The sequence below is a fragment of the Acinetobacter sp. 3657 genome (genome assembly GCF_031456775.1).
In the GTDB taxonomy this organism is placed as follows: Bacteria; Pseudomonadota; Gammaproteobacteria; order Pseudomonadales; family Moraxellaceae; genus Acinetobacter.
Genome location: NZ_JAVDVH010000003.1, coordinates 115,344 through 230,686, shown reverse-complemented (window position 1 = coordinate 230,686; position 115,343 = coordinate 115,344). Strand labels below are relative to the sequence as shown.

At 40.7% G+C, this 115,343-nt stretch carries 94 protein-coding genes and 7 tRNA genes (1 of these 101 only partly in view); 71 read left to right on the top strand and 30 right to left on the bottom strand.

What is annotated here, in order from left to right:
* The 4 genes in view from J2Y37_RS05610 to J2Y37_RS05595 are tightly spaced (at most 16 nt apart) and all read left to right on the top strand, a layout consistent with a single transcriptional unit that may run on beyond the window.
* Positions 1–994, top strand: the 3' end of a protein-coding gene (locus J2Y37_RS05610) for a type VI secretion system Vgr family protein (protein WP_349032164.1). Its footprint begins 1,616 nt before the window's first position; only the last 994 of its 2,610 coding nucleotides appear in the window; its start codon lies beyond the left edge, outside the window; the stop codon is at positions 992–994.
* Positions 995–997: 3 nt separating this feature from the next.
* Entirely contained in the window at positions 998–1,729 is a 732-nt protein-coding gene (locus J2Y37_RS05605; RefSeq protein ID WP_349032163.1) for a hypothetical protein, read from the top strand.
* Positions 1,730–4,297 (top strand): T6SS effector BTH_I2691 family protein, encoded by a 2,568-nt coding sequence (locus J2Y37_RS05600; protein WP_349032162.1) that lies wholly within the window; start codon positions 1,730–1,732, stop codon positions 4,295–4,297.
* 16 nt (positions 4,298–4,313) lie between these two features.
* Positions 4,314–5,408: a DUF6708 domain-containing protein gene (locus tag J2Y37_RS05595; RefSeq protein ID WP_349032161.1), complete on the top strand. Its 1,095-nt coding sequence runs from the start codon at positions 4,314–4,316 to the stop codon at positions 5,406–5,408.
* Positions 5,409–5,450: 42 nt separating this feature from the next.
* Here J2Y37_RS05595 and xseB read toward each other — a convergent pair whose 3' ends face one another.
* Both xseB and xseA read right to left on the bottom strand, forming a co-directional pair.
* Complete coding sequence (gene xseB, locus J2Y37_RS05590) at positions 5,451–5,645, bottom strand: exodeoxyribonuclease VII small subunit (RefSeq protein ID WP_349032160.1); 195 nt, start codon at positions 5,643–5,645, stop codon at positions 5,451–5,453.
* Positions 5,638–6,897 (bottom strand): exodeoxyribonuclease VII large subunit, encoded by a 1,260-nt coding sequence (xseA, locus tag J2Y37_RS05585; RefSeq protein ID WP_349032159.1) that lies wholly within the window; start codon positions 6,895–6,897, stop codon positions 5,638–5,640. The genes xseB and xseA overlap by 8 nt, the downstream gene beginning before the upstream one ends.
* A gap of 689 nt (positions 6,898–7,586) precedes the next feature.
* Between xseA and J2Y37_RS05580 the strand changes: the two genes are divergently transcribed.
* The 17 genes from J2Y37_RS05580 to J2Y37_RS05500 all read left to right on the top strand — a co-directional run bounded on the left by J2Y37_RS05580 (position 7,587) and on the right by J2Y37_RS05500 (position 26,073).
* Positions 7,587–9,953 (top strand): hypothetical protein, encoded by a 2,367-nt coding sequence (locus tag J2Y37_RS05580; RefSeq protein ID WP_349032158.1) that lies wholly within the window; start codon positions 7,587–7,589, stop codon positions 9,951–9,953.
* 249 nt (positions 9,954–10,202) lie between these two features.
* Complete coding sequence (locus J2Y37_RS05575) at positions 10,203–11,174, top strand: hypothetical protein (protein WP_349032157.1); 972 nt, start codon at positions 10,203–10,205, stop codon at positions 11,172–11,174.
* Between the two features lie 73 nt (positions 11,175–11,247).
* Positions 11,248–12,135: a hypothetical protein gene (locus J2Y37_RS05570; protein ID WP_349032156.1), complete on the top strand. Its 888-nt coding sequence runs from the start codon at positions 11,248–11,250 to the stop codon at positions 12,133–12,135.
* Positions 12,136–12,632: 497 nt separating this feature from the next.
* Positions 12,633–13,715, top strand: coding sequence for a hypothetical protein (locus J2Y37_RS05565; protein WP_349032155.1), 1,083 nt, complete (start codon positions 12,633–12,635; stop codon positions 13,713–13,715).
* Positions 13,715–13,981, top strand: coding sequence for a hypothetical protein (locus J2Y37_RS05560; protein ID WP_349032154.1), 267 nt, complete (start codon positions 13,715–13,717; stop codon positions 13,979–13,981). The genes J2Y37_RS05565 and J2Y37_RS05560 overlap by 1 nt, the downstream gene beginning before the upstream one ends.
* A gap of 9 nt (positions 13,982–13,990) precedes the next feature.
* Positions 13,991–15,118, top strand: coding sequence for a hypothetical protein (locus J2Y37_RS05555; RefSeq protein ID WP_349032153.1), 1,128 nt, complete (start codon positions 13,991–13,993; stop codon positions 15,116–15,118).
* A 169-nt stretch (positions 15,119–15,287) separates the two neighbouring features.
* Complete coding sequence (locus J2Y37_RS05550; RefSeq protein WP_349032152.1) at positions 15,288–15,659, top strand: hypothetical protein; 372 nt, start codon at positions 15,288–15,290, stop codon at positions 15,657–15,659.
* A 113-nt stretch (positions 15,660–15,772) separates the two neighbouring features.
* Positions 15,773–16,072 (top strand): hypothetical protein, encoded by a 300-nt coding sequence (locus tag J2Y37_RS05545; protein WP_349032151.1) that lies wholly within the window; start codon positions 15,773–15,775, stop codon positions 16,070–16,072.
* A 43-nt stretch (positions 16,073–16,115) separates the two neighbouring features.
* Positions 16,116–17,171 (top strand): DUF932 domain-containing protein, encoded by a 1,056-nt coding sequence (locus J2Y37_RS05540; RefSeq protein ID WP_349032150.1) that lies wholly within the window; start codon positions 16,116–16,118, stop codon positions 17,169–17,171.
* A gap of 142 nt (positions 17,172–17,313) precedes the next feature.
* The gene (locus J2Y37_RS05535; protein ID WP_349032149.1) at positions 17,314–18,435 is read left to right on the top strand and encodes a lambda-exonuclease family protein; all 1,122 of its coding nucleotides are present in this window, start codon (positions 17,314–17,316) and stop codon (positions 18,433–18,435) included.
* A gap of 386 nt (positions 18,436–18,821) precedes the next feature.
* Positions 18,822–19,040: a hypothetical protein gene (locus J2Y37_RS05530; protein WP_349032148.1), complete on the top strand. Its 219-nt coding sequence runs from the start codon at positions 18,822–18,824 to the stop codon at positions 19,038–19,040.
* A 131-nt stretch (positions 19,041–19,171) separates the two neighbouring features.
* Positions 19,172–20,068, top strand: a complete 897-nt coding sequence (locus J2Y37_RS05525; RefSeq protein WP_349032147.1) for a hypothetical protein — start codon at positions 19,172–19,174, stop codon at positions 20,066–20,068.
* 96 nt (positions 20,069–20,164) lie between these two features.
* Positions 20,165–20,398: an AlpA family phage regulatory protein gene (locus J2Y37_RS05520; protein ID WP_349032146.1), complete on the top strand. Its 234-nt coding sequence runs from the start codon at positions 20,165–20,167 to the stop codon at positions 20,396–20,398.
* Positions 20,399–20,403: 5 nt separating this feature from the next.
* Positions 20,404–20,694: a hypothetical protein gene (locus J2Y37_RS05515; protein WP_349032145.1), complete on the top strand. Its 291-nt coding sequence runs from the start codon at positions 20,404–20,406 to the stop codon at positions 20,692–20,694.
* A gap of 136 nt (positions 20,695–20,830) precedes the next feature.
* Positions 20,831–21,736, top strand: coding sequence for a DUF4007 family protein (locus J2Y37_RS05510; protein WP_349032144.1), 906 nt, complete (start codon positions 20,831–20,833; stop codon positions 21,734–21,736).
* Entirely contained in the window at positions 21,729–25,211 is a 3,483-nt protein-coding gene (locus tag J2Y37_RS05505; protein WP_349032143.1) for a P-loop NTPase fold protein, read from the top strand. The genes J2Y37_RS05510 and J2Y37_RS05505 overlap by 8 nt, the downstream gene beginning before the upstream one ends.
* On the top strand, positions 25,201–26,073 hold the full coding sequence (locus J2Y37_RS05500) for a phosphoadenosine phosphosulfate reductase family protein (protein WP_349032142.1): 873 nt from the start codon (positions 25,201–25,203) through the stop codon (positions 26,071–26,073). Before J2Y37_RS05505 ends, J2Y37_RS05500 begins: the two co-directional genes overlap by 11 nt.
* Positions 26,074–26,237: 164 nt before the next feature.
* Here J2Y37_RS05500 and J2Y37_RS05495 read toward each other — a convergent pair whose 3' ends face one another.
* Complete coding sequence (locus J2Y37_RS05495; protein WP_349032141.1) at positions 26,238–27,341, bottom strand: cysteine desulfurase family protein; 1,104 nt, start codon at positions 27,339–27,341, stop codon at positions 26,238–26,240.
* Between the two features lie 188 nt (positions 27,342–27,529).
* Between J2Y37_RS05495 and J2Y37_RS05490 the strand changes: the two genes are divergently transcribed.
* From J2Y37_RS05490 to J2Y37_RS05480, 3 genes are read left to right on the top strand one after another with little or no spacing between them, the layout of a single operon-like run.
* Entirely contained in the window at positions 27,530–29,395 is a 1,866-nt protein-coding gene (locus J2Y37_RS05490; RefSeq protein WP_349032140.1) for an AAA family ATPase, read from the top strand.
* The gene (locus J2Y37_RS05485; RefSeq protein WP_349032139.1) at positions 29,392–30,909 is read left to right on the top strand and encodes a hypothetical protein; all 1,518 of its coding nucleotides are present in this window, start codon (positions 29,392–29,394) and stop codon (positions 30,907–30,909) included. Before J2Y37_RS05490 ends, J2Y37_RS05485 begins: the two co-directional genes overlap by 4 nt.
* Positions 30,896–36,355 carry an FtsK/SpoIIIE domain-containing protein gene (locus J2Y37_RS05480; RefSeq protein WP_349032138.1) on the top strand — a complete coding sequence of 1,820 codons (5,460 nt, stop codon included), beginning with the start codon at positions 30,896–30,898 and terminating at the stop codon, positions 36,353–36,355. The genes J2Y37_RS05485 and J2Y37_RS05480 overlap by 14 nt, the downstream gene beginning before the upstream one ends.
* Before the next feature lie 169 nt (positions 36,356–36,524).
* Here J2Y37_RS05480 and J2Y37_RS05475 read toward each other — a convergent pair whose 3' ends face one another.
* Positions 36,525–37,703 carry an integrase arm-type DNA-binding domain-containing protein gene (locus tag J2Y37_RS05475; RefSeq protein ID WP_349032137.1) on the bottom strand — a complete coding sequence of 393 codons (1,179 nt, stop codon included), beginning with the start codon at positions 37,701–37,703 and terminating at the stop codon, positions 36,525–36,527.
* Positions 37,704–37,886: 183 nt separating this feature from the next.
* Positions 37,887–37,976, bottom strand: a tRNA-Ser gene (locus tag J2Y37_RS05470).
* Between the two features lie 121 nt (positions 37,977–38,097).
* Here J2Y37_RS05470 and J2Y37_RS05465 point away from each other — a divergent pair.
* From J2Y37_RS05465 to J2Y37_RS05455, 3 genes are all read left to right on the top strand, one after another.
* Positions 38,098–39,978, top strand: a complete 1,881-nt coding sequence (locus J2Y37_RS05465) for a potassium transporter Kup (RefSeq protein ID WP_005193957.1) — start codon at positions 38,098–38,100, stop codon at positions 39,976–39,978.
* A gap of 163 nt (positions 39,979–40,141) precedes the next feature.
* Positions 40,142–41,218, top strand: a complete 1,077-nt coding sequence (locus tag J2Y37_RS05460; protein ID WP_349032136.1) for a DNA/RNA non-specific endonuclease — start codon at positions 40,142–40,144, stop codon at positions 41,216–41,218.
* Positions 41,219–41,288: 70 nt separating this feature from the next.
* A complete protein-coding gene (locus J2Y37_RS05455; protein WP_349032135.1) occupies positions 41,289–41,531 on the top strand; it encodes a hypothetical protein in 243 nt (80 codons plus the stop codon).
* Between the two features lie 62 nt (positions 41,532–41,593).
* Here J2Y37_RS05455 and aqpZ read toward each other — a convergent pair whose 3' ends face one another.
* The gene (gene aqpZ / locus J2Y37_RS05450; RefSeq protein WP_349032134.1) at positions 41,594–42,283 is read right to left on the bottom strand and encodes an aquaporin Z; all 690 of its coding nucleotides are present in this window, start codon (positions 42,281–42,283) and stop codon (positions 41,594–41,596) included.
* A 175-nt stretch (positions 42,284–42,458) separates the two neighbouring features.
* The gene (locus J2Y37_RS05445; protein WP_349032133.1) at positions 42,459–43,466 is read right to left on the bottom strand and encodes an AraC family transcriptional regulator ligand-binding domain-containing protein; all 1,008 of its coding nucleotides are present in this window, start codon (positions 43,464–43,466) and stop codon (positions 42,459–42,461) included.
* A gap of 114 nt (positions 43,467–43,580) precedes the next feature.
* Between J2Y37_RS05445 and J2Y37_RS05440 the strand changes: the two genes are divergently transcribed.
* Positions 43,581–44,222 carry a hypothetical protein gene (locus J2Y37_RS05440; RefSeq protein ID WP_349032132.1) on the top strand — a complete coding sequence of 214 codons (642 nt, stop codon included), beginning with the start codon at positions 43,581–43,583 and terminating at the stop codon, positions 44,220–44,222.
* 365 nt (positions 44,223–44,587) lie between these two features.
* On the opposite strand, the gene hisF is transcribed toward J2Y37_RS05440, so the two are convergent.
* Positions 44,588–45,346, bottom strand: coding sequence for an imidazole glycerol phosphate synthase subunit HisF (gene hisF, locus J2Y37_RS05435; RefSeq protein ID WP_005193936.1), 759 nt, complete (start codon positions 45,344–45,346; stop codon positions 44,588–44,590).
* Between the two features lie 112 nt (positions 45,347–45,458).
* Here hisF and J2Y37_RS05430 point away from each other — a divergent pair, with 112 nt between their 5' ends.
* From J2Y37_RS05430 to J2Y37_RS05415, 4 genes are all read left to right on the top strand, one after another.
* Positions 45,459–46,409: a homoserine kinase gene (locus J2Y37_RS05430; RefSeq protein WP_349032131.1), complete on the top strand. Its 951-nt coding sequence runs from the start codon at positions 45,459–45,461 to the stop codon at positions 46,407–46,409.
* A gap of 9 nt (positions 46,410–46,418) precedes the next feature.
* Complete coding sequence (locus J2Y37_RS05425) at positions 46,419–47,036, top strand: DUF1294 domain-containing protein (protein WP_121928979.1); 618 nt, start codon at positions 46,419–46,421, stop codon at positions 47,034–47,036.
* A gap of 24 nt (positions 47,037–47,060) precedes the next feature.
* The gene (locus J2Y37_RS05420; RefSeq protein ID WP_004673299.1) at positions 47,061–47,453 is read left to right on the top strand and encodes a hypothetical protein; all 393 of its coding nucleotides are present in this window, start codon (positions 47,061–47,063) and stop codon (positions 47,451–47,453) included.
* Positions 47,454–47,602: 149 nt separating this feature from the next.
* Complete coding sequence (locus J2Y37_RS05415; protein WP_349032130.1) at positions 47,603–47,926, top strand: antibiotic biosynthesis monooxygenase; 324 nt, start codon at positions 47,603–47,605, stop codon at positions 47,924–47,926.
* A gap of 10 nt (positions 47,927–47,936) precedes the next feature.
* Here J2Y37_RS05415 and J2Y37_RS05410 read toward each other — a convergent pair whose 3' ends face one another.
* The 7 genes from J2Y37_RS05410 to hisB all read right to left on the bottom strand — a co-directional run bounded on the left by J2Y37_RS05410 (position 47,937) and on the right by hisB (position 54,388).
* Positions 47,937–48,821 carry a DMT family transporter gene (locus tag J2Y37_RS05410; protein ID WP_349032129.1) on the bottom strand — a complete coding sequence of 295 codons (885 nt, stop codon included), beginning with the start codon at positions 48,819–48,821 and terminating at the stop codon, positions 47,937–47,939.
* 70 nt (positions 48,822–48,891) lie between these two features.
* Positions 48,892–49,743 (bottom strand): universal stress protein, encoded by an 852-nt coding sequence (locus J2Y37_RS05405; RefSeq protein WP_349032128.1) that lies wholly within the window; start codon positions 49,741–49,743, stop codon positions 48,892–48,894.
* Between the two features lie 117 nt (positions 49,744–49,860).
* Positions 49,861–51,348 (bottom strand): SulP family inorganic anion transporter, encoded by a 1,488-nt coding sequence (locus J2Y37_RS05400; RefSeq protein ID WP_349032127.1) that lies wholly within the window; start codon positions 51,346–51,348, stop codon positions 49,861–49,863.
* Between the two features lie 233 nt (positions 51,349–51,581).
* Positions 51,582–52,313: a 1-(5-phosphoribosyl)-5-[(5-phosphoribosylamino)methylideneamino]imidazole-4-carboxamide isomerase gene (gene hisA, locus J2Y37_RS05395; RefSeq protein ID WP_004673294.1), complete on the bottom strand. Its 732-nt coding sequence runs from the start codon at positions 52,311–52,313 to the stop codon at positions 51,582–51,584.
* Between the two features lie 172 nt (positions 52,314–52,485).
* Positions 52,486–53,028 (bottom strand): DUF805 domain-containing protein, encoded by a 543-nt coding sequence (locus J2Y37_RS05390; RefSeq protein ID WP_349032126.1) that lies wholly within the window; start codon positions 53,026–53,028, stop codon positions 52,486–52,488.
* Between the two features lie 149 nt (positions 53,029–53,177).
* The gene (gene hisH / locus J2Y37_RS05385; protein ID WP_005193920.1) at positions 53,178–53,795 is read right to left on the bottom strand and encodes an imidazole glycerol phosphate synthase subunit HisH; all 618 of its coding nucleotides are present in this window, start codon (positions 53,793–53,795) and stop codon (positions 53,178–53,180) included.
* On the bottom strand, positions 53,795–54,388 hold the full coding sequence (gene hisB / locus J2Y37_RS05380; RefSeq protein WP_004673288.1) for an imidazoleglycerol-phosphate dehydratase HisB: 594 nt from the start codon (positions 54,386–54,388) through the stop codon (positions 53,795–53,797). The genes hisH and hisB overlap by 1 nt, the downstream gene beginning before the upstream one ends.
* Positions 54,389–54,488: 100 nt before the next feature.
* On the opposite strand from hisB, the gene J2Y37_RS05375 reads away from it, so the two are divergent.
* The 3 genes from J2Y37_RS05375 (at position 54,489) to J2Y37_RS05365 (ending at position 55,277) form a co-directional block, all read left to right on the top strand.
* Positions 54,489–54,866: a GNAT family N-acetyltransferase gene (locus J2Y37_RS05375; RefSeq protein ID WP_004673286.1), complete on the top strand. Its 378-nt coding sequence runs from the start codon at positions 54,489–54,491 to the stop codon at positions 54,864–54,866.
* A 107-nt stretch (positions 54,867–54,973) separates the two neighbouring features.
* Positions 54,974–55,049, top strand: a tRNA-Phe gene (locus J2Y37_RS05370).
* A 152-nt stretch (positions 55,050–55,201) separates the two neighbouring features.
* Positions 55,202–55,277, top strand: a tRNA-Phe gene (locus J2Y37_RS05365).
* A 186-nt stretch (positions 55,278–55,463) separates the two neighbouring features.
* Here J2Y37_RS05365 and J2Y37_RS05360 read toward each other — a convergent pair.
* From J2Y37_RS05360 to ompR, 3 genes are all read right to left on the bottom strand, one after another.
* Positions 55,464–56,978, bottom strand: coding sequence for an acetyl-CoA hydrolase/transferase family protein (locus J2Y37_RS05360; RefSeq protein ID WP_349032192.1), 1,515 nt, complete (start codon positions 56,976–56,978; stop codon positions 55,464–55,466).
* Positions 56,979–57,099: 121 nt separating this feature from the next.
* Positions 57,100–58,554, bottom strand: a complete 1,455-nt coding sequence (locus J2Y37_RS05355; protein ID WP_349032125.1) for an ATP-binding protein — start codon at positions 58,552–58,554, stop codon at positions 57,100–57,102.
* A 17-nt stretch (positions 58,555–58,571) separates the two neighbouring features.
* Complete coding sequence (ompR, locus tag J2Y37_RS05350; protein WP_004673280.1) at positions 58,572–59,336, bottom strand: two-component system response regulator OmpR; 765 nt, start codon at positions 59,334–59,336, stop codon at positions 58,572–58,574.
* 459 nt (positions 59,337–59,795) lie between these two features.
* Between ompR and J2Y37_RS05345 the strand changes: the two genes are divergently transcribed.
* From J2Y37_RS05345 to J2Y37_RS05330, 4 genes are all read left to right on the top strand, one after another.
* Entirely contained in the window at positions 59,796–62,153 is a 2,358-nt protein-coding gene (locus J2Y37_RS05345) for a Tex family protein (protein WP_349032124.1), read from the top strand.
* Positions 62,154–62,346: 193 nt separating this feature from the next.
* Positions 62,347–63,177, top strand: a complete 831-nt coding sequence (locus J2Y37_RS05340) for an AraC family transcriptional regulator (protein WP_005193910.1) — start codon at positions 62,347–62,349, stop codon at positions 63,175–63,177.
* A 106-nt stretch (positions 63,178–63,283) separates the two neighbouring features.
* On the top strand, positions 63,284–63,964 hold the full coding sequence (locus J2Y37_RS05335; protein ID WP_349032123.1) for an AzlC family ABC transporter permease: 681 nt from the start codon (positions 63,284–63,286) through the stop codon (positions 63,962–63,964).
* Positions 63,961–64,278 (top strand): AzlD domain-containing protein, encoded by a 318-nt coding sequence (locus J2Y37_RS05330; protein WP_349032122.1) that lies wholly within the window; start codon positions 63,961–63,963, stop codon positions 64,276–64,278. Before J2Y37_RS05335 ends, J2Y37_RS05330 begins: the two co-directional genes overlap by 4 nt.
* A 53-nt stretch (positions 64,279–64,331) precedes the next feature.
* On the opposite strand, the gene J2Y37_RS05325 is transcribed toward J2Y37_RS05330, so the two are convergent.
* A complete protein-coding gene (locus J2Y37_RS05325) occupies positions 64,332–65,087 on the bottom strand; it encodes an SDR family oxidoreductase (protein WP_004673272.1) in 756 nt (251 codons plus the stop codon).
* A gap of 105 nt (positions 65,088–65,192) precedes the next feature.
* Between J2Y37_RS05325 and J2Y37_RS05320 the strand changes: the two genes are divergently transcribed.
* Both J2Y37_RS05320 and J2Y37_RS05315 read left to right on the top strand, forming a co-directional pair.
* Positions 65,193–66,077 carry a LysR family transcriptional regulator gene (locus tag J2Y37_RS05320; RefSeq protein WP_349032121.1) on the top strand — a complete coding sequence of 295 codons (885 nt, stop codon included), beginning with the start codon at positions 65,193–65,195 and terminating at the stop codon, positions 66,075–66,077.
* Between the two features lie 99 nt (positions 66,078–66,176).
* Positions 66,177–66,944 carry an HD domain-containing protein gene (locus J2Y37_RS05315; RefSeq protein ID WP_349032120.1) on the top strand — a complete coding sequence of 256 codons (768 nt, stop codon included), beginning with the start codon at positions 66,177–66,179 and terminating at the stop codon, positions 66,942–66,944.
* A gap of 81 nt (positions 66,945–67,025) precedes the next feature.
* Here J2Y37_RS05315 and J2Y37_RS05310 read toward each other — a convergent pair whose 3' ends face one another.
* Both J2Y37_RS05310 and J2Y37_RS05305 read right to left on the bottom strand, forming a co-directional pair.
* Positions 67,026–67,913: an SDR family NAD(P)-dependent oxidoreductase gene (locus tag J2Y37_RS05310; protein WP_005193904.1), complete on the bottom strand. Its 888-nt coding sequence runs from the start codon at positions 67,911–67,913 to the stop codon at positions 67,026–67,028.
* Positions 67,914–68,161: 248 nt separating this feature from the next.
* A complete protein-coding gene (locus J2Y37_RS05305) occupies positions 68,162–69,439 on the bottom strand; it encodes an aminotransferase class I/II-fold pyridoxal phosphate-dependent enzyme (protein WP_349032119.1) in 1,278 nt (425 codons plus the stop codon).
* A gap of 298 nt (positions 69,440–69,737) precedes the next feature.
* On the opposite strand from J2Y37_RS05305, the gene ettA reads away from it, so the two are divergent.
* From ettA to J2Y37_RS05260, 9 genes are all read left to right on the top strand, one after another.
* The gene (gene ettA / locus J2Y37_RS05300; RefSeq protein WP_004673266.1) at positions 69,738–71,399 is read left to right on the top strand and encodes an energy-dependent translational throttle protein EttA; all 1,662 of its coding nucleotides are present in this window, start codon (positions 69,738–69,740) and stop codon (positions 71,397–71,399) included.
* 206 nt (positions 71,400–71,605) lie between these two features.
* On the top strand, positions 71,606–72,199 hold the full coding sequence (locus J2Y37_RS05295; RefSeq protein ID WP_349032118.1) for a hypothetical protein: 594 nt from the start codon (positions 71,606–71,608) through the stop codon (positions 72,197–72,199).
* 226 nt (positions 72,200–72,425) lie between these two features.
* Complete coding sequence (locus tag J2Y37_RS05290) at positions 72,426–72,824, top strand: cation efflux protein, CzcI-like (RefSeq protein ID WP_349032117.1); 399 nt, start codon at positions 72,426–72,428, stop codon at positions 72,822–72,824.
* 306 nt (positions 72,825–73,130) lie between these two features.
* Positions 73,131–73,307 carry a hypothetical protein gene (locus J2Y37_RS05285; protein WP_349032116.1) on the top strand — a complete coding sequence of 59 codons (177 nt, stop codon included), beginning with the start codon at positions 73,131–73,133 and terminating at the stop codon, positions 73,305–73,307.
* Positions 73,308–73,492: 185 nt separating this feature from the next.
* The gene (locus J2Y37_RS05280) at positions 73,493–73,903 is read left to right on the top strand and encodes a cation efflux protein, CzcI-like (RefSeq protein WP_349032115.1); all 411 of its coding nucleotides are present in this window, start codon (positions 73,493–73,495) and stop codon (positions 73,901–73,903) included.
* A 44-nt stretch (positions 73,904–73,947) separates the two neighbouring features.
* Positions 73,948–75,366 carry a TolC family protein gene (locus J2Y37_RS05275; protein ID WP_349032114.1) on the top strand — a complete coding sequence of 473 codons (1,419 nt, stop codon included), beginning with the start codon at positions 73,948–73,950 and terminating at the stop codon, positions 75,364–75,366.
* Between the two features lie 4 nt (positions 75,367–75,370).
* Positions 75,371–76,612 carry an efflux RND transporter periplasmic adaptor subunit gene (locus J2Y37_RS05270; protein WP_349032113.1) on the top strand — a complete coding sequence of 414 codons (1,242 nt, stop codon included), beginning with the start codon at positions 75,371–75,373 and terminating at the stop codon, positions 76,610–76,612.
* Positions 76,602–79,742: a CusA/CzcA family heavy metal efflux RND transporter gene (locus tag J2Y37_RS05265; protein ID WP_349032112.1), complete on the top strand. Its 3,141-nt coding sequence runs from the start codon at positions 76,602–76,604 to the stop codon at positions 79,740–79,742. Before J2Y37_RS05270 ends, J2Y37_RS05265 begins: the two co-directional genes overlap by 11 nt.
* Before the next feature lie 246 nt (positions 79,743–79,988).
* The gene (locus J2Y37_RS05260; protein WP_349032111.1) at positions 79,989–80,933 is read left to right on the top strand and encodes a cation diffusion facilitator family transporter; all 945 of its coding nucleotides are present in this window, start codon (positions 79,989–79,991) and stop codon (positions 80,931–80,933) included.
* A gap of 36 nt (positions 80,934–80,969) precedes the next feature.
* Here the strand turns inward: J2Y37_RS05260 and J2Y37_RS05255 are convergent, their stop codons facing one another.
* The gene (locus J2Y37_RS05255) at positions 80,970–81,308 is read right to left on the bottom strand and encodes a hypothetical protein (protein ID WP_349032110.1); all 339 of its coding nucleotides are present in this window, start codon (positions 81,306–81,308) and stop codon (positions 80,970–80,972) included.
* A 230-nt stretch (positions 81,309–81,538) separates the two neighbouring features.
* Here J2Y37_RS05255 and J2Y37_RS05250 point away from each other — a divergent pair, with 230 nt between their 5' ends.
* Both J2Y37_RS05250 and J2Y37_RS05245 read left to right on the top strand, forming a co-directional pair.
* On the top strand, positions 81,539–83,167 hold the full coding sequence (locus tag J2Y37_RS05250) for a hypothetical protein (protein WP_349032109.1): 1,629 nt from the start codon (positions 81,539–81,541) through the stop codon (positions 83,165–83,167).
* Positions 83,168–83,347: 180 nt separating this feature from the next.
* Positions 83,348–84,274, top strand: a complete 927-nt coding sequence (locus J2Y37_RS05245; RefSeq protein WP_349032108.1) for a hypothetical protein — start codon at positions 83,348–83,350, stop codon at positions 84,272–84,274.
* Positions 84,275–84,358: 84 nt separating this feature from the next.
* Here J2Y37_RS05245 and J2Y37_RS05240 read toward each other — a convergent pair.
* From J2Y37_RS05240 to J2Y37_RS05210, 7 genes are all read right to left on the bottom strand, one after another.
* A tRNA-Glu gene (locus J2Y37_RS05240) sits at positions 84,359–84,434 on the bottom strand.
* A gap of 30 nt (positions 84,435–84,464) precedes the next feature.
* A tRNA-Glu gene (locus tag J2Y37_RS05235) sits at positions 84,465–84,540 on the bottom strand.
* A 179-nt stretch (positions 84,541–84,719) separates the two neighbouring features.
* Positions 84,720–86,135 carry an amino acid permease gene (locus J2Y37_RS05230; protein ID WP_004673240.1) on the bottom strand — a complete coding sequence of 472 codons (1,416 nt, stop codon included), beginning with the start codon at positions 86,133–86,135 and terminating at the stop codon, positions 84,720–84,722.
* A 114-nt stretch (positions 86,136–86,249) separates the two neighbouring features.
* Positions 86,250–86,325: transfer RNA gene (locus J2Y37_RS05225), tRNA-Glu, on the bottom strand.
* Between the two features lie 115 nt (positions 86,326–86,440).
* A tRNA-Ala gene (locus J2Y37_RS05220) sits at positions 86,441–86,516 on the bottom strand.
* A 57-nt stretch (positions 86,517–86,573) separates the two neighbouring features.
* Positions 86,574–88,082: a glutamate--tRNA ligase gene (gene gltX / locus J2Y37_RS05215; RefSeq protein WP_349032107.1), complete on the bottom strand. Its 1,509-nt coding sequence runs from the start codon at positions 88,080–88,082 to the stop codon at positions 86,574–86,576.
* Positions 88,083–88,186: 104 nt separating this feature from the next.
* Positions 88,187–88,492 (bottom strand): DUF4179 domain-containing protein, encoded by a 306-nt coding sequence (locus J2Y37_RS05210; RefSeq protein ID WP_005193882.1) that lies wholly within the window; start codon positions 88,490–88,492, stop codon positions 88,187–88,189.
* Between the two features lie 407 nt (positions 88,493–88,899).
* On the opposite strand from J2Y37_RS05210, the gene J2Y37_RS05205 reads away from it, so the two are divergent.
* The 8 genes from J2Y37_RS05205 (at position 88,900) to J2Y37_RS05170 (ending at position 98,116) form a co-directional block, all read left to right on the top strand.
* Positions 88,900–89,892: a sulfate ABC transporter substrate-binding protein gene (locus J2Y37_RS05205; RefSeq protein WP_349032106.1), complete on the top strand. Its 993-nt coding sequence runs from the start codon at positions 88,900–88,902 to the stop codon at positions 89,890–89,892.
* 199 nt (positions 89,893–90,091) lie between these two features.
* Complete coding sequence (rsmH, locus tag J2Y37_RS05200; RefSeq protein WP_349032105.1) at positions 90,092–91,015, top strand: 16S rRNA (cytosine(1402)-N(4))-methyltransferase RsmH; 924 nt, start codon at positions 90,092–90,094, stop codon at positions 91,013–91,015.
* The gene (locus J2Y37_RS05195; protein WP_004673228.1) at positions 91,015–91,353 is read left to right on the top strand and encodes a cell division protein FtsL; all 339 of its coding nucleotides are present in this window, start codon (positions 91,015–91,017) and stop codon (positions 91,351–91,353) included. The genes rsmH and J2Y37_RS05195 overlap by 1 nt, the downstream gene beginning before the upstream one ends.
* Before the next feature lie 10 nt (positions 91,354–91,363).
* On the top strand, positions 91,364–93,196 hold the full coding sequence (ftsI, locus tag J2Y37_RS05190; protein WP_005193877.1) for a penicillin-binding protein PBP3: 1,833 nt from the start codon (positions 91,364–91,366) through the stop codon (positions 93,194–93,196).
* Between the two features lie 3 nt (positions 93,197–93,199).
* The gene (locus J2Y37_RS05185) at positions 93,200–94,699 is read left to right on the top strand and encodes a UDP-N-acetylmuramoyl-L-alanyl-D-glutamate--2,6-diaminopimelate ligase (protein ID WP_349032104.1); all 1,500 of its coding nucleotides are present in this window, start codon (positions 93,200–93,202) and stop codon (positions 94,697–94,699) included.
* Between the two features lie 22 nt (positions 94,700–94,721).
* Positions 94,722–96,119, top strand: a complete 1,398-nt coding sequence (murF, locus tag J2Y37_RS05180; RefSeq protein ID WP_349032103.1) for a UDP-N-acetylmuramoyl-tripeptide--D-alanyl-D-alanine ligase — start codon at positions 94,722–94,724, stop codon at positions 96,117–96,119.
* Positions 96,120–97,238 carry a phospho-N-acetylmuramoyl-pentapeptide-transferase gene (gene mraY / locus J2Y37_RS05175; RefSeq protein WP_004673221.1) on the top strand — a complete coding sequence of 373 codons (1,119 nt, stop codon included), beginning with the start codon at positions 96,120–96,122 and terminating at the stop codon, positions 97,236–97,238.
* Between the two features lie 59 nt (positions 97,239–97,297).
* Positions 97,298–98,116, top strand: coding sequence for a putative RNA methyltransferase (locus J2Y37_RS05170; protein ID WP_349032102.1), 819 nt, complete (start codon positions 97,298–97,300; stop codon positions 98,114–98,116).
* A 25-nt stretch (positions 98,117–98,141) separates the two neighbouring features.
* Here J2Y37_RS05170 and ponA read toward each other — a convergent pair whose 3' ends face one another.
* Entirely contained in the window at positions 98,142–100,634 is a 2,493-nt protein-coding gene (gene ponA, locus J2Y37_RS05165) for a penicillin-binding protein PBP1a (RefSeq protein ID WP_349032101.1), read from the bottom strand.
* 252 nt (positions 100,635–100,886) lie between these two features.
* Between ponA and J2Y37_RS05160 the strand changes: the two genes are divergently transcribed.
* The 11 genes from J2Y37_RS05160 (at position 100,887) to J2Y37_RS05110 (ending at position 115,323) form a co-directional block, all read left to right on the top strand.
* Entirely contained in the window at positions 100,887–101,945 is a 1,059-nt protein-coding gene (locus J2Y37_RS05160; RefSeq protein WP_004673217.1) for a pilus assembly protein PilM, read from the top strand.
* Complete coding sequence (locus J2Y37_RS05155; protein ID WP_349032100.1) at positions 101,945–102,589, top strand: PilN domain-containing protein; 645 nt, start codon at positions 101,945–101,947, stop codon at positions 102,587–102,589. Before J2Y37_RS05160 ends, J2Y37_RS05155 begins: the two co-directional genes overlap by 1 nt.
* Positions 102,586–103,308 carry a type 4a pilus biogenesis protein PilO gene (locus tag J2Y37_RS05150; RefSeq protein WP_349032099.1) on the top strand — a complete coding sequence of 241 codons (723 nt, stop codon included), beginning with the start codon at positions 102,586–102,588 and terminating at the stop codon, positions 103,306–103,308. The genes J2Y37_RS05155 and J2Y37_RS05150 overlap by 4 nt, the downstream gene beginning before the upstream one ends.
* A complete protein-coding gene (locus J2Y37_RS05145; protein ID WP_004673211.1) occupies positions 103,308–103,835 on the top strand; it encodes a pilus assembly protein PilP in 528 nt (175 codons plus the stop codon). Before J2Y37_RS05150 ends, J2Y37_RS05145 begins: the two co-directional genes overlap by 1 nt.
* Before the next feature lie 16 nt (positions 103,836–103,851).
* Entirely contained in the window at positions 103,852–106,029 is a 2,178-nt protein-coding gene (pilQ, locus tag J2Y37_RS05140; RefSeq protein ID WP_349032098.1) for a type IV pilus secretin PilQ, read from the top strand.
* Positions 106,030–106,066: 37 nt separating this feature from the next.
* Positions 106,067–106,609 (top strand): shikimate kinase AroK, encoded by a 543-nt coding sequence (gene aroK / locus J2Y37_RS05135; RefSeq protein ID WP_004673207.1) that lies wholly within the window; start codon positions 106,067–106,069, stop codon positions 106,607–106,609.
* A gap of 20 nt (positions 106,610–106,629) precedes the next feature.
* On the top strand, positions 106,630–107,712 hold the full coding sequence (aroB, locus tag J2Y37_RS05130) for a 3-dehydroquinate synthase (protein WP_349032097.1): 1,083 nt from the start codon (positions 106,630–106,632) through the stop codon (positions 107,710–107,712).
* Between the two features lie 25 nt (positions 107,713–107,737).
* Positions 107,738–108,601, top strand: a complete 864-nt coding sequence (locus J2Y37_RS05125) for a hypothetical protein (RefSeq protein ID WP_349032096.1) — start codon at positions 107,738–107,740, stop codon at positions 108,599–108,601.
* A 453-nt stretch (positions 108,602–109,054) separates the two neighbouring features.
* A complete protein-coding gene (gene gltB, locus J2Y37_RS05120) occupies positions 109,055–113,539 on the top strand; it encodes a glutamate synthase large subunit (RefSeq protein WP_349032095.1) in 4,485 nt (1,494 codons plus the stop codon).
* A gap of 72 nt (positions 113,540–113,611) precedes the next feature.
* Positions 113,612–115,033: an FAD-dependent oxidoreductase gene (locus J2Y37_RS05115; RefSeq protein ID WP_004673199.1), complete on the top strand. Its 1,422-nt coding sequence runs from the start codon at positions 113,612–113,614 to the stop codon at positions 115,031–115,033.
* Positions 115,034–115,110: 77 nt separating this feature from the next.
* A complete protein-coding gene (locus J2Y37_RS05110) occupies positions 115,111–115,323 on the top strand; it encodes an addiction module protein (protein WP_241323254.1) in 213 nt (70 codons plus the stop codon).
* The last annotated feature ends 20 nt before the right edge of the window (positions 115,324–115,343 follow it).

Below are 115,343 nucleotides of genomic sequence, written 5' to 3'. Positions count from 1 at the left end.
AACCAAATTCGATGACCAAGGACAACTGCCAGATACCAAGAAACTGGCAGGGATCAAATCCAAAGAATACCAAGGCTCAGGTTACAACCAACTGCGCTTTGACGACACCACTGGACAGATCAGCGCCCAACTACAAAGTAGCCATGCGGCAAGTCAACTCAATCTCGGCAAACTCAGCCATCCCAAATCAGAAGCAGAAAGCGAAGACCGAGGCGAAGGCTTTGAACTACGCACAGACCAATGGGGAGCGATTCGAGCAGGCGAAGGCTTACTGATCAGCACCCATGCACAAGACCAAGCTGAAGGCGAACACCTTGAAGCCCAAACAGCCAAACAACAACTCGAAGGCAACCAAAGTAATGCCAAAGCCCTAAGTGAAGTAGCAAAGAATCAACAGACGGATGAGTTGGAATCGGTTGAGCAGTTACAGGCATTTGCAGAGCAGATTCAAGATAAAATCTCTCGTTTCGAACAAGCGATGTTATTGCTGAGTTCACCCAATGGTATTGGGCTCAGTACATCGGAGGATATTCATCTATCTGCGGATGGACAACTGAACCAATTTGCAGGGGACAGCATTAACCTGACCACCCAGAAGAACCTGATTGCCCAAGCCAGTCAAAAGATCAGTCTATTTGCAGCACAAGGCGGGATTAAACAGGTTGCAGCAAAAGGTAAGTTTGAGATACAAGCACAAGGTGATGGCGCTGATTTAATTGCTCGTAAAGATATTCAGATTATTTCGACTGAAGATGCGATCTATATTACTAGTCCGAAAGAGATAGTGATCACCGCAGGCGGCTCTCAGCTCAAGCTCAATGGTTCGGGAATTTTTCCGACCACAGGTGGAAAATTTGAGTGCAAAGCTGGACAGCATTTGTTTATGGGTGGGGCGAAAGTAAACACACAGATAGTCGAATTAAAACAGTTGAGTTGTGATGTTAAGGCAGCAGAGGCTTCTGCTAAAGGTTCACCTGCAATAGCGATGGATTAAATTGTGACAACTCAAGATTATTTGATAAAGAAAGTATCTGCGTCAGAAGATATTATTTTAAATGCAAACTATATCTTCTTTGATCCTTTGCTGTGGACAGATGCACACTATACGCTCAAGCAACTTGGTGTGAAGTATGAACTGATCGGATTCAATCTATTCGAAGATGAAAGTATGACACCTACTTTGATCGACCTAAATCGGATGGATAATCAGCTTAAAACACAATTATGGGAAGACATTGGTTCGTATTCTTATGTTGATGCATTTAGTCAATTTGACCAAATGAGCATGTTTCAGAACTATATTGTTTCTAAGAAAAATATTTATGAAATGAAAGAATTTCTAGCAAAAATGATGAAAGTAAGAGTTCAAAATAAGAAATTTTTGTTCCGTATGTTTGATTCTCGAGCGATGATTCACTTTCATTTATTATTTAATTTTTACAATAACGAAGCAACGAGCCAAATTCAAGAATTTAAATTATGGCAAGACCATGTAGATGAATGGACGATATCTATAGCTGGGCAATACTTTACTTTGAACTTTCCAAATCACTTTTCGGATCAGCTATATCCCAAGAAATTTAGTTTTGATGACATGATGCAAATTACTGAAAACTTAAGAATATTAATGACACCAGATATGGATGTTACAGAGGGGCAATTGAATTCAACTTTGCCATTTGAAGAACTATTGCACCATGAATATAAAAGTATTTTGGGAGAAAAATAAGTGACGACATCTAATTGTAAGCGCTGTCAGAAACAAGGGTTACCTTTATTTATCAGCCGTTTTTCAGTGGGTAGAGGAAGTGCAATTCGTTCGCCGATCGCGAAACCAGCAGGTTATCCTGAACTACCTGCGTCAAGTAGTTACTACACACTTAGGAATCTCCGCGCAGGATTTTTATATATCTACGATAGTTTAGATAATAGTATTAAAGCCTATAGTTTGACATCAGGTGGTTTAGCATCGTTAATTAACGTAAGTGAACCTCAATCAGCAATAGATGCATTTAATAATCAACATGGCGCATGTATGCGTCAGAGTGAGAAGTTTGCAAATGCGACTTTAATTACTATCTCAAAACCAGCAGTCGCTCGATCAATATTTATTAGCTATTCAGAGTATAAATGGACTCAGGCTGTGTTGAATGCACATCGGGGAACATCTGCTGCCGCAGTTGAGATGCGTAAGCATATGACTGAGGTAAAAGTTGGTGGGCAAACCGTCAGTAGTTTACCGATACAGCGGTTACAGAATAGCGTCAATGAATATAGTTTGACCAAGCAACAGGGGGATGGGGCTTTTGCATGGTCTACTCGGGGTTTTTTGGAATTAAAAAGCAATGCACCAAAAATTATCGAAGAAGCAAATCGTTTAGCGCCAGGAAAAGGATTGGTGGTTGCGATCCATGACCCAGTCGCTTTAATGAGTGATATTAGTGCGCTGATCGATGAGCTCGGTCGAATTTGGCAACAATCGCATCAACACCCTCTAAGGATTTATAGTGAGGTTGAACAATTAAAAACGGCAGTTGAGTTAGATGCCGCAAATAATGCAGCTTTAGATTTTGACCGAGCACGTTCTACGATTACAGAGAAAACAACTGAGCAAATATTTGTTCCTGCATTAGGAAGTTATATCGATGTGCCAACTGTCGCAGTGGCGGGTTACCATGAAAAAGAAGATCTACCTCCATTGACACCACAACAGCTACAGCGGTTACGCACAAGGATAAATAGCAGTCAGCAGAGCGCATGGGCTAGATATCAGCGAGAGTTAAGTAGTCCAACAGCACCCGAAAACTGGAAAAAAAACTTTGATACGAAAGCGATTGATTATCAAAAAAAGTTTATTGAACCGTTAGCGAAAGCGCATTTGGCATGGTTTAAGAGTAATGTACTTTTCTACTATATGCGCGCAAACTTTGATAGCAAGCTGATTCAGTCGGGCATGGAATACTCAACGACGGTCGTGGCTTTGGTGGGTAATACGCAAATGTTACCTGAAAATTTCACCTATTATTGTCAATTGTTAAAAGGTGATATTAAACATGCAACCAACTATCTGTGTCGGGGACTTCTTTTTAACCAACAGTCGGCTTTGAATCAGGTTCAGAGCAAACTTGCTGATTTTGATTTCAAGTCAGGTTCAACCAAACATGCATGGTCAAGCCTCATCTATGGTATAACACAGTCGATTGACTTGGCAATTGTAGGTAGAGCTACGATACTTGAGGGCTTTGTAAAGGCAATTAACGCACCTGTTTTACAGACGATCAGGGAGGCAGTAGATGGGGCGAAAACTGCTTATAAAGTGCCTTTGTTACTTGGGGCGCATTATCAAAAACCCGTTGTTCGCGTTGAAGTGAATGGAACAAAATTAGAATATGCCAAATTTATAACCGAGGAAATATTAAAAGCTTCAGGTAAGAAAATTAATTCAGATGACGTAAAACGTGCAGTTAAATTGCAGTTATTACAGCTTGAGGCTGCTGGTGTTGTAGATTTAAAAAGTCGTAACCGTAGTGCCTTTGCATTGGTTGTGGATATCAGTGAACTGGAGAGCGTCAATTATAACACTCCAAATAGTCAACGCGCCCCTGCAATGGCATCAAGTATACGGAGTGCGCAAGACGTTAGCCAATTACGGTTTAAAGATTATAGTAAGGCGGTTAGCACGAATAAGAAAATGTCATTTGGTGCAGGGCTTTTTGCAACAACCCTACAGGGCATTGCAATTGTCAGTATGTATCAGGACATGATGAAAGCGACGCCAAAACAGTTATTGGAAACATCGACTAAGTTTGTGGCGGGTATTGTGGCAGGTGTTGCGAGTGTGTTGGATGTCATGGAGCGACGATTTGAAGCAGTTATGAAAACTGCTCTGGATAAGGCAACCAAAGAAAAAAGTGGAATATTGGTAAGAAATTTAAAGATTGCAAAAATTATTGGTCTTTCTACAGCGGCTCTTGTATTTGCTGCATGGGATGGTGTGAATGCTTATAAAGCATTTCAGAAGGGAAATAGTTCTTTAGGATGGCTCTCTGTTTCTTCTGCGGGACTTGGGTTAATTACTACAGGGCTATTCATTTATGGTGGTTTGATTGCGACTGGTGTTGGTATTGTCTTGGTGATCGCTATGATTGCGGTTGCGTTTGCGATTAATTATTTCAGTAGTAATGAGCTACAGGATTGGATCAGACAAGGTTACTTTGGCAAGAAAAAAGCAAATTGGTCTTTAAGTATTGAACTTAAAAAACAGGAAGAAGCTTTGGCGGCGTTGGCATCGTCATAAGGTTGGGATATTTGAGATGAGTGATTGGGTAGGTTTATTTGGAAATTATGAAACGGTGGGGAAGCAGCTCAAACCTCATAAAACGGAAACCTTAAATAGAAGACAATCCGAAAGTGAAACACTCACTCCACATCGTGCTGTAATTCAAATTAATGGTACTTATTTAGAGTTAATTGATCGTTGGAATTATCAACGAGGATTTATTACTCTTTTAAGCATGGCTGCTATGATAATTTCATTTGGTTTTTTATATCTAATTATTTATTTTGGTTTTTTTGATTCTTCTCCGAGTAGTAGTACTGGCAATACAATTATGGGAATAGTATTTCTTATTGTCTTCTTAGGAATTCTTTGGGGAAGCTGGCATTTTTTTCGTAGGGAGTGTTTTAGCTATACTCATTATCCCATTCGCTTTAACAGAAAACTAAAAAAAGTTTATGTGATTCAGCCGAATAAAAAACTATTGGTTGCTAATTGGGAGAATTTCCATATTGGTTTGCAACAGTATAGTCGTAGTGGTTGGGATGTTCGCTTTTCTTTATTAGATGATCAGGAAAAGGTGACAGAAACTTTTGCTTTACCGTACACGGGGTTTAGTCAATATAGTTCAGAGTTATTACAACATTGGGAGTTTGTTCGTCGCTATATGGAAGATGATACAGCGAAAGCAAGCTATGATGCAGTTACAGAAGTTTTTCCGATCCATCACAGAAAAGAAACTTTAAAAGAAAGTATTGAGCGTGTTTGTCTGTTACCGGATGCTCCTTATGATAAACCACGAACTTCCCAAGGAAGACTCTTTTTTTGGGGGCTTTTCCCTGTGTGGTTGGTTTTTCTTATTGGACGTCCTTTTTCTATCAAAACCAGTAAGATTCCAAAGTTTCCAGATTGGGTAGAACAAGAATGCAAAATCGAAACCAATGATCCTTATGACTTTGAGCAACATCCGAAACCTAAGCTACAAAGTGAACCTATCAAGCCATTTGAATATGTGATCTATACGGCACTATTGCTTATTTCTATTGTTATTTTCCTTGGTTTTATTGATCTATTGTCATTGGCTAAAGGTGAAAACTCAGGATTATTAAAAGCTCTATTTTTTTGGTGGTAAGTGTATTACCTCCATAAGCTGATAGTACTGAAGAGGATAGGGTCATTCCTTAAACGTCTCATTCAAAGCTTGTTGCACGGCATCCACACGTGATTTACAGGCTTTGTACGCTGACATGGATTCTTCGACAATTTTCATTAGATTATCGATGTCAGGTTCTTCTTGAACTTCTAACAGAGCAGCATTCTTCTTTAGTAATTCATAGCCATCTTTAAAGCTTAATTCTTTCTTACTCATTACTGATTACCTCACTGACGTTGGCGTGTATATGCCCATCCTGCATTTCAATCGAAATTGATGAACTAGCTTGATGAATAGAACGGATTGCTTTGCCTTCATGACGCACAATAGCATAGCCTTTTGCCAGAACATTTCTAGGATTCTGTAACAAGGACTCACGCATCAAAGATTCAATCTGTGTCGATGCAAGTTTAATCTGCTGCTGAGCAAAATATTGCGTGGTTGATTTAACTAAGTCGAGATTCTTATTTGCAACGTTTAGTTGATTCTGAGCATGGGTTCGGATGTTATTCATCAACTGATCATTTTGGCTTTGATAGGCTGTAATCTGATGTTGAGAGAGTAATTTAATTGTTTGCAGAGAATCCAACACATCTTGAGTGCGTTCTGAGATTAGATTACGAATACCTGCAATCACTTTGCTTGGGGTATCAAAAGAACGATGGGCAATCTCATCTAAAATGGTTCGATCCTTTTCATGACCAATACCGACCCAAATAGGGACTCTACGCTTACAGAGCAGGGCTGCAAGCTCATAGTCATTTAAATAAGCCAAATCATTTACTGCACCACCACCGCGAATGATCACGATAAGGTCAGGCGGTATCACGTAATCTTTAGCCCATTGGCGTAGACCTGAGCCTAAAGAGTCCATAATGCTATTAGCGGCAGTATTACCTTGGAATGTCGCTGTATGATAAACAAAGTGACAAACCCCAGCTTTATTCAGAGCATCAGCATCTTTCTTAAAATCACCTAAACCAGCAGCGTTCTCTGGTGCAATCACTAATACATTTTCAATATCAAAAGGTGCAGGGAGTGATTTATTCAGATTGACTAAGCCTTCACTGGTCAATCGAGCAAGAATCTGTTGGTAGCGTTTGGCAATATCACCAAGGGTAAAGCTTGAGTCGATCTCTTCAATATTGACTGAAAATCCATACTGGGGATCAAAACGAGCTTTGACTTTAATCAGAACATTTAAGTCCTTTGATAGCTCAATGCCACTTTCACGCTCAAACTTCGTAACTATTTTTACGGCAGTGAATTTCCAGATCGTTGCTTTGCAACTCGCAATCACTTTGTCAGAGTCTTCTTCTTTTTCAGCCAACTCTAGATAGTAATGTCCACCTTTAATACTCAAGTTCCGAATCTCAGCTTTTACCCAAACAGGCTCATCGAAGGTCATGCGAATGACTTCTTGGACTGCTGATAAGTAGTCGCTAAGGGATAATTGAGGTGGAGACATTGAAGTAAAGTTTAGTGTGCTGACTTTGTATAGTAGCAATAGAAAGACGCTATAACAAATCTTTAAATCGGGCTTAAACTTATGATTAATATTTTTGTGTAGGGTGGAATATAAATACATTGATAAGTTTGGGGCTTATGATTGATTAGAAAAAATTTAATATCATTATTAATTTATTTTTGTAGGGGTGATGGAATAGTATTTAAAAAATTGAACTAGTAAATTGTTTAGATGAAAGAGTATGGTTGTAAGTTGGTTTTAACGAATTATGATGATTTTTAAATTTAAGAGTAGGGAGTGGTGTTAATGAGTTAAATGAATTTTATTTTGTTGCTTTAAGGATGTTTTCAAAGTGATTGGCGTATAGGTTATAAGGTGTTAAGTATCGTAGGTCTTTTAAAATAATCTTAAAGTGCGATTTATGTAGTTGGAAAGATAGATTTTAATAATTCAACTGTTTATTTCTGCTAACTTGTATTTTTAATAAATTTTTAAAAAATACTTCTCTAGAAAAAATCTGGGGAGGTATTTTTTTTTGCTTAATTTTTCAGATCAACAATTTGTAGTGATAAAAACGTAGTGAATTTAAAGTGATAGTCTCATATTTTTAATACAATGAAGATAGGGTGTAAAATTTTAATATGTGGTAAGGTGGCTGGGGTTTTAGTGCATTTTTAGTCGATAGAATTATGGAATTAAGTAAAAGAACTATTGCGGATAGACGACAAGAAATAGAAAAAATACTGGTTATGTTTGAACTCAAAACGCCAGAGGTGAATGGTGAGTTCATCACGCTGATTAGAGAGCTTTATAGCTATAATTGTAGATGGCAAGAGGGTGAGGAAACGACGGAGAAACAAAACCAGTTTTTATCTGATTATTTTTATAATTATTATTTTAAACCTGATAGTTTATATATGACACATCAAAAATTGTTAGATTATAGGGCTAGTTACTTTCAAAATTTTAGTGTCGAAAATAGAACTTTACTTCACTCTTTTTATGAAAAAAAACTAGATTATGATTGTTTTATGATTGCTGCTGCAAGTTTTAATACATGGTTTTATCAGTTTTATGAGAGTGTGTTTAGATTTAATTCTTCCATGAAGAAAGAAGATACATACAATTTTATTAAGGAATATAGAGAGAATTGCTTAGATAGTTTGTGGTCCGTTATGGATGAAGGACTGGAGGGATGGAAGGGGAAATTCGATGAATGTTTTCGATATACGAAGTCTGTGAAAGTTATTTGTCTAGATTTATTTTATCTCCCAGATAATATTACAATTAGGGGCGACAATATTAGGCAATCATGTCTAGATCATTACAGTGAATTCATAAGCGCATTGGATCAAGATACTCGTTTGCTAGCACAATTTAGTCATCTACAATTTGGAATTAACCATAACTTTTATGTCTCAGGAGCCTTTATTTTTAAAAATGATCCTAGCCAATCGATGTCGAGTCTTAAATCTGAAATTCATAATTTATGGCAAAGTGCTTATTGTCGGTTAGGTCCGCGTGATTTAAATAGCAACATGGGTGTAGGGGTACGTTTCTCAAAACTACCTGCTGGTATCATTAGTAAAAATAATGATAAATACCGAGATTTTATATCTATTACGTTGAACTATCTTGTTAACCTTCCTCAACTTCTCGTTACCCAAATTTCTGACTATCAATGTATTCATTCTTTCGGGGATGTTGGTCGGTCACATAATGCTAAGCTACTTGAGTCTTCTCCGTCCTCCAGTCCTCCAAAACCAAGGAAACCTCATACACCTGTTTCAAGCTCATTGGTTGGATTAACATCCGATTTTTTGAAAGGTGTAAAGTTAAAAAGCGTTGAAAAAAAAGAAATCAAAAATATACAGCTTATGTATGCATTATTTTTAAACGAGTTTCTAGAAATTACAAAAGAAGAGTTAAATCTATTAGTCAACTTGGAAATATTTGCATATTTAGCGATGACATGGTCACAAGAACCGTTTCAAGTGAATGATGATGGGACTGTGCATCTGACCAATGATTTAGGTCGATTAAGCGAGCGAGTTGTTAGGAGTTTAGATGGTTTTCACAAGATATTGCATGGATTGTTTGGTCGGTTTGGTTGGATATTTAGCTTACGAGTTACAGTTTCCTATGTAGTGATACAACAGCTAAAGTCTTCTTATCGCGAAGTGATAGGAGTAGACCTGTACTCGGTTAGGTGGAGATTTGTCCAAGGACTTAGGCATTACTTCAACTCTTCAATTTTAACATTTAAAGAAACAGTTGATCGACTTGTGATCCAAAAGAAGATACTTTCATATGATGAACAATTGAAGCTTACTTTATTACACCATCTTTTCAATGAAACTCAGAATCAACAGCAATTGTTAGCTGAATATTTAAACGCTCAGAAAAAGTTGAAACGTAAAGCTGAGACAGAATATAACAAGTACTGGGTCATAACTAAGGCAACTAAAGGAATCAATATTCTTTGCAGTTTCAAGATACATTGCGACGACTTATTGAATAACCTTCATTTCATTAATGAGACAATCAGAAAAACAATTGATCAGTTGATGAAAGATGAATCAAAAAAAATTTACGCTTATTTAGGTGGGGTGGATATTCTTGAAAAGAATAAAGATATTTCCACTTCAAAGGTTACACTGAGCTTTTCGATTGATGCTCATGACATAGCAACAAGACAAGAGTTTATTGATTATGTTTTCCATAAGTTGCAACGGAATCAGATGAAGTTTAATGATGCTCAACAAGATAGTAAAAATCATATAACGTTTGAACCTATCGTAACCAGTTTTTGTACAACTTACTTGTCAGAGGTACTCCGTCCAAGGGATACTTCAATTGGAGAGAGTATGGATGTGGTTAAGGTTTGGTTCTATTACTTAAGTCATAAATCGTTTTATTTAGTCACACTACCTTATGACCAAAAGAAGCGTGTAATTAAAGGCTTATCTTCATATAAATCAAGAAAGAAAAAGCCAAAATCTCAGCTAAAAAAGTTTGAAGTCAATACGGATATTGGAGAAAAATCGAGTACCTAGCCTAGCCCAAATAGATGGAATTTATAAAACCTAAAGGTGCATATATTTATAATATATAAATAATATAATACTTACTAAGTGTATGTATTTCATATCAATAGAGTGTTGGAGTCTAGTTTTGTTATTGATTGATAGAGATCGATGAATATCTTTAAAACTTAAAATGCATCTTGATGTTACAGATCAAGATGCATGAAAAAATACAGTGAATACCTTCCTATGATTTTAACCAAATATAGGGATGTCCTCATGCAAAGCATAGACCTCTTTGAATCTGAAATTGCACTAATATTTGATTGTCTATTACATGGTTTTGAAATTCAACTTCGTAGAAAGGTTCGACTAGATACGACGGAAGTTCAGTTAAGAAATTATATAAGGTATTCGAATTGGATCAGTGAGTTTATTGGTGCATCTCGGGAGTGGTATTGGTTACTCAACTTACCTGATCGTGACTATTGCCCTCGTATCGCACTATTTGCTCAATGCTGGTCTAAACATTTTGATCGGCAGAACGTTGGTCACTTTGAAGGGTTCCTGTATCGCAATATGCCAGAGATTCTATTTGATGTGGCTCAAGGTCTACTTTCTCCTCGATATAAGCGTAAAAAATATGATAAGGCTTATCAGGAAAAAGAGCGTATAGAACAGCTTAAGATAAAACTGAACGCTTTAGTTGAGAAGAAATCACGATTATTGCCGATACGATTTGAGTTGTATTATCACCGTGAATATGTAGGTGATATCAGTAGTCTGGAAATGTCTGAACATCTACATCAATTTACAAAGGAAATGAAGAATCATCGTAACTTTATCCTAAGTGAGCGAGATCAGAATAAACAAGAAATGGAAATTCTATTTTATGCACGAGTGACAGAGCAAGGAGCGCGAGAAGGACATTTTCATACCCATTTTCTCGTAATCCTAGATGGTAAGTATCATCGAATAGATTATCGCTTTAGGACAGCAGCGAGCTTGCTTTGGGAGAAAATTACAACAGGGCGAGGCTATTTATCTCAACATCAGCCTGAGAAGGAAAGTTATGCTGCTCGTTGGAATATTAATGGTCAGATTGTTGAGCGGACAGATACGGGTAAACTCGATTTATTATTTAATTCTGTTGCGCCATATTTGGCTAAGATCGGTGTAGATAGTAAGTATAATCAATACTTACGCATCAAGCCGCTTGGGTTTGATGCTTTTGCCTGTAGTCACCAATAAGCCTCATCAATCGAAAGACAATAAAAAAATACAGTGAATACCTTCCTATGCATAACGACATAGGAAGCTTTACATGAGTCATCATCAAATTGAACATGAATATGTGGTTGTATTAGAACAGGACATCCACAAATTCTATAAACAGGCGCGATTCGAGAAACAGACCTTTGATAAGGCGCAGTGGGTTCAGCGGTTTATTGAAACATTGCCTCAGTGGAATGTATTAATGCTATTCCGAGATCTTGAGTTTGATATATGGATTACGACATTGGTGGGTTGCTATCATGCGGCAAAGACGGAATTAGGCATTCAATTTCTCCATCATCGAAATAGCCATGATATTCAGCAGATCATGCCAGTGATTGTGGATAAGCTATATACCATATTTACGAGTGTCGATTTTCTAGAGAAGATCAAAGCCATCGATGAAGCACATACCAAGCAAATACAACGCTATATCGAACAATTTGAGCGGATCACATTGCATCAACATCATCTGACGACATTAAAATTGTATTGTGCTTATCAACCTGACGATATTCGTGAGATTTCAATATGTGACTTAGATGAGCATATCAAAAGCTTTGAAAAAGCGATGGATTCAATGCCCTTACTTAAAGTTGGTTGTTTACATCGTTATCGTAAAGTATTCCGAGTACCTGAGCGAAAGGAGTATATGTGTGCCTACTTCTTTACCTTTAATCGCCATCTCTTGAGCAATACGGTTCCGTTGTTTGAAGAATTGCGACGCTTATGGTTTAACGCAACTTATTCACTGGGATTTGTGTTTGATCAAGATTTACAGGATGAGGATAAAATCTTTGAAGATAATAAAAATACTTGTGATGACTTAGAAAGCATCATGCAACGTAATTCCCTCAATGTAGCGGATCATGCGCCTCGTTTAAGAGTATGGCCGAAAGGTTTTAAACAATATCAGGTGAAGATCAGTAGAGTTTAATCTTTAAGGGGGGATGCGTTATTTATCGCATATCGATTCAACATCAAGAGATTAACTCTTCCTTTACCTGCTTGACGGCAGGTAGAGGGGAGATTATCCTTTCCGTGCTGGCCTACATTGCCAGTCGGTTTTGACAGACCGTTCATCTAGCGTATCAGGTCCATGCTCTTTCTGAGTATGACTTGTGCGAAACCTTCTCGTCCCCCTTGCGGTAGAACGGGAGGGGGACGCGTTCGCGCGTGCTGGTACTAGATGACCAGTCTGTCAACCCTCTTTCGTTCTGCCACCATAATCAATTGACAGTGATTTGGTAGAACTTCTATTACATCTAGGAGTCCGCCATGCGTACTAAAATCTCTTTCATCGTTCAGTTCCCTGATCTTAATATGCGTTTACTTTTTTGTTTAGACCGACGCTAAGGCATCACTACGTCTAATAAAAAGTTAAAAACAATTTCTTAAAAAAATAGCGCTTATTTAAATGGGGGGACTATCCCTATGTATACCTATCGTTTTTTGATGGCAAGTGTGCTTTGCTCATGTGTGCTTGTTGCTTGCTCATCGGCATCGGAACCTGAGCAAGAAGCAGTCGTTGCACCGAAGCCAAAACCATCTGCAAACTCCAGTGAACGTCTATCACATCAGACACAAAGCCCCGTCATTGTAGATGCTGCTGAAGTTGCAGCATTAACACCAATGGCGGAGGAAGAGGATGTTGGTGCAGTACAACAACTCATTGTTAATTTAGGGGAACCCGATTCCCGACGTCAATCTATACGTAAAGTTTTATCGCTTAAACCCAACCAAATATTGGTCTTTGGAACCCATCAGTCTAAGCCCCAATATCTATTGTCAGAATTTGCTGGAAATAGTCTATTTGCTACAGCCAATGATTTGATCATTAACCGTATGAGGACTTTAAAGACCGAACATCATTTAAGCAAAGACGCCTTTGAATCAACAGCCCAATACCAACAACGGGTGGAGCAGCGGTTACAACGCTTACAAGAACTAACCTCCCAGATGCCGATTGATTTAGAACAATTGGAAGCAGCACTGAATATACTGGCTCATCCTTTGATGTTTAGTACCTCAAAATCCGACGATGAAAAAGATGGATTTTATTATGATGCAGAAAATCAAACCTTATATCTAACAGCTTCGTATATACGTGAACCTTCAAGTCGTAGCAAACATAACAAGGTGCATCAATTTAGTATTGTTACGTCGATTGCCTCGAACGAGGCAAGGGATATTTATGACGCCTTTATATCAACGGGACAGGGCAAATTAGGATTGGTCTTTAACTATCACAATCAACAATTGTCCTTGGATCGAATTATTTACCCAGCTTCTTATAGTGTTGTTTATCAGTTCAAGCCTGATGTGGTCACTGTAAAGCAGTTTGAAACAATAGATGGTGAGTTGGTCGCAGGAACCATGCAACAACACCGTATTCCTTTACATCAAGCTTTTCCTTTTAAATTTGGATTAAGCAGCTACTACTCCAAAGCCAAGCAACCGCCCACACTGCCTGAAGCCAACCTTGAGCCTTCAGAGCCTGAGGAGGGAGTTTACTGATGAGAACAACAAACATCTTAATGGTTATTGGAGTAGGGCTACTTCTGAGTGCTTGCTCTAGAGGGGCTGAATCTGAATTTAAACGAGACTGCCGTAAAGCGGTCGGTGATCGAGGTGTATGCAGTTGTGCTTATAAAAAACTTGAAGCGGCTTATGGAAAAAAGAACCTGAACGAGATGTACAAGAAACAAGTACCGCCAAAAGATTACTACGAGACAAACATTGCCGCACTTCAACATTGTGCGATCAAAAAGCGATTTGGATAGGGGGATACGATGAGCTATACCTCATTTCAAGATTGTATGCAGAACTCGATGTGGTTTAAACAACTGATCCATGATCCCAATGTTTATCTTGCACCGCATATTCCAGAGCAGAAGCTACAAGGAGCAGCAAGCTATCTTCCTGTCTCAGTTGTGCTCTCGGATGTATTGATGCTGATTGATGACACGGTCTTTGGCAGTGCCAAGGCTGGACTGTGTCTGACTGAGCGAGGCATCTATACCAAAGAATCTTTTGAAGACAGCAACATGTTTTTATTTGAATATATTAAAACCATTAATGTCAGCGGTGGATTCTTTGGCTATGGTTTAGACATCAATGGCAATCGGATGATCCGTTTCACTCAGATCAATAAAGAAACTACACACCACTTAAATTTGGGCTTGCGTGAATTATTGAATACCCGACAGGCTTTAAGCCAAAGCCAAAGCCAAAGCCAAAGCCAAAGCCGACAAAACCAGCAATCGCACTCCGCATCACTGTCACCAGCTATGACAGGGGTGATTGATGTGATGGTGTTCTTTGCTTTATATCAAACCCCAGTCTGTCAGCCCGAAAGCGACCAATATCTTGCAGAACAGTTTCAACGCTTTCCGCAGCCTGCAAAACAATATCTTCAACAGCAATTACAGCGCGGTATCTGTAAGCCGTGGACCAAAATTTGGCAGAGTGTCATCAGTTGGGGGAGCAACATGCCCTATACCGCCAAGGCAGAACTGATGGTACAGGCATTACGTTTGATGGCGATTAACTTATATCCCGCTGAAGAAATGATGAACTTTCTCTATCAACTGGGAGATGCTTTGGCACTGACCCGTCAACAGATCGATGATCTACTGAGGGAGGTATTGAGTTCAGATGAGCAACAGCAAAGCAATCATCATTCTGAGCCTGAGCCAACAAGTGGCATGAATGTTCAACACGCTTGCGAGCTCTTGGACCTCGATCAACAACAACTCAGTTTAGATCGCGTGCAGCAAGCCTACCGAAAAAAGATGGCAGAGTTTCATCCTGACAAATACCAGCAATTGCCGACCTCGGTACGTCAGCTCATTGAACAGCAGGCGATGCAACTGAATCAGGCAAGAGACTATCTCAAAGACTATCTAGGCGCGTATTAAAACGCAGCCTTACTGTTATTTAAACGGGAACGTTTTTTAAGAATAAACAAATTTCAAATACATATTACCGCTATGAAGCAGCATCTCCACATCAACCACAATCTGGTTGGAGATGCACCAATAAAGCGAAATCAATATAGGAAATATAAACGTGAAAAAATTCAAAATAATGATGCTCTCTTCATTACTCTCCATCCCATTGCTGATCTCAGGATGTAGTGGTGGTCTTAATCCAAACCAACTTGAGCTGAATTTGAATGAAGAATATTATCCTGGTTTGGTCGGAGGGGTATATGGTAAATACCATACAGTTCTCACCATTCGTTCGATCGATTCAGCGCCGATCTCTGTGACCAAAGTGAATGTGAATAATGGACGTTGTAGTTACACGAAAAAATTCGACAGAGAAATAGAGGTTCAATTTCCGCAGCATTTTCAGATCGGACAATCGTTACGCTTATACCTCAAGTGTCCGTTTAACTCCGTAGTCAAAGTCGATGTTGAAACCGATCAAGGTGCAGCCAGCTATAGCTTTAAATAACACAGTAACCTGCTGAACAAAACACAGCAACAGACCGACATAACAGCCATGCCCACCAAGGGCATGGCTTTTTTATGCCGTCAATATTCATATCCCACCACAGGACCAGATGCATGGCTACGATACGTTGTCCTTACTGCAATTCTGAACGGGTGGTTCTTACTGAACAGCGGACCAATAACTTTCAGTATTTCGAAAGAATCATCGACACCTTTTCCCCCTTAAGTTTCGCCACACTGGGTTTCAAACTCGCCAAAGCCGCAGCGATCCCACCTTATATCGGCGGACTGATTGGTATCGTCGTTGGGGGAACCTTACTCATGGTCAGTCAGCATTATTTCTATCGCCACTACCGTACAGCTCAACACTATCACTGCCTGAACTGTCAATGCGACTTTGCGGTGGCGACTTAATTTTTAAATCACTGTTTTTACTTTATATAGAGGAATCAAACTCATGGCACATTTAATTGAAAACATGGCATACGTGGGACAAACCCCTTGGCATGGACTCGGTAATCAGCTCACCCCGAATCAACCGATTGAAGTCTGGGCGAAACAAGCTGGCATGGATTGGCGCATTGAATCTTCAGATGTCAATTACATGGCAGAAAACCATCGACAACAAAACTTGATCTTACCGTATCAGGAACAACGAGTTTTATACCGCTCTGATACCCATGCACCATTATCGGTGGTGAGCCAACGCTATCAGGAAGTGCAACCTAAAGAGATTTTAGAATTCTACCGAGACTTAACCGAACAATCAGGCTTTGAACTGGAAACCGCAGGGGTGCTGAAAGGTGGTAAGAAATTCTGGGCATTGGCGAGCACAGGACAGAGTGCAGCTTTAAAAGGCAAAGATGTCAGCAATGGCTACATTCTTCTCGCAACTGCTTGTGATGGGACACTCGCCACCACAGCGCAATTCACCTCGATTCGGGTGGTGTGTAACAATACTTTAGCGATTGCGCTGAAAGGACAACAAGGTAGTGCTGGTGTGGTCAAAGTCCCACACAGCACCAAGTTCGATGCAGACAAAGTCAAACAACAACTGGGCATTTCCGTTCGGGCATGGGATGAACACATGTATGAAATGAAACAACTGAGTCAACGAAAAGTCACCCAACAAGAAGCCGCAGCCTACTTTGATGCAGTGTTTAACAACAGTAATCTCAGCAGTGCGGAACAGGATGATCGTTTGATTCAATTCTATCGAAATTCGGCAATGCCTAAAGTTGCACAATCAAGCAGCATCAAAGGTGACAATAAAACCGAACCAAATGGACGAGCTATGTCTAAGGTGATGACTATGTTCAACGGACATGGGCGCGGGGCAGAACTCAGCTCAGCCAAAGACACCGCCTATGGCTTACTCTGCGCCATTACTGAATTCACCGATCATGAACGTCGCGCCATGAGTACCGACCATCGACTTGATTCAGCTTGGTTTGGGGCGGGGGCTTCGATTAAACAACGAGGACTAGAACAGGCACTGAGAATGGTGGTTTAAATTAATCCATTGCCCAATGCTCATTTCAGGTTTATAAATAATTTAATAACGCTTTGCCACATTCTCCAGATGTGGCTTTTTTTATGCCTGAAATTCAGTTTTTACACCTCTCAATACCTCAATAAAAACAGGAATACTTACCATGAACAGTAATACTCAAATACGGCACAGCTTAAACAACCCACCCTTACAACCGTATTCACCCAATCTCAACTCACCAACCGCAACCCAAACAGTGGAAGTGGGAACTCGTAGTAAACGCATGCCCAAGAAGACGGCTCGCTTGCCTTCAGCCAAACGCCTTGCCAATACCAAGCAGATGAATTACCAACAATGGCAAGAACTCAGAAAACAGGGCATTGGCAGCAGTGATGCAGCCACCGCCTGTGGACTGAATCCCTATATGTCGATGCTGGAACTGTGGATGATTAAAACAGGGCGCATGCAACAAAATATTGAAGATGAAAGCACAGGTTACGCACCTTTATATTGGGGTAAACAATTGGAACCCCTGATTGCTGAATGCTACAGCCTGCACACCAACCATAAAGTCCGTCGCGTCAATGCAGTGCTACAACACCCCGATGAAGACAAACACTTTATGCTCGCCAATTTAGATTATGCCGTGGTGGGTAACGATGAGGTACAAGTATTGGAGTGTAAAAGCGTTGGGGAGTATGGCGCCAAATTATGGCGAGATGGCGTGCCGCTGTATGTACTGTGCCAAGTGCAACACCAACTGGCGGTGACAGGCAAACAAGCCGCACATATCTGTGCTTTGATCTGTGGACATGAAACCAAGATTTTTAAAGTGACTCGCAATGAAACCGTGATCCAACACATCATCAATGCCGAACGTCACTTCTGGCAATGTGTGGAGTCAGGCATTCCACCGAGTGTCGATGCCTCTGAATCCGCAGCCAAAGCGTTAAAACAACTCTATCCTGAACATATCCCACTGTCAGTTGAAGACCTCACTCAAAATGAACAGGCTAACTATCTATTTAAACAATTACTGGAGGAGCGGCATAAAGTGGAACAACACCAGCAATACTTTGATGAACTGAAGCATCAACTGCAAATGATGATGAAAGAGGCAGAACGTGCAGTGTTTATAGAGGGATCAGTGACATGGAAGAAAGCACAGGACTCGATCAGCTTAGATAGTAAATCGCTCCTTAAACAACACCCTGAATTTCTACAGCAGTTCCCACAAACCAAAGCAGGAACACGGCGCTTTCAGATTTATCCGAATGGTGGATAAATCGACAATTATCCACAATGGCTAAGTTTAAAAATAAGAAAGTATGACCAATACCATCAAAGTCTTGAATTCGGAGGCATGATTTTAGTCATACTTTTATATTTTGAACTGCATGGTTTTTAGATTAAGTTGTTGTTTTAGAAATTTAAATCAGCTTTTAAATGTTTGCTTACAACGCTTTGATCGACAAGCCTCGTTTATATTTGCCATATTGCTGTTCACAATACTTTGCAGAAGATTCTTGATTAGAATCGATATGCCTTACAACACGGCTGCTTTTAATTTCATTTTTATTGCTATGCCTTAGGCACTCATTGGCAATCACATCATTCACAACTTAGCGCAGCCGTGTATTTATTTCTAATTTAAAAATGGACGTTATTGCAATGAACAATATACAAATCAAAGTAAAGGACCAATTTGAAACGGAAAATCTCGCCATCGCCTTTATTCGCAAGGCCAATGCGCAGGACATTCCTTTATTCAAACGTATCGAGCATATTGAAATTGAAGGTGAGATACTTCGTCCCAATATGGAGTTGCTCTACGAAAACCCAAAAGACGGACGTATTTATCGCTTAATCGACATCGTTGATGCAAGTTAATCGTTGATGCAAGTTAACTGTTGATACAAAGCTAACTCACACAAACAGCTTCTAAAAAAGAAAACCCACGCCCTTGCAGGACGTGGGTTTTTTTATGGCTGAACCTTTTAAACTCCAAAGAGGATAGCATCATGATTAAAGGTCTCGCAATTACCCCGCCAATATTAGGACGGATTAGTATCGGCAAGATGGTTGAAAAGAATGGCAAACGACTGCCTGAAAAGGATGATCAATTTACCATTACCAGTCAGATCCAAAATAAAGATGGTTGGGTCAAACATCCACTAGATGAACAGCTACGAGCTAAAGCACCGAATCAAAAACTCAGAAGCATTCCAGTACGGATGATCTTTAATGATCCCGAACTTAACTTAAGAGCTGAATACACTTTATTCGACCGACAAACTGGACGACCCATCTGTATAGGCAATGGAGAAACTTGTCAGCGACTTGGACAAAATGGGATTGAACAACATCCATGCCCATCCCCTGATTTATGCCCACTGGCACAAGGCGGACTGTGTAAACCCTACGGCAGACTTTACGTCAATTTAGACGAATCAGATGAGTTGGGTACCTTCATATTTAGAACCACAGGATTTAATAGCATCCGTACTTTGGTTGCTCGACTTCGCTACTACCATGCAGCATCAGGTGATTTACTATCATGTTTACCGTTACAACTCACTTTGAGAGGTAAAAGCACCACGCAAAGCTATCGCACCCCAATCTATTACGTGGATTTAACTTTACGAGACGGCACTAACTTGAAAGATGCGATTAGCTCAGCCAAACAAATTGATGAACAAAGTAAGGCATCAGGCTTTTATCAGGAGGCTTTAGATCATGTGGCACGGCAAGGCTATGGCAATGCCAGTTTTGAGGTAGGAGGAGAGGAGGGATTGGATATTGTGGAAGAGTTTTACACTGATGAATCCAACTCACCGCAACATCAACAGACTCATGACTTAACTGATGTACAGGATATTCAGAAAGGCTTGCAGCAGTCGGTCCAAGCATTGAATTAGATATGCTTGGACAACCTCAGACTCCCTAAAAAATTACTGGACTGACCTATTATCTGAGCAAATACCGCTCGCATCATAGATTAGGAGTTAAACATCATGAATGCGTTTACAGGTCAAACTTTTCAGATGCATCAAATTATCAATATCAAAGAGGTTATTCAATTTACAAGTATTAGTCGTGCCAAGCTATATGAAATGATTAATGTGAACTCAAAATATTATGATCCTACATTTCCTCAACCAATTCGTTTAAGTGAATCACGAATTGGTTGGTCTGCTTTGGAAGTGAATCAGTGGATTGAGGCTAAGTTGGAACAACGGTTGGAGTAATTTTCATGATCGAAGATAATCTAAATGATGAAGTGATTAAAATCTTCATTGAGAGTTGGTTAGTAAAGTATGACAATTTTACTCTCATGCAGCATTTTGTAGAAAAATCATTTAATGGCTACAAAGTCGTTTTTAGATTGAACGGTCGTCAACTAGAGTTATTTGCAATTGATGATCATAAAGTATTGGAAAGAGTGCAGATCGTAGATGTGGATACTAATAAGTGTATTGCCTTTGCAATGAAAGCTTATTTAGTTTTTCATAAAGCGATCTGTGAAATTAAGAAAAACCATTAGTGGTTTTTCTTTTTTTTCAATAATTTAGTTGAAAAAATAGGTGACAATACTTGTCGCTTTAAAGTATGAAAGTCTTGAATCTTAAAGTAAGAACAGATAGAGTTACTGGAGAAAACTCTCCAGTGAACATCTTCAAATGAATTCTACTAATTTTACTTTACATTTTTCAGGGCATGAAACTTTTGCTCTGCGTTATGGTTGGCTGAATAAAGCTTATAATTTGTTGAATTTAAATGAAAAAGATGTTGAGAGACAGGTTGTGGAGTTGGGTGTTGGGAAAAACATGGTCAATAGTATTAAATATTGGGCCGAGATTTCTGGTTTAGTTCCTTTACAAAATAAAGAGAATAATAAAATAGGTTATGAAACAAGATTGGGTGAAATTTTTGAAAATTATGACCTATTTTTAGAATTAAATGAATCTACTTGGCTGTTACATTATTTTATTCAAAAGCGTTTTAATGATCTAACTTTTTCTCGTTGGTATTTTAATTTTTCAAATAAGCAAGTGTTTGATAAATATGAACTAGTTAGTGATTTGGTTAATTGGTTAGAGTCAGCAGGGCTTAAAGTTCCCTCACTAGCAACTTTGCAAAAAGATTTTGATTGCTTTGTGCTGTGCTATGCAAAAAGACTGAGTAGAAAGCAGTTGAATGAGGATGCATTTGTTTCTCCTTTGAATGAATTAAATTTTATTTATCAGATTGAATCACATAAATTTAAAGCAGACTTACTTGAGCAAAAAAATTTACCTATAGAGGTTTTTTTATATTGTTTAGTTGATTTCTGGCAAGAGAATTTTAGTCAGTCACCTACAATCAGTGTTGATAGTGTAGTAACTAACCCAGGAAGCCCTGGAAAACTATTTCGTTTGAATAATGCGGCGGTTGATTATTTTCTAAATCAGTGTGCACTAATAGATGATCGTTTTAATTGGACAGATACCTTGGGAATGAGAAGTCTAGCTTGTGATCAAGTTAATGAAGTTGATTTAAATGAGCTCTTAGCTAATATTTATCGTGGGAAAATTCAAAATGACTAAAGTAGAAAATTTGAATCATTATTATCAAATTCACGTTAATCATCTTTTATCTACACGACTTGATACAGATATATCAAAAGAGTTTTTTGACAAGGTTGTTTTTCATGGAACAGCTTATAATTCTTTACAAACCATTATTGATTCATTTGCTTCTTCTGGACAGTCAACTTTTACTTTAACAGGTAGTTACGGAACAGGAAAATCTACTTTAGCTGCTGTTTTAACAGGTTTGCTGCATCAGGATGATAATATACGAAGTGCAGCACGAAATCTGGTGAATGATAAAAGACTACTTAAAAAGTTGGACAATTCTTTTAAGTTATATGACGAAAAACCTTGGCTGATAGTTAAAGCTGTAGGAGGGGTGACTTCTCCGGCAGAGTTATTTTATAAATCTATTTTAAAAGCCTTAGAAGAAGCAAAACTGATTGAATTCCTTCAGGATGATTTGTTTTTTTTATTTGAAGAAATTAAAACTGAACAACAGCTAATCGCATGGATAGATCAAGTCTTCCGTGCTCTTGATGGTAAAATATCTGGCAGCATTTTCATTCTAGATGAAATGGGGAAGTTATTAGATCATATTGCTCGAAATAGCGGTGATTTACATCTTTTTCAGGAGTTATCTGAAAAAATTAACAGGCTTTCTACAAAAGAGTGTCCTTTCCTATTTTTAGGAGTTCTTCATCAGGCCTTTTCTGATTATGCGAAAGGTTTAAGCCATCAAATTGCATTAGAGTGGGCTAAAATTCAAGGGCGATATGTTGATATTGCATATCGAATTTCATTAGATGAATCTGTGGCTTTAGTTTCTAAAACTATTAAAAAAACTAAGAATAAAATTCCTAATCCTGTTGTCATTCTAAATGAACGACTAATTGATGATGCTATGTTGTCAATTAGCTCAAGATTAATTGAAAGCAGCCCTAAAATTAAACAATATTTTATCAATGCCTTACCTTTACATCCATTGACTACAATTTTGCTTGGCGCTATTGCTAAAAGTAGTTTTAGCCAAAATGAACGTAGTATTTTCAGTTTTCTTTTATCTGTTGAGCCCTTAAGTTTTAGAAAGTTTTTAGAAGCGGATGTTGAGTATTATAAAACTTACACTATTGTTGATCTATGGGATTATTTAAGTCATAACTTACAGCATCAAATTTTAGGTTCTAAAGAGGGGCATTCTTGGAGTGTTGTTGAAGAGTCGCTTACTCTACTGAGTAAGCAGATGAACAAGTTAGAAATCAATAAAAATATTAATTTAGATCAATTATATTTCAATATTGTTAAAGCCGTCGCAATGATGAATTTGTTTGGAAAGCCATTGGGGGTTTATCCAACAAAAAAATTGATAGCGAATGCTTTGCCTACTTCGGCAGCCTCCTTAGACTTTCTTGATGAGTGTTTAAACAATTTGCAATCTTGGGGTGTTATAACCTATTGGAATCGTACAGATTCTTATGAAGTTGTTGAAACGTCTGAACTAAATATTCAACAACTTTTAGAAGAGAAGCTGCAAACTTTAAGTACTCAACAAAGTTATTTCGAACATATTGATTATAAGGGAAATTCTATCTTAGCGAAAAGACACTATCAGCAGAAAGGTGTTATACGTTGGATGGATCAACATTTAGTCTCTGATATTTCAGGATTGAAGAGCTTAATTGATAGTGATACTTTAGAAAATAGAAAAGCATTTGCACATTTTGTATTAATTACTGGGCAAGCTTTAAACTCTAAGCAACTTGCAGAAATATCTTCTCAGCACCCTAATATATTGATTTCTCAGCTTAAAAAATTAAGTGAAATTTTGAATTGGTCTAAAGAGATTTTCGCTTTAAAGGAAATTTATAGGGATCAGCCCAAATTAATGATAGATCCAGTTGCTAAGAAGGAGTACGAGCAACGACTAAATTATGCGTATCAGCAGGTAGATTCTTTATTTCAACAATCATTTGAACATGTTGATTGGTATTTTTCTGGAGAAAAAATTCTATCTAAATCATTGTCTATGGTTGCTTCTGAAATTGCCGATAAAATATTCTTTGCATGCCCAACAGTTTCAAATGAACTAGTTGTAAGGCATGATGTTTCTAGCTCAGCAGCGGCTGGTCGAAGAAAATTATTAGAAAAGATGCTCGAAAGTAATGAGTTTGAAAATCTGAATATTGAAAAGTTTCCACCTGAGAAAGCAATTTATCTTTCTTGCTTAAAGCAGTTAGGTTTACATCAGTATCAAGCAGGCGAAAACAAATGGGCTTTTGTTATCCCTAAGTATGACATTGAAAATAATCCACATACGAAGGTTAACCTGAAACTTGTTACTGAAATGATGGAGGTTGGTCATGCCTTATTTAAATCAAATAAAAGTTTAGTCAAAATTGCTGATTTATATGATATTTGGGCTAAACCTCCGTTTGGTATACCCCAAGGATTACTCCCAATTTTTGGTTTAGCCTTATTGTTAGCTAAAGAAAAAGCCTTAGCATTTTATGATCAGGATATTACACAAGATTTTCGTTTTATCAGTTCAATGGATGAAGAGTTTGTAAATAAATTAGTTAAACGTCCAAATGAGATTGCAGTAAAATTTGTTAAAGAGCCTGAAGAAAAGGATCGCTTTATCCAACTGGTAGCTCAAAGTATCAGTTCTAACTTTTCAATAGATATCGATGAAACACCATTGTTAGCTGCTCGTTTTATTGTTTCATATGTTGTCAAACAATCAAATTGGGTCAAATTTTCAAAAGATGTAGATTTTTTTGAAGAGAAGGTTCAACAGCTCCGAGCTTTTATTGTGAAAGCTGATGATCCTTACAAACTCTTATTTGAAGATATGTATGATTTGTTAGATGTGAATAAGCGAAGTGATGTTCAAATTCGTTCTGATCTTTCAGATTTTTTTATTAGTATTCAAAATGCTAAGGCTAACTTATTCAAAAAATTTGAACAATGCCTCTTTAAAGAGCTAGGTGATATTACATTTGATATTCTAGAGCAAGCAAAATCTGTAAGCAGATCTGCCGCAGATTGGAAAATGAAAAAGTTTGCGGAGCATTTATCAAATAGTTCAAATGACTCTTCGCAATGGATAAGTAATATGATTACTTTGCTTGGCCAGATTCCAGAGAGAGATTGGAGTGATGATAGTTTGAAAAAAGCTTTTGAAGCTTTACCGAGTTACGTGCAACGTTTTAAACAATTAAGTTTTTTTGCTAAAAAGACTAAGATTGCTTCCGATGAAGATCATAAATCTTTAGCGATTATCGTGAATACTGTTAATGGTTTAGAAGAATACAATAGGAATGTGATTATTGAACCCGAACTTCAGACTAAGTTGAATAGTGTCGAGATTGAGCTCAGTAAACAAGTTAACTTAATCGAATTGAGTGATGATGCTAAAGCAATTGTTCTATATCAACTCTTGAGGAACTATTTGTATCCAATAGGCAAGGAGGGAAAACATGAAGGCTGAAAAACCAATTAAGCATGTTTTAGGATTATCTGGCGGAAAAGATAGTGCGGCATTAGCTGTCTATATGCGAGATAATTATCCTGAATTGGATATTGAGTATTTTTTTACAGATACAGGTAAAGAACTTCCAGAAGTCATGGATTATTTAAATAAGTTAGAAGCTTACTTGGGTAAATCAATTTTACGTTTAGGATCTGATAAAGACTTCGACTATTGGTTGAAAGAATACAACCATTTTTTACCATCAGGGCACCAACGTTGGTGTACTGTTCAAATGAAATTGGTTCCATTTGAAAAATGGGTGAAACCATTTTTAGATGAAGGTTATGAAATCATAAGCTATGTGGGTATTCGTGCTGATGAGCCATGGCGTGAAGGTTATGTACCGACACAAAAGTTCTTAACGACAAAAATGCCGTTTGCTGACGATGGTTTGGTTAAAGAAGATATTATAAATATTTTAGAAGGAACGGGTTTAGGGCTGCCAAAGTATTATGAATGGCGCTCTAGGAGTGGATGTACCTTTTGTTTTTATCAAAGAAAAATTGAATGGGTTCGTTTAAAGGAGCGTCATCCCGATAAATTTGAAGAAGCTAAGGCTTATGAGAAACAGCTATCTGACGAAAAATCTACAAATGGTGAAACATATTACTGGATGGGAAAAAACACACCTCTAAGTACGCTTGAAGATCCTGAGCGTGTGGCTCAAATAAATGCGGATCATGAACAGAAGCTTGAGAAGTTTAAGAAAAAGCGACGCCGTAACGCTCTGCATGATGATCAATTAATTGAAATGGTTGATTTAGATGCTGTTTATGATGATATGGAGGGTGCGGGGGCATGTGTGACTTGTTATAAATAATAAAGTTACTAGTCTTAGATTCATGCATTGAGTTATTCATCTAAAAAGCCATATCAGGTAGCAAATGGAAGCTATCTTTAATGGCTGCTGAACCTCTGCCTTTATTTTTGTTTATTTATGGGATAATTACCGTGTGACCGCTGGTCTGACATGTACCTATTACATTACCCTCTGATAATAGAATTAAAAAATGATGTCATTGAATCATATTCTAAATTAGATGCTAAGCTTAAACGAATTGATTCTATCGCATTATTATAATTTAATCCGATTTCACGTAGTACATAAGACATTTCGATATTCATTGATGAGCAAGCTGAACCTTGAGAGCATAAAAAGTCTGAGTTAGTTACAAAATGTGCAGCATCAAAGTTAGGAAGTCTTACATTTAGGATGTGAGGAATATATTTTATATTGGGTGAGTTAATTTTACCGCCAATTTCAATAACTTGGGTCCGTAATAAAGAATTAATTTTTTTCACTTCTGCAAAAGTGTTTTCAATTGTTTGATCTTCAACTGCTGTTCCGAAACCTAAAATTAATGGTGTTGGAAGGGTACCACCTCTTAAACCATATTCTTGCCCAGCGCCATGTATTACAGGCTGAATTCTAGTTTCTCTTAAGTCTCTAATGTAGAGAGCTCCAATACCTTTAGGACCATAAATTTTATGGGCTGATATAGACAGCATATCAATATTAAGTTCATCAACATTGATAGGAATTTTTTTATAGGATTGGGCTGCATCTACATGAAATTTAATATTTCTTTTAAAACATTCTTTACCTATTACTTCTATAGGTTGTATAGATCCTAGCTCATTATTTACATGCATAGTGCTGACTAAAACAGTATCATCTCTCATAGCCGTTATTACGTCTTCAGCATTAATGATTCCATTCTTTTGAGGAGAGATATAGGTAATTTCATATTCATGTTCTTTTTCTAAAAAATGGCAGATTGTTAAAATACATTTATGCTCAATTGACGATGTAATTATATGTTTTCCTTTCTTTTGGTTTGCTAAAACGTATCCTTTAATCGCTAAGTTGTTGGCTTCAGAGGCACCACTAGTAAAAATAATTTCACTTCTATACGCGCCAATTGAGTGGGCAATAGTCTCTCTAACTTTTTCAATTTTCTCAGCTGAAGAACGTCCTAATTTATGGGCAGACGATGGGTTCGAATATTCTTCTTCAAATGCTCTAAATAATTCATTTTTGACAGATGGTAGAAGAGGTGTTGATGCAGCAAAATCTAGGTAAATCATTTTGATGATCCTGAGAAAGACACTGTTAGCATCTCTTTTTTTGTGTTTTTAATCAATTATTCTTCTACACATAGTGCAAAAAATCCTTAAATTATTTATTGTTCAATAAAGAGGATTATTTTAGTACTATTAGATCCTTGTTTTAATAAAATTCATTAAATTATTAGATAATATTGAAGGGTGAGTATATGTCGGATTTGCAATATAAGCCGTCTGCAAAATGGGTGCGTTATTTGCGTAGTTATGGTCCGACTCCTAATAATGCAATTATGTTTGATGAGCATGTGTCTAAGGCTGCTCGGTTGGCTAAAATTGACCCTATAAAATTACCAACTCCGTTATTGTCAAGCATTTTAGATTCGATATATCGAGTAGCCGGCGGTTCCATAATTATTGCAGGAACAGCAGGTGATGGGAAAACGTATCATTGTCGTGCTTTATGGCAAGAACTTGGTGGTACTGCTTCTGAGTGGAATGATTCAGATACAGCAGTAAAATGTTTAGATATTGTTAATTATAAAAAAGTATATTTTGTTAAAGATTTAAGTGAATTAAATGAATTGGATAGTAATTTTATCTTTGAGTTGCTAGAACAATCTGTGCTTGAGAATGAAACAAAACATATAGTTATAATTGCTGCAAATCATGGGCAAATTCTAGAACGCCTACGTAAACGTTCCTATAGAAGTTTTGATATACATCCAATCCGAGAGGCTTTGGAGCAAGTTTTTTTGCAAACAGGAGAGGGGCTTACTCGGTTAGACGTATTTGACTTAAGCCGTAGTAGTTATCGTAAATCATTAACAGATGTATTAGATATATTGATCACCCATCCTGAATGGGATAAATGTAAGGATTGCCATTTTCAAAATAATAAGCAAGGGTGTCCTATTTCTGAAAATCGTCAGAGACTACTTGGCGAAACAGATGAGTCTAGGCAATTACGATCCCGATTATCTGATTTAGTTGATATTGCTAGGCTCAATGGTTCACATTTACCGGTACGTGATTTACTTGCATTATGTTCAAATATTCTACTAGGTCATTCTGATGTTAAAGATGGTTTAATGCGGTGTAATGATATTGATAAGATATTGAATAGCGGAACATTTTCTAAGGGAAATTTATACGATAATATTTTTGCAAAAAATCTCCCAAATCAACGGGTGGCTGAACGTCCAGTTTTTAAAGCATTATCATCTTTTCAGATTGGTGAAGAGACCACAAGTGAAATTGATGGGTTATTAATTTATGGGCGTTACGATAATGAATTATATTCAATGTACAACCATCTTATTGAAAGTGATAGACAATATGGAAATACGAATTATTTTAAAGCAATTCAAGAGTCTTATCTAGAAGGTGGGGAATATCTCAAAGGCAACATTAATCAAGATCTGATTCAATCCATTGAAAGCCAACGTCGTCGCTTATTCTTTACATTACCTGAAAATTTATTTAGTACGAATTATTTTTGGAATTTAAGCGCATATAAGTATGCAGCACACTATTTGGAGCTATTAGATAACCTTCAAAATAATCACCCAATCTCAGAAGAGGTACGACAGTTAGTTGTTCTTGGTATAAATCGCATCATGACCGGTATGTTAGTTGATGAAGTAGATAATATTATTGTTGCAACCTCTGGTGGTTTTACTCAGTCTAAAGTAAGTGTGTTATGTAAAGAAGAGGTATCAGCTCATCCTCCTAGAAGAAACAGAGATGGGATGTTAATTAAGTTAAATCATAATAATAAGCCTTATCTTGAATTTTATATGCTTGATGATGAGGTTGGTGTAACTTTTGAAATGACGCCTATACGATTTGAGTTTTTAGCTCGAGTGTCCTATGGAATATTGCCTACTAGTTTTTCTAGCGAATGTTTGGAAGATCTTCTAGCTTTGAAATCTAAATTATTACGCAGAGCTGAGCAAATACAATCGGAATTTGAAGATAATTCTCAGGTAAATAATGATGAAATTCTATTATTAAGGTTGGTAAATGATAGTTTTACTCATGGTTCTAAGAATATATCAGTGAGATTAAAAAAATGAAGTTCCTAGATGACGTAGATTTTGTTGTTGATGAAAAAATTTGGGGGCATCGTTTATATGATGAACAACTACCTCATTTGATTATTTTAGAGTTTTTAGGGATTTTAGTTGGAAACTGTGAGCAACCATTAAAGGAAGAAGGAGGGAAAGTAATTTATAAACCTCAGCGTCAACTAAGATTACGAGGGATTTTATTCAATAACCCTTATATAAATATGATTGCTTCATCTACTAATAAGTCTGATGAAAAAAAATGGGAAGAGTGGTTTGAAGAGTATCAGAAGGGAGCATATGCCGAAGAAGATATGAGCTATCTGAAAGATGTCTTCAAATCTTTCGATGATTTTGCTCGAGTAGTGGAGTTGTTGAGATCTTCTTCTTTTGAAGTAAATAGCAATAAACGATGGAGTTCAAAATTTGTTTTTCCATTTGGTCCTGATGCGTTGTATGAAGATTTAAGGGTAGATAAAGCTGAAACAAATGATAGAAGATTTTTTGCTCGTACTGGCGAAATTTTGTATTTAATGCTTTGCCGTTCTTATAATAAAGAGGAGTTAGGGGAATTTTTAGTTAAACGGTTGTTATGCGCTAAAATGCCACTTAACCGTTTGGTAAAAGCAATTCAGGGTGAAAAACAAGACGCAAAATTAGTAAAGGAAATTAGTAGCCAACAATTACCTGTAAACTCACACAAACGTTTTGATCAATTATGCCAAGATTGGATCCATATTCTTAAACAAGATATACCTGCTTACGATGTAATTTCGTATCTAATGTTTTCTGCAGGTCTAAATATGTTGTTATATTTTTTAGAGCGTTCGAAGGAGGTTCTAAAAGATGAAGTACCTGTACGAATGGTTTGTGAAATTATTTCTAAGCAACGTACAAAAATAAGAACTATTTCTGCTGATGATTATCAATTTAATCAGAACTTATCATTACGTTCAATTGGTACTTTAATCGAAAATATTCAACAAGAAGATGAATGGCTATCTGCGTCGAAAGAGGCTGATCCAGAAGTTAAATACATCCAATTGATGCAAAAACATTTTAAATGGCCAAGTTCTGAAGAGGAGAATTCGAATTGGACAGCTGAAACATTTATCCAAAAGTTGATTAATAAGGCTGAAACTAGACATAAACAACATTTAGCTAGAGTGCATTCAGCTTGGTCTAAAGCTATTGGTTTAAGTTCTCGTCGTCTATCACGCCGAATGAGGTATGCGCCAAATGATTATTTCTTAAAGTCACTTGTGATTACTGTAGTTGATAAACGAATGCCATTCGATGATTTCCTAGAAATCATAAAAAGTCGTTATGGCTTAATTATTGGTGAGGCTCAAGCCGAAGAACTTATTGCAAGTAATCAAGTTGATCAGGAAGCTCTTAGTAAAAATAGTGAATTTTTAGCTGAACGCTTAATGAGTTTAGGTCTAGTACGGCAATTATCTGATGGATGTGCTTTTGTTGAAAACCCATTTAGTATCGAAGGAAATGTATATGCAAGCAAATAAGATTATTGGATGGGTAGGCGCTATATATTTCGAGAATTATCTACAACAACAAATAAGTGATGCAGAATTGGGGAATGAACACTCACATATAGAAACTGCCTTATTTAGGTTAGATCAGTTAACATCGGGTCAAATTTCTGCCATTGTCCAAGAAATATTATCTAAACCAGCATTGCTACAGCACATCTCTCTTAAAATTCCCAAAGCATTAATTGGTAATGAAGAATTACCAAACGATGTGTTGATCAACGATAATGCTGCAAGTGTACGAAATCAAAGTATTGATAAACAGGTATTAGTAACAGCGAGCTCTAAAAATGATATTGGAGATACACTTGCGCATATTACAATTGTTAGTGCGAAAGAATTAAAAGCAAATGGACATGCGTGGGTTCAAGCATGTAGTAAGTTAGGGAATTTAGCGCTGACTAGTGACGATGAAAAAGCTTTCGCTAAAGCTTTAGAAGCAATGATTGAATCTATTGAACTTTCATTAGTCCAAATTGCAGAATTTTGTATAAGTATTATTGAGGCAAGTAATTTACATGGTTATGCCATAAGGCAAGCAATTGGTTGGTCTCTACCAAGCATAGGATTGCCACGCGATACTAATTTCTTTACTAATGCTGAAGCATTTTCAAAAGTTACACGTACTTGGAAAATTGCGTTTGACAAGTTAGCAACACATCGATATCCATTATTAAAGTATCAAAAGCCAAATGGCCAACCTTTAGATGCTGCAGAAATGGAAACTCGTCTAAATGATAATTTAGACGAGTTTGATAGTGATCATATTGCTATTTTGAAAGGGTTTATAAATGGATCTGTTGATGATATTGAGGCTATACGATCTCTTGCTGAATTAGAATGGGAACAGCATAAAGTTTATTTAATTTTTGATAGACCTAAAGAAAAGCAAAGAGGTCTTGCTGAGTCAACTTTACAATTTTTTTCGGATATCTGTGATCCAGATGATGTCTTATCCGAAGAGTGGCGCAACCATTTAATAGAATTAAAAACACGGGAAAAAAGCGGGGAATGGGTTGATGAGGATAAATTTTTTTTCGATCTCCATCGATATTTCTTAGAACAAGATTCAAAATTATTAGCTCGTTGGGAAAAAGTAATTTTTGGACAAGCAATCGAATGTCAGGACTTTCTAGAAGGTCTAGTCTTTGCTACATATCAATTACTTGCTGGGCAAGAAGAGTTTAATGGCGATCGTTATTTAAAAATTTCAGTGAATAAAGGCAAGAAAGCTTGGCTTGATCAGTTTAATCATGACGTAGTGACATTTTTCTGTGTAATGTATCGTGGTTTATATAAAACTATGGGGTCTAAAATTATTTGGGAAATTTCAAATCAAAGAACTCCGTTGGCAGATATATTATTTGATTATGAAAACTTTATCTCTCAACAAAAAGCTCGTCTCGGTAATAAATTCAAACCAATAAAATCTTTATCTAGGGCTGCATTACAAATTAAATTTGAAGTTTCGTTAGTAGAACGACGATCAAATAATCTAGACAACGTTTTAAAAAAAATTCAGCTTCTATGGAGTTACTCACCTACTTCTATTGGACTTTCTTTAGCTGATGACTTAGGTCGACTGCTCGAAAAGGGCGGGATGGCTTGTACGAATGTTAGTCGAAAAATTGTGAGTAAAAAAGGGGGAGTACAAAGTGTAGCTCTTAATAATGTTAGTAGTTTGGAAGCAACTTTTTCTAATGATCCAGGTTCTCTCATTCCATCGAAAAGCAAGCTAGAGAGCTTGAGGTATCAAATTAAAAAATCTCTAGAAAATTTATATAAAGATAATTTAATAAATGAAGTAGCCTATCAACAGATAAAGCAAACTTGGGAAAAATTTGAAAAAATTTATCCTTTAGCCGTCCAGGATTTTAAGCTGAATGGGTTAAATCATTCGACTATATTCAATCAAGCTGATGCGTATGCTGAATTATTAGATACTCTTTCAACTCATGCGTGTAATGATGTATGTCGTAATAATCTTGTGAGTAAAGTAATATCTATTGGAACTGTTGTTGTATCTGGGGAGCAATCAACACTTATAATACCTCCTTGGCATCCTGAACGCTTGAAAGCGTTAGCTGTTAAAACGCAACGAACATGTGCATTAATAACTCACTTATTGACCGCAGAGAGTCTTAAGTTCGGTGATAGGAACATATTTTTCAAAGATTTTTTTGATGAGCTTAAGCATCCATTTTATCCAGAAGTTGGGATACTTCAAAAGAAGGGTGTAGCTGATTTAGTTTCTGTTACAAGTACAGTTAATGGTTACAGTTTGCTTGAGGCCCCGACATATTCCAAGACATCGGTTCTTAGCGATACTTCCCCTCAAGTAGCAGCTAAACAGATTAATGAACTTATTGATCGTTATGTAAGTCTACAACCACATAAGCTACGAAATTTAAATATTTTATTATATAACTCTGACGCGGCAGATTTACCTTTGGAAGTGGTGAAAGAGTTATCGAGTTTGTATGATAATGAACAATCTGAGATGCAATGTAATGTCGTTGTCCGGCATACAGAGCCAAAGCATTTAGCATCAATTTATGCAGAATTAGTTAACAAAGCTGCAGATAATGAAGATTTACCGCTTGTAAGTGAAATATCAGATAATTTTATTTCCAAATTAAGAATAGGAGTATCTAAATCAGCTAATGGAAATGGTAATTCTCTGTTAGGATTTAAGCCGTTTGATATTGCATTTTTGTATGATGTTGTAGCAAGAACAGCTACCGTAGAATGGATTGCTGTTCCTTGGAGTGAGGATCGTTTAAGCTTAGAACATGCGCCATCACGTTGGTCATATCGACTTGTGGCGAAAGATGGTGACCTCAAATCAACTAGTTTTTTAACATGCCCATGGCAAACTTCAACGGGTTGGAGTTATTTAGCAGCAGTAGCTGCACTTGCAAAGAAAGACGCGATTACCAAAGAAGATAGGTTACTTCCTGCTCGTCAGATTTCATTACAACACCCTCATTTAGCTGAAATTATAGATGATGCGCATCAGCAAGCAGAATGGGTTGCAACTTATGATGAACTGTTAGATAAAAAACAATTACAGCATCGAGATATAACGGTAGTGCGTTATCGTAGGAATACGACAAATGGCCGTAATATGATAGTTAGTTCAACTGCTGATCTAAAACTATTAAATGGACTTACTCAAAAGCGTTTAAAAGATTTGGCCTTACCATTGGATCAATTACAGCTTAATGAGCTTACTAAACGAATTAAAAAAGATGCTCTATCAATTTCTGGTCAGATTGTATTGCGAGCTGCACGTCGAGGTATATCTGCAGGTGAGATGTTGGGTTTAGTACTTAGCCGTTATTTAATCGCTGATGAATTTAAAATTTTGAATAATGGTAATGATGCTTTTAGTGTATTTTTCTTATTAGATGATTATGCATCTTGGTTATCTCAAAAAGAAAGTCGTATTGCTGATTTACTAGCATTATCTGTTGAAGATTCTAGTGATGGAATTCGTTTACATATTGCAATTATAGAGTCCAAATATGTTTCGTACGAGAGTGTGGCGGATGCAAAACGCTCATCCAAAGCTCAGCTAATGTCTACATTGACATCCTTTAAAGATGCATTATTTGGGGATCCAAGCCGTTTAGATCGAGATGTTTGGCTATCTCGTATTTCGGATTTGCTTGTTGATGCAGATGTATCTATTGGACAAACTGCATTACTAGAACAGGCAAGAATAGCAATTCGCGAAGGAGCGGTTAGTATCTCTTTACGAGGCTATTCTCATATATTTGTTCACAGCTCTGATGTAGTCAATACTAATTCTGTTTCTGAGCAACTTGAAGTTGATAGTTCTCAGCATTTCCAAGCTTGGCAAGAGGTATTTGATCGTAAAGAGCTCCGATCTTTAGTCGAAATATATGCGGAACAACAATATTCATCTTCTATAAGAGCAATATTAGGCTCAGCTGAGCCTTGGGAAAATGTAATTTTTAATAGACCTGCTCCAAGAATTAATTGGGCATTGGTCGTTGAGGAGTCTGATCATACTCAACAGAATTCTTTATTAGAAAATACTTTGGATACAGCTCAGAACTCTGAACAAAGTGACCATATTCAACTACCTTTTAATAGTACAGATGATATTAAAGGGAATTATCTTGAGCTAGATAAAGTCATTACGGTCGACGAAAATACAATTGATTTGGTTCAGTCAAAAGATCAAGCAGATCGGATAATGCTAAATTTAGGTGAATTAATTAAACTTAATCATTCAGCACAAACTCAAGACGATATAAGAAATGAGTGGGCAGATAAAATTACTAAGGATTTAAGACGAGCCTTAAATAGTTGGGGCTTTCAAGTAAATGTACTTGGAACGAGAATTACGCCAAATGGATGCTTGATTCGATTGGCCGGTTCAGATCGATTACGTATGGAAGATATTGAAGCTAAACGAACACAATTGTTAACAACTCACGCAATTAATATTGTAACGGTACAACCTAAACCTGGTGAGATTGTTGTAACAGTTGCTAGTGAAGTACGGCAAGCTGTTTCCATTTGGAATTTGTGGGCACGTCGGCAACTAAATCGTAATAAAGCTGGAATTAATGTTTCATTTGTAATAGGCGTTCAAGAGGTTAATGGTGAATTATTATATCTAAATCTAGGTGGAGATTTTTCAGGATTACCTGGACATGAACCCCACTCTCTTGTAGCTGGTGCAACGGGAAGTGGCAAATCAGTATTACTACAGGTGTTACTCCTTGATATAACTGCAACAAATTCTACTGACTTAGCTCAGATTATTCTTATCGACCCTAAAATGGGGGTTGATTATACAGCTTTAGAAGATTTACCACATATGCGTGAACCAATTATTACAACTAAAGAACGAGCAACGGAAGTTCTTGCTAATTTAGTTGATGAAATGGAAACGCGCTATCGATTATTTGCTCAAGTCAAAGCGAAGGATTTGGCAACGTATAATTCTAAGGTTGCTTTGAGTGATAGATTGCCTATGATATTCCTAATTCATGATGAGTTTGCGGATTGGATGTTTGATGATAATTATAAGGGTGCTGTTGGTTCAGCTGTTCAACGATTAGGTGTAAAAGCTCGAGCAGCAGGTATTCATTTGATATTCGCAGCCCAAAGACCAGACAAAGATGTTATGCCGATGCAACTGCGAGAAAATTTAGGTAATCGTTTAATTTTAAAGGTTGCTAGTGAAGCAACATCTAAGATTGCGTTAGATCGTTCTGGTGCAGAAAGATTATTAGGTAAAGGACATTTAGCTGCAAAACTAGGTGGTGATTTAATTTTTGCTCAGGTGCCATTTGTTTCTGATGATGAGATGACTCAAATTGTGAACACAATAATTGAAAGCAATTTGTCTAATTATATGGGCAGTACAGTTCAAACTTAATTAATTGGTTTAATTTTAAGAAAACTCTAAAGGTTTAAACTGATTAGAGTTTTCTTTTTATTTCGCTTATTAAGTTTGTACGTAAGATGGCTATAAATGGAGCTTTCAAAATAAATTAGTACAAACAGCAGGGATAGTTAAAAATGATATTTTTTATTGGAATTCGCGCTTAAGAAGAATATCTTTTATCCCTTAAACCATCAATAAAATCAGACCATTCTTGCATCATTTTCACTCGGTAGTCTAAGTGCTGAGCATGGTTGTAAGCCAGTGATACCGCATTACCAACTCTATGAGCAAGTTGAACCTCTATCGCATCGTGCATATAGCCTTGCTCATGCAAGGTTGTAGAAGCAAGACCACGGAATCCATGACCGGTCATTTTACCGTTATATCCCATTGTTCGGATTGCACATAAAAGGGCATTACTACTGATTGGCTTGGCAGTGCTGTAATTGTAGAAAACATACGGTTTATTGCCTGTAATTGGGTAAATCACTTCCAGGATATCTAAAGCCTGTTTTGACAAAGGCACAATATGAGGCATAGCCATTTTCATTTTATGTGCAGGAATACGCCATAAACGATTCTCATAATCAATCTCATTCCACTCCATCATTCGTAGTTCAGTTGTTCTGACAAAAGTTAGAGTCATCAGTTGTAAGGCTGATCGAATTATAAGATTGCCATGGTAGCGATCCATACGTTCAAGAAAGGCAGGAAATTCAGAAATATCCAAACGAGCCATATTTTTTACTTTACGAGGCTTGAGAGCCTCGCCTAAGTGTGGGGTAGGATCATTCTCAATAATCCCTTTACGGATTGCATAACGGAAAATACGACCAGCTAAAGGTATAGAACGTTTTGCCATTTCCAATGCACCACGCTCTTCAATTTTTTTGGCACAGGAAAGAACATCTTTTCCTTTGATCTGATCAATTGGCATATCGCCTAGAGTAGGGAAAATGTCTTTTTCAAATACTGATAAATCACGTAGATAAGTCGCCTCTTTAATGACCGCTTTACGGTCTTCCATCCATTCCATTGCAAGCGCTCTGAAAAGAGTACTTTCATCTATTTGTTGTAAACGTTCACTTTTTATAGCATTAGGGTCAATGTTGTTGTATAGCTGGATACGTGCTTCATCACGAGCACGGCGAGCTTGGGCAAGGGAAATTTCTGGATAGCTTCCAATGGTTAATGTACTTTCACGACCATTGAATCGATATTTTAAACGCCAGAATCTTCCACCCGATGGAGTGACTTCTAAATAGAGTCCTTTTTCATCAGAATAACGTTTTTTCTTATCAAGTGGTTTTATCTTTCTAACTTGAGCATCCGTCAGCATTTTTGAGTGATATCCGTACAGATTGGGGGACGATTGTTTACATCTAATTTTTGTCCCCCAATTATCCCCCACGATATACTGGATTGCAATAGATGAAGTCGGATAGCACTAGATACAAAAAAAGCCTAAACCCTTTAGTTTTAAGCTTTTTAAGACATCATAAGATGATATTGGAAATAAACTTGGCGGTGAGAGAGGGATTCGAACCCTCGATACGCGCAAACGTATACACACTTTCCAGGCGTGCTCCTTAAGCCACTCGGACACCTCACCAAGGTGTGGGATAGTAACCAAAAAAAAACCAACTGCCAAGCGACAAAATCATAGATTTGCAGAAAAAGTTTTTAGCTAGTGGTAATATGGCGCAATCTCAAATCCGATTTGATTGAAATATATGCAAAGTGCTGCAAAAAAAACCGCATTGCCAGTGATGACATTGGCAGCCTTAGGGGTGGTCTTTGGAGACATTGGTACAAGTCCGTTGTATGCCATACGAGAGTGTTTCAACACAGGACACATGGCGATCAATGAAGCATCGGTGCTGGGGATTTTATCCCTGATTTTTTGGTGCATGAACTTAACCATTAGCTTTAAATATGTTTCAGTCATCATGCGTGCAGATAACAACGGTGAAGGCGGGATTATCTCGTTACTGGCGTTAAACCTTCGCTCAAAAGTATTTTCAGATAAAAATAAGATTTACCTGATCGCACTGGGTTTTATCGGCGCATCATTATTTTTTGGTGATGGCATTATCACCCCCGCGATATCAGTTCTATCTGCGATTGAAGGGTTGAGTATCGTGACGCCTGCTTTTAATCAATGGTTGGTTCCGATCGCACTTGGGATTTTGACAGGGCTATTCATGGTACAACGGCATGGTACAGCCACGATGGGGAAACTATTTGGGCCAGTGACGCTATTGTGGTTTCTATCCATTGGCTTGATTGGTCTATGGAGCATTATTCAAACGCCTTATGTGCTGATGATGATCAATCCCTACTGGGCATTTAACTTTGTCTATGAACAGCCGATGATTGCATTTATCACAATGGGTGCAGTGATCCTGACCATGACAGGCGGCGAAGCCTTATATGCGGATATGGGGCATTTTGGGCGTATGCCAATCAAGTTGGCGTGGTTCTGTATCGTCCTTCCTTCTTTGTTATTGAATTATGCAGGTCAGGGCGCGTTATTGCTTCGTAATCCACAAGCAATTGAAAATCCATTCTATCTGTTAGTTCCAGATTGGGCATTATTTCCCATGATTGGGCTTGCAACTGCGGCTGCCGTGATTGCTTCGCAAGCGGTGATTACTGGGGTATTCTCGGTCGCCAATCAGGCGATGCAGCTACGCTATTTACCCCGTTTAACGGTGCACCATACTTCGGATGTTGAGCAAGGTCAGATTTATTTACCCTTTATTAATTGGGTGTTGTTTATTTCCGTCGTTATTTTGATTTTACTTTTTGAAAGTAGTACTGAGTTAGCCAGTGCCTATGGCGTGGCGGTGACCATGACTATGTTGTGCGGCACCATCCTCATTTCGACCTTGGCTTATGGCGTGTGGCGCTGGTCTTGGTGGAAAGTCGCGCTGCTGGCGATTCCTTTTTTATTGCTCGATTTAGTATTTGTTGCGTCGACATCATTAAAGATCTTGGCTGGCGGTTGGGTGCCAATTTTAATTGGTGCAGTGGTATATACCATTTTGATGACATGGAAACGTGGGCGCGAGATTGTATATAAACGGATGGAAACCGATGCGTTATCGCTAGACTTATTTATTAAAAGTATCGGTATGAGCAAAGAAACTCAATTTGTTCCGGGTGAAGCGATCTTTTTAACAGGCACGCCAAATATTGTTCCGCATGCGATGCTGCACAATATTAAACATAATAAAGTGCTGCATGAGCGCAATGTGATCGTCACGGTCTATACCGAGGACATTCCATATGTGGCGACAGAAGATCGTGTAAAAGTGGAAAAACTGGATGATCACTTCTATCGCATTTATATGTATTACGGCTTTAAAGATCAGCCTAATGTGCCAAATGCTTTGGAACAAGCTTATCAGGAACTTGGTTTTGAATTCGATATGATGCAAATGAGCTTCTTTATTTCGCGAGATCGTATTGTGCATACTGTTGGGGATGGGATGTCACCGTGGCGTGAAAAACTTTTTATCTCAATGCAGCGGAATACCAGTCCGGTGAGTGACTTCTATCAGATCCCAACCAACCGTGTGGTTGAGTTAGGCAGTCAGATCGAAATTTAGTGATGAATTGATATGAAAATGGCACCATCAGGTGCCATTTTTTTATGCTTTGATGATCAAGTGAACAGTTTGACGACATAAAGTGTCGTTCTGAGCCACTTGTGAATATACAGTTGCTGTTTGAGTTGTTAAGCTGCGCGTTAATATTGATTTTGAAGTGGTTATGGCTAGAAGAACAACTCGAAAGCGTAAAACGCAATTCGCTTTTTTGAGCCAAAATGTTGGAAAGATTTTATTAGCTTTGCTCGCAACGAGCAGCTTTGCGATTGCGTTTGGCAATGAGAAAATTTCTAAATTGATTCCATTGCAGAGCACCAATAGCGGCTGTTTAAATCAATTTTATCGGGATGTTCCACCTTTATTAAATAAAGAAAGTCTGCAAAAAGACAGCTACGCATTGTGCTTTAATGATTTTAACGTGATGTATTCAGGCATCTCTAAAACCCCACTATGGTCAGCGGAATATTTAACACCGCAACGTTTAAGTATCAAAATTAAGCGTGAAGATAATTTCCATGAGGAAACTCGTGTAGCAGAGCGACATCGCGCTTTGTTATCCGACTATCGAGGCTCAGGCTACGATCGTGGGCATATGGCACCCAATGGCGATATGAACAATAAAGCTGCGCAATATGACAGTTTCTCATTGGCCAATATGGTGCCCCAAGCGCCTAAAAATAATCAGGAAGTATGGCGTAAAGTTGAGGAAGCGGTTCGTTCCATCGTGACTAAACAACATAAGGATGCCTATGTCATAACAGGGCCGATCTTTGAGGGGCAACGCTTAAAAACCATTGGTAAAGGGGTGATTGTGCCCACGGCGGTATATAAAGCCGTATATTTACCAAAGCAGGGTATTATTGGTGCCTATTACGCGCCCAATAATGCGTCACTACAGGTCAAAGTGGTCAGTGTTTGCTATCTGGAAGAAAAGCTCGGGATTAATTTATTTCCGCAGTTGACCGAACAGCAGAAGCGTAATATTTATCAGTTGCCTGTGTCAGCACAGCAGGTCAAGGCCAATAATGAAATTCGTTATTTGCATTGGGATGGGCAAAGTCAATGCGCAGAAGAAGCGACCACTGATAGTATTCAAGTGCAGCAACGCCAATTTAGTTCAGGTCGAACCCAAGCCGCGGAAGACAGTTCCTCAGCGTATATTGATGAAGATGCTAAACAAGCTGTGATCAAGCATTTGGTCGATATGCTGGTTCAGTATTTTTTACAATTGTTGAGATAATGTAGAGCATCTTGCAAAGCAATTGAGCTTGGCGCAGGCTATATCGATATAATAACAACGTGAGAATGAGATGTTTAAACCTTTTGAACATGGCGATGAGTCTTCAGCGATTTATGATCTGACTTTAGAAAATCAGGTCGATTGCGTGAGCTTATATGGCAATTTGCAAATTACTAAAGATCAGGCGGGTCTAAAAACCGCGAAAGCGTTGCAAAGCTTTATCAATGATGTGGTGGCGGCACTCGAGAAAGAAAGCTTACCTGCGCAGATCGAGCGTCAACCTGAACAAGAAATTGAAAATCCGTTTCTTTAAATGCAAATTGAAGCATAAAAAAACAGCCTAGGTGAAGGCTGTTTCTTTATGAGGATTTATTATTAGTCTTTCTCACGTCCTACAATTTTATAAATCACCGCACCAATCACCGCACCAATAATTGGAGCGACCCAGAACAACCATAATTGGCTGAGTGCTGCTGTTTCAGCAAAGAATGCCACACCCGTACTACGTGCAGGGTTTACAGAAGTGTTAGTCACTGGAATACTGATTAAGTGAATTAATGTTAAAGCCAAACCAATCGCAATTGGTGCGAACCCAGCAGGCGCACGACGATCCGTTGCCCCCATAATAATAATGATGAAGAATGCAGTCAGTACCACCTCAATAATGAAAGCAGAACCTAGAGAAAATTTATTTGGAGACAGATCACCAAAACCATTACTCGCGAAACCGCCTGTACCCGCAAAGCCTGCTTGACCTTGTACGATAATGTAAAGGACCAATGCCGCGATCGTTGCACCAATTACTTGAGAAATAACATAAGGAGCAAGTTCTTTTGCTTCAAAGCGTCCACCTACCCATAAACCCACACTGACGGCAGGGTTAAAGTGACCACCTGAAATATGACCAAACGCGTAAGCACCCGTTAAAACGGTGAGACCGAATGCCAATGCCACGCCCATAAAGCCGATACCAAGTTCTGGATAGGCTGCTGCTAATACAGCACTACCACAACCACCAAAAACGAGCCAAAAGGTTCCAAGAAATTCTGCTAAATATTTGTTCATTGTTATCACCACATATTTTTTAAAAAAGAAAAACCAAGCATCCAAAACTTTATTATGGATATGTTTAACCCCTGTGAAAAAAATGTGAACGAATTCACATGGGTATATAGGTTCTTGTATAAAGGGTGTAACAACAATGATCAGTTGTGAAACAGTGAGTTCATCAATATTTTTATTACGAATTGTAAATTGTGTTGTTGTTCCGCCACTGTTGCGGTGTCTGTCCTGTCCAAAGTTTAAAAGCACGTTGGAAAGCACTTTGCTCTGAATAACAAAGCAGCAAGGCGATTTCCTGTAGGCTGAGATGAGGGTCTTTTAAATACTCAGTCGCCAACATAAAACGAATTTGCTGTACACGCTCCTGAAAAGTAGTGCCTTGCTGTTGCAAATGTCGTTGTAACTGTCGAACAGAGAGTCCCAATTTTTCTGCAATAAAATCGATCTGATATTGGTTCTTTTGTAAACCTGTCAAAATGGCATGTTGTAGACGTTGATCTAGTTGAGTTGAATTCGGTAACTTGTCGAGTAAAGCTTGCGCCTGCTGTAACAGCAGTTGTTGTAGGGTGTGGTCACTGCTTTTTAATGGTTTAAACGCTTCCGCTATAGGCAATAGCAGTTGTGTTTTAGGCTGTTCAAAACGAACCTTGCAGCGAAAATATTGCTCATAAATGCTGATATTTTTTGGAGGAGTGTTGATGAAATGCACTTCGTGTAAATGGATACTTTCGCCTGACATAAACAACTTGAGGAATTGCACCATCAATGCAATGGCAATTTCATCGGTGAGTTGGGTTGGATGCGGTTCAGGTGCTTCCCAACGAATGGAAACATAAGGATCATTAAACTCGACCACCAAAGGACTACCATCATAAATTAAGCGATGAAAGTCATGATAGCGTGCCAAAGCTTCGCCCAAATTTTCACATGAAAGCGCAAGGTACGCGATAATACCGAGATGTTTGGGTTGCACATACGCTGCAATTTCTAGCCCAAGTCCAGTTTTAGGGTGTAAGCGATTGAGATCTTCAAGCAAGTCACGCCAGATCACATAATCGAAGCGTTCTAGGTTTTGAACGTGTTGTAATTGTTCAGGAACAGCAATATTTTCTGCCTCGCAATAGGCTTTGAGTAAATGCCCCAAACCACCAAAAACAGAGCCTGTATAGTTCTTGAGTTGAGACATCCTGTCTACTCCTTAGCTTGTCGTGTTTTGTCAATACAACTATAGCGTATCGTCAATACTTCGCCTACCAAAATTTATATGCTGAATATAAGTTAGGATTGGTTGGAGAGAATCATGGTTAAAGGTTTTATTGCAGGTTTGGCGGTCGCCAATGCATTTGAATGGTTTGCACATAAATATATTTTGCATGGTGTGCATCGTTCAGGACAACCACGTTATAGCCCTGTACCAAAAAGCATGGAATCACATTGGGCCCATCATCGTGAAGTACGTAAGCAGGAATTTGCCGATGAATGCTATGTACAAGGATTTGAACATTGGCGAACACGTAACGAAGTCATGTCATTGGCTGTAGTGGCTGGAGTTGCAAGCGTGGCGTTCTATCCATTTTCAAAAGGCATGTCTTTGGCGGCACTTTATAGCGCTGGGAATTATTATTATGTGCATCGCCGTGCGCACTTAGAACCTGATTGGGCGAAGGCTAGCATCCCTTGGCATTATGATCATCATATGAACTCAAACCAAGATGCCAACTGGTGTGTGACGCGTCCATGGTTTGATTATGTGATGGGAACCCGTGTGGTCTCTTCTGCAGATTTAAAAGAAGCGAATCCATTGGGCATACCTTTACCCGCAACATTCTCTAAGCTGCTTACCCAAGCGATAGAATCTGTTTTTCCTGCCAAGTGGGTGGAACAAAAGCCAAAACTGCTTACATCTGCTGTGATGAAAGAAGAAAAGCAATCCGTAGCTTAAATTGAGTATCTAAAGGATACAACGTGCAGAATTGAATCCCTTAGTGGGATCGGTATTTTGATCATTCCTGACCAAATCAAATCGGGCGTTGTCGTGAATGGTCAATAAAATAGGGTTTTAATGTCAATATTTCTGCTGCTTTTATCGCTATTTTAGCTCAGGCACTTTAAATGCTTAGAATTTACTCAAAATGGCTGTATGTTCTCTTCACCTCTGGCGTTATATACGCAGTTTCTATACCTTGCTCAGCAAGGTATTTTTTTTGTCTTAAATATAGGGTCTGTGGACATTTCACAGATCCAAACCCCATAAAAAAACCTCTCAAATATTAGCGTTGAGAGGTTTGGCGTTAATAGAGAAACGGTTTAGAGGCGCATTTCAATGCCTTGCTCAGCAAGATATTGTTTTGCTTCAGGAATGCTATGTTGACCAAAGTGGAAAATAGAGGCTGCAAGGACTGCATCCGCACCACCTTTTAAAATACCGTCGGCTAAATGTTGTAAGTTGCCTACACCACCTGAGGCAATGGTTGGCACACTGACGCGGTCATTGATCGCACGCATTAGTGCGATGTCATAGCCTGCTTTGGTGCCATCGGCATCCATACTGGTAATCAATAATTCGCCTGCGCCAAAATCAGCCATTTTCACCGCCCATTCAATCGCATCGATACCTGTCGGTTTACGTCCGCCGTGAGTAAAAATTTCCCACTTATTTTCGCCCGTTTTTTTTGCATCAATTGCAACTACGATACATTGCGCACCAAAACGTTGTGAAGCTTCCTGTACAAATTCAGGATTAAATACAGCTGCTGAGTTGATGCTGACCTTATCCGCGCCAGCATTGAGCAGTAAACGAATATCTTCTACTTTGCGCACACCGCCACCGACGGTTAATGGCACAAAGACACTTTCAGCCATGCGTTCTACAGTACGGTAAGTGGTGTCACGTCCATGATGGGTAGCAGTAATATCTAAAAAGGTAATTTCATCGGCGCCTTGTTCGTTATAACGACGAGCAACCTCGACAGGATCACCTGCATCACGAATATCAAGGAATTGAACGCCTTTGACGACTCGACCATTATCAACATCTAAGCAAGGGATAATACGTTTTGCGAGCATAAAATTTTCCAAAAAATCGCCAATAAAGAAAGGAGACCGATTTAGGTGCTACACCTTCATGAAGGGAACAGGTATTCTAGCAAACTTCACAGCTATTTTTTGCAGGTTTTCCATGTCGGTTTATACCCCGTTGAGTTTAGAACAAGTTCAAGCTTTTGCTGAGCCTTATGGTTTGGCAGTGATTGATCTGATTCCAATCCAAGGCGGTATTCAAAACACCAATTATTTTTTGGTGGATCAAAATCAGAAGCAGTATGTTTTAACGGTTTTTGAAGAATTAGATGCGGTCGGGGCAGGTGAACTGGTGCCTGTGTTGGATTGTTTGGGACAGGCAGGCGTGCCTGTGGCAGTACCCTTGAAACACCACGGTCAAGCGATTCATAGTATTGCCGATAAACCTGCACAAATTGCGCCACGAATCATGGGTGAACATCCACAAGATACCACCATTGAGCAGATTGAAGCGATTGCTCAAGCACAAGCAAAATTACATTTGGCTTTACAGGGCTTTCCTTTGGTGCGTGATTTTAACCGTAATCATCAGTATTGGTCAGATGTCGCTGAACAGCTCAAGCCACAGATGAATATTGATGATCAAAGTTTATTGGCGCTGGTTTTTCAGCAATTTGCCGACATCACACAACAACACCCTAATCGTCCAGTGGGCTTTATTCATTCAGACTTATTTAGAGATAACACACTATTTGAAGGCAATCAGTTAAACGGTATTCTTGATTTTTATGAACTCAATCAAGATGAGTGGTTATTTGATATTGCGATTAGTATCAATGATTTCTGTACTGCCTATCCACAAGCGTATCTTGATCAGAGCAAAGCAGATGCATTCTTGGCGGCTTATCAGGTGATTCGTACACTTAGCGACGATGAGCTGGCGTGTTTAGATATTTATTTGGCGATGGCGGCCTGCCGTTTTTGGAGTATGCGTTTGCAAGTGGCGCAGAAAAATGCAGCGCATGGTCGTACAGGTGAAGATATTTCTCAGAAAGATCCAGTTGAAATGCGAATGATGTTACTAGACCGATTACAACGAATCACAGCTTAGGAAAAAGTCATGCGAGATCAAGGACGTTTAGTGGAATGGTTTGATGACAAAGGCTATGGCTTTATTCAACCCAATGATGCGAAGAAAGAGCGAGTTTTTCTACATATCAAAGACTTTGCTCGAACTGGCCCAAGACCGATTGTGGGCTGTGCTTTAGATTATTTGGTGATTTTAGATGAGCGTGGTCGCTATCGCGCGCAACAAGTTGTTTATTTGAAAGCATCACAAGTGATTGAGCATAAAGCCGCGCCCGTTCGACCAACCACAACCACTGGATGGTCGCCGATGAAAGTAGGGATTGGGGTTTATATTGTCTTTATGGTGATTGCGAGTTTTAGCAAGCTATTACCGCCGTTTACTTTGCTCTTTGTAAGCTTGATGAATGCGCTAAGTTATTGGTTGTATTCTCAAGACAAAGAAGCAGCACAATTGGGCAATCGTCGCATACCCGAACAGACTCTGCACATCGTTGATTCTTTGGGTGGATGGTGTGCTGGTTGGCTTGCTCAACAAAAACTGAGACATAAAACACAAAAACAACCGTTTCGTAAGATTTATTTCTGTACCATAGCCTTTCATATATTGTTGATATGTTGGTTAATTTCTCCACTCAATATTTTTCATTGAGGGAGGTTTTGGAGCTAAATAAAAATGAATTACTCTGTTGATCAAGACCCGAATCGTACTTTGACCTTGATTCTTTATGTGCTTTATATTATTGCGATTTTTAGCGGTGGTTTATTGGCGATCATTGCTTTGATTATTAACTATGTGAAACGTAGTGATGTACAAGGTTCAATTTTTGAAAGCCACTTTACTTGGCAAATTCGCACCTTTTGGTGGTATTTAGCGTGGAATATTATTGCCTTTATCCCATTTTTCTTCCTGTTTTTGACAGGCGATAATCCAAATGCATTTGCTGGTGTTGCACTGTCTGGCACGGTTTTCTGTGTATCGGTTATTTTTGTTGCATGGGTATGGATCGTTTACCGAGCGATTCGTGGTTTGATTGCGTTAAATGATAATAAACCGATGTATCAGTAAGTTGAACAGAAAGCGGATAATAATCTTATCCGCTTATTCTCAATAAAATTTGAATATCACTTTATATTCTTAGATACCAATAACCATATATTTGATTTTATAAAAAATTACCTTCAAATTGTTTTTGAAGAATTTAAACAGGTTTAATTATGATTATAGAGCACGTGCATTTAAATATTAAGCCAAATCAAAGTCAGGCTTTTGAAGCAGCATTTCAACAAGCTAAAGCGATTATTTATCCAATGGCTGGACTGAATGCCGTGCAATTGATCAAGCATGTTCAAGATGATCAGCGTTTTATTCTTATGATCTTTTGGGACAGTATTGAACATCATACCGAAGGGTTTAGGAAATCTGCGGCATATCAAGAATGGAAGGCATTACTACACCCATTCTACGATCCAATACCAACGGTAGAGTACTATCAACCGCATATGTTGTTGAAGAAGAACCAACCACCAAACAAAGATTAATACGAAAGTTTTATTTTTCTTTGGGATGATTGAGTATTTTAAACTTCAACTCACTCACCAAAACGCCTAAGACCACCAGTAAACCACCAAATAATGCCAGTAGCGACAAGCGTTCACCTGCGATACGCCCAAATAATCCTGCCCAAACGGGTTCGCCAGCATAAATGATGGCAGCACGGCTTGGATCAACCATACGTTGTGCCCAATTCATCACAAATTGAATCAATGCACTGGCAAGCCCTAAGCCCACTGCGATCATCACTAAGGGCCAAGAAAAAGTTGGAATACTATGTTCGCCAACAAGGGGCATACTGGCAAATGACAATCCAGACGCAACCACCAACTGAACCACCGTGACACGTCTCAGATTCACTTTCCCTGCAAAATATCCAATCAAAATAATTTCTAAAGCGATCACAAAGGCACAGATCAAGGTGAGCATTTGCCCATAATTTAAATTGATACTCGAAAAATCGTTCCCAGTTAAAAAGACTAACCCCGTAAACGCCAAGGCTGAGCCAATCCATGTCATCAAAGACGGTCGTTTCTGGAAAATGACCCACATCAAAACTGGAACGAGTGGAACATAAAGCGCTGTCAGAAAGGCCGACTCACTACTCAGGATCGTTTGCAGGCCAATGGTTTGTGTACCATAACCAATGGCAATCATAATGCCAATCGCTGTACCTGCAAGGGTTTCCTTGAGCGTCAAACCAGCAATGGACTTCACCGAAATAAGCAAGATCACCAATGCAGCCACCGCAAAACGACAACCGACAAAAAACATCGGGCTACTAAAATTCAGCGCATATTGCACCGCTAAAAAAGTACCACCCCAAATCATAGTAATAAAAATGAGGGCAAGTTGAGGCGTATAGGCGTTAAATCTTGTCACAACAGTTCCTAAAGCGACACTTCATTTAGCAGAGCTAAATACCTTGCTAAATGAAATGTTTTCCCCGAGCTTATCTTAGCAATAGCACAGGTTTTGTGGAGCGAACTAATAGTTTTGTGGTGGTGCTACCAATAAAGAATTGACGGATTTTGGAGTGTCCATAAGCACCGATCACCATTAAATCAATATTCTTTTGGTCGGCGTAATTCAGAATACTTTCATCAACATCACCTTCCAAAGTGCTTAATGTCATATTAAAGCCTTGTGACTCTAATTGTTCTTTTGCCCAAGCAAGTTGAGTGTGTATTTCTTGGTTGGGTTGACCGACATAGACCAGATGTGCAGCTAATCCTTTGAGTAACGGACTATTTGCAATCTTCTCTACGCACTTCTTCGCCGTTGTACTGCCATCAAACGCCACTAAGAAAGATTGAGGCTGAGTGAAGGGTGATGAGGCAATTAAAACAGGTTGGTGAATGGCACGGACTACATTCTCGATTTGTGTCCCTATTTTATCGGAATGGTATGCCGTTTGAGTACCATATTTTCCCATGATCAGCACACGTATATCTTCTTCCAAAGCGACAATGGTTTCTAACAAACTGCCACGACGTTGGAAGCTATGTACATCGAGACTGAAGTTGTCTAGCACATATTTTTTTGCCTCACGAAGCAAAATTTTGCCATGCTCAATCTCAATTTTTCCTCGACGTTCATCTAGCTCTACTAACTCATTTAATAAGCTTTCTCGACTTCCCAAGCCAATCGCACCGCTTAAATCCTGTGGTACTTGCGCTCTCGGCGTATCGATCACATGTAAAAGTTCAAGTGGCGCATTCAGTTTTTGGCTAAACCAAGCAGCATAATCACATACCGTATTTGTGCCGATTGAACCATCAATACACGCAATAATTTTTGACATTGTTATAATTTCCTTTTAATGGACTTCTTTCATCAATCCCTCTTGCGGAACTTCAATCGTTCCTCATTCTCCCAGTGGGAGAAGTACAAAGAGGGAATAAAGTATGATGAAAGCGGTCTAGTGATTGTCCAAACGATCTAGCGCATTTGGTTTGTCATGTACACCAAATTTATCAACCATCGTTTGACTTGCTTCATTCATCCCGATCAGTTCAACATCCGTTCCTTCACGTTTAAATTTAATCACAACTTTATCAACGGCTGCTACGGCTGAAACATCCCAGAAATGCGCTTGACTAACATCAATTACAACTTTTGAAATTGCTTCTTTGAAATCAAATGATGCCGTAAATTTATCCGCAGAACTAAAGAAGATCTGACCAGTAACCACATAGGTACGGGTACTTTCAGTTTCATCGAAAACAGATTGAACTGCCATATAACGTTCGATTTTGTTGGCAAAAAATAGCGCAGATAACAGCACGCCGATCAGTACACCATAAGCTAAGTTATGGGTTGCGACAACAATCGCAACTGTCGCGATCATGACGATATTACTTGAGAGTGGGTATTGGCGAATATTTCTGAGTGAATCCCAGTTAAATGTACCAATCGATACCATGATCATCACAGCGACCAGCGCAGCCATAGGAATGATTTTCAGCCAATCACTAATGAACACCACCATGATCAACAAGAATATACCTGCACAGAATGTAGATAAACGAGTACGACCGCCAGATTTAACATTAATAATGGATTGACCAATCATGGCACAACCAGCCATACCGCCCATAAAACCAGAGGCGATATTGGCTACCCCTTGGCCTTTACATTCGCGGTTTTTGTCACTCGAAGTATCAGTTAAATCATCGACAATCGTGGCTGTCATCATCGACTCAAGTAAGCCTACTGCGGCCAACGCTGCTGCATAAGGGAAAATAATACGAAGTGTTTCTAAGTTCAGTGGAATGTCTGGTAGTAAGAACACAGGCAGTGTATCAGGCAGTTGACCCATATCACCGACAGTACGAATGTCCAGTCCCATTAAGGTTGCAACAATGGTTAAAACCACAATGGTCACCAAAGGCGATGGAATTAATGTTCCAATTTTAGGGATGTATGGGAATAAATAAATAATCGCTAAACCTGCCGCAGTCATAGCATAGACATGCCATGTGACATTGGTGAGTTCAGGTAACTGTGCCATAAAAATCAAAATTGCTAAGGCATTCACAAAGCCGATAACGACGGATTTAGATACAAAGCGCATAAATTGCGCTAGCTTTAAATACCCAGCCACAATTTGCAAGACCCCTGTCAGGATCGTTGCAGCGAGTAGATATTCCAGTCCATGCTCTTTCACCAGCACGACCATGAGCAATGCCATTGCACCTGTTGCAGCGGAAATCATACCTGGGCGACCGCCAACAAAAGAAATCACAACTGCGATACAGAACGACGCATACAGACCAATTTTAGGATCTACACCTGCAATAATCGAAAATGCAATTGCTTCAGGAACGAGTGCTAAAGCAACGACAAGACCCGCCAGCACATCGCCGCGGATATTGGAGAACCATTGTTCTCTTACATTGGAAAACATAGAAATAGCCTATTTCTTTAAGAATATAAAAAGGCTAGTGATGTGATATATAAAAACACACGACTACACCACATCACTAGACAGTGATGAGTTCATTACAAATAAGAGGTAAAAAACTAAGGTGGCGTAAGTGTCATTATAAAATTGGAGAGTAAGATAAAAATCGGTACAAGGATAACATTTAAGCTTAAAAAGCTCTAGCCATTATTTAAATCACTAGAGCTCTTGATCAATTACAAACGATCTTCATCCAACAATAACTGCGCGTCACGAAGGCTCAATGTTCCTTCATAAATTGCACGACCTGTAATCGCGCCTAAAATGCCCGTTTGGCCTTTTAGGTTACGCACATCGTCAAGATTGGTCACGCCACCTGATGCAATCACAGGCAAGCCTGAATATTGCGCCAAATTGACGGTTTGTTCAACGTTGACGCCTTGCATCATGCCATCACGAGCGATGTCGGTGTAGACAATGCTTGAAACGCCTGCATCGGCAAAACGCTTGGCAAGATCAGTGGCTTTAACATCTGTGACATTGGCCCAGCCATCGGTTGCAACCATACCATTGATGGCATCAATACCAACGATGATATGACCTGCAAAACGTTTACATGCTTCGTCCACAAACGCAGGATCTTGAACCGCTTTAGTTCCAATAATCACAAACGAGACACCAGCTTCTAAATAGTGTTCGATCGTTTCAAGTGAGCGAATCCCGCCGCCGATCTGAATTGGAAGTTCAGGTTGGGCACGTGCAATCGCTTCAACCACAGGTTTATGAATTGGCGTACCAGCGAAAGCACCATTTAAATCAACTAAATGTAAACGGCGCGCGCCTTCATCAACCCAGTGTTGTGCAGTTGCGACAGGATCATCAGAGAAAACAGTATCGTCTTCCATACGGCCTTGTTTTAAACGAACACATTTGCCATCTTTCAGGTCAATTGCAGGGATGATTAGCATGCTTTCGCTCCTTGCGTCATCATAGAGTTTAAATTGACTACATATTAGCAAAGTATTGCTCAATCGCTAAGCTTTGGATGTTAGACGACTGCGTCTTTCTTTAAAGTTTTATACAAATAAAAAAGCCAAGTCTAACAACTTGGCTGATCAACATCTAAATTCTGTCATTTATTTATTCAGAATAGTCCTGTTGATATTGCATTTGGGTTTGTTGGCTTCGTTCTAAGTAGTCTTGATAAGCAGGAATTGCATTTGCAGCCAAACCGAAAACCAACAGGAGAGGAATTAAAATAATATAAATCCAACCCAATACTTTTTCCCATCCAGCCGTGTTTCGACTCGGACCATAAAGATTTTCACCTTCAGTTCCTTTGGCACAGAATAAATAGATTAAAAAAATCAGGTTCAAAAATGGCACCAGCATCAATAATGACAGCCAGCCAGTTTGATTGCGATCATGCAAACGACGAATGGTAAAAACAAAAGAAAAATAGAGAAATCCAATATAAAGAATGATGAATAATAAAATCGCAATAAACGGAAAGTCTGAGAACTCAGAGCCATTGCCGCTGAATAGACTTGCAATAAATGCAAGAATAAAAATAACAATACAGAAGGCGATTGCGCTCAAAAAGGACCAAGCGGCATAGGCGAGTCGGCCAAAACGACCTTTTGGACTTAGCGGTTTATCTACGGTTTGGATAGGTGGATTCATTTTTATTCCTATTTAGGTGTTTTTATACAATTGTTAAAATGGAGTGATCTGTATAGATGCGAATAATAAAGAAAATAATATGAGAATTACAGAATATTTTTATAAAAAGCAGATCAAATGAATAAATTTGATCTGCTACAGTTTTCTAATTAGATATTCCATTCCACAAAGTTTTTTAATAACTGTAAACCTGCGGTATGACTCTTTTCAGGGTGGAATTGTGTGGCAAATAAATTATCTTTATGAATCGCGGTACAAAAGTTCACACCATAATCGCAAGTTGCTGCGATCACAGATGAATCTTGTGGTTCAACATAATAGCTATGCACAAAATAAAAACGCGCATCTTGTTCGATGTTATTCCACATCGGATGGCTTGGATCAAGTTGATGTACTTGGTTCCAGCCCATGTGCGGTACTTTTAAATTTGGCATTTCAGGAAAATGTTTAACTACGCCGTCAAAGATACCGAGCGCAGCAACGCCACCATTTTCTTCGGATGTTTGCAATAAGGCTTGCATGCCTACACAAATCGCCAAAACAGGCTTGTTGAATGCAGCTTGACGAACCACTTCATCAATACCAGCTTCGTGCATACCTTGCATACAGTCGCGCATCGCACCGACACCCGGAAATACGATTTTATCGGCTTTGGCGATCAGTTTAGGATCATTGGTCACGTCAACCGTTGCGCCGACATGTTCCAAGGCTTTTGCAGCAGAGTGCAAATTGCCCATGCCATAGTCAAGTAAAGCAATACGCGTCATTACAAACTACCTTTGGTCGAAGCAATGGTATTTTCTGCGCGTGGATCAACTTCACATGCCATACGCAAAGCACGCGCTAGAGCTTTAAACACGCTTTCAATCTGATGATGGCTGTTTTTACCTTTCAAGCTATCAATATGTAAGGTCATCAGAGCGTGATTGACAAATCCCTGAAAAAATTCAGAGAATAAATCGACATCGAAGCTGCCAATACGGGCACGCGTGAAGGGGATATCCATAAATAAACCAGGACGACCTGACAAATCGACCACAACACGAGACAATGCTTCATCTAAAGGTGCATAAAAATGACCATAGCGGCGTAAGCCTTTTTTATCACCCAAAGCTTGCGCAAAGGCTTGCCCTAAGGTGATTCCACAGTCTTCTACTGTGTGATGATCGTCAATTTCAAGGTCGCCATCACAATGAATATCAATATCAAATAGACCATGGCGCTTGATTTGATCAATCATATGGTCTAAAAATGGAACTCCAGTGTTGAGTGTGCCTTGACCAGTACCATCGAGATTGAGACGAACTCGAATTTTTGTTTCGTTGGTATTTCTTACCACTTCACTGATACGTTGCGTCATGGACACGTTCCTCAAAAAACGTCAAAAATGATTGAATTAAAAATAGTTTCGCTGTGACGAAAAAGTGACAGCATCATAGTTTGCTCAGGAGGGTTAATCAATGCCTATTACAGTACATGCCTACAGTTCTTTAGACCAACTAGGAATCCGTACTCAGCTAGAGCGACTCTATGATACCAGCCCAGAGTTCGGAGATGGGCAAGATGCGATGGAGCAACTTGAACAAAATCTACAGCAATATACCACAGTTTATACCGCTGAATTTAACAGCAAAATTATAGGTGCAATCTGGGCAACAGGGCAAGGAGAAAGCCGTGTTTTAGAATATATTGTGGTGCATCCTGCCAATCGTGGGCGTGGTGTCGCTGAACGTTTGGTTGAAGAGGTCTGTCGTTTTGAAGAAGAGCAAGGGGTAAAGTTATTTGAGCCGGGATGTGGTGCAATTCATCGCTGCTTATCCCACATTGGAAAAATCTAAAGCCAGTTGGAGCGTTACTGGCTTTGTTGCAAAATTAAACGCTAGGTAGAAAAATCCGCAAATTTGCTTGACGGATTTTGACAAACATTGTTTAATACGCCCACTTTGGCGCGATAGCTCAGTAGGTAGAGCAACGGATTGAAAATCCGTGTGTCCCCAGTTCGATCCTGGGTCACGCCACCATGATTTGTATTTTCAATCCCTGATCCCATCAGGGATTTTTTTTGTCCAAAAACTTTTGCAGTATACTTTTTGGATAAGAAATGGTCATTTAAATCAAAAGCTCAGGATAGTTGTTGACTATTTATCTGAGATACGGCTTAATACACGCCATTGGCGCGATAGCTCAGTAGGTAGAGCAACGGATTGAAAATCCGTGTGTCCCCAGTTCGATCCTGGGTCACGCCACCATATTCAAAAAACCCCAAACGAAAGTTTGGGGTTTTTTTATGGAAAATCGAAACCAATGACAACGCATTTCAAATGCATAATTAACTGACGCCGATTGCTCAAGCTAACTATTACATTGTGGATGTATGATAAAAAGCAGGAAAGCATGCTTCCACATGCTTTCCTGCTGCAAATATAACTGTATTGTTAAGCTGATTTTGCTGTTTTGATTGGTGCTAACATCTGTCCCGTTTCTTCAAAGTTAGCATGCCAAGACAGCGCTTCACGTAGGATGTGAGGAGTGTGACCACCTCTTGCACAAGCACGGTCAAAATAGTCGTTTAATGCAGCCTGATACAATGGATGTACACAATGGTCGATAATGACACGCGCGCGCTCACGCGGTGCTAAACCACGCAAATCTGCCAATCCTTGTTCTGTCACTAAAATATCCACATCATGCTCACAATGATCCACGTGGCTCGCCATCGGAACGACCGAAGAGATATCTCCACCCTTGGCAATCGATTTGGTTACAAAGATGGCAAGATGTGCATTACGGGCAAAATCGCCTGAACCACCGATCCCATTCATCATTTTGGTACCACAAACATGGGTTGAGTTGACGTTGCCATAAATATCAAACTCTAGCGCCGTGTTAATCCCAATAATGCCTAAGCGACGTACGATCTCTGGATGATTTGAAATTTCTTGTGGGCGTAATACCAGTTTGTCTTTGTATTGATTTAGGTTGCCAAAAACACGCTCGCCACATTTTGCCGATAATGTAATGGAGCTGCCTGAGGCAAACTTCATTTTACCTGCATCGATCAATTCAAAAGTACAGTCTTGTAGCACTTCTGAATACATCACCAGATCTTCAAAATTAGAATCTTTTAAGCCTGTTAAAACGGCATTGGCTATTGAACCAATTCCTGCTTGTAACGGACCTAAATTTTTTGCTAAACGACCTGCAGCAACCTCTTGTTCAAAGAAGGCAATGAGATGATTGGCAATCGCTTGTGTTTCCGCATCGGGTGCAGTTACGGTTGATGGAGAGTCTGCGGTGTCGTTGAGTACGATGCCTACAATTTTTGCTGGGTCGATTGGAATCGCTGTAGAGCCCATGCGATCGTCCACGTTGGTTAAGGGAAGTGGTGTTCGTGTCGGACGATAGCTAGGTATGTAGATATCATGTAAGCCTTCAAAGTCTTCGCTTAATGCGGTGTTGATTTCCACAATGACTTTTTCAGCAAAGATCGCAAAGCTGGCAGAGTTGCCGACTGATGTGGTTGGTACAATATGACCTTGCTCGGTTATGGCCACCGCTTCAATCACTGCAATATCTGGGCGTTTGAGCTGCTGATTACGCATTTGCTCGACGGTTTCAGATAAGTGCTGGTCCACAAACAAGACTTCGCCATTGTTGATGGCACGACGTAAGGTGCTATCGACTTGGAAGGGCATACGACGCGCCAAGACGCCTGCTTCAGTCAATTGCTTGTCTAAATCATTGCCGAGGCTTGCACCTGTAATTAATGTGATTTTTAATGGATTTTTTTTAGCACGATTGACCAGTGCTTGTGGAACGGCTTTTGCTTCACCTGCACGGGTGAAACCACTCATGCCAACGGTCATACCATTTTCAATAAAGCTGGAAGCCTCATCAGCGCTCATAACTTTGTCATGTAGGCTGTGAAGGCGAATGCGACTTAAAGACATCATCCATTCTCAATGTTGCTTTTTATAAGCGTTGGATTTTAGCGCTAAAATGTGAAAAGTGTATTGATTTTAGGCTAAGGTCTAACGCAAATCACAGTACATCTGATCAGAAAATGTCTCTCTAAAAATGTCCGGTCAGCGTTTGTCTGATTTTGTCGATGGTGTTGTTTTGTGGCTCATCCGTTTTTTCGCTTGGAATGGGCAATGAAATGACTACTTCTAAGCCGCCTTGTTCGCGGTTGCGAATATTGATTTGCCCTTGGTGAATATCAACAATACGTTTCACGATCGCAAGGCCAAGTCCACTACCTTGAACGGTGCGGGCTGAATTTCCACGCACAAAGGGTTGCATCAACTCTTCGACCTGATCGGGAGGAATGCCTTCGCCATGATCAGCTACGGTAATGAGAATATGATCATCGACATGGCTGGCAGAGAGTTCAATCGGCTCAGAACCATAACGTTTCGCGTTATTGAGCAAATTGGCGATTAAACGTTTCAGCGATAGGCTACGTGCTGGAATGATCGGTAGCTCTTGTGTTTCAAACTGAATATCGAGTGGTTGGAATTGCACCACCAACTCTTGGAGTAAGGTGTTGAGATTGGTCTCTGTCAGCTCTTCATCAGAACCATCACGCATATAAGAAATGAATTGATTTAAAATCGCATCCATATCATCCACATCGTAGATCAAGCCTTCTCGAAAGAATTCATCAGGTAGCATTTCTGCGGTTAAACGAATACGCGTCAACGGGGTGCGGAGGTCATGTGAAATGCCTGCCAACATGATTTGCCGATCACGTTCTGTTTGTTCAAGGGTATAGACCATGTGATTAAAGGCTTGATTCACTTGGCGGATTTCAAGTGGGCCGTGATTGGTGTCGAGATATGGTGCTTTGCCTGTTTTACTATAATTGTTGGCGGCATTTTGTAATCGACGTAAGGGGCGATTCATCTGGCGGACCAGAATGAGAATAATAATTGAAGAGAGAATAGGCACACCAAATAACCATGATGCAATCAACTCGACACTGTAATTATCATAGGTTTTGAGTGGTTCGCGGACCCAGTTGCCATTCATTTCTGGTGTTTGAATCCAGATGCGTGGAATCGGTTTAAATTTGAAGTAAACCGTCACGTCTTTTACACCTAACTCTTTGGCGAGTTTGGCTTCAATTTGGTTGGTAAATAATTCAGCAAGGAATTTCTCTTCAACTTTAGGAAATTCTTTGGGATCGGTAACGTACTCGATGCCAATACGGTTCTTTAACCAGTCATCAATATCGACTTCGGTATCTCGGTGTAAAATCCGAATATCGGGATTGTTAATGAGTTCAAGTTCAATCGCGAGATAACGCGCATGTTGTTGCAACTCAGGTAAATACAAGGTACGCCAAAAGAACCACAAAGACATAAATAGACTGAAAAAGACCATGGACAGTACCAAGAGGGTGGTACGCATGGCAGCAGAACGCGGTTTGATTTTATCTAAAAAACGTTCCCATTTTGTTCGCGGCCTTTCAGAGTAGGTCGCGAAGTCAGTAAATTCTTGCGGATCAATTGGTTCAAGTTTCAAGGTCTAGTTTCCTACGCTCATTCCGCACCATCTGGAACAAAAACATAGCCTACACCCCAAACAGTTTGGATATAGCGTGCTCGTGCTGGATTGTCTTCGATTAAGCGACGTAAGCGAGAGACTTGTACATCGATTGAACGCTCCATTGCGCCCCATTCACGACCACGTGCGAGATTCATGAGTTTGTCGCGTGTCAATGGTTCACGTGGATGTTGGACCAGTGCTTTGAGCACGGCAAACTCACCTGTGGTCAGCGTCACAACTTGACCTTCACGCGTTAAGGTTCGTGTGGATAGATCTAAAGCCCACGGTCCAAAACTGACGACTTCAACGTGTTGGCTTGGTGCACCGGGCACTTCACGCACCTGACGGCGTAATACCGCACGAATACGTGCCAGCAACTCATTTGGATTGAACGGTTTTGGTAGGTAATCATCTGCACCTGCTTCTAAGCCCGCGATACGGTCAGAGTCACTGCCACGTGCAGTCAGCATAATGATCGGGGTGTCAATGTTGGATTGACGTAAGCGGCGACAGATACTTAATCCATCTTCAACAGGTAACATAAAATCAAGGACGATGAGTGAGAACAACTCACGTTGTAGTAAACGGTCCATTTGTGTTGCGTCATGGGCAGTTTTAACTACAAAGCCTTTGTCTTCGAGGAAGCGTTGTAAAAGCGTACGCAAGCGCACATCATCATCGACCACTAAAATGCGTTCGACCCGGTCTGTTTCATGGTGAACAGTTTCCGTCGATTCGGCAGGTACAACTAAACTCATGCTGTGCTCCTTTATCGTTTATTGTCATCGTCTTTATGCAATGCTATAGGGGCTATTTATATTTCAACCCTGCTTTGCGTTATCGGCTAAAATCTAGCACCGTATACGGCTTATGTCGCAATGAGAGCTATAGCTCGTAAGGTGAATGTGAATAGACTCTGTAGTATACGACTCATTGCACAGTTTTGGCTATGTTATAAAGCAACAAATATTGCCAATAAAATCAAGAGAAAGATACCAAATATATACAGGTAAAATTATGACAATCGATCTATTTTTCAATATTTAGGCGGAAAAAGCTTGGTATTTTAGAAACATTGCTCAATTAGCATAATCTGTAGGGTTTGTGGGGAAAGAAGTGACCCTATGCACAATATTTTAAAAAAACAATAGTGGATTTTATAGCCATGGACTTTATAATCATTGCTTTTAGACTCAACCCTTGTGGAATCAATCACGATGACTGACTTAGTTCAGCAGTTGGCAAATGAACTTGCCGTACGTCCAAACCAAGTAGAAGCTGCTATTCGTTTAATTGATGAAGGCGCTAGTGTTCCTTTTATCGCACGTTACCGTAAAGAGGTCACTCAAGGCTTAGACGATACGCAATTACGTCAACTTGATACACGTTTAACTTACTTGCGTGATTTGTACGAGCGTCGTGAGAAAGTGATCCAGTCTTTACAAGAACAAGATAAATTGAACGATGATTTATTAGGACGTGTAAATGCTGCTGAAACCAAGAATGCGTTAGAAGAAATTTATGCGCCGTATCGCCCGAAACGCACCAGCAAATCATTTAAAGCAAAAGAAGCGGGTTTAGGTGTTATTGCTGAGAAGATTATTAATGATCAAGTTGATCCAACTGAAGCTTTAGCTGGTTTTAGTCATGAAGACTATCCAGATGTTGAAAGCCAGCTTGATGCGATTCAGCATATTTTAATTGATGATTGGGCGCAAAATATCGCCTTAACCACTGAATTAAAACAAACTTTTTCTAAAACAGCAGTGTTGAAAAGTGCGGTTGCTTCTGAAGAGAAAAAAGAAGTTGGTAAAAAATTCCGTGATTATTTTGAGTTCTCAGAAAACTTAAATAAAGTCCCCTCACATCGTTTGTTGGCGATGTTACGTGGTCGTCAAGAAAACGTATTGGGCTTGAAAGTGGATGGTGAAGACGATGCACCATTGGCACGTATCGAAACAGAATATAATCTTGAACAAATTCAACCACAAACACGCCAAGATTATTTAAAACAAACTGCAAAATTATTTTGGTTGGGTAAGATTCGCCCACAAATCGAACATTCATTATTAACAGATAAGCGTTTAACCGCAGAAGCTGAAGCAATGGATGTCTTTGCAGAAAATTTACGTCATTTATTGCTTTCTGCACCAGCAGGCAGTCGCACCACCTTAGGTGTTGATCCTGGTATTCGTACTGGCGTGAAGCTTGCCGTGGTGAGTGATGCAGGTGATGTACTTGCACATAGCACTATTTATCCATTTGCACCGAAAGAAGATAAAGCCGGTTCGATTGCTGAGCTTGCGCGTTTATGCCGAGAGTTCCACGTGGAACTTATTGCGATTGGCAATGGTACAGCGAGTCGTGAAACTGAAGCTGTGGTTGCAGAAATGATGGCAGCCAATGCTGACTTGAAACTGACACGTATCACGGTGAGTGAAGCAGGTGCATCAGTTTATTCGGCAAGTGAATTGGCTTCGCAAGAATTACCTGACCTTGATGTATCAATTCGCGGTGCAGTCTCAATTGCTCGTCGTTTACAAGATCCATTGGCTGAGCTGGTTAAAATCGACCCGAAATCAATCGGTGTAGGTCAGTACCAACATGATGTCAATCAAACAGGTCTAGCAAAAACCCTAGATGCTGTTGTTGAAGACTGTGTAAATGCGGTTGGCGTGGATGTGAATACCGCTTCTCCTGCGATTTTGGCTTATATTGCGGGTCTGAATAAATCAATTGCACAACAAATCTTTGAATATCGTAAAGAACATGGTCGCTTTGATAGTCGCCAAGCATTGAAAAAAGTACCACGTTTAGGCGAGCGTACTTTTGAGCAAGCAGCAGGTTTCTTGCGTATTCAGGATGGTACAGAGCCATTGGATGCGTCAGCCGTTCACCCTGAGAGTTATGGCGTGGTTGAAAAAATCGTTGCGGCGAAAGCAACCACAGTCAAAGACATCATTGGCAATACTGAAATTATTCGTCAAGTTAAAGCAGATGAGTTTGTCGATGACAAATTTGGTTTGCCAACGATTCAGGATATTTTGACTGAATTGGAGAAGCCTGCGCGTGATCCACGTCCAGAGTTCCGTACTGCAAAATTCCGTGAAGATATTACCGAAGTTGCACAACTCACTGAGGGTTTGCAGCTTGAAGGTGTAGTGACCAATGTTACGAATTTTGGTGCTTTCGTAGATGTAGGTGTGCATCAAGATGGTTTAGTGCATATCTCTGAACTTGCCAATGAATTTGTTTCTGATCCGCATAAAGTAGTGAAACCGGGTCAAATTGTACAAGTTCGTGTGATTCAAGTGGATGCAGAACGTAATCGCGTCAACTTGAGTATGCGTGCGGAAGGTTCTGCGCCTGTGAAAGCGCCTCGTCAGCAACAGCGTCCACAGCAAGATCGTCCGGAACGTTCAGAGCGTAAGCCACAAGGTCAGCGTCCACCACGTAAAGAAGGTGACTTTAAACGTCCGCAAAATAACAAGCCAAAAACCGAGAAACCACAAGAGCAAAAAATTGGTGGTTTAGGTGCCTTGTTATTGCAAGCAGGGATTAAAGGCTCGAAATAAGCAAGGCTCTAAATAATTGAATTGAGTCTGTTTAAAAACCTTCTTTCGGGAAGGTTTTTTTATGCGAGTAGATGTGTGAATAAGGTTATAAGTTTGGAGAATTAGAATAAGATAGTTAAACAGCAATTTTATTCTATAAATCCTATCCCATTGCGTTAACCTGATTTGATGCCAAAATCCAAAGGAGGTCGTGATGTCACGTAGACCTCGTGAACAAGTCGATTACTTACACCTCGAAGAACTTGGTGGTTTAGAAATGTTGAAAGCCAGTTACTTTCAGCAGGAGTTTTCACGACATGTGCATGAAGGATTTTGTATCGGTGTGATCGAAGAAGGAGCACAACGCTTTTATCGCACAGGTGGCAATCACGTCGCACCGCAAGGCGATATTATTTTGGTCAATGCCGATGAAGTGCATACAGGTTCTTCAGCAGTAGAGACGGGTTGGCGCTATCGGGCAATTTATCCTACACCAGAAGTGTTTAATGAGCTGACACGCGATTTGACCACTGTTCATGGTACTGCACCGTGGTTTAGAGAGGCCGTATTGCATGATGAAGGTTTGGCACAACAATTCCGTTTGCTATTCGACTTATTCGAGCAACCCAGCAATACTTTACTGAAGCAAACCTTATTTCTCTCTACCATCGCTTGGCTAGTGTCGAAGTATAGTCAAACCAAGCCGCAAGCGACCGATCTAAGTAATGCCAAACAACGGATCTTAAATATTAAAGAGCTGATGGCATCAATGCCTGAACAAGAGTTTTCTTTGATGGCATTGGCTGACATGGCCAATCTAAGCCAGTGGCATTTTCTACGCCAGTTTAAAAAGCATGTGGGATTGTCTCCACATGCATGGTTAGTGCAGGCACGTTTGCAAAAGGCACAAAAATTATTAAGGCAAGGACTAAATTTATCTGAGATTTCGCAGCAGTGTGGCTTTTCAGATCAGAGCCATTTTAGTCGGCATTTCCGTCAAACTTTTGGGATTACGCCAGGCGGCTATATCGCTTATCTCAAATAAAACAGCAATTTTATGCAATCTTCATAGATTGATTTTTGGCATAGTCATAGACCCCTTATAAACGATTGTAATGCTGATGTTGACTGAGACGATCGAAGACACCTCTATGTCTGTACCTCGGGCCTTTTTAAATGGCGTGGTCAAAATATTGCCCTTGTGTTTTGCTGTGTTGCCTTGGGGTATCTTGGCAGGTTCAATGGCAATCCAAGCTGGGCTAACGACCATGCAAGCCATAGCAATGTCAGCATTGGTTTTTGCTGGCGCTGCTCAATTGATGACTTTAGGCTTGGTCATGGCAGGAACACCTGCACTGACCATCATCATTTCGGTATTTCTGATTACCACGCAGCATTATTTATATGCGCTGTATTTACGTGAAGATATTTCCAAACAACCGTTAAAACATCGGCTGATGTTAGGTTTTTTACTCACAGATGAGTTGTTTGCGGTCAGTATTAAAAAACAACAGCACTATATTTATTATCTTCTCGGGGCTGGGAGTTGCTTTTATCTGAGCTGGGTGTTGTTTAGTGTGTGTGGCGTGTTGCTTGCATCATCTGTGCCGAATTTAGATCAATACCATCTCGATTTTTCAATTGTCGCGACCTTTATCGCTATCGTGATTCCGTTCATTAAGAATTTAAATACCTTGGTGGGTGTGCTGGTTTCAGTCGCGTTAACTGTGGTGTTTCTGAGTTTAGGTTTTAAAAGTGCAGCCATTATGGCAGGGGTGATTGGTATGTTCACAGCGACTTGCCTGCAAAATCTGCGGGAGCGTACAGCATGACTTGGTTTGTTCTGATTATTTTGGCATTGGTGGTGTTTATGAACCGCTATATTTTGCTTGAACCGAATATTCCGCTGCGTTTACCGAAATGGTTTCAACAGTCCTTACAATATTCTGCACCGTGTTTATTGACGGCAATCGCTACCCCAATTGTCTTTATGGATGAGCATGGCGCATTTCGTGAGACTTTATTGAACCCTTATTTTATTGCCACGATTTTAACCATTGTGATTGCATATAAGGTTCGCCATACCTTACTGACGATTGTTCTAAGTTTGGCTTGTTTTTATGCTTTGGTATTTTGGTTCAATTAAAAAAAGCTTGGGCACATGTGAATCATGACCCAAGCCTTTCTCATGAACATGAATTAACGCGTGGTATAACCACCATTGGCGAAAATGGTTTGTCCAGTTATCCACCAGCCATCGGTGACTAAGAAACGAATCAAAGGTTCAATATCTTCGATTTTGGTGAGTCCACCGAGCGCAGATGCCGATTTATGATAAGCCACCGCCTCAGGCGCTTCTTGACCATAGAAAAATGGCGTATCCATGGGACCCGGTGCGACAGCAGTCACCGAGATACCGCGTTCGCCAAACTCTTTGGAAGCCGCACGGGTATAATGTTCAACAGGGGCTTTTAATCCTTCATAAGTTGAATAAAGACCTGTGTAGGCTGCCAATAAACTGGTCACAATGCTACAGATTTTGCCGTTTGGGTTGAGATGGCGACCGGCTGATTGAATAAAGAAATAGGCAATTTTATTATTGATGTCGTTCATCACATCAAACTCTTGTTCGGTGGTGTCCAAATAGGGTTTTTTCAACACACGACCGACGGTATTAATGGCAATGTCAACACCGCCAAATTCGGCTTTGGCTTGGGTAAATAAGGATTCGATGTTTTGAATATCGGATAGATCGGCTTGAATCAAAATGGCTTTGGCACCGAGCGCTTGTACGGTTTTTAAGGTGTCTTCGGCATCGGCTTGTGTCGCTGCACTATTATAATGGATCACTAAGTTTGCCCCTTGCTCGGCGAACTTACGTGAGATCAAACCACCTAAATTCTTTGCACCGCCTGCAATCAGTACAGTTTTATCTTTTAAATCATGTTGTGACATTATTTCATCCAGCTTTTGTTTTGTGTGAAAATTATCCTAAATCAATTTCTTTGTTTGAAATAGTTGTTAGTATTGAACTGATTGTGCAAGAAAGTTGAATAATAAATGGATAAGATCGAGCGCCTAAAAATATTTTGTTTGGTAGCAGACAAGCAGTCTTTCGCACAAGCGGCACTGCAATTGGGGCTGCCGCGTTCAAATGTCACTTATGCGATTCAATCACTTGAAAAAGAATATGAAGTGCTGTTGTTTTACCGTACGACACGTAAGGTTGCTTTAACGCATGAGGGTAGTCTGTTTTATGAAGAAGCCGTGCGGTTAGTGGCTCAGTTAAAGGAATTGAATCGTTTTAAAACCCATGTTCGCAGCCAAGAAGGCAAGATCAGTATTGGTATGCCGAAACGATTGGCAACACAGCTTTTGATTCCGAATTTACTCGCGTTTTATCAGCGTTATCCAAAGGTAAAAGTATTGATCAATGGCAGTGATGATTTTTCTAATTTGATCGAACAACAACTCGATTGTGTGGTGCGAGTAGGGCAAGTTCAGGATGAATACTTACTGATTCGACCGATTACCCAGACCAAGATCTGGACATTGGCATCACCGCAGTATGTCGCTGAGTTTGGGGAACCTAAAAGTTTCGATGAGTTACAGCAGCATTTCGCCGTGGATTATCATGTGGCAAAAAATTATCGAGAAATGAGTGAGCTTGCGTTTCGCGATCATCGTATCGATATGCCGTATCGCTTACTGATCGAAAACACCGAAGCTTATATTCATGCAGGTTTGGCAGGTATTGGCATAATTCAAATTCCTGAGTTTGATGCTGTACCTTATGTTCAACAAGGAAAATTGCAACGCTTATTTGTCGATATTCCCAGTCTAGAATTACCGGTCAATATTTTGCTGACAGATCGACAATACCGTCCAAAGTATTTTCAGGACTTCATCGAATGGTTAGATGATTTACTCAAAAGACGGCTTTAAGCTGCGGTTTTTTGTCAAGAACGATTGCTTTGACATTGAGCAATATTTGCAGTAAAACTTAAATTAGAGCAATTACTCTAATTTTATGTGGGGATAATAATGCAGATTGGTCGACAAGCATGGATGATACAAACTTCAGGTGATTTATCTTTGAAAGATCGTATGGCTCTATTGAGTCATAGTCTATTACCTGTATTGAAACAAAGTATAAAAATGTATGGCTTAGCACATCGCTCGAAGAGCAAAGCACAGCATGATTTGAGTCTCGATGATCTGTATTTACCTGATAGCGCTGATGTAAAGCAGGCATTGCAGAAGATGCAATCTTGTAGTTCTGAAGCCTTGCAAAATCATTGTTTGAGAACTTGGTGTTATGCAGTTGCATTTGCCAAGATGCAAAATTTAAAGCGCGATGATGAGCTATTGGCGGTGTCATGTTTATTGCATGATTTGGGGATGACTGAACAGCATTATCAGCATCATGAAAACTGTCGATGTTTTGCAGGACAGGGGGCTCATGCTGCAAAAGACTGGTCAATTGAGCGAGGATGGCATGCCCCTCGTGCGGATCAATTGTTTGACGTGATCAGTATGCACATGAATCCTTATGTGGCGATGGAGGATGGCGTCGAAGCTCATTTACTGCAACAAGCTGCCAGTTGTGATGTAATTGGCAGTCGTGGTTTTGAATTTTCTCAGCAGTTTAGACAACAATTATATGCGCAACATCCACGCTTGGACTTTAATCACAAGATGATTGAATTTAGTCAGTTAGAAGCGATCAACCGTCCAAAGTCTCGTACAGCGATGGTGGTACAAAGTGGTTTTAAGCAGCTTATAAATTTGAACCCTTATCTGGTTAAGTAATTTCATCCTTTATTCCTTCCAATAAAAAAGCAGCGCATATCTCTATGCGCTGCTTTTCTATTTTGCAGGGAGTTGCTTAAATTACCAATGTTCACCTGGGAACAAACGCGCGTAAGCACGCTGCATGATGTTTAACTTTTCTTGCTGACCCACTGAGGCAGTAGAGCTTGGGAATAAGTTAAAGCCAATCGACATCAAAATATTATTGATGTCTGGCGCAACCGCATAGGTGATCGATGCTAAGCGGCCTAAGTTGGTTGCGATTTTCTTCGGACGTTTTACGATCGCGTAAGCAATCAAATCGGCCGCTTGTTCTGGAGAAAGTGTTGGGACATATTTATACATTTTAGTTGGCGCAATCATCGGTGTACGCACTAATGGCATATAAATAGAGGTAATCGCAATCTTGTGTGAATGAACTTCAGCAGAGAGACAACGACTAAATGCATCAAGTGCAGCTTTAGACGCAACATACGCTGAGAAACGAGTTGCATTGGCAAGTACACCAATTGAGCTGATGTTAATGATTTGACCATCTTTACGTTGCATCATATGCGGTAAGATATTCAAAACTAAGCGTACAGCACCAAAGTAGTTAAGCTGCATAGTACGTTCAAAGTCATGGAAACGATCAACTGACTCATGCACAGCACGACGGATTGAACGCCCCGCGTTGTTGACTAAAATATCAATGTGATCAACAGAAGCTAAAATCTCTTTTGAAACAGCATCAATCGATTCCATATCGTTGAGATCACATGGGAATACAGTGGCTTTACCGCCTTCAGCTTCGATCTCAGCTTTTACTTCATCTAATTTCTCTTTGGTACGCGCTAGTAATAAGACATGTGCACCTGCTTGAGCAAGATATTTTGAAACCGTTAAACCAATACCACTTGAAGCGCCTGTGACAATGATTGTTTTCCCGTCGACTTTTTGTTGAAAAAGCTTTTTGAGTTTTGCGTTCATGTAAGTTTCCTACATTAATCAAGCTGTTGTTTACAATGTCCTTGTGTTGCGATTAAACACTGCACTTTATTTTGTACTAATATTAACCGATTTTTTTTGTTTGTCTAGTGTAAATGTTTGAAATATAATAATATTTTTAGAGTAAAAGCTCTAAAACAAATGATTGTAATAGTTGAAAATGCAATAATATTTTTCTTCAAAAGCATAAAAAACAGCCTCTAAAGTGAGGCTGTTGTCTTTTATTCAGTTTAAACCTGAGCGAGGGCTTGTTCGAGGTCTGCAATCAGATCGTCGATATGCTCAATCCCAATAGACAAGCGGACTAGGTCTTCACTCACACCAGCAGATTTAAGTTCTTCTGCGTTGAGTTGACGATGGGTCGTCGTTGCAGGATGACATGCCAAGCTTTTTGCATCGCCAATGTTGACCAGACGAGTAAATAACTGTAATGCATCAATAAAGCGAGTTCCGCCATCTAAGCCATCCTGTACCCCAAAGGAAAGGATGGCAGAAGGTTTACCTTTCACATATTTTTGTGCCAAATGATGCTGTGGATGGTCGGTTAAACCAGCATAATTGACCCATTTGACTTTTGGGTGTTTTTTTAAATATTTTGCAACTTGAAGGGCGTTTTCAGTGTGGCGCTCCATACGAAGGTTTAACGTTTCTAAACCTTGTAAAATAAGGAAGACGCTGAGTGGGCTAATGGCTGCACCTGTATTTCGTAATGGAACAACCCGAGCGCGAGCGATATAAGCTGCTTCACCGAGCACTTCAACGTAATTTACGCCGTGATAACTTGGGTCTGGCGTATTCAGTGCTTTAAAACGCTCTGGATATTTGCCCCAAGGAAATTTGCCACTATCGACAATAATGCCACCAATACTATTGCCATGACCGCCGATGTATTTAGTCAATGAGTGAATGACAATATCCGCACCAAATTCAAACGGCTTTAATAGGGCAGGGGTTGCAACAGTATTATCAACAATAACTGGGACACCATATTCATGGGCAATTTTTGAGATTGCTTCTAAGTCGATAATATTGCCCAGTGGGTTGCCGATCGACTCAACAAAAACCAGCTTGGTTTTATCATCAATCAAGTTGCGTAAGCTTTCAGGGTTTTGATAATCAAAGAAGCGAACTTCGATGCCTTGTTTGGGTAGGGTATGTGCAAATAGATTATACGTTCCACCATAGAGTGTTGAAACCGAAGCAATATTGTCACCTGCTTCTGCAATGGTTTGAATCGAATAAGTGATGGCTGCCATCCCAGATGCTAAAGCTAATGCGCCAATCCCACCCTCTAGTGCTGCAATACGTTGTTCCAGCACAGCCGTGGTTGGGTTCATGATACGGGTATAGATATTTCCCTGAACTTTTAAATCAAATAAATCTGCACCATGTTGCGTGTTGTCAAAAGCATAAGAGGTGGTTTGGTAAATAGGGACAGCCACTGCTTTAGTCGTTGCCTCTGGTGAATAGCCCGCATGAATCGCTAAAGTTTCATCTTTATAAGTCATGATTACATCATCTACGTGAGTTAAATAGTGACCGAGTTTAGCTTAAAAACCGTCCAAAATGGTGCATAATTTATGCGATTTATTGCGTTTTTATTCATATAAACAGAATCTTGCTCTCTTCCTATTTTTTTCAGCATGACTGTATCGTGAATCGTGTAACGTCTTGAAAAAGAAAATCCTTTGAATGAAGCAAACAAATATCATCTTAACTTCATGTTAATCCGGTTTTCAGCGTATAATACGTGCGATTATTTTTCGCTTTTTGCGATTTATTGGTTTTTCAATTGAGGAGTCCTGCGTGGCCCAATATATTTATACGATGAATCGAGTGTCGAAGATGGTTCCGCCTAAGCGCGAAATCCTAAAAGACATCTCTTTATCATTTTTCCCAGGCGCAAAAATTGGTGTGCTTGGTTTGAACGGTGCAGGTAAATCTACCCTACTCCGTATTATGGCTGGCGTAGATAAAGATTTCTCAGGTGAAGCGCGTGCACAACCAGGAATCAAAATCGGTTATTTAGAACAAGAGCCACCATTAGATCCAAGTAAAGATGTTCGTGGAAACGTTGAAGATGGCGTACGTGAAGCACTAGATGCGTTAGAACGTCTTGATCAAGTTTTTGCTGAATATGCTGATCCTGATGCAGATTTTGATGCACTTGCAAAAGAGCAAGAAAAATTAGAATCAATCATCCATGCTTGGGATGCACATAACCTCAATAACCAGCTTGAAATTGCGGCAGGTGCTTTGAACCTACCAGCTTGGGATGCAGATGTATCTCTACTTTCAGGTGGTGAGCGTCGTCGTGTGGCACTTTGCCGTTTATTGCTGTCTAAGCCTGACATGTTGCTTCTAGATGAACCGACGAACCATTTGGATGCTGAATCAGTATCTTGGTTAGAACGTTTCTTGAAAGATTTCCCAGGTACGATCGTTGCGATTACGCATGACCGTTATTTCTTGGATAACGTGGCTGAGTGGATTCTTGAACTTGACCGTGGCATGGGTATTCCATATCAAGGTAACTATACCTCTTGGCTTGAGCAGAAAAATGCACGTTTAGAGCAAGAGAATAAACAAGAAGAATCTTTTGCTAAGGCATTGAAGAAAGAACTTGAATGGGTTCGCTCAAATGCCAAAGGTCAGCAAAAGAAAAATAAAGCACGTATGGAACGTTTTGAAGAGTTGAACTCTAAAGAATTCCAACAGCGTAATGAAACTTCTGAAATCTATATTCCACCTGGCCCACGCCTAGGAAATAAAGTTGTAGAAGTTGAAGGCATCAGTAAATCATTTGATGGTCGCCTACTTTATAAAGACTTAACATTTACAATACCGCCAACTGCGATTGTGGGTATTGTTGGTCCTAACGGTGCGGGTAAAACCACATTATTCCGTATGATGACAGGTGAACAGCAACCTGATACTGGTACGGTAACGTTGGGTGAGTCTGTTAAAGTGGCGTATGTTGGTCAGATTCGCGATACTTTAGATAACAATAAAACCGTTTGGGAAGAAGTTTCTGGCGGTTTAGATATCTTGAAAATCGGTGATTATGAAATCGCGTCGCGTGCTTATATCGGCCGTTTTAACTTCAAAGGTCAAGATCAGCAAAAACGTGTTGGTGAGCTATCAGGTGGTGAGCGTAATCGTTTACAACTGGCAAAAATCTTACAGTTAGGTGCAAACGTAATCTTACTGGATGAGCCATCAAACGACTTGGATATCGAAACTTTACGTGCGCTTGAGGATGCAATTCTTGTATTCCCAGGTACTGTGATGGTGGTATCGCATGACCGTTGGTTCTTAGACCGTATTGCAACGCATATCTTGTCTTTTGAAAACGAACAGCCAGAATTCTACACAGGTAACTATGCAGAATATGAAGCATATCGCCAGTCACGTTTAGGTGATGAAGCAGGTGCAAAGCGTTCAAAATATAAAAAGATTACGGGTTAATACCTGATTAAAAAAACCAGCCTAAGGGCTGGTTTTTTTGGCGAGTCAATATGTTTATACCGCTTTTATATATTCTAATTGAAGGTCTTAAAATTAAAAGATTAAATTGATTAATTCCACTAAATTTTAGCTTATATTTTTGCTTTTAAATGATTAGAATTGGCTTTCAATTTATTAAATGGTAAATATATTCTTAAGGCATATATATGAAAAAAATTAAACTTTCTTTTGCTGTTGTTGGTATGGTGGCTGCGACTCAACTTACAGGATGTCTATCAGTTAAAGCTTATGTCGATCCTGCTTATAAAAACACTAGTTATTCAGATATAAAAAGACCTAGTCAGCCTATTCCAGTCGTTTTAACAGCTGAGTTTCAAAGAAATGGTGTGGTAATTCCAAAAGCAGCTAAAGAATTACAATCTTTAGCTGAACGTAGTTTAAGAGCAACAGGTGTATTTTCACCTGTAGCACAGTCTAATGCAGAGAATCAGGCTAAATTGCATTTAACAGCAAATAATGCAGCTGATTTAGGGGAGGCTGCTGGAAAGGGTGCATTAACAGGTCTGACCTTTGGTGCAGTAGGTAGCGCTATTACTGATAAATATGATTTCAAATTTAAATATATTGATGCACAAGGCAAACAGATTGATCAACGTTACCCACATATGATTTTATCCACTGTTGGCAATAAAAAAGCTCCAGTTGAAAATGTACAACCAATGGCTATTAATGAGGCATTTAATAAAGTTGTAGATGATGTGGTGATTCGCTTTACTTATGATTTACAAAAGCAGCAATAAGTATTGAAGTTGGATAATAAGGCTTTTTCGGAAGCCTTATTGAGAAAATAACAATATTTTTTAAAAATTTTACTGGAGCATTCATTAACTAAGTTTTATAAATTTAAAGTAACTTCATAATTTAATCAAATGATAACTTTATTGAAACAAACTCATTCGATAATGTAATTTTATTACATGCACATTGCTTATTATAGTAAGGCAAATTTTGACCAGTTGGTGAAACGTGCGACGTTGCGCTGTATTTATGACACTCTTGCTAAGTTTGTTCATATTCCAAAGTATTTGGAATGTGGCAGCAGCTTATTGCAGTCATGAAACTACAAGCAAAGCAACGATAGCCGTTACTCATTTCGGTCATCATCTTGTAGAAAACTCAAAAGATCAGGTAAGTTCTTTCGCTGTGGTTGAAGATAATACTGATTTATCAAAACCGCTAAACCTGCAAGATCATCATGATCATTTGCCAACATGTTTTCATGTGGCTGTCATCGCAGGGCAACAGCAGCTGAATGAACCTGTTTTACGAATGCATGAATTAGAACAAAAATATCACTGGTCAAATGATTACCAGTCCCCTTATTTGTCCGGATTAAACCGACCTCCTGTACTCACCCCGCTTTAGGTGGGATAGCCAAAAAGCCCACCAGAAATAGATCTATTTCAAAGGGTTCTTCCATGCTCGATGATGCATTTAAAAATGTAAAGCACCTTACTCATAAAGGTCTCAATATCACATTCGATTATTCATTCTGATGTCATGTTGATCGGTACATTTGCGTCAAAGTTTTGTAAATCATGATTGAGTAAAGGTCTTGAGATCAAGACCTGCTGATTATGAGTAGACCCTAAGCGAATAATTTTTATTCATTTTATTTGGGTGTGAATTTATCCACCCAATGAATTGCAATATATAAATCAGGTGAGTGTTATGTCTATTAAATTAAATACAACGTTATGTTTCATTGTTTTATTTCTTTCAGCGAGTTTCGCGAATGCTGATGGAGGTTTGATTTTTCTAGAAAAAAATCTACAGTCTCAGCAACAAGCTAAAGTGCATTTAGAAAAGCATATTCGCCACTGTGACATCAAGCAGAAGTGTAAATAATCAGATTTATATTTTAGGAAACTGCTTACGCTACTGAGCAGTTTCCTACCGTTCAGCAAAAATCTAATGATTCGCGCATTCTGCATACACAAAAGATTTTATGGCTGAATCCGCAGATGTAATTTTATTACATCGAGTTTAGTTGCTATAGTCCATCTGAGCAATTTTTGACTAAAGAGAAAAATTTGCGCCGTTCTAGTATTTTCGTGACCGTCTTGCTAAGTTTGTTCATATTCCAAAGTCTTTGGAATGTGGCGGCGGCTTATTGCGGTCATGAAAATACCAACCAGCAATCAACGTTATCAAGTCATTTCGGGCATCATGTTCCGAATGCTGTTGAAGCTGTGACCAAGCATACTCAAACGTCCAAACAAGAAACAACGGATTTGCCTATGCCTGTGAGTTTGCAAGATCATCATGATCATTTGCCGTCTTGCTTTCATGTGGTTACGCCTGAAGTCCAGCAACAGTTTGATCAACCTATGTTGCGGACGCAAAAATTAAAACAAAAATATCACTGGTCTAATTCGTATCAGTCTCCGTATCTATCCAGTCTCAATCCGCCGCCTGTTCTGACCCCGCTATTGGTGGGGTAGCCGAAAAATAGCCCACCGCAACCTTATTATTTGCGGGGCTTAACATGTCTTTAAGTTTAAATCAGCGTATCCATACGCTAAAAAATTCTGCCCATTCATCACCATTCAAGTGGTCGATATTGGGGATTGCTCTCTCGACAGTGGTTTTTGGGCAGTCCATCTCAGCGAAATCTGTACTCGATGTCAATCAGGCATCAGCAAGTTCAAGTGCCGTGCAGAAAAATTCTAATTTTGAACAAATTTTGCAGCAGGTTCGTGCTTATCAAAACAATCAGTCAAGCTGGCAAGCACAGCAACAGATGGCGAGTGTGCAGCTAAAACAAAGTGCTTTGTGGGCAAATCCAAGTATTTCGATTGAGCAAACAGGTTTTCAAAATGATCAAGACCGAGAGTTGTCCATTGGTATTTCACAGCCTTTAGATCTCTTTGGTCAGCGTAAAGCGGCACAACAAGTGGCTAAGCTTTCCGCCAATCAAGTTGACTTGGAACAGCAACGCTACGACGCTGAACTCGAATTGATCGTGCAATATGTTTGGGCACAAGTGGCTTTATTACAACTCGAAAAATCAGTGATTGCTGAGCAATTACAAGTCAGCCAGCAAAACTTGGATGCCTCTCAAAGACGTTATCAGGCAGGCAGCATTGCCCAAGTCGATGTGGAGCGGGTTCGTATCGCACATTTGGAAAATCAGCGGCTCTTTCAACAAGCGGATTTACAACTGCAACTGGCACAAAAGCAATTGGCGAGTCTTGCAGGAGAAAGCGTAAATCAATTTTCAATTTCTGCAAGCACGACTGAATTATGGACCAAAGCAACGCAGATCAAGGCAGTGACTGAGCAAAATGAGAATTTATTTGAGCGAGGTTTGCAGTTAGAAACGCAGCGTCAACAAGCGCAAATTGACCAACTCAAAGCCAAGTCACGTCCACAGCCGATCATGACGTTTGGTGTCAATCGCACCCGTTCAGCTGATCAATATAGCGAAAACCAAATCCGTTTAGGCGTTGAAATTCCACTCAATATTTTTAACTCCCAAAAATATGGGGTTCAAATTGCACAAGCCAAACAAAGCCTTATTCAGCAGCAACAACGGACCTATCGTCAGCAGAATCAGATGGATATTGATATTCGTCTAGCTGAATTGAAGGGCTTACAAGCGCAATTTAAGCAGCTCGACGATCAGCAAATTCCCCTTGCGAATCAAGTTCAGCAAAAAACCTTGCAGGGCTTTCGTTTAGGAAAATTTTCAGTCACCGATGTGCAACAAGCCACCATGCAACTACAGGATGTGCGTTTACGTAAAGTGCAATTGCTAAAGCAAGCATGGCAACTCAGTACCGAACTGCAAAGTGCGCGTATGGGACTTTCAACCGAACAAATCACCGCCAAAGATGCCTTGATGCAACTGAATCAGCGTATATGGCAACAAAGCAATGCTTTCCCAAACCAAGTCGGAGAATAACCAGATGAAGATTAATGAAAAAATGCGTTCTCAATGGGTTTGGATTGCCATTATTGTCATCGTAACGACGCTTGTGGCTGCCGTGTTGTTGTGGAGTGGTCAGCGCAAAAGCAGCGAAAGCGCGGAACATGGAGAACAAGGGCATTCGCATCAGGAAAATGAAAAAGATCAGCATGCTGACACAGGAGAGGAGCACGAGTCAGAGGAAAGCTTAAGTCTAAGTGCCGAACAGATGCAGCAGTATAGTGTCAAGCTTGCTCAAGTCGCGCTCGGTGAAGTCAATCAAGTGCAAACTTTCCCTGCAAAACTGACGGTCAATACCGATCGTCAGGCCCACGTTTCCCCAAGTTTTGCGGGGCGAGTTGAGTCCGTATATGTGGAGTTAGGGCAACAAGTCAAACGAGGACAAGCATTGGCAAATTTACTTGTGCCTGACTTGGTTGATCAACAAGCCAATCTGCAAATTGCGCAAACCAATTTAGACTTGGCTAAACAAGATTATGAGCGTGAACGTAGTCTATGGTCACAAGGTATTTCTGCCAAACAAGAATATCAACGCGCCTATAACGCTTATCGTCAAGCCCAAATCCAAGTACAAGCAGCGCGCTCACGTTTAACTGCATTTGGAGCAGCTTCAGGGTCAAATGGACGCTATCGCTTAACTGCACCGATCAGTGGTGTGATCAGTAATAAAGATATTGTGATTGGGGAAAATGTTCAGCTTGCAGATCAACTCTTTACCATTGATCAATTAGACCAACTTTGGCTGGAGTTTGTATTGCCGACCATGGTCAATATCAATGTGCAGCCGAATCAGCAAATTCGTTTTAAATCGCTGCAAACAGGCAATCAATTTAATGCGCAAGTCCAGAGCTTGACCTCTGAAGCAGATGCACAAACTGGTCGCTTACAAGTACGTGCCAAAGTTTTATCCAACGCGGCTGAGCTACGTCCAAACTTGATGGTCAATGTTGAATTACAAGCAGGTTCACAGCCATCGGTGATGCGGGTCAGTGCCGAAGCGATTCAACAGGTTGAAGGCAAAGATGTGGTTTTTGTGGCGAAGTCGAATCCGAAAAAAGGTTTCGATTTTAGTGCAGTTCCAGTACAGATCGGACAGCGTAGCCAAGATGGGCAATGGGTTGAAATTACTCAGGGTCTAACAGCAGGTCAGTCTTATGTCGCGGTCGGCAGTTTCTTGTTGAAGTCTGAACTTGAAAAAGGAGAGGCTGAGCATGGACACTAATTCTTCTCAATTGCCAAAACCTGAAGGCTTATTTGATCGCCTGATTCAGTTTGCGATTAAAAATGCCATTTGGGTCATGCTGTTTGTGATGACGTGGATTGCGATTGGGGTGTGGAGTTATCAGAAACTACCGATTGATGCCGTTCCCGATATTACTAATACGCAGGTACAGATTAATACCCAAGCCAATGGTTATACCGCTTTAGAAGTTGAACAGCGAATTACCTATCCGATCGAAACTGCAATGGCGGGGATTCCTGACTTAGAACAAACCCGTTCGATTTCGCGTTATGGTTTATCGCAAGTCACCATTATTTTCAAAGATGGTACTGATATTTATTGGGCCAGACAGTTGATCAATCAACGTTTGCAAGAAGCGGATGGACAATTGCCTGATGCGGTTGATCCTGTGATGTCGCCTGTTTCGACAGGTTTAGGCGAAATATATCAGTGGGTAGTCAAAGCCAAAGCTGGTGCGAAAAAAGAGGATGGTACGCCCTATAGCGCAATGGATTTACGTGAAATCCAAGACTGGATCGTGCGCCCACAATTGCAGCGCGTCAAAGGTGTTGCTGAAATCAACAGTATTGGGGGGTACAACAAAACCTATATTGTTTCGCCTGATTTAAAACGCCTACAACAGTTACAGATTTCACTCACTGAATTTCAAACTGCATTGCAGGAAAATAATGAAAACCGTGGCGCAGGTTTCATTGAGGAGAATGGTCAACAATTAACGGTTCGCGTGCCGGGTATGTTGAGTACCATCGAAGATATCCAGAACATCAGTGTCAGTATTAAAAATGGTTCGCCGATTCGCGTGTCAGATGTGGCAACGGTGGCAATCGGGCATGACTTGCGTACTGGTGCAGCAACCTATAATGGTGAAGAGACTGTTCTCGGCATCGCCATGATGATGATGGGCGAAAACAGTCGTACTGTTGCGCAAGCGGTGGATGCAAAGATCCAAGAAATTCAATCGACGCTCCCGAAAGGTGTAGAAATTGAAACGGTGTATGACCGAACGACGTTGGTCAATAAAGCCATCAAAACGGTGCAGAAGAATTTAGTTGAAGGTGCGATCTTGGTGATCGTGATTCTGTTTATTTTCTTAGGTAATTTCCGTGCGGCTTTAATCACAGCCTGTGTGATTCCACTTTCGATGTTGTTCACCTTGACGGGCATGGCACAGCAGAATATCAGTGCCAACTTGATGAGTCTGGGAGCATTGGACTTCGGGATCATTGTCGATGGTGCGGTGGTGATTGTTGAAAACTGTATTCGACGGCTTGCAGAGGCACAGCATTATGCAGGGCGATTACTCACCCGACAAGAACGTTTTAAAGAAGTCTTTCTTGCGGCAAAACAAGCACGCAAACCCTTACTGTTCGGGCAAGCCATTATTATGGTGGTGTATTTACCGATTTTTGCACTGACAGGTGTAGAAGCGAAAATGTTCCATCCGATGGCGATGACGGTGGTGATGGCATTGCTGGGTGCGATGATTCTGTCGGTGACTTTTGTACCTGCCGCGGTTGCCTTATTCATTACGGGTGAAGTCAAAGAAAAAGAATCACGTTGGATGCAGACCTTAAAAGGGAAGTATCAACAGATCTTAGATTGGGCTTATCAATTCAAAATGGTGGTTGTGACATTTGCTATCAGTATCTTGGTCTTGACTGGGGTGTTAATCACTCAAATCGGTAGTGAATTTGCCCCACAACTGAGTGAAGGTGATTTTGCAGTACAACAAATGCGGTCGCCAAGTACAGGTTTGGAACAGTCTTTGCGGATGCAGGAAAATACTGAAAAGTTGATTCTGAAAAACTTTCCAGAGGTGAAGGCTGTATTTGCTCGTACAGGTACAGCTGAAGTGGCGACTGATGTCATGCCACCCAATATTTCTGATGCAGTTATTTTATTGAAACCTAAAGATCAATGGAAAAACCCAAAAGAAAGCATTGATGCGTTGCGTACCCGCATGCAAGCATTTTTAGAAACCATTCCAGGGAATAACAGTGAGTTTTCTCAACCGATTGAATTGCGTTTTAATGAGTTAATTTCAGGAATACGCAGTGATGTGGGAATTAAAGTATTTGGCGATGATATGAATGTGCTCGATACACAAGCACAAGCCATTGCTCAGAAAGTACAAAAGATTTCAGGTGCAACAGCAGTCAAGGTTGAACAGACCAGTGGTTTGCCTGTATTAAATGTAGATATCAATAATGCGCTTGCGGCGCAATATGGTTTGTCGGTGAAAACGATTCAAGATGTGGTTGCGGCCAGTGTCGGTGGTCAAAATGTCGGTCAGATTTTACAGGGCGACCGTCGTTTTGATTTTGAAATTCGTCTACCTGACGATCAACGCACCGCACAAAACTTGGCGCAGCTCCCGATTCAATTACCCAATGGTGGTCTGATTCAATTACAAGATGTCGCTAAAGTCGAAACCATCTCAGGCATGAGCCAAGTTGGACGTGAAAATGGTAAACGTCGTGTCATTGTGACGGCAAATGTAGAAGGGCGTGACCTTGGTTCATTTGTGCAAGAGTTGCAAACGACCCTGAAGCAGCAACCTTTACCAGCAGGCTATTGGTTGGAATATGGTGGGCAGTTTGAAAACTTGGCATCTGCGGCAGCACGTATGCAGATTGTGATTCCACTGGCATTGATTGCGATTTTTACTTTATTGATGGCGGTATTCCATAACTTTAAAGAAAGCTTGCTTGTATTTAGTGGCGTGCCATTTGCCTTGTCTGGTGGATTGGTCGCACTGTGGTTGCGAGACATTCCATTGTCGATGTCTGCGGGCGTGGGTTTTATTGCGCTTTCGGGTGTTGCAGTATTGAACGGATTGGTGATGCTGAGTTTTATCAAAGAACTACGTGATCAATTCGATCTGCATATTGCCACATGGCAAGGAGCAATCTTGCGTCTACGTCCTGTTTTGATGACGGCTTTTGTGGCATCACTGGGTTTTATTCCGATGGCGATCGCGACTGGAACAGGTGCAGAGGTACAGCGTCCATTGGCAACAGTGGTGATTGGTGGGATTATTTCATCGACTTTACTGACTTTGGTGATTTTGCCTGTGGTGTATCGCTGGATGAATGAAAGGGATTGTTGACCCTTGTATTTCATGGCTGAGTCTTACTGTGATGAGCTTGATCTCATCCGTTAACTCCGTTACTTTTTTAAAAAAGTAACCAAAAACTTTGTCATCCACAAAACCTGTTCACTTTCTGCATTTCATAAACAGCGTCGCAGAAACGGTATATAGCGGATAGCACGCAGGTTGTGGATGACGTCTAGCACAAGTAAATGATAGTGAAAATAGGCAGTTTTTGTTTTTCACGCAAATGAGGAGTCCAACATGAGTGGACATCAAGGTCATGACCATAGTCATGCAGCGGTGACTGAAGGCAATGTCAAAAAATTGACCATTGCCCTGATACTCACATCGACATTTTTAGTCGTCGAGGTTATCGCGGGTTTAATGACCCAAAGCTTGGCATTACTCTCCGATGCGGCACATATGTTTACCGATGCGGCTGCACTTGCGATTGCATTGGCAGCTATTCAAATTTCCAAGCGACCAGCGGATAACAAGCGTACTTTTGGTTATCAACGTTTTGAAATTTTGGCGGCATTATTTAACGCTTCTATGCTGTTCTTTGTGGCGATGTACATTTTGTATGAAGCGTATCAACGCTTTACCCAACCCCCAGAAATTCACAGCGTGGGTATGTTGATTGTAGCAACACTGGGTTTGGTGATTAATCTGATTTCAATGAAGATGTTGATGTCCAGCGCTTCAGAAAGCTTGAACATCAAAGGTGCATACCTAGAAGTGCTCAGTGATGCCTTGGGTTCCGTTGGTGTGATCATTGGTGCGATCGTGATTTACTACACCAATTGGTATTGGGTGGATACGATTATTGCGGTCGCCATTGGTTTTTGGGTATTACCAAGAACGTGGATCTTATTAAAGCAGAGTATCAATATTCTACTAGAAGGTGTGCCAGACGAAGTTGATATTGAAAAGTTGAGGAATGACTTATTAGCGCTGGAGGGTGTTGAGAGTATTCATCAATTGAAAGTCTGGGCGATTAGCTCGAAGAATATCCATTTAACTGTACACTTGTTTGCGCCGAATGCGGATCGCAAACGACTGCATCTCGCCGCAACAGAAATGTTGGCGCACCAACATGATATTGCTGAAGTGACCTTACAGATTGAGGATGATGCCGAGATGAATTGTCAGCATACCCATCAACATGCTGAACCAGTAAAGCAAGATCCGCCACATCAGCATTAAGCTGATGTGGAGGTGCGAGATTTTATGATCGGTGTATTAATTTTGCCATTCGTGATTGCAGTCACGGCATTTCCAATGTTTTTGTGCCTGCATAAAGGCTTGCATTGAAATTTTGAAATCGGGTAGATCACGCCAAAATAAGCCACCTGCAATCACACAGACAGCAAATACAATAACAGTTGCGATTTGTAGACCTTGACCTGCGCCATTGCCAAAAAGCCATAGTGCAATGCTAATTAACACGAGGATCAATAAGATAAAAATGGCAGGCACTAAGAGCACCAAACTTTTCGGTACGTTTGGACGAGGGCTATTTGCACCTTGACTGACAGGCATCACTTTTACGCTTTGGCACTTAGGGCAACGGTATTGCATAGATTTTTCCTATTCTGTTTTGGCTATTTTAGCGAAAAAACCACAAAAGCTAAAACCGAGAATGGCGTAAATTCAAAAATTTACACGATTGCACCGCATATTTGTGCTGAGCATCGTGGTAGCGCATAAGTTTATACTTGGCATGCATCTCGTCTAAAGCTATTCGCTAAAGTATTCACAGTCATGATAAGTTGATCGAAGAATTGAGCGAATAATACGCAAGGAAATACATGCTTCCTACTAAAATTTTAAAATTGCGTTTAGCACGGATTGCAAAAGCCAAGGGGCATCTGTCCACACAAGATAAATTGATGTTGGTCAGTATGGAAAGTCCAGACCTTAGCGCCAATTTCTTTTTGCGTTTATTTAAAGTCTCTTTACCGAAGCAATGGAAATTCAAGCATGAGACAGATGAAGATATTCTCTATACAACCCAGTTGATTCAACTGATAGAAAATGAATTGATACCTGCATATGAGTTTCATGCACGGAAATATGCTTGGTATGAGCAATGCGTGACGTACCAACTGAACTATGTTGTTAAACAGCCGACAGCGCAGCAAATCAATGTATATGTACGTCAGCTCGAACTCTGCTTAGATCAACAGCCTAAAATTGATTTACTCAGTTATATTCAACAGCACGATCCGAGTGCGGCACATGCTATTGCTTTGGCAAAAGCGTATGCTGGTGCAGCACAATACAGTCAAGCAATCACACAATATGAATGGGCAGCGCAGCAATCACCACAACGCAATGACGTTGCTTTTTTTGCTTATATCGATTGTTTACTGCATCGCAACCAGCCCAACTATCAGCCGCATGTCAGTGATGTTGAGTATGCCATTGCTTTACTGTGTCGATACAGCAAAGCAATTGATCAGAAAGCCTATTTGAAAATCTTGTACCGCGCCGTGAGCACTTTACTTCCAGCGGCAATTTTGCAAACACGAGGGTCAGAAACCAATATTTTGATGGATGTTGGTCGTGGTTTAAATTCACTGGGCAAATCTTTGGGCGGAATACTGGGAGGGCGAGAATCTCAGCTTGCTTATAGCAAAGAGGTGATTGCCAGCGCACCCCAATTATTAACCGATTCTCGTGTGCTAGAAAGTATCGCGCAGTCGAGTTCGATGCAACATGCGTTGCAACGTAAATTGATGCAGACTAAAGATCGAATCGAACAGCAAAGCACCGAATCGCTACTGGAGAATTTGTGGCGATCTATTCAAAAAGATGCTGACACTTGTTTAACTTTGTTGATAGATCAAGAACAGCATGAGCAACTCACACATCTGCTTACTCAACTCATCTTGGTAGATAGCAAAAAAATAGATTTAGGGTCAATTCATACGATTCTGGAGCATGGTCTCCTTCATTATTTAGGCGATATTCGTCTTGATAAACAGCATGCTGAGCGGAATAGCTTGTATGAGCTACGTGATGTTATTTTTGCTGAAATGACGGCATTGGCGCTGTGGTTCCAGCAAGACGTACTTAAAAGTTATTTGCAGCAACAAAGTCATCAATTACAGCAAGTCAAAAAACTGTCGTGCGGTCAATTCGATGAGATTGCACTATCCAGCGGTTTATTTGCCTATCAATTTGAAATGCAAAAACGTGCGCAAGATTTATCGGATTGGTTGCAACAGAAATTAGAGAAAGGCAATGATTTTGACAAGATGCAAGCGGCATGGGTTACGCTACGCGAGCTGGTTCATTTTGATCGTGATGAGGGGCAAGAGAAAATAAATCAGATTCAGCAAAGCTTAGACCAATACAAAACGATGCGTTTAAATCAAATCTTATTACGTCCAGATCGAAGTGATATACCCGAGCAGAAACAAGATGAAAAGTAACTGGTTTTGAGTGTAAATTAATCAGATGTACGCATCTAAAATTTGAGGATATGCAACAAAAATACGCAAATCGCGCTGCGTTGCATGCTAATCTAGAAAAAACGTTCGACCAGTTCGGAAAGTGGATTATAGCTCATAAGCAGTGAGCGAATAAGTAAGAAAGGGAAGAGGGAGAGCATCTTGAATCAACAAGATGATAAAAAGGCAATGTTCGATATCATGCCAGCAGATACAGCATCTGATAATAAACCATCATTATCTCGTCGGCTCATCAATAAAACATTGCAACATGCACAAGATGCGGTTGAGTTTGCCAGTGATACTTCTCGTAATATCGCAGGTGTGGCAGATGCGGCATTAGATGCTTTAGATCATGTTACCCATCATACTAAGCGTGGTGTCGAGGGGGTGCGAAACTCTGTGCGAGATATTGTCTCGGAAACCAGCGAAGCTGCACGTCAAGTGGCACTCAGTATGGCCAGAGCTTCTTTGGGGAAAAGTAGTCTAACTTTATATTTGCCAGAAATGTTGCTCAATAATCAGATCCGAAAACGCATTGATCGTGCCGAAATTGATGACATTAAAGTTGAATGTGGCAATGATCGTTTTCATATCGAATTAGACGGACACTATCGTCGTTTTCTCTATCGTCTTTCATTAGAATTTAATGTTTTAGAATGTCGTATTGGGCAGGAAAAATATTTACGACTGCGTCAGGTAGATGAACATTTAGACCTTCAGGTCCGTCATGGCGGAACTTTGACCAATTGGGCAGCGCGTCGAGTGGGGAGTGTCAGTTTTAACGTGATTAATTCTTTGCCTATTCCTTTCTTGATTAATCATTTGATTCGGGATGTACCAGGTATTCAAAAAGAAGGGCATCGCATTTGGTATATTGATCTCGAGGAGGCTGGTTTTATTGATTTTATTAACAACCGCTCTTGGATGGTCGATAAGCTGTTAAGTTTAACGGACTTTAGTATTCTGCCTGGTTTAAATATTTTGCAAGAAAGCCGAGAGTTGGTTCAACAGCTGGTTGACCAATTTGAGATTCGAGGCCTGCGTGTACAATCTGGACGTTTAGAGGTCCAGGTTGGTATTGGGTGAAATGTAGAGGCGAACTGTGTTCGCCTTTAAATTATATCCGTGCATAAAAAAAGCCACTGTCAATGCAGTGGCTTTTTTAGAATTTGGCGTCCCTACGGGGATTCGAACCCCGGTTACCGCCGTGAAAGGGCGATGTCCTAGGCCTCTAGACGATAGGGACTTATATTGAGGCATACATCTGAAAAATTAATGGCGTCCCTACGGGGATTCGAACCCCGGTTACCGCCGTGAAAGGGCGATGTCCTAGGCCTCTAGACGATAGGGACGTTTCAGAGGTGGGCGTATATTAGGTTGAATTAGATAATGTGTCAAACGCTTTTCAGGCTAAAAGCTAAAAAAAGCGAACAAGTGGATAAAATTACATCAAAATCAAAAAAATGCAGCTTGGGCAAGCTAAAACCATTGGTATTTTAGCGAACGCAAGTGCATTTTCTCTGAAATTTATTTATTTGCGGTCACGATAGAAGACATAGTGACTTAAGTAACATGCCGCGATAAAGACTAAACAAACGATGAGACCTGCGTGCATTTCGGGATCTGCGGCCATACTTAAGCCTGTAATAAAGCAGAACACAAATCCTAAGATTGGCACGATAGGATACAGTGGCGCAGCAAATTTCAAATCCTTTGCAGTATAGCCAGCTTTATACCATTGACGTCTAAAGTTGAATTGGCTCAAGCAAATACTCATCCACACGATCACCATGGTGAACGCAGCCACACCTAGCAAATTCTTAAAGATAGTTTCTGGGGCAAAATGCTCAGATAACAGTCCAGGAATTGCACCAAACATCGTCACTACAAGCGCAATAATTGGTGTGCCACTCTTTGAAAGTCGAGAGAAAAGGCTTGGAAGTTGGCGTTGATCAGACAGTGACCACATCATTCGAGAGGCGGCATATAGGCCTGAGTTCGCAGCAGAAAGCAACGCCGTAATGATTACAAAGCGGATGATGTCATCTGCATATGGAATACCAATGTAATTAAACACTGTGACAAAAGGACTGCTACTGACACCTTCACCGCCTAAACCTGCGATTTCGAAAGGCAATAAAGCACTGATGACAATGATGGTTCCAACAAAGAAAATCAGCAAGCGCCAAATGGCGGCATTAATGGCTTTCGGCACGTTCACTGCTGGGTCTTTGGTTTCACCTGCGGCAACACCAATCAACTCAGTGCCAGAGAAGGCAAAGTTTACAATCAGCATGGTGGTAAAAATTGGAATCAAACCTTGAGGGAACCAGCCATGCGTGGTCAAGTTGTGGAACAATGGTGCTGATTCAGTACCCTCAAAAGGAATGAGGCCAAAAATCGCCAGTAAACCAAGCAAAATAAATACGATAACGGTTACGACTTTCACCAATGCCAGCCAAAATTCAGACTCAGCAAAAATACGTGTGGAGCTTAAATTGAGAGCAAAAATGGTGAGAGCAAAAATAATGGTCCAAATCCACATCGAGATATGGGGAAACCATTCCTGCATCAATAAGGCTGCTGCGGTAAACTCGGTTCCCAATGTGGCAGTCCATGTGAGCCAATAGACCCAAGAGATCATGTATCCTGTGCCTGGACCAATGTATTTTTGCGCGTATGCACCAAAAGCACCTGCCACAGGCATGTGTACAGCGAGCTCACCGAGACATAGCATCACCATATAAGCGATCAAACCACCGAGGATATAGGCGATAATTGCGCCTACAGGGCCAGTTTGGGCAATAACTTCGCCAGAACCTAGAAATAAACCTGTACCGATTGCACCACCAAGAGAGAGCATCACTAAATGACGCGTACTCATAGCACGTTTTAATGTTTTTGGTGCATTTGGGTCTTGATGGGTATTTGAGTTGGAAGATTGCATACGACAATTTGTCCAAGCATAGAGAAGCGGCTATTTTATGGAAAAATCGAAAATGTGCAATCTGATTTAATGGAAAGATTGTGAGAAAAATATAATTATTAGATAAACAGAATATGGCGTCCCTACGGGGATTCGAACCCCGGTTACCGCCGTGAAAGGGCGATGTCCTAGGCCTCTAGACGATAGGGACAGATGAGGCATGGTTTGTATCCTATCTTTCACTTATGTGTTAGATCAGATACTACGCGCAGCATAGCTGCTTGTCTTGCGTTTCGGCAAAGCAATGCTTTGCTATTTCGAAACTCTGGTGGAGCCAAGCGGGATCGAACCGCTGACCTCTACAATGCCATTGTAGCGCTCTACCAACTGAGCTATGGCCCCAGTTTGTGTGAGGCAATATTAGGAGGATTGCACTCACACGTCAATGATTATGTTGGATTAACTCTCACTATTTGCATCATTTTTCGGCAATTTTAGCGATTCATTTAACTTTTCCCACACTTTTAGTTCTTTCTTGCTTGGTGTACCTACAATTTCCAAAGCATGGCGTAAACGCGCAAAGGTTAAATCAGGACCAATCGTCACCATTGCTTGCATCACAGGGGTTGAGCTGGTTGAACCCGCAATGGCAATAAAAAATGCGGGCATAAAGTCACGCAATTTAATTTCCATTTGATTTGCCAAGTCCATCAGTGTTTGGCTCACCGTGTCATTGTTCCATGTGAATTGGCCTTCTAAGCGCCAAATCGAGAACTGTAAGCTTTGACGAACTTGTTCTTCAGTCAATTTTTTGCTTTCAAATTGTTCTTTGCTGATTTGTGGCATGTGATTGAAGTAAAAACCTGCCCAATTCACAGCTTCTGACAACAAGTTGATTCGCGGTTGAATCGCAGCAGCAATCTCTTCTAAAGTCTTTGGATCATTTTTCCATGTGAGTAAACGTTCTAACAATTGTGCAGGTGTGAGCGCTTTAATCCATTGACCATTTAGCCAATTTAGTTTTTCAACATCAAAGATCGGGCCGCCCAGTGAAACACGTTGTACGTCAAAGTTGTCCACCATGTCTTTTAAGGTGAATACTTCACGTTCGTCAGGCATCGACCAACCCATACGACCTAAATAGTTCAATAGAGCTTCAGGTAATACTCCGATATCTCGATAGTAGTTGATCGAGGTCGGATTTTTACGTTTTGAGAGTTTTGATTTATCTGGGTTACGCAATAAAGGCATATGGCACAGCGCAGGCATGTCCCAGCCAAAATATTGATACAATAACTGGTGTTTCGGTGCAGAAGGGAGCCATTCTTCACCACGTAATACGTGGGTGATTTCCATCAAATGGTCATCTACGACGTTTGCAAGGTGATAAGTTGGCAAACCATCCGTTTTGAGAAGCACTTGCATATCGACTTGTGCCCATGGGATTTCGACTTCGCCACGTAACATATCATTGATTTTACAAATACCTTGTTCAGGTACTTTCATGCGGATGACATGTGGTTCATCTGCTGCAAGACGCTGTTGTACTTCTTCTGCTGATAATTTTAAACCACGGCCATCATATTTCGGCGTTTCACCACGGGCTTGTTGTTCAGCACGCATTTGATCGAGTTCTTCTGCGGTTGCGAAACAGTAGAACGCATGACCTTTTTCAATTAATTCAAGTGCATATTGCTTATAAATGCCCATACGTTCAGATTGGCGATATGGGGCATGTGGGCCACCCACATCTGGGCCTTCTGACCAATTTAAGCCTAACCAGCGTAAAGAGTCTAAAATCATTTTTTCAGATTCAGGTGTTGAACGAAGCTGATCCGTATCTTCGATACGTAAAATGAACTCACCACCGTGCTGTTGAGCAAAACATAAATTAAATAATGCAATATAGGCAGTGCCTACATGAGGAAAGCCTGTAGGAGAGGGCGCAATGCGAGTACGAACTGTCATAAGTGATCGGCGTTTAAATTAGAATTTGAACTATTATAACGAAAAAGCCTAGTCACGGTATGACTAGGCTTATTTAAACATGTGAGGAATTACATATTTAATCGTTAAGATGTATGCGGTTGGAATATGGTTTGAACGAAACGGGAAAAACGTTCGTGTTGACTAGCAAAAAAAGTTTGAGTCGGTGTTGTACGAATACTATTCAACATTTTTAATTCATCATCTGTTGCAGATAATGATAATGAGGTATTGCGTTTTTGCTGATCGAGCGCTTTAACGATCGGTGAAGTCGTCTTGTCTAGCGTTTTTAAACTGTTGTTTTCTTTAATCGCAGCTGCATGCCCAACAGATATAGAACAAGTTAAAAATAAACTTAGGCATAGTGCTTTTTTCAACTCTAATGCTCGCATTGCTCACATCCCCTTTTGATTTCTGGTCTATCAAGACCAACCAAACAACTAATAATTTGCTTTATAGATACAATTTAAACATAAAAAATAATAAAAAAGTAGAACTGCGTCACACTTTTTACAAAAAATCTAAAATTTAGCCACGCCGTTATATATGTTTATAACAGTGTTGCTGCTTTGTACACAATACAAATTTAGCAAGCAAATGTGTAGAAAGCGTGGAGGCCCTCACTTTTCAAATGTTAGCTCATAATCTTTCGTTGTACATTTATGGTGCAATAGATACATTGAGGGGGTATATCTAAAAAGTAGAATAATAATCTATTTATTGATATAAGCACATGATTGTAAAGGTATTTGATACTAAATATAGTGCTTATGAATGGGGTCTGATGAGTAAGAACTAAATGAAAATAGCAATAACAACATTTTTGCTGTTGGGTTTAACCAGTGTAGCCCAAGCAGCGACAGCCTTTCTAAATGTATCTTATGATCCAACGCGTGAGTTTTATCAAGAATATAATCAGGCATTTGGACAGTACTGGAAGCAAAGAACAGGTCAAGACGTTAATTTTAAACAGTCACATGGTGGGTCGGGTAAGCAAGCTCGATCTGTGATCGATGGTCTACAAGCTGATGTAGTGACTTTAGCACTTGCCAATGATATCGATGAAATAGCGAATGCTGGTTTAATTCGAAAAGATTGGCAAAAACAATTTAAAAATAATTCTGCACCTTATACTTCAACCATTGTCTTTTTAGTTCGCAAAGGCAATCCAAAGCATATTCGTGATTGGAATGACTTAACTAAAGATGGCGTTGAAATTATTACCCCAAATCCTAAAACAGGCGGTGCGCCGCGTTGGATTTATTTATCTGCTTGGGGGTATGCATTAAAACAACCCGCTGGAAATGATGCAAAAGCGCGTGAGTTGGTCAAAAAACTTTACCATAACGTCAAAGTTCTAGACTCAGGTGCACGTGGTTCTTTAACGACTTTTGCTGAACGTGGTATTGGTGATGTGCTGTTATCTTGGGAAAATGAAGCGCTATTGGCAACTCAAGGTTTGGGAAAAGATAAATTTGAAATTGTTTATCCTTCTATTTCGATTTTGGCAGAGCCTTCCGTTGCAGTCGTCGATAAAACAGTAGATAAAAATGGAAATCGTCATTTAGCGCGTGGCTACTTAAACTTCCTTTATTCCCCTTTGGGACAAGAGCTTGCGGCGAAACATTATTTTCGGCCACGTCATCCGCAAGTCGCAGCAAAGTATGCGGCGCAATTTCCGAAGATTCAGCTGTTCAATATTAATGAGGTGTTTGGTGGATGGGAAAAAGCGCAAAAAACACATTTTGTGAATGGCGCAGTTTTCGACCAAATATATTCCCAAAAGCGATAGAATGACGTGTCGCTACTTCGGATTACTTAAGTGCAAAAGCAAATACGCGAGGTATTTGCTTTTTTTTATTGAATGGAAAATGATAAGAAAACGGTTTTACCTATGAAAAGTTAAGAATTCTCTACAAAAAGTCGTTTGGTACTGGCATAAAACAAGGTGATAATGTGCAGTTACATTTTTAGCTGTTGATTTATCTACTATGTCGCATATTTCTGTCTTACTTCACGAAACCATTGATGGCGTTTTGGCAGGTCGCGACTCAGGTGTTTTTGTTGATGCCACCTTTGGGCGCGGCGGTCATACCAAATTATTGCTCTCAAAATTAGATCAAAATGCACGTGTTTACGGATTCGATAAAGACCCACAAGCGCTTGAAGTCGCAGCACAATTAGAACAAGAAGATCCTCGATTTAAAATTATTCATGCCAGTTTTGCAGATATACAATCTGAGCTAGCCAAGATCGGTATTGCTGAAGTCGATGGCATCATGGCGGATTTAGGCGTGTCTTCACCACAGCTTGATCAAGCAGAGCGTGGTTTTAGTTTTATGAAGGATGGACCATTGGACATGCGGATGGACAATTCGCAAGGTCCGACTGCGGCAGAATGGTTGTTGAAAATTGAAGAAGAACAACTCGCCAATATTATCTATCAATATGGTGAAGAGCGTTATAGTCGTCGTATTGCCAAAGCGATTAAAGCAGCAGGTGAAATTACCACCACTGCGCAGCTCGCAGAAATTGTTAAAGTTGCCCATCCAAAATGGGAAAAGCATAAACACGCTGCCACGCGAACCTTTCAGGCGATTCGCATTGCCTTAAATAAAGAGCTGGATGATATTGAGGTATTTTTACCGCAAGCTGTAGAATTGTTGAAAGCCCAAGGGCAATTAGCCGTGATCAGTTTCCATTCTTTAGAAGATCGTTTAATTAAGCAGTTTATTCAAAAAGAATCGACTCTAGCTGAAGATCATGGCTGGGGCATGCCGCAACAACGCGTTGATACGCGACGCTTAAAGAAAGTGTCTCGGATTCGTGCGAGTGAAGCTGAAGTGAAAGAAAATCCTCGCTCTCGTAGTGCATGGCTGCGCGTTGCAGAGCGTATAGAGCAAAAAGGCAAATAATGAACAATAAAAATGATGACGAGGTTCTACCAAACAGCAAAAATGGACTGAAAAAAGTCGTTGTTTATGCTGTACTTGTTGCACTGGTATTCACGAGTGCAATGATGGTGGTGTTTCAGGTATTTGAATATCGTCATGACTATCGTGACTTGAGTGCATATATGCGTGAAAGAGATGATTTAAATGCTGAATGGGGGCGTCTGCTCATTGAGCAGCAAACCTTTGGTGCGACGGCACAGATTGGTTCACGTGCGGTTACGCAACTCCGCATGTTCTCACCACCCGCGGCACAAACCGTTGTGATTTCTTTACCTACGACCTCGAAGCAAGATAAATAAGGCATGCTGTATGGCAGATAAGCGAAGTAAACCGATACGAAGAAAACAGCAGTCTATTTCGGCAAAACCAACACTTGCTTTGGATATGTGGCGGTTTTATTTGCTTTGGGGCGTGGTACTGCTTTGTTTTGTGGTTCTGGTGGCGCGTGCATTTTATGTACAAGTGGTCAATAAAGACTTTTTGCAAAACAAGGCCAATGCCAATATTTTACGGACTGAACGTCTAGAAGCGATGCGTGGTGTGATTAGTGATCGTCACGGTGTGCCGCTCGCAATCAGTACGCCGATCATGAAAATCGTGATTGACCCAAGAGATTATTGGGATGCCAAAAAACAATTTAATGAAATTACTGAAGAACTTAAAAAAGATCCGACCAATCGCCGTCTAAAACGTCAGTTGCCCAATAAAAATTTAAATTTAGATGAATTGGCAGATGCTGTTGGGATTGACCGTAAAGTTTTAAAGCAGCAAATGAATGATCGGGCGCGTTCGCGTTATTTGGTATTGCAAAAAGAAATCCCACCACAACAAGCTGATTTAATTATAAAACGCAATTTTCAGGGTGTTTATACTGAGAAAAGCTATAAACGTTATTATCCTCAGCCTCAAGCAAATGCACAAATTATTGGTTTGACCAATAGTGAAGGTACGGGTATCGAAGGCTTAGAAATGCAGTTGAATACACGACTGGCAGGGGTTGATGGCGAACAGAAGATTATCCGCGATAAAAAAGGTAATCGCCTCAAAGTTTCGGAAGTGATCAAAGAGGTTGAGTCAGGCGAAAACATCACCCTGAGTATCGATTCACGATTGCAATACATTATGTATCGGGAGTTGACTGCTGCGGGTGTTGCAAACAATGCACGTTCAGCCACCGCGATTGCTGTCGATGTCAAAACGGGTGAAATCTTGGCGATGACCAGTTGGCCATCTTATAACCCAAATGATAAGGGCGGACTTTCAAATAAAGATGCCATGCGTAACCGTGGTGCGATTGATATGTTTGAACCAGGTTCAACCATGAAGCCATTTACTGTTGCTGCTGCATTAGAAAGTGGTCAGTACACACCGAATTCAATTATCAATACAGCACCGGGATCGATGCGGTTGGGTTGGCACACCATTCGTGATACCCATAACTATGGTGCGCTGACATTGACAGGCGTGATTGTTAAATCATCAAACGTGGGTTCAGCGAAGCTGGCATTGTCTTTGCCTAAAGATGCTTTGCCGTCCTTTTTCCGTCGCGTCGGTTTTGGCCAGCGCTCGGATGTAAGATTTCCTGGTGAAAGTGCAGGCATACTCTATTCTGGAGATAAGCTTAATTCCTCACAACTCGGTACGATGGCATACGGTTATGGCCTGAATGCCACGATTTTACAACTTGCACAAGGTTATGCGATGCTGGCGAATCATGGCATGGAAATGCCGTTAAGTTTGCATAAGCTAGAACATGCACCCGAAGGCAAACAAGTACTTGACCCTAAAATTGCTGACCAAGTTTTGATGATGTTAGAACAGGTTACTTTACCGGGGGGAACTGCAAAACAAGCCGTAATTCCTGGTTATCGTGTTGGGGGTAAAACGGGAACAGCACATAAACTTCGCGCTGACCGTAAAGGCTATTCAAATAGTGAATATCGTGCTTTATTTGCGGGTGTGGCGCCTGTGAGTGACCCTCGTTTGGCGATGATCGTTGTCGTAGAAAATCCGCAAGGCCGCTACTATGGCGGTTTGGTTGCAGCGCCTGTTTTTGCCAGAATTATGCAAGAGTCCTTACGCTTACTCAATGTACCTTTGGATAGACCACTAGATACTTCACCAACTCCAGTGCGCAGGTAAAAAATGTCGATTTGTTTTCAACAGATACACCCGATCAACATCGATGCAGCTTGGTCTGCGCAGCCTTTTAACGGTTTTTGTTTGGATAGCCGTAAGCTTGAAGCAGGGCAAATCTTTATTGCGTTGAATAGTTTTAGCCAAGCTGAGAGAACCCGCCAATTTGCCCAAAATGCATTGGATGCAGGTGCATTGGTGGTGATTAGTGAAACTGCGCTAGGTTTAGAAAAAGAGTGGACCTGTCCAACAGTTCGTCAGTTATTGGGTGAATGGCAAAAGCAATATTTGCAGCATGTTGATCCAGTATCGATCTTGCGCGGTATTGCAGTCACGGGAACCAATGGCAAAACCACAATTTCTCGTTTAATCGCGGAATTGGTGAGTTCGCAAGGAAAAGGCTGTGCGGTGATGGGGACCACGGGCAATGGTATTTTGCCGAATTTGACACCCTCCAGCCACACGACCTTAGACGCATTACAATTACAAAATGCACTGCATGATTATGCCAAGCAGGGTGCAGCATTTGTTGCGTTAGAAGCTAGCTCTCATGGTTTAGAGCAAGGTCGTTTAAATGGCTGTGAGATTGAAATCGCGGTCTATAGTAATTTAAGTCGTGACCATCTGGATTATCACGGTACTTTGGAGGCTTATGCTGAAGCCAAAGCTTTGCTATTCAAATTTACCACCTTAAAAGCCGTAGTGATTAATTTAGACGATGCTTATGCCACGCTCATGTTGGATGCGGCCAAGGCCAATCCATCGCAACCTAAAATCTTAACTTATTCATTGACTCAAGCAGTCGCAGATTATCATATTGCTGATTTGCACTATCGCTTGAGTGGAGCGAGTTTTACGCTGATTGCGCCAACAGGTTTGTATTCAGTTCAAAGTCCATTGCTTGGGCATTTTAATGTCGAGAATTTATTGGCAAGCTTAATTGCAGTTGAGTATGCAGGTTTTGCTTTGGCTGATTTAGTCCAGTTTGTACCACAACTCAAAGGTGCTCCTGGTCGTATGCAAGTGATTCAGGATGCTGAGCGGTTATTTGTGGTCGATTATGCACATACCCCTGACGCTTTGATTCAAGTGTTGACGACTTTAAAGCGCCATGTCACGGGGCAGCTTTGGGCGGTATTTGGTTGTGGCGGTGATCGTGATCGTGGTAAACGTCCATTGATGACGCAAGCGGCACTTGATCATGCCAATCCTGTAGTTTTGACTTCAGATAATCCACGGACTGAAAACCCTGAACAGATTTTTGCTGATATGAAGCAAGAGATTGATTTTGCTGCGCATAGGATTCATGAAATCCATGATCGCCGTGAAGCGATAAGATTTGTGGTTGAACATACACAAGCAGGAGATATTGTGGTGATCGCAGGAAAAGGGCATGAAAACTATCAGGAAGTTGATGGCGTTCGACATTGGTTTGATGATGTAGTAGAGGTGCAATCAGCACTTACTGCACAGCCACATTCGGTACACTCAGCTTATCCTGCGCAATAGAGTCAAAAGGTAAATAACAAGTATGCACACCTCAACCACCAGTACAGTTCCATTAGAACCTTGGACAGCAGAACAATTACAACAAGCGACACAGGGTGAGTGGTATAACGCAAAATCTCCACAAGGAGAAATCAAGCGAATTTTGACGGATTCTCGTCATGCTGAAGCAGGGGATGCTTTTCTTGCCTTGAAAGGTGAGCGTTTCGATGCACATGATTTTGTGGCGCAAGTTGCGTCGCAGGGCTGTCAAATGGCGATTGTTGAACGTCCAGTTGATGCTGATATTGTGCAGCTTGTGGTCAAAGATACGCGCTTGGCTTTGGGGCATTTGGGGGCTTATCGTCGTCAACAGAACCCACAGCTTAAAGTGATTGCATTGACGGGCAGTAGTGGTAAAACCACGACAAAGGAAATGTTAGGCAGCATTCTGTCTCGTTTAGCACCGACGTTGATTACCCGTGGCAACCTGAATAATGATTTAGGTGTGCCGATGATGTTGCTTGAATTACGTCAAGAACATCGCTATGCCGTGATGGAGCTTGGGGCGAGTCATCAAGGTGAGATTGATTACACCTCAAATCTAGTGCAACCACATGTGGCTGGTATTCTAAATATTGGAACAGCGCACTTGGGGGAGTTTGGTGGGCGAGAGGGTATTTATCGCGCGAAGTCAGAAATTTATGCGCACATTTTGCCTGAAGGTACTGCGATCGTTCCTGCAAATGATGATTATGCAACAAGCATTGGTGAGTGTGCTCAAAAGCATCCAATTTTAAGTTTTGGTGAAGGTGGAGATATCTTTGTCACTGAGGTTGAACTTCACCCTCAATTTTCACAGTTTCGTTTGCATACACCGCAAGGCGTTTGCGCTGTGAATCTGCCCTTTGCAGGTGCGCATAATGTAGAAAATGCAGCAGCAGCCACCGCATTTGCGTTGGCGATTGGGATTGAACTCGATGATATTGTGCATGGCTTAGAACACGCACAAGGTGCAAAAGGTCGTTTGAATTTTATTCAACATCAACAGCACCTATTTATTGACGATACTTATAATGCCAATCCAACCTCTATGCGTGCAGCTGCGAATGTCTTATTGCAGCAGCAAGGTTTGAAAGTCATGGTCATGGGCGACATTGGTGAGCTTGGAGAATCAAGTTGGCAAGAACACCATGACTTAGGTCGAGATTTAGCGAATTTGCCTTTAGATGCATTGGTTGTGGTCGGAGAGTTTGCTGAAGCAGCACAGCAGGGCTCAGCGTATGCCAAAACATTACATGCATTTGCTACACAAGCAGAGGCGTTACCGTTTTTAATTAATTTAGTGCAAAGACATCAACCCCAGTCGATGAGTTTCCTCTTCAAAGGGTCCCGTTTCACCCACATGGAAACGTTGATGGCTGATTTGATGGAGAAAATTTAAATGTTGTTATGGTTATTTGAACAATTGGCGGGGTATAACAGCTCGTTCCAAGTTGTTCGTTATTTAACATTGCGTTCATTATTGAGTCTACTGACCGCGTTGGCAATTGGATTGGTTTTAGGACCGATTATGATTCGCAAATTACAAGCATTAAAATATGGTCAAGCGGTGAGCTCTTTTGCACCTGAAAATCATGCCAAGAAGATGGGAACGCCGACCATGGGCGGGATTCTTATTCTGCTGTCTATTGGTATTAGTACACTGTTGTGGGCAGACTTATCTAACCCTTACGTATGGATTGTTTTGGGGGTTATGGTGGTGTTTGGCGCAGTCGGTTGGGCCGATGACTGGATTAAAGTCCGTTATAAAGACAATGCGGGTTTACCTGCACGGAAAAAGTTTTTTTGGACTTCGGTTGCTTCCTTAGGCGCGGGTGTTGCTTTATATGTGATTGCCAAACAACAAGATAGTGCTTTACATACCGCGAATATGTTGGACTTATTGATTCCATTCTTTAAGAATCTTTCCATTCCACTTTCAGCAGTTCCACTCGGTTTAGCGTTCATCGCCTTTACTTATTTGGTGATCAATGGTGCATCTAACGCAGTCAATCTAACCGATGGTTTGGATGGCTTGGCGATTATGCCGATTGTGATGGTCGCGGCAGGTTTGGGCGTATTTGCTTATTTGTCTGGGGATATTCGTTTTGCCAATTATCTACATATTCCCTATGTGAAATATACCTCAGAGCTTGTGGTGATTTGCTCAGCGATGATCGGTGCTGGTTTGGCCTTCCTTTGGTACAATGCCCACCCTGCTCAAGTGTTTATGGGTGATGTCGGTGCGTTGGCGTTGGGTGCGATGCTCGGTACGATTGCAGTCATGGTTAGACAGGAAATTGTATTTGCGATTATGGGTGGTGTATTTGTTATGGAAGCCATCTCGGTATTTTTGCAGATTGGTTCATTGCGGATGCGAAACAAACGTGTATTTCTGATGGCACCTCTACATCATCATTATGAAAAACAAGGCTGGAAGGAAACTCAAGTGGTGATTCGCTTCTGGATTATTACGATTTTCTTGGTGGTTTTAGGGTTAATGACGTTAAAATTACGTTAAGCCACGATTTAAAAAAGAAGCTGGTGAATACCAGCTTTTTTTATGCTTGGAGAAAATAGATGAATTTATTGATGTGTCCTGTTTGTCGCCAATCATTAAATTTGATTGAAAATGCATGGCGATGTGATAACGGACATCATTATGATGTGGCGAAACAAGGTTATGTAAATCTGCATGTGGTGCAGCATAAGCATAGCAAAACGCCAGGGGATACGGCAGAGTCGGTGTTGGCACGCCGAGCGTTCTTGCAAGCAGGTTTCTATCAGCCCTTACAACAGGCTGTGGTTGAATTGCTACAACAGTTAAAACCAAAAACGATTTTGGATATTGGTTGTGGCGAAGGCTACTACACCAGTGCTATGCAGCGTTATACCGAATACTGTATCGGTGTGGATATTGCCAAAACAGCAATACAACGTGCGGCAAAATTAAATTCTGATGTGACTTGGGTGGTGGGTACGGGGGCAACTTTGCCTGTACGAGATCATTCGATTGATGTCTGTAGCAGTTTATTTAGTCCGATTCCGCAAAATGAAATCGTACGGGTGCTGAGTGATCAAGGTTATTTGATTGTGGTTACACCTGCACCTAAGCATCTATTCGCATTGCGTGAAGCGTTGTTCGAGCAGGTCAATTTGCATGAACCACAGAAGTTTATTGAACAGCTTGGGACTCAATTTGAGCTGAAACAGCAACGAATTGTTGAAACCACAATGCAGTTAGATCAGCTCGCACTCAGCAACTTAATTGCGATGACGCCCTATGCGTATAAAGCCAATCCAGAGCGACGTAAAGTACTTGAGCAGCAACAGCGATTTGTGGTTAGCGCTGCCTTTCAGATTTATCTATTTCAGAAAAACAAACAGCCATCAAATTGATGGCTGTTTGGGCTTTTATGATGGATTATTGGATTTGATTAATTAAATTTTCAATCCCATCACGTTCTCTTTGGGCGTTTGAGTTTTGAGGATTTGAGCCCATTGTCGGTGGTGGTTTTCTCTCAGGTGTGATGGTGTGTTCACCGTTTGGTGTCGTACCCGATAAGTCTGAAAAATCACTTTGTGCAGAACGTGTAGGTGCGGTTGGTGCAGGGCGGTACAGTGGACGTGCCAGTGGTGGAGAAGCACGGTATTCTTTACGATCCTCGCTTTGCTGAACCTGTAATTGATCATGAGAAATAGGATCTTTCGCATCTTTATCCAATCGAACCCATGCAGATGGCGTATCTTTTAAAGCATTGGCCATAAAGTTGGTCCAGATTGGTAATGCAGCAACGCCGCCATATTCTCTGCGACCTAAAGTGCGCGGCTGATCAAAGCCGACCCAAGTTACCGTAACCAATTTGCCATTAAAGCCCGCGAACCAAGCATCTTTGGCATCATTGGTGGTTCCTGTTTTCCCGCCTAAATCATCACGACCGATTTTAAGTGCAGCACGGCCTGTACCATGTTGAATGACGTCACGCAAAATGTTGGCCATGTCATAGGCAGAACTTGATTTTAAAATACGCTGTGCTTGACGATAATCACTATTGGTCTTGGAGGATGGTTCAGCTTGAGCGACTGTCAACTCAGCTTCAGATGCTGCATTGGTATTTTCTAAGCTTTGATTAGTGATTTCTGTCACTTCTGGAGCATCTGCTTCTTGTTGCGGAGCAGGCGCTTTTGCATCGCCAATACATGGAATACATGCATATTCTGGCTTGGCACTATAAATGACTTTGCCAGAGGCATCTTCAATTCGTTTGATAAAATGAGGCTGGATACGATAGCCACCATTTGCGAAGGTTGCATAGCCCGTTGCCATCTGTACAGGCAAGACCTGTGGTGTTCCTAATGCAATGGTATAGTTACGAGGAATTTGATCATCCTGCAAACCAAAATCCATAAAGAGTTGACGCGTCCGCTCGATCCCCACATTTTGTAGCAATCGTACCGATACGGTATTTCTGGATAAATATAAAGCACGACGTAGAGGGATCATGCCCAGAAAACGGCCATCGGAGTTTCTAGGCGACCATTTCCCAATGGTAATCGGGTTGTCATTGACCATACTATAAGGTGTCATGCCGCGCTCTAAAGCCAATGCATATACGAAAGGCTTAATGGTTGAACCTGGTTGTCTCCACCCTTGTATCGCACGGTTAAATTTCGATTGATAGAAATTATAACCACCAACAACGGCTTCGATCGCACCATCATTTGGATTTAAAGCAATGAGCTGACCTTGCACTCTAGGTACTTGGACCAAAGACCAAACGGTTTTTTCTTTATTGGGGCGTAAGCGAATAATATCTTTCACTTTGACAATTTGTGAGGCATTGGAAGGTGTACCGCCGACACTATTGGCATTGCGATATGGACGAACCCATGACATACCCGACCAATTAACGGTCACAGTCGAGCCATCCTGCATGAGTGCATCAAAGGAATTGTTATTTACTTTTACGACTTTGGCAGGGTAGGTGTTGGCATAAGCCATAAATTGATTGAGGGGTTGATCATGTGCTTCCGGCCCACGCCAGCCATGACGACGGTCATAAGCTTCTAAACCATCTTGAAGAGCTTGCTCAGCATAACGTTGGCGATTGCTATCAATGGTGGTGTACACCTTGTAGCCTGAATCAATCGCTTGATCGCCGAATTGTTTAACCAATTCTGAACGCACCATTTCGCCTACGTATGGAAACACATTGCTCACAGAGCGGTCCACCATGTTTAGATTGATGGGTTCTGCAACTGCTTTTTGATATTGAGTTTGGTTGATATACCCCAACTGTAGCATACGACCTAAAATCCAATTGCGGCGTTCAAGTGCACGTTGAGGGTTGGCAACAGGGTTATATTTTGAAGGTGCTTTGGGTAAACCTGCAATCATTGCCATCTGTGCAATGCTGAGTTCATCGATATTTTTGTTGTAATAGATACGCGCAGCAGCAGCGATGCCGTAGGAATTTTTACCTAAGAAGATCTTATTGACGTAAGAGCTTAGAATTTCTTGTTTGGTGAGGCTCTGTTCAATTTTTCGCGCAAGAAAGACTTCAGTTAGTTTACGTCTTAAGGTTCGCTCTGGGCTTAAATAATAATTCTTCGCCACCTGCATGGTAATGGTTGAGCCCCCAGTTTGGACATCAGAACCAGTCACAGATTCGGTTATCGCTCGCCCCAAACCTTTAAAACTAATGCCGCTATGCTCAAAAAAAGAAGAATCTTCAGCGGCCAAAAAAGCATGAATAAACGTGGGAGGAATTTGCTCATATTCGACAGGAATGGAAAGTTTTCCGCCATATTCTGCAATTAGCTTATTATCTGCAGTATAGACCTGCAATGGTTTTAACAGTGGCGCCTTTTTTAATGAGCTCATATCTGGCAGTGATGGCGCGAGATAGAGATACATGCCATAAAATCCCATTGGAAGTGAGACTAAGATAATAATAATGATCAAAAAAAATGGGCGAACAATACCAGAACTGGATAGCTTTTTCATAATAAGTAAGTTTTAATAAGAGCGAATGACAAACTAATTGTGGTCAGTATATCCTTTAGACATACGGATTGTTAGATGGGTTATTGTATCCGTATTAATTAAAGACCAAAACAAATTAGTGTGTTGTATTTTTGGGGATAAAAAAATAAATAGGAAAATACTGTGCTCAGGTTATATCGTAAACCAAATAAGGGGTTAGTGGGTGTCGATATTAGTTCGACAACTGTTAAATTATTGGAGCTCTCTGTAAAGAACGGTAGATATTGGGTTGAAAGTTATGCCGTGATGCCATTGCCTGAAAATAGCGTGGTGGAAAAAAGCATTTTGAACCCAGAGGCGGTAGGTGATGCACTTGAGAGAGTGGTAAACCTCGCCAATCCACATACCAGCAATGTCGCAATTGCGGTACCAACTTCTATGGTGATTAATAAAATCATAGAGATGGACGCTGATATGACGGATGAAGAGCGTGAAGTTCAAATTCGTATGGATGCTGAGCAATATATTCCGTTCCCATTAGATGAAGTGAGTCTTGATTTTGAGGTTTTACCCGATCGATTGGTCAATCAGAATCGGGTAAATGTCCTTCTCGTTGCCACACGTACTGAGAATGTTGATACGCGTGTAGAAGTGCTTGAGCTTGCTGGATTAGCTGCAAAAACAGCTGATGTTGAAAGTTATGCAATGGAGCGCGCTTTTAGTGTGTTTTCGGACACATTGCCGATGGGGGCAAATACCGTTGGCATCTTAGATATCGGGCATACCATGACCACGCTATCTGTGATGCAAAAGGGCAAAATTATCTATACACGTGAACAAGTCTTTGGTGGGCGACAGCTGACCCAAGATGTTCAAAGTCGCTATGGTTTGTCATTTGAAGAAGCAGGGCGCGCCAAAAAAGAAAGAACGCTTCCAGATGATTATGACATCGAGGTGCTCGAGCCATTTTTAGATGCCGTGGTGCAACAAGCAGCGCGTTCACTGCAATTCTTTTTTTCATCCTCTCAATTCAACGAGATCGACCATATTTTGCTTGCTGGGGGGAATGCCAATATTCCAGGCCTTGCAAAGTTATTACAACAAAAACTGGGTTACCGAGTAACGATTGCCAATCCATTTTTACAAATGGGTTTTTCTCCACAAATCGATATTAAAAAAATTGAAAATGATGCTTCCTCATTGATGGTTGCATGTGGTTTGGCATTGAGGAGTTTTGATTAATGGCAAAGATTAACTTACTCCCTTGGCGCGATGAGCTAAGAGAACAAAGAAAGAAACAATTTGTCGCATTTTGTGTTGGGGTGGCTGCATTAGGAATTGCATCTGTATTTACAGCGTGGATGTATTTTGATCATAAACTGAATGATCAAGAGCAAGCCAATCAGTTCATTGTCAGTACCAATCAAAGTTTGGATGTACAGCTCAAGTCTTTAGAGGGTTTGCAAGAACGCCGCAATGCCATTATTGAACGAATGAAGTTGATTCAGGGCTTACAAGGACAACGTCCAGTGATTGTACGTTTAGTTGATGAGCTGGTTCGTGTGACGCCACCAACCATGTACATCACTAAGTTTACGCGAACTGGCGATAAATTCAGTATCGAGGGCAAGGCGGAAAGTCCAAATACTGTTGCTGAGTTGCTGCGTAATTTAGAGGCATCTCCTTGGTATCGTAATGCCTTTATGAATTCATTTTTGGCAGCAGAAGAGAAAAAAGATAAAACAGTAAGCTCTTTGGTTCCTCGTGTCGAAGAGAATTATGGAAGTTTTGTGGTCACTGTAGATTTGGGTGAAATCGGTACAGCTATTGTCGCCGATCCAGCGTCAGAGACAGCAACATTAGGGACAGCGGGGGTGACACAATGAGTCAAGATGAATTAAATGATCTTAATCAAGACAGTGTTGCTGTAAAGAAGAAAAAAATGACAGTAGAGCAATTCTTCCAACAATTTAATACCTTGGATATGAATAACTATGGCAGTTGGCCACTCTCTGTCAAAGTGACTTGTTGGATTTTTATTCTTTTAGCTGTCGCTGCATTGGGTTATTTTGTGGTGGTGCAAAAGCAATTGGAAACCATTGCCAATGCACAAGCACGAGAACAAAGCTTGTTGAATGAGTTTAAAGAAAAAGAATCTAAGTTGCGTAATTTGCAGCAGTACCAAACGCAATTACAAGAGATGGAAGCGAATTTTAATCAGCAACTAGAGCAGTTGCCGAAAGAAACAGAAATTCCAAGTTTGGTCGAGGATATGAACTTAACAGGCGTAAATTCTGGTCTGAAGTTTAAAAATATCCGTTTAGAACAAGAAATTAAACAAGAGTTCTTTATTGAGCAACCTATCAGTATGGAAGCGACGGGTGATTACCATGCTTTCGGTGCTTTTGCGACAGGTATTGCAGCGTTACCGCGCATTGTGACTTTGCATGATTTTACCGTGGAAGCAAAAGCAGATACCCAGAAAAAATCCGATATTCCAGTGGTTAGCTACACTGTGAAAGCAAAAACGTATCGTTATGTTGGTGTTGATGATCAGGCCGCTATTGATGCGACAGCTCCATCTGCTCAAGGAGGACAGCGCTAATGAACCATTATAAGTTAATACTGGGCCTGTTTATTGGTTTTGGGTTGGTGGGCTGTGATTCTCGTATTGATGCGGTGAGTCAAAAAATGGCGGAAATTCGTAATCAACCGCCTTTACCAATTGAGCCCGCACCTATATTTACCCCAGTACCTTTATTTAATTATTCAGCGCATCAGCTAAAGAGTCCTTTTATGCCAAGCTCTTTGGCGGCTGAATTAAAGATTATGGCAGGTAAGCGTGTTTATCCAAACTTCAATCGTCAACCACAGCCTTTAGAAAGCTATGCGTTGGAATCTCTGAATATGAAAGGAAGTATGCGTGGTCGAGTAAATCAGACCATTGCATTAATCCAAACACCAGATGGGCAGATTGAGCGCGTACAAGTGGGCAGTTATTTGGGGATGAATCAGGGGCGTATTATTAAAATTAGCCCGACTCAGATCGACTTGGTTGAAATTGTACCTGATGGACGAGAAGGTTATGTTGAAAGACCGAGAACACTCGTTTTAATTGGACCAGCGCCGTAAGATTAAGGGAATAACAATGAAAAAACAGTTTAAAGATTCTTTATTTGGGGAAGCGAAGACCATGAATCATGCATTCCGTCAATTTTCTATGGGTGCTGTCGCTATAGCTGTGATGCAGGTTGCATCAGCACAAGTCAGTATGACTAATATTGTGCCAATGAGCTTAGCTGATCAGGGAACTGAAATCCGTGTCATGTTTAATGGTTTGCCGCCACAACCGCAGGCTTATCAGCTCGAGCAACCTTCACGTCTGATTTTAGATTTTGATAAAGCACAACAGTCTTTAAAGCAGACATCGATTCCTGTATCGACCAAAGAAGCCAGTTCCGTCGAAGTTGCTGCTGACGATCAGCGTTCTCGTGTGATCGTCAATTTGAAAGATGCAGGGGCGTTTACAACACGCGTTGAAGGCAATACCTTTGTTTTAAAAATAAATTCGGCACGTCCAGCGGCTGCAACGACAGCACCAGTTGCGGCTCGTCAAGCACAACAAGGTGTTTCCAATATTGGCTTTCAGCGTGGAAAACAAGGTGAAGGTTTGGTTGTGATTGATTTATTGGGAAGTAATACCCCAGTAGATGTACAACAACAAGGCAGTAAAATCGTGGTACGAACCATGGGGAATAAGATTCCAACCCATCTCGCACGCCGCTTAAATACCAATGATTTTGCGACACCTGTTGCTGGAGTTGATGCGTATAACGATAAAGGCAATGGCGTGATCACCATTCAGTCCGCAGGAAGCTATGAATACATGGCTTATCAAGCAGAGAATAAACTCACGATTAGCCTAAAGCGTCCTGAAGATAAATCACCATTGCGAGCAAAATCACAAGCCTATACAGGCAATAAGATTTCTTTGGATTTCCAAGATATCGAAGTGCGTCGCGTACTACAGTTGTTGGCTGATTTTACCAATATCAATATGGTCGCTGCAGATACGGTACAGGGCAATATTACCCTACGTTTGAAAGATGTTCCATGGGATCAAGCGCTCGATATCGTGTTGAAAACCAAAAATCTTGATAAACGCCGTAATGGAAATGTGATCTGGATTGCGCCTGTTTCAGAGCTGATCAAAGCGGAAGAAGAAGAAGCGAAAGCCATTGCACAAAGTGTGAAGCTTGCGCCGATTCAATCCGAATATATTAAACTCAGTTATGCCAAAGCTGCAGATATTTTAAAGTTAATCGAAGAGTCTCGTGATGGTAAGGGCGGCGTCTCAAACCGTACTACGAACTCTGACTCATTGGCTTTGGAGAGTTTGCTCAGTTCTCGTGGCAGTGCAGTCGCAGATGTGCGTACCAATACCTTGATCGTCAATGATACTGCGCTCAATATTGACAAAATTCGTAAGATGGTGGATTTGTTAGATGTATCAGTCAAACAAGTCATGATCGAAGCACGTATCGTCAGAGCGAGTACAGACTTTACCCGAGAGATGGGGGTGAAGTGGGGAATCTTGTCACAAGGTGTCACTCGAAATAATGACTTGTTGGTGGGTGGTAGTGATACCACGCTATGGAACCTTAGAAAGCCTGAAAAAGACAGTGATACAGGTGGTTGGAAATACGAGATTGAACGTCCAGACAATTTAAACGTAGATTTGGGTGCGACCACCGCTGGTGCAAGTCGTATCGCTTTTGGCTTAATTAGCCTATCTGACTTTATGCTTGATCTCGAACTTTCAGCCGTTCAAGCAGATGGTTATGGTGAGGTGATTTCAACACCAAAAGTCATGACTGCGGATAAACAACCTGCGAAAATTGAATCAGGAACTAAAATCCCTTATTCATCCTCGACGGGTGCTGGTGCAAATGCTGTGCCTAAAACAGAATTTATTGATGCGACATTGAGCTTAGATGTGACGCCGAGTATTACCCCAGAAGGTAAAGTCATGATGAAGCTCAACATCACTAAAGATGCGCCAAGTAATCCAACACCAACGGGTCAATTGACGATTAGTAAGAACTCGATTGATACTAATGTCTTGGTTGATAACGGCGAAACTGTTGTTCTTGGTGGGATTTTTGAACAAGAAAATATTAGTTCACAAATTAAAGTTCCATTCTTGGGTGATTTACCGTATGTCGGCCGTCTTTTCCGTCGTGATTTAAAAACGGATAATAAACGTGAACTGCTTATTTTTGTGACGCCGAGAATTGTTAATGACACTTTGACGAGAAATCATTAATATATTTTCAATAATTGCAATTAATATAGGTGGCGCATTGCCAAGCAAAGCGTTTGAAACCCTACCAAATATTTATTTGGTAGGGCCAATGGGGGCAGGAAAAACAACGGTTGGTCGACATTTAGCAGAGCTGTTAGGACGTGATTTCATTGATAGCGATCATGAGATTGAGCGTAAGACAGGAGCCACTATTCCATGGATATTCGAAAAAGAAGGGGAAGTGGGATTTCGTTTGCGTGAAACCAATGTTTTGAACGATCTCACTGCCCGTTCTGCACTTGTGTTAGCGACAGGTGGCGGTGTTGTCACACAACCGAGCAATCGAGAATTTTTAAAACAACGCGGCATTGTTGTTTATTTATATACGCCTGTAGAACTTCAACTACAGCGAACCTATCGCGATAAAAATCGTCCATTATTACAAGTAGACAATCCCGAACAGAAACTGCGAGATTTATTGACCTTGCGCGATCCTTTGTATCGTGAAGTTGCAGATTATATAATCGAGACAAATCAAGGTGCAGCAAGAGATTTAGCGCAGCGCATTCTACAGGTTATTTTATCTAAACAAATTAAGTAATTCTCGAGTTGGTTTTAATTATGCAAACGTTATATGTTGAGTTAGGTGATCGTCGCTATCCGATTTTTATTGGAAGTCATTTGGACCCTAAACAATTACTTGAACCTTATCTACATGGGCGGCAAGTAATGTTGGTGTCAAATACCACGGTGGCGCCGCTTTATTTGCAGCATTATGCGGATGCATTAACTCAACTCGATAAGCAAGTTGCGCAATGCATCTTGCCTGATGGTGAGCAATATAAAAATATTCAACATTTAAATTTAATTTTTGATGCCTTATTGGAAGCTGGATTTAACCGTGATTGTACGGTTTTGGCATTAGGTGGTGGTGTGATTGGGGATATGGCCGGTTTTGCCTCTGCGTGTTTTCAGCGTGGGGTGAATTTTGTACAGGTTCCGACTACCTTATTGTCACAAGTTGATTCAAGTGTCGGCGGGAAAACAGGGATCAATCATCCCTTGGGCAAGAACATGTTAGGTGCTTTCCAGCAACCTCAAGTGGTACTGGCTGATATGGCACAGCTCGATAGCTTGCCCGATCGTGAACTTTCAGCAGGTCTTGCTGAAGTGATTAAATATGCTTTATTGGGCGATGTGGATTTCTTATCGTGGTTAGAGCAAAACATGGATGCGTTGGTTGCCAGAGATCCAAATTTACTTGCAGAGGCAGTTTATCGCTCATGTGCGCATAAGGCTAGAATTGTTGCCAATGATGAAAAAGAACAAGGCGAACGGGCATTACTTAATTTGGGTCATACCTTTGGCCATGCCATTGAATCGTATTTAGGTTATGGCGTGTGGTTGCATGGTGAAGCGGTTGCGACGGGTATGGTGATGGCGGCAGACCTATCTCATCGTCTCGGTTGGATTTCGACCGAAGATCTGCAACGTACAAAAAAAATCATTCAACGTGCTCATTTACCGATATTATGTCCAAAAATTCCACTGGATGAATTTTTGGCTTACATGTCGCATGACAAAAAAGTCTTAAATGGCCAACTGCGCTTAGTTTTGCTTGAGAAATTAGGGCAAGCCATAATTACAAAAGATTTTGATGTTGAGCTTATGAAGCAAGCTATTTTAGCAAATCAATCTGCATAATGAATTACGAAAGGAAAGCATCGCTGTGTCACGATCAATTTGGCAAAATATTCAACAATATAGCTGGCTGGTTTTTGCACTGGCTTGTTTAATTGCCGCATTGATATTTTGGGCTGTTACTGATAGTGATGCCTTGGTGGAAGTCGAGCAGCCATCTAAAATTGAAGTACCCGTTCAGATACAGCCTGAGAAAGTTGCTGCGACAACGCATTTGGGTGCACTTGCAGATGCGGTGCGACCTTTAGATCTTACCGCCCGAGTTGTTGTAACCAATGAACATACCCCAGAGTTTCGGGGCACTAAATTTGTCAAAGACAATCAGCGTCAGTGGGTGATGGAGATTTTCCGTAGTTCAAACGAGGCGATCATCAAAAACTTTTTGTTGAATCGTGCTGATCGCAAAAAGTTCATTTATTTCCGTTTGAGTGGTCAGGATCAAGTCGAGCAATATGTTTTGGCTTATGGGGTGTTCTCTAGTGCAGAGGATGCAAATCGCCAGTTTTCTCAATTGAACTTGGCACTTCCTGAGTCTATTCAACCAAAGGCTCAGCGACTTTCGACCTATGCCGATTTAGTCAATGATTTAGGTGCTGATGAAATGAAATTGGCGACCAATCAGCTTTATGCAATTCAGTTAAAACCAGCCGCGTTACCTCGGGTTGATGAGTCTTTGTTGATGGGCAGTTCATCAGCAACGACGCCATCGGTGAATAGTGGCGCAACCAGTGCATCGACAACAGTTAAAACAACAGTGACCCAGCGTGATGCACAAGGCAATGTGGTCAGTGTTCAGCAAAATCATTCCACACCTCCCGCACCTTCAAATGCTGAAAAAATAAAAGAAAATTCAGATACTTCAAGACGAGAAATCAGCGACCCATTTAATTAGCATCGCACCACAATGGTGCTTGCTGATTCTTTTTGTGGCATTTAGCTTCTTTGTGGTGCAATTATGCTCATTGTGTGATCACTCTTCATCATTATAATTTAAACTTATTTTAATTTTTTTAATGATTTAGTAAATTTATGCTTAATTGGCATGTTTTTTGCTATTTTGTGGTGCTGTTTTGTCTACTCCTCATCTTTCTGTGTGCTAAATGGTTCATTAATTTAGTGAAATGGAAAGTTTTCTGCTTTACAAAGCCTTGCTAAGGTGTAATAACTGAAAACACTTTATATGGTAAATGCGCTGATTCTTGGAAAAGAAAGGCGTATATTGCAAATCCGCCAGTAAAAATGTTTTCGCGAAGCATTGAACTTTATGTGAGTTAATCGGCAATATCGCAGAAAATGAATTGATTGTTTGTTGCTCGAAAGAGCCATGTTTAAAGAAGGGTACGCTATGCACATGCCATCGCCTAATACTGTAGCTCCCGCTCAAGGTTTATATCAACCTGATGAGTTTAAGGATAACTGTGGCTTCGGTTTGATCGCCCATATGAAAGGGGAATCAAGCCATCATTTAGTTGAAACCGCGATTCACAGTTTAAGTTGCATGACGCACCGTGGTGGTATTGCCGCTGATGGTAAGACAGGAGATGGGTGCGGATTGTTATTGGCTATGCCGAAACAATTTTTCCGTGATGAAGCGCTGAAACTCGGAGTAAACCTAACAGAGGTTTTTGCTGCGGGTACCGTATTTTTAAATATTGATCCTGCGCTTGCTCAGAATGCAAAGAATATTCTCAATAAAGAAATTGAAGCTGAAGGTTTAAAGGTTGCAACATGGCGTGTTGTACCAACCAATAACGATGCTTTAGGTGAAATTGCCTTGCAGTCTTTACCTGTTTTTGAACAGATTCTCGTGAACTGTCCAATGGGTGTCACTGAAGTTGAATTTAACCGTAAGCTTTTTTTAGCACGTCGTCGTGCAGAACAACAATTACATAATGATCCATTATTTTATGTCACCACATTGGCGACAACAGTGATTACCTATAAAGGTCTGATGATGCCAGCAGCGATTGCTGACTTCTATACTGACTTGGCTGATGAGCGTTTGACTTCACATATTGTGGTGTTCCATCAGCGTTTCTCGACCAATACTTTACCGCGTTGGCCATTGGCTCAACCGTTCCGTTATCTTGCGCATAATGGTGAGATCAACACGATTACTGCGAATCGTAACTGGGCATTGGCACGTACTCCAAAATTTGAAAATCCTTTATTGCCGGGTTTAACTGAATTGAATCCGATTGTGAATCGTACAGGTTCGGATTCTTCAAGCCTAGACAATATGCTAGAAATCTTGGTGGGCGGTGGCATGGATTTATTCCGTGCACTGCGTATGCTTGTACCACCAGCATGGCAAAACGTTGAAACTTTAGATGCTGATTTACGTGCTTTCTATGAGTTTAACTCGAAACATATGGAAGCGTGGGATGGCCCAGCAGGTTTAGTGGTTCAAGATGGTCGCCATGCGATCTGCATGCTGGATCGTAATGGCTTACGCCCAGCGCGTTGGGTGATCACTAAAAATGATTACATCACCTTGGCTTCTGAAATTGGGGTATGGGATTACCAACCTGAAGATGTTGTATCGAAAGGTCGTGTCGGTCCAGGTCAAATCCTCGTTGTCGATACCTTGACAGGTAAAGTCCTTGACACTAAAGATGTCAGCAACCACCTGAAAAACATGCGTCCATACCGTGAGTGGTTGCGTGATCATTCTATTCGCTTGAAAGCAAATCCAGAGCTTGAAGAGCAACTTATTGATCAAGGCTTAACAGGTGATGCATTAAAAGCAGCGCAAAAAATGTTTATGGTGACATTTGAAGAGCGCGATCAACTATTACGCCCAATCGCAGAAAGTGGCCAAGAAGCTGTCGGCTCTATGGGGGATGATACCCCAATGGCGGTATTGTCACGTCAAGTACGCCATGTCTCTGATTACTTCCGCCAACAGTTTGCGCAAGTGACCAATCCACCAATCGATCCATTACGTGAATCAATTGTGATGTCATTGGAAACTTGCCTTGGCCGTGAACAAAATGTGTTTGAACAAGGACCTGAGCATGCTGACCGTATCATCATCGCCAGTCCTGTATTATCAAACGCGAAGATGCAATTGCTACGTGATGTTGAAAAAGAACGTGACGGCTACGCAGTTGTAGATATTGATCTGAACTATGCTGAAACTGAAGGTTTGCAAGCAGCGATTACGCGTATTTGTGAAGAAGCTGCTCAAGCAGTGCGTGACGGTAAAACGCTGATTGTATTAACGGATAAATACTTCCGTGAAGGCTTCTTGCCTGCAAACTCAGCATTGGCAACAGGTGCGGTACACCATCATTTAATCAAGACTGGTTTGCGTACTGACGCGAATATTTTGGTTGAAACAGGTTATGCGCGTGATCCACATCAATTTGCAGTGCTGCTTGGTTTTGGCGCAACCGCGATTTATCCATATTTAGCTTATGACGTGATCAATGATTTGATTGCCAAAGGTGAGTTGTTGGGTGATCCAATCTACGCACAAGCAAATTTCCGTAAGGGAATCGAGAAAGGTTTACTCAAAGTTCTTTCTAAAATGGGAATTTCGACCGTTGCTTCTTATCGTGGTGGTCAATTGTTTGAAGCAGTTGGTTTATCCTCAGAAGTGGTGGATCAATGTTTCCTTGGCGTACCAAGCCGTATTCAAGGTGCAACGTTTACAGATTTAGAGAAAGACCAGAAAAAATTGGCGATCACTGCTTGGCAGCATCGCAAGCCAATTGATCAAGGTGGTTTGCTCAAATTTGTATTTGGTAAGGAATACCATGCCTTTAACCCAGATGTAATTAACACCTTACATAAAGCAGTTCGTTCGGGTCAGTACCAAGACTTTAAAGAATATGCAGAGTTAGTCAATAATCGTCCAATCGCAACGATCCGTGATTTATTCAAATTAAAAACCACCAATCCAATTGCGTTAGATCAAGTTGAAAGCATTGAAGAAATTCTGCCACGCTTTGACTCGGCGGGTATGTCTTTAGGTGCATTATCACCAGAAGCACATGAAGCGATTGCGATTGCAATGAATACCATTGGTGGTCGTTCAAACTCGGGTGAGGGTGGTGAAGATCCTGCGCGTTATGGCACGATTCGTAACTCGAAAATCAAACAAATTGCATCAGGTCGTTTTGGTGTAACACCGGCCTATTTAACCTCTGCGGAAGTGTTGCAGATCAAAGTGGCACAAGGTGCAAAACCGGGTGAAGGTGGTCAGTTACCGGGTGGTAAAGTGAATGGCTTAATTGCGCGTTTACGTTACTCAGTTCCGGGCGTGACTTTGATTTCACCACCACCGCATCACGATATTTACTCAATTGAAGATTTATCACAATTGATCTTTGACTTGAAACAAGTCAATCCACAAGCAATGGTATCGGTGAAACTGGTTTCTGAGCCGGGTGTCGGTACGATTGCAGCGGGTGTGGCAAAAGCATACGCAGACTTTATTACCATTTCAGGTTATGACGGTGGTACCGCAGCATCGCCACTTTCATCTATTCATCATGCGGGTTCGCCATGGGAATTGGGTTTAAGTGAAGCGCATCAGGCTCTTCGCGTGAATGATCTGCGTGGTAAAGTCCGTGTGCAAACCGATGGTGGTTTGAAAACAGGTCTTGATGTGATTAAAGCTGCGATTTTAGGTGCGGAAAGCTTTGGTTTTGGTTCTACCCCAATGATCGCGCTTGGTTGTAAATACTTGCGTATTTGCCACTTAAATAACTGTGCAACGGGTGTTGCAACGCAACAAGATCATTTGCGTGAAGAGCATTACATTGGCGAGCCACAAATGCTGATTAACTTCTTCAAGTTTATTGCTGAAGAAACACGTGAATTGTTGGCTGCTTTAGGTGTTGCGTCGCTGAAAGATTTGATTGGGCGTGTTGATTTGCTTGAAGTTATTTCGGGTGACACTGAAAAGCATGCACATTTGGATTTGAGTGCACTATTAACCTCACATCCATCGGCTGAAGGCAAAGCACAATATTGCCAAGTTCAAGGCAATGCACCTTTTGATAAAGGTCTATTGGCTGAACAAATGGTGGCAGAGATGTTGCCAGCGATTGAGGCGGGCACTGGTGGTTCATTTAACTTCAGAGTCGGTAACTGTGATCGCTCGATTGGTGCACGTATTTCAGGTGAAATTGCCCGTCGTTACGGCAACTTGAGCATGGAAAGTAGCCCAGTGGTGATGAATCTTGTCGGTACGGCAGGTCAGTCACTGGGTGTCTGGAATGCGGGTGGTTTGCATATCAAACTGGAAGGTGATGCCAACGACTATGTCGGTAAAGGTATGGCGGGTGGTTGTGTATCGATCTTCCCACCAAAAGGTTCACCGTTCCAAACACAAAATACGGCGATTATTGGTAACACCTGTTTATATGGTGCGACTGGCGGTAAAGTCTTTGCTGCAGGTACTGCGGGTGAGCGTTTTGCAGTGCGTAACTCAGGCGCTTTTGCGGTGATTGAAGGTGCGGGCGACCATTGCTGTGAATACATGACTGGCGGTGTCGTGACTGTACTGGGTAAAGTGGGTCATAACTTCGGTGCAGGTATGACGGGTGGTTTTGCTTATGTACTCGACCTTGATAATGACTTCGTTGACTACTACAACCATGAACTGATTGACCTAAATCGTATTTCGACTGAGGCGATGGAAGATCATAAAGAATATTTATTGCGTATTCTTGATGAGCATATCCAAGAGACAGGTAGTGCTTGGGCCTACAAGATCCGTAATGAGTTCGACTTCTATAGTCGTAAATTCTGGCTAGTAAAACCAAAAGCTGCTAATTTGCAAACGCTTTTGAAAAAGACTCAAGCCGATCCACAATAATTCTACGACTGCAAAGACATAGGCAGGTGCAAGCGGTGAATGACATCGCTGCGCCTACCCACGGAGAGAGACATGGCAGAACGCCTCAATAATGACTTTCAATTTCTGGATGTAGCACGCCAAGATCCAGAGAAAAAAGATATTACTGTCCGCAAAGCAGAGTTTGTGGAAATTTATAAACCTTTTACTGCGGATGTGGCTGCGAATCAATCACATCGTTGTTTAGGTTGTGGTAATCCCTATTGTGAATGGAAATGTCCAGTACATAACTACATTCCAAACTGGTTGAAGCTGATTGCGGAAGGTCAAATTTTCCAAGCGGCTGAACTTTGCCATCAAACCAATACCTTGCCAGAAGTTTGTGGTCGTGTATGTCCACAAGACCGTCTGTGTGAAGGTGCATGTACCCTAAATGATGGCTTTGGTGCAGTAACCATTGGGAATGCTGAAAAGTACATCAATGATACAGCATTTGCTTTAGGCTGGCGCCCAGATATGTCTGGGGTAAAGCCGACGGGTAAAAAAGTCGCGATTATTGGTGCTGGCCCAGCAGGCTTAGGTTGTGCAGATATTCTTGCACGCGGTGGTGTTAAACCTGTGGTATTTGATAAACGCCCAGAAATCGGTGGTCTTCTTACCTTCGGTATTCCTGAATTTAAAATGGAAAAAGATGTGATGAAGCGTCGCCGTGAAATCTTCACGGGGATGGGCATCGAATTCCGTTTAAATACTGAGATTGGTACTGACGTTACCATTGAACAATTGTTAGCTGAATATGATGCTGTATTTATGGGAATGGGCACCTATACCTATATGAAAGGTGGTTTTCCAGGTGAAGATCTCGATGGTGTTTATGATGCATTAGATTTCTTGATTGCCAACGTAAATCGTTGTCAAGGTTGGGAAAAAGATCCAAGCGAATACATCAACTTAGACGGTAAAAAAGTAATTGTGCTTGGTGGTGGTGATACCGCGATGGATTGTAACCGTACCTCGCTACGCCAAGGTGCACATGATGTGACCTGTGCTTATCGTCGTGATGAAAGCAACATGCCGGGTTCTGCACGTGAAGTAAAGAATGCATATGAAGAAGGTGTGAAATTCCTATTCAATCGTCAGCCGATTGAAATCGTGGGCGAAAATGGTCAAGTGACTGGCGTGAAATTCGTAACAACTCAATTAGGCGCACCTGATAGCCGTGGTCGTCGTAGCCCTGAACCAATTCCAGGTTCTGAAGAAGTATTGCCTGCGGATGCAGTCCTACTTGCTTTTGGTTTCCGTCCAAGTCCAGCTGATTGGTTTGGTGGCGCAAAGGTAAATCTAGATGGTTCAGGCCGTGTAGTTGCGGCTGAACAGCAAGAATTCAAATTCCAAACTTCTAACCCGAAGATTTTCGCGGGTGGTGATATGGTGCGTGGTTCTGATCTTGTTGTGACTGCAATTTGGGAAGGACGTGAAGCGGCAGAAGGTATCTTGGATTACCTTGGGGTTTAATTCAAACACCTAAGCTATCGCTTTAAATAAAAATGCTGTAGATTATCTTTAATTCGAAATATTTTTTGGATGAGAAGATGACTACAGCATTTCCTATTGATCAACTTACAAAAACTGAAAAATTACAATTAATAGAGCGCTTGTGGCAGGACTTATCTACTGAGTCTGAGCTGCTTTCGCCACAGTGGCATGCTGAAGTTTTACAAAAAACAGAAGCATTGGTGGCGACACAGCAAAATCAATTTGTTGACTGGCAAGATGCTAAAAAACGATTGCAGAAGAAAACATGAAAATCCGTTTTGGCGAATTT

What these genes read in the sequence shown, in the direction of transcription:
- J2Y37_RS05565 (WP_349032155.1), top strand. Translation starts at nt 12,633, where the DNA reads ATGTATACCTATCGTTTTTTGATGGCAAGTGTGCTTTGCTCATGTGTG.
- J2Y37_RS05305 (WP_349032119.1), bottom strand. Translation starts at nt 69,439, where the DNA reads ATGACTTATAAAGATGAAACTTTAGCGATTCATGCGGGCTATTCACCA.
- J2Y37_RS05520 (WP_349032146.1), top strand. Translation starts at nt 20,165, where the DNA reads ATGAATGCGTTTACAGGTCAAACTTTTCAGATGCATCAAATTATCAAT.
- aqpZ (WP_349032134.1), bottom strand. Translation starts at nt 42,283, where the DNA reads ATGAACAAATATTTAGCAGAATTTCTTGGAACCTTTTGGCTCGTTTTT.
- xseA (WP_349032159.1), bottom strand. Translation starts at nt 6,897, where the DNA reads ATGTCTCCACCTCAATTATCCCTTAGCGACTACTTATCAGCAGTCCAA.
- J2Y37_RS05275 (WP_349032114.1), top strand. Translation starts at nt 73,948, where the DNA reads ATGTCTTTAAGTTTAAATCAGCGTATCCATACGCTAAAAAATTCTGCC.
- J2Y37_RS05255 (WP_349032110.1), bottom strand. Translation starts at nt 81,308, where the DNA reads ATGCAATACCGTTGCCCTAAGTGCCAAAGCGTAAAAGTGATGCCTGTC.
- J2Y37_RS05405 (WP_349032128.1), bottom strand. Translation starts at nt 49,743, where the DNA reads ATGTCAAAAATTATTGCGTGTATTGATGGTTCAATCGGCACAAATACG.
- J2Y37_RS05315 (WP_349032120.1), top strand. Translation starts at nt 66,177, where the DNA reads ATGCAGATTGGTCGACAAGCATGGATGATACAAACTTCAGGTGATTTA.
- J2Y37_RS05555 (WP_349032153.1), top strand. Translation starts at nt 13,991, where the DNA reads ATGAGCTATACCTCATTTCAAGATTGTATGCAGAACTCGATGTGGTTT.
- rsmH (WP_349032105.1), top strand. Translation starts at nt 90,092, where the DNA reads ATGTCGCATATTTCTGTCTTACTTCACGAAACCATTGATGGCGTTTTG.
- J2Y37_RS05155 (WP_349032100.1), top strand. Translation starts at nt 101,945, where the DNA reads ATGGCAAAGATTAACTTACTCCCTTGGCGCGATGAGCTAAGAGAACAA.
- J2Y37_RS05490 (WP_349032140.1), top strand. Translation starts at nt 27,530, where the DNA reads ATGTCGGATTTGCAATATAAGCCGTCTGCAAAATGGGTGCGTTATTTG.
- J2Y37_RS05485 (WP_349032139.1), top strand. Translation starts at nt 29,392, where the DNA reads ATGAAGTTCCTAGATGACGTAGATTTTGTTGTTGATGAAAAAATTTGG.
- J2Y37_RS05270 (WP_349032113.1), top strand. Translation starts at nt 75,371, where the DNA reads ATGAAGATTAATGAAAAAATGCGTTCTCAATGGGTTTGGATTGCCATT.
- J2Y37_RS05210 (WP_005193882.1), bottom strand. Translation starts at nt 88,492, where the DNA reads ATGCGAGCATTAGAGTTGAAAAAAGCACTATGCCTAAGTTTATTTTTA.
- hisB (WP_004673288.1), bottom strand. Translation starts at nt 54,388, where the DNA reads ATGACGCAACGTATCAGTGAAGTGGTAAGAAATACCAACGAAACAAAA.
- J2Y37_RS05525 (WP_349032147.1), top strand. Translation starts at nt 19,172, where the DNA reads ATGATTAAAGGTCTCGCAATTACCCCGCCAATATTAGGACGGATTAGT.
- ponA (WP_349032101.1), bottom strand. Translation starts at nt 100,634, where the DNA reads ATGTATCTCTATCTCGCGCCATCACTGCCAGATATGAGCTCATTAAAA.
- gltX (WP_349032107.1), bottom strand. Translation starts at nt 88,082, where the DNA reads ATGACAGTTCGTACTCGCATTGCGCCCTCTCCTACAGGCTTTCCTCAT.
- J2Y37_RS05480 (WP_349032138.1), top strand. Translation starts at nt 30,896, where the DNA reads ATGCAAGCAAATAAGATTATTGGATGGGTAGGCGCTATATATTTCGAG.
- J2Y37_RS05150 (WP_349032099.1), top strand. Translation starts at nt 102,586, where the DNA reads ATGAGTCAAGATGAATTAAATGATCTTAATCAAGACAGTGTTGCTGTA.
- J2Y37_RS05415 (WP_349032130.1), top strand. Translation starts at nt 47,603, where the DNA reads ATGATTATAGAGCACGTGCATTTAAATATTAAGCCAAATCAAAGTCAG.
- J2Y37_RS05170 (WP_349032102.1), top strand. Translation starts at nt 97,298, where the DNA reads ATGAATTTATTGATGTGTCCTGTTTGTCGCCAATCATTAAATTTGATT.
- J2Y37_RS05535 (WP_349032149.1), top strand. Translation starts at nt 17,314, where the DNA reads ATGAACAGTAATACTCAAATACGGCACAGCTTAAACAACCCACCCTTA.
- J2Y37_RS05455 (WP_349032135.1), top strand. Translation starts at nt 41,289, where the DNA reads ATGTTTAAACCTTTTGAACATGGCGATGAGTCTTCAGCGATTTATGAT.
- J2Y37_RS05145 (WP_004673211.1), top strand. Translation starts at nt 103,308, where the DNA reads ATGAACCATTATAAGTTAATACTGGGCCTGTTTATTGGTTTTGGGTTG.
- J2Y37_RS05570 (WP_349032156.1), top strand. Translation starts at nt 11,248, where the DNA reads ATGAGTCATCATCAAATTGAACATGAATATGTGGTTGTATTAGAACAG.
- J2Y37_RS05495 (WP_349032141.1), bottom strand. Translation starts at nt 27,341, where the DNA reads ATGATTTACCTAGATTTTGCTGCATCAACACCTCTTCTACCATCTGTC.
- J2Y37_RS05205 (WP_349032106.1), top strand. Translation starts at nt 88,900, where the DNA reads ATGAAAATAGCAATAACAACATTTTTGCTGTTGGGTTTAACCAGTGTA.
- J2Y37_RS05475 (WP_349032137.1), bottom strand. Translation starts at nt 37,703, where the DNA reads ATGCTGACGGATGCTCAAGTTAGAAAGATAAAACCACTTGATAAGAAA.
- J2Y37_RS05325 (WP_004673272.1), bottom strand. Translation starts at nt 65,087, where the DNA reads ATGTCACAACATGATTTAAAAGATAAAACTGTACTGATTGCAGGCGGT.
- J2Y37_RS05110 (WP_241323254.1), top strand. Translation starts at nt 115,111, where the DNA reads ATGACTACAGCATTTCCTATTGATCAACTTACAAAAACTGAAAAATTA.
- ompR (WP_004673280.1), bottom strand. Translation starts at nt 59,336, where the DNA reads ATGAGTTTAGTTGTACCTGCCGAATCGACGGAAACTGTTCACCATGAA.
- hisA (WP_004673294.1), bottom strand. Translation starts at nt 52,313, where the DNA reads ATGCTAATCATCCCTGCAATTGACCTGAAAGATGGCAAATGTGTTCGT.
- gltB (WP_349032095.1), top strand. Translation starts at nt 109,055, where the DNA reads ATGCACATGCCATCGCCTAATACTGTAGCTCCCGCTCAAGGTTTATAT.
- J2Y37_RS05560 (WP_349032154.1), top strand. Translation starts at nt 13,715, where the DNA reads ATGAGAACAACAAACATCTTAATGGTTATTGGAGTAGGGCTACTTCTG.
- J2Y37_RS05390 (WP_349032126.1), bottom strand. Translation starts at nt 53,028, where the DNA reads ATGAATCCACCTATCCAAACCGTAGATAAACCGCTAAGTCCAAAAGGT.
- pilQ (WP_349032098.1), top strand. Translation starts at nt 103,852, where the DNA reads ATGAAAAAACAGTTTAAAGATTCTTTATTTGGGGAAGCGAAGACCATG.
- J2Y37_RS05550 (WP_349032152.1), top strand. Translation starts at nt 15,288, where the DNA reads ATGATGCTCTCTTCATTACTCTCCATCCCATTGCTGATCTCAGGATGT.
- J2Y37_RS05440 (WP_349032132.1), top strand. Translation starts at nt 43,581, where the DNA reads ATGGTTAAAGGTTTTATTGCAGGTTTGGCGGTCGCCAATGCATTTGAA.
- J2Y37_RS05260 (WP_349032111.1), top strand. Translation starts at nt 79,989, where the DNA reads ATGAGTGGACATCAAGGTCATGACCATAGTCATGCAGCGGTGACTGAA.
- J2Y37_RS05420 (WP_004673299.1), top strand. Translation starts at nt 47,061, where the DNA reads ATGAATTACTCTGTTGATCAAGACCCGAATCGTACTTTGACCTTGATT.
- J2Y37_RS05595 (WP_349032161.1), top strand. Translation starts at nt 4,314, where the DNA reads ATGAGTGATTGGGTAGGTTTATTTGGAAATTATGAAACGGTGGGGAAG.
- J2Y37_RS05445 (WP_349032133.1), bottom strand. Translation starts at nt 43,466, where the DNA reads ATGTCTCAACTCAAGAACTATACAGGCTCTGTTTTTGGTGGTTTGGGG.
- aroB (WP_349032097.1), top strand. Translation starts at nt 106,630, where the DNA reads ATGCAAACGTTATATGTTGAGTTAGGTGATCGTCGCTATCCGATTTTT.
- J2Y37_RS05115 (WP_004673199.1), top strand. Translation starts at nt 113,612, where the DNA reads ATGGCAGAACGCCTCAATAATGACTTTCAATTTCTGGATGTAGCACGC.
- J2Y37_RS05540 (WP_349032150.1), top strand. Translation starts at nt 16,116, where the DNA reads ATGGCACATTTAATTGAAAACATGGCATACGTGGGACAAACCCCTTGG.
- J2Y37_RS05335 (WP_349032123.1), top strand. Translation starts at nt 63,284, where the DNA reads ATGTCTGTACCTCGGGCCTTTTTAAATGGCGTGGTCAAAATATTGCCC.
- J2Y37_RS05580 (WP_349032158.1), top strand. Translation starts at nt 7,587, where the DNA reads ATGGAATTAAGTAAAAGAACTATTGCGGATAGACGACAAGAAATAGAA.
- J2Y37_RS05575 (WP_349032157.1), top strand. Translation starts at nt 10,203, where the DNA reads ATGCAAAGCATAGACCTCTTTGAATCTGAAATTGCACTAATATTTGAT.
- J2Y37_RS05510 (WP_349032144.1), top strand. Translation starts at nt 20,831, where the DNA reads ATGAATTCTACTAATTTTACTTTACATTTTTCAGGGCATGAAACTTTT.
- J2Y37_RS05230 (WP_004673240.1), bottom strand. Translation starts at nt 86,135, where the DNA reads ATGCAATCTTCCAACTCAAATACCCATCAAGACCCAAATGCACCAAAA.
- hisF (WP_005193936.1), bottom strand. Translation starts at nt 45,346, where the DNA reads ATGCTCGCAAAACGTATTATCCCTTGCTTAGATGTTGATAATGGTCGA.
- J2Y37_RS05345 (WP_349032124.1), top strand. Translation starts at nt 59,796, where the DNA reads ATGACTGACTTAGTTCAGCAGTTGGCAAATGAACTTGCCGTACGTCCA.
- J2Y37_RS05265 (WP_349032112.1), top strand. Translation starts at nt 76,602, where the DNA reads ATGGACACTAATTCTTCTCAATTGCCAAAACCTGAAGGCTTATTTGAT.
- xseB (WP_349032160.1), bottom strand. Translation starts at nt 5,645, where the DNA reads ATGAGTAAGAAAGAATTAAGCTTTAAAGATGGCTATGAATTACTAAAG.
- J2Y37_RS05360 (WP_349032192.1), bottom strand. Translation starts at nt 56,978, where the DNA reads ATGTCTTTAAGTCGCATTCGCCTTCACAGCCTACATGACAAAGTTATG.
- J2Y37_RS05185 (WP_349032104.1), top strand. Translation starts at nt 93,200, where the DNA reads ATGTCGATTTGTTTTCAACAGATACACCCGATCAACATCGATGCAGCT.
- J2Y37_RS05250 (WP_349032109.1), top strand. Translation starts at nt 81,539, where the DNA reads ATGCTTCCTACTAAAATTTTAAAATTGCGTTTAGCACGGATTGCAAAA.
- J2Y37_RS05320 (WP_349032121.1), top strand. Translation starts at nt 65,193, where the DNA reads ATGGATAAGATCGAGCGCCTAAAAATATTTTGTTTGGTAGCAGACAAG.
- J2Y37_RS05545 (WP_349032151.1), top strand. Translation starts at nt 15,773, where the DNA reads ATGGCTACGATACGTTGTCCTTACTGCAATTCTGAACGGGTGGTTCTT.
- J2Y37_RS05515 (WP_349032145.1), top strand. Translation starts at nt 20,404, where the DNA reads ATGATCGAAGATAATCTAAATGATGAAGTGATTAAAATCTTCATTGAG.
- J2Y37_RS05505 (WP_349032143.1), top strand. Translation starts at nt 21,729, where the DNA reads ATGACTAAAGTAGAAAATTTGAATCATTATTATCAAATTCACGTTAAT.
- J2Y37_RS05430 (WP_349032131.1), top strand. Translation starts at nt 45,459, where the DNA reads ATGTCGGTTTATACCCCGTTGAGTTTAGAACAAGTTCAAGCTTTTGCT.
- J2Y37_RS05330 (WP_349032122.1), top strand. Translation starts at nt 63,961, where the DNA reads ATGACTTGGTTTGTTCTGATTATTTTGGCATTGGTGGTGTTTATGAAC.
- J2Y37_RS05500 (WP_349032142.1), top strand. Translation starts at nt 25,201, where the DNA reads ATGAAGGCTGAAAAACCAATTAAGCATGTTTTAGGATTATCTGGCGGA.
- J2Y37_RS05285 (WP_349032116.1), top strand. Translation starts at nt 73,131, where the DNA reads ATGTCTATTAAATTAAATACAACGTTATGTTTCATTGTTTTATTTCTT.
- mraY (WP_004673221.1), top strand. Translation starts at nt 96,120, where the DNA reads ATGTTGTTATGGTTATTTGAACAATTGGCGGGGTATAACAGCTCGTTC.
- J2Y37_RS05425 (WP_121928979.1), top strand. Translation starts at nt 46,419, where the DNA reads ATGCGAGATCAAGGACGTTTAGTGGAATGGTTTGATGACAAAGGCTAT.
- J2Y37_RS05375 (WP_004673286.1), top strand. Translation starts at nt 54,489, where the DNA reads ATGCCTATTACAGTACATGCCTACAGTTCTTTAGACCAACTAGGAATC.
- murF (WP_349032103.1), top strand. Translation starts at nt 94,722, where the DNA reads ATGCACACCTCAACCACCAGTACAGTTCCATTAGAACCTTGGACAGCA.
- J2Y37_RS05340 (WP_005193910.1), top strand. Translation starts at nt 62,347, where the DNA reads ATGTCACGTAGACCTCGTGAACAAGTCGATTACTTACACCTCGAAGAA.
- J2Y37_RS05310 (WP_005193904.1), bottom strand. Translation starts at nt 67,913, where the DNA reads ATGAACGCAAAACTCAAAAAGCTTTTTCAACAAAAAGTCGACGGGAAA.
- J2Y37_RS05295 (WP_349032118.1), top strand. Translation starts at nt 71,606, where the DNA reads ATGAAAAAAATTAAACTTTCTTTTGCTGTTGTTGGTATGGTGGCTGCG.
- J2Y37_RS05465 (WP_005193957.1), top strand. Translation starts at nt 38,098, where the DNA reads ATGCAAAGTGCTGCAAAAAAAACCGCATTGCCAGTGATGACATTGGCA.
- J2Y37_RS05400 (WP_349032127.1), bottom strand. Translation starts at nt 51,348, where the DNA reads ATGTTTTCCAATGTAAGAGAACAATGGTTCTCCAATATCCGCGGCGAT.
- J2Y37_RS05460 (WP_349032136.1), top strand. Translation starts at nt 40,142, where the DNA reads ATGGCTAGAAGAACAACTCGAAAGCGTAAAACGCAATTCGCTTTTTTG.
- J2Y37_RS05195 (WP_004673228.1), top strand. Translation starts at nt 91,015, where the DNA reads ATGAACAATAAAAATGATGACGAGGTTCTACCAAACAGCAAAAATGGA.
- J2Y37_RS05530 (WP_349032148.1), top strand. Translation starts at nt 18,822, where the DNA reads ATGAACAATATACAAATCAAAGTAAAGGACCAATTTGAAACGGAAAAT.
- hisH (WP_005193920.1), bottom strand. Translation starts at nt 53,795, where the DNA reads ATGACGCGTATTGCTTTACTTGACTATGGCATGGGCAATTTGCACTCT.
- ftsI (WP_005193877.1), top strand. Translation starts at nt 91,364, where the DNA reads ATGGCAGATAAGCGAAGTAAACCGATACGAAGAAAACAGCAGTCTATT.